The following is a 115,343-nucleotide window of genomic DNA, read 5'->3' on the forward strand; positions in this document are numbered from 1 at the left end:
CTGCACCGCTGGCTGGCCGCCACCGTGAGGAGCGCCGGATGACCACGATCTGCGACGTCGACAGGGCCTACCGGCGCTGCGAGCAGATCACCCGCAGCCAGGCCGCCAACTTCGCGTACGGGATCCGGCTGCTGCCGCCGGTGAAACGCCGCGCCCTGTCGGCCATCTACGCCACCGCCCGGCGCATCGACGACATCGGTGACGGCACCCTGCCGCCGGACGAGAAGCTGGACCACCTGGCACGGATTCGGGCGGCGCTGCACCGGCTGCCCGGCAACGACGACGGCGACCCGGTGCTCACCGCGCTCGCGGACGCCGCGGTCCGGATGCCGATCCCGCTGGCGGCCTTCGACGAGCTGATCGACGGGTGTGCCGCCGACGTGACCGGCCGCACGTACGACACCTTCGACGACCTGCGCTGGTACTGCCGCTGCGTGGCCGGCTCGATCGGCCGGCTCTCGCTCGGGGTGTTCGGCGCCACCGACCCGGGCCGGGCCGAACCGCTGGCCGACGCCCTGGGCGTGGCGCTGCAACTGACCAACATCCTGCGCGACCTGGTCGAGGACCGGGTGAACGGGCGGATCTACCTGCCGGCCGAGGATCTGGACCGGTTCGGCTGCACCCTGCGGCTGGACGACGGCCGGTTCGCCGACCCGCCCGAGCGGCTGGCCGAACTCGTCCGCTTCCAGGCGCGCCGGGCCGCCGAGTGGTACGACCTCGGGCTGCGGCTGCTGCCCCTGCTGGACCGGCGCAGCGCGGCCTGCACCGCGGCGATGGCCGGCATCTACCGCCGGCTGCTCGCCCGGATCGCGGCGGACCCGCTGGCGGTCACCCGCAGCCGGGTGTCGCTGCCCGGCCGGGAGAAGGCGTGGGTGGCCGCACGCGCGCTCGTCGGACGTTCCGCATGACCGCCGCACGGGTGCCGGGCGGCGCCGGCAGCGTGTGCGTGATCGGGGGCGGCCTGGCCGGCATCGCCGCGGCGGTCCGGCTCGCCGACCAGGGACTGCCGGTGACGCTGCTGGAGAGCCGACCCGAACTCGGGGGAGCCACCTACTCCTTCCGCCGCGACGGGCTGACCGTGGACACCGGCCAGCACGTCTTCCTCCGGTGCTACCACGCCTACCGGGGGCTGCTCGACCGGCTCGGCGTCACCGACGACGCCGACGTGCAACCACGGTTCGCGGTGCCGGTGCTGCTTCCGGGGCGGGCACCGCACCTGCTGGCCCGCCGCCGGCTGCCGGCGCCGGCACACCTGCTGCCCGGGCTGGCCGGCTACCGGCTGCTCGGCCCCGCGGAGCGGCTCGCCGCCGTGCGGGCCGCCGCCGCGCTCCGGCACGTCGACCCCGACCTGCCGGAGACCGACGCGCGCAGCTTCGGCGACTGGCTCACCGAGCACGGTCAGAGCGAGCGGGCGGTGCGTCGACTCTGGGACCTGGTAACCGTGGCCGCGCTGAACCTGCCCAGCGCCCACGCGTCGCTGGCCCTGGCCGCCCGGGTGTTCCGCACCGGACTGCTCGACAGCGCCGACGCCGGCGACATCGGCCGCCCGCTGGTCCCGCTGACCGACCTGCACGCCGTCCCCGCCCGGCGGCTGCTGCACGAGCTCGGCGCCCGGGTGCACACCCGGTCCCGGGTCCGGTGGATCCACCCGGAATCCGCCGGCTTCCGTGTCGGCCTCAGCGACGGCGAGATCGCCGCGGACGCGGTCGTGCTGGCCGTGCCACACCCGGTCGCGGCCGCGCTGGTCCCGCCGGCCGCCGCGCCCGGCGCCGGCGACTGGCACCGGCTCGGCGCGGCGCCGATCGTCAACGTGCACCTGCGCTACGCGCACCGGGTCACCGAGCTGACCATGGCCGCCGCCGTGGAGTCCCCGGCACAGTGGATCTTCACCCGGCCCTTGCCGGACGACGCGCAGCAGGTGGTGGTGTCCCTGTCAGCCGCCGACACCGAGATCGACCGACCCGCCGCCGAACTGGTGGCGGCCCAACGCGCGGCGCTCGCCGCGCTGTTTCCCGCCGCGCGGCACACCCCGGTACGCGACGCGTTCGTCACCCGGGAGCCGCGGGCCACCTTCCGGCAGGCACCCGGCACCCGGGCGTACCGGCCGGCCACGACGACCCGCCTACCCGGGCTGGTGCTGGCCGGCGCATGGACCGACACGGGCTGGCCGGACACGATGGAGGGCGCGGTGCGCAGCGGCCAGGAGGCCGCGGACGTCGTCGCCCGCCAGCTCGCGTCCCGGCCCCGACACCACACGGAGGCCGCACGATGACCATCGCGCACAGCCACAGCACCAGCCAGATCCACACCCACGTGGAACCGGCCATCCGGGTGCTGCTGGACCGGCTGGACCCGGGCAACCGGCTGGTCGCCGGCTACCAGATGGGCTACTGGAACGCCGACGGGTCACCAGCTGTCTGCCAGGGAAAGGGACTGCGTCCGGCGTTGGCCCTTCTGTCGGCCCAGGCGACCGGTGCCGAACCCGAGGCCGGCGTGCCGGCCGCCGCCGCGGTCGAGCTGACGCACAACTTCTCCCTGCTGCACGACGACGTGATGGACGGCGACACCGAGCGCCGCCACCGGCCCACCGCCTGGACCGTGTTCGGGGTCAGCTCGGCCATCCTCGCCGGGGACGCCCTGATCGGGCTGGCGTACGAGGCCCTCGCCGAGGTCCCCGGCGGCGTTCCGGCGGTGCGGCGGCTCGGCCTGGACGTGCGCGCCCTGATCCGTGGACAGGCCGCCGACCTGGCGTTCGAGCACCGCGACGACGTCACCCTCGACGAGTGCCTGACCATGGCCGGTGACAAGACCGCCGCCCTGCTGTCCGGCTCGTGCACGCTCGGTGCACTGCTCTGCGGCGGCCCCGCCGGGCTGGTCGACGGGCTGTCCCGGTTCGGCCTGCACCTCGGGCTCGCCTTCCAGCTCGTCGACGACCTGCTCGGCATCTGGGGCGACCCGCGGCGCACCGGCAAGCCGGTCGGCTCCGACCTGCGCGCCCGCAAGCGCACCATCCCGGTCGTCCGGGCGGTGACCGACGGCGGCCGGGCCGGCCGGACGCTGGCCGAGCTGTACCGGTCGCCGGCGCCGCTGGCCGACGACGACGTGGCCCGCGCGACCGCGCTGATCGAGGCGACCGGGGCGCGCGAGTGGACGCGGCAGCGGGCGGCGCGGGAGACCGAGCTGGCCCGTTCGGAACTGGCCGCCCTGGACCTGCCCGACCACGTACGCCGCGAACTCGCCGACATCACCACCTTCATCACCGGACGGGATCACTGATGACCGAACTGCTCTCGCCGAAGCCCACCGGGTCAGTCGTCGCCGCCCCGCCGGTGGGCGAAGCGCCGGCCGACGCCGCCCGGGAAGCCCTGCGCCGCGCCCGCGAGCACCTGCTCGGGTTGCAGGACGAAGCCGGCTGGTGGAAGGGCGACCTGGCCACCAACGTCACGATGGACGCCGAGGACCTCCTGCTGCGGCAGTTCCTCGGCATCCGCACCGCGGAGCAGACCGCCGAGTCGGCCCGGTGGATCCGTTCCCAGCAGCGACCGGACGGCTCCTGGGCCCTCTTCCACGGCGGCCCGGGAGACCTGTCCACCACGATCGAGGCGTACCTCGCGCTGCGGCTGGCCAATGACCGGCCCGACGCGCCGCACATGGCGAGCGCGGCCGCGTTCGTCCGTGAGCACGGCGGGTTGGCCGCCAGCCGCGTCTTCACCCGCTTCTGGCTGGCCCTGTTCGGCCACTGGCCCTGGTCCCGGCTGCCCGCCGTGCCGCCCGAGCTGGTGCTGCTGCCGCCCTGGATGCCGTTCAACATCTACGACTTCGCCTGCTGGGCCCGGCAGACCATCGTCCCGCTGTCCATCGTCCGCGCGCTGCGCCCGGTGCGGGACCTCGGCTTCACCGTCCACGAACTGCACGTCGCCGCCGCGCCACCACGGCCACCCCGGCTGCTCTCCCGGCCGGGCGTGCTGCACCGCCTGGACCGGCTCGCCGCCGGCTACGAGCGGATCGCCCGTGGCCCGCTGCGCCGCAACGCGCTGCGCCGGGCCGCCGAGTGGATCGTGGCGCGCCAGGAGGCCGACGGATCGTGGGGCGGGATCCAGCCACCCTGGGTGTACTCGTTGATGGCGCTGCACCTGCTCGGCTACCCGCTGGACCACCCGGTGCTGCGCAGCGGCCTGGCCGGGCTGGACGGGTTCACGGTGCGCCAGCCGGGCCCGGACGGCCCGATGCGCTGGCTGGAGGCCTGCCAGTCACCGGTCTGGGACACCGCGCTCGCCGTCACCGCGCTCTCCGACGCCGGACTGCCGGCCGGGCATCCCGCCCTGAACCGGGCCGGTACCTGGCTGCTCAGCGAGGAGATCCGGGTCCGCGGCGACTGGGCGGTCCGCCGGCCGCACACCCCGGCCGGTGGCTGGGCCTTCGAGTTCGACAACGACGGGTACGCCGACACCGACGACACCGCCGAGGTGATCATGGCGTTGCGGCGTACCGACCTGCCGGCCGACGGGGCCGTGCTGCGGGCGACCCGGTGGCTGCTCGGCATGCAGTGCCGCGACGGCGGCTGGGCCGCCTTCGACGCCGACAACACCCGGGAGGTGCTCGGCGACCTCCCGTTCTGCGACTTCGGCGAGGTCATCGACCCGCCCAGCGCCGACGTGACCGCGCACATCGTCGAGGCGCTGGCGGCGGAGAACTTCGCCGACACGGTGCCGGTACGCCGGGGCGTGGCCTGGCTGCTGCGGACGCAGGAGCCGGACGGGTCCTGGTTCGGCCGCTGGGGGGCCAACCACGTCTACGGCACCGGGGCGGTGGTGCCGGCCCTGGTGGCCGCCGGCCTGCGGCCCGGGCACCCGGCGATCCGCCGGGCCGTCGACTGGCTGCTCTCGCACCAGAATCCCGACGGCGGGTGGGGCGAGGACCTGCGCTCGTACCGGGACCCGGCCTGGATCGGCTGCGGCGAGTCCACCGCGTCGCAGACCGCGTGGGCGCTGCTGGCGCTGCACGCCGCCGGTCACGGATCGGGGGAGGCGGCCACTCGCGGGGTGCGCTGGCTGGTCGACACCCAGCGCCCGGACGGCGGCTGGGACGAGCCGCAGTACACCGGTACCGGCTTCCCCGGCGACTTCTACATCAACTACGGCCTGTACCGGCTGGTCTTCCCGATCAGCGCTCTCGGCCGGATCCTGGACGCGCGCGCCACCGGCCTCGACGCCGAGGCACTGCCGTGACCGCACCGCTGGACGGTCCGCCCTGGACGCTGTACGCGCCGATGCGTCTGGAGGCCTCGGCGCTGCGGCGCGGGCTGGCCCACCACGCCTCGTCCGGGCGGCCGACGCTGCGCCGTACCGGCGTCGGGCCGCGGCGGGCCCGGGCGGTTGCCGCCCGGCGCCCGGCCGGGAGCGCCCCGGTCGCCGTCGCCGGGATTGGCGGCGGACTGGCCGCCGGGCTGGCGCCCGGCGACGTCGTGGTGGCCAGCGAGGTACGCGTGGACCCGTCGGCGCACGACGGCCCCGCACGGGTGGTGCTCCTGCCGGACGCTCCCCTCCTCGCCGCGGCCCTGCGCCGCCGCGGGTTGCGGGTGCACGTCGGGCCCGTGCTCAGCACCGACCGGCTGGTCGACGGCGCGGCCCGGGCCCGGCTGGCCGCGACCGGCGCGCTGGTGGCCGACTGCGAGTCGGCGTGGTTGCTGGCCGGACGCGGCGAGCGGCCCGCGGCCTGTGTCCGGGTGGTCGCCGACCCCGCGGCCGGGTCGCTGTACCGGCCGGCCACGCTCCGCCGGATCCGCACCGCGCTGGCCGTGTTGCCCGTCGTGGCGGCGGCGCTGTCCGAGTGGGCGGCGGCGAGCAGCCTGCGGCAGGTCGTGCTGGCCTCGCCCCGTTCGTTCTGCGCCGGGGTGGAGCGGGCCATCGCCGTGGTGGAGCAGGCGCTGCGCCAGCACGGCCCGCCGGTCTACGTCCGTAAGCAGATCGTGCACAACGCCCGGGTCGTGGCCGACCTGCGGGCCCGCGGGGCGGTCTTCGTGGACGAACTCGACGAGGTGCCGGACGGCGGCCTGACGGTCTTCTCCGCGCACGGGGTGGCGCCCGCGGTACGCCAGGCGGCGGCCGACCGGCGGCTGCCGGTGATCGACGCGACCTGCCCGCTGGTGGCGAAGGTGCACGCGGAGGCGCGCCGGTTCGCCGGCCGGGGCGACACCGTGCTGCTGATCGGGCACGCCGGCCACGAGGAGACCGACGGAACGCTCGGCGAGGCGCCCGGACGGATCCGCCTGGTGCCCGACCCGGCCGCGGCCGAGACGGTGCGGGTGGACGACCCGGATCGGGTGTCCTACCTGGTGCAGACCACCCTCGCGACCGACGAGGCGACCGGGGTCGCCGAGGCCCTGCGCCGCCGGTTCCCGGCGCTGACCGGGCCCGGCTCCGACGACATCTGCTACGCCACCACCAACCGGCAGCAGGCCGTCATCGAGGTCGCCGCCCAGGCCGACGTCGTCCTGGTCGTCGGCTCGGACAACTCCTCGAACTCCCGCCGACTGGTGGAGGTCGCCGAGCGGGCCGGCGCACGGGCGTACCTGGTCGAGGACGTGAGCCGGGTGGACCTGCGGTGGCTGGCCGAGGCCGCGACGGTCGGCGTCTCCGCCGGCGCCTCGGCGCCGCCCGCGTTGGTCGACGAGGTCGTCGCCGCGCTCACCGGGCTGGGGGCGAGGGAGGTGAGCGAGCACACCACGACCGTCGAGGACGTCGCTTTCACCCTGCCGAAGGAGGTACGTCAGCCGTGAGCATGCCGTTGCGCCAGAGCCTGCGGATCGCCAGCTACCTGATGGAACAGAAGATGCGCGGCCGTAAACAGTTCCCGCTGCTGCTGGAACTGGAGCCGCTGTTCGCCTGCAACCTCAAGTGCGCGGGCTGCGGCAAGATCCAGCAGCCGGCGAACCTGTTGAAGCGCCGGATGCCGGTGGAGCAGGCCCTCGCCGCCGTGGCGGAGTGCGGTGCTCCGATGATCTCCATCGCCGGCGGCGAGCCGCTCATGCATCCGGAGATCCACACCCTCGTCGCCGAGTTGGTGCGGCGCAAGAAGTACGTCTTCCTGTGCACCAACGCCGTCCTGCTGCCGAAGCACATCGACAAGTTCCGGCCGTCGCCGTACTTCGCGTTCACCGTGCACATCGACGGGCTGCGGGAGCGGCACGACGCGGCGGTGTGCAAGGACGGCGTGTTCGACGCCGCGGTGGCCGCCGTGCGGGAGGCCAAGGGGCGCGGCTTCCGGGTCACCACCAACACCACCTTCTTCAACACCGACACCCCGCAGACCGTCATCGAGGTGCTCGACTACCTCAACGACGACCTGGGCGTGGACGAGATGATGCTCTCCCCGGCGTACGCCTACGAGCGGGCGCCGGACCAGGAGCACTTCCTGGGCGTCACGGAGACCCGCGAACTGTTCCGCAAGGCGTTCGCCGGGGGCCGGCGCCGCCGCTGGCGGCTCAACCACTCGCCGCTGTTCCTGGACTTCCTGGAGGGGCGGGTGGACTTCCCCTGCACGGCCTGGGCGATCCCGTCGTACTCGCTGCTGGGCTGGCAGCGGCCCTGCTACCTGATGGCCGACGGCTACGCCGCCAGCTACCGGGAGCTGCTGGACTCGACCGACTGGGACAGCTACGGCCGGGGCCGTGACGCCCGCTGCGCGAACTGCATGGCGCACTGCGGGTACGAGCCGACCGCCGTGCTGGCCACCATGTCCTCGCTGCGCCAGTCGCTGCGCGCCATGCGCAACTGACGTTCCGCGCCCGACTGCCCGTTCCCGGGCGACTGGCGAACCGGTCAGCCGAAGCGCGCCGCCAGGCGCCGGTAGACCGCCGGTTGCAGCCCGCGTACCGCCACCGGCAGGCGTAGCCAGCCCGGCACGTAGACCTCGGCCCGGTCCCGGACGATCGCGTCGGCCAGCGCGTCGGCCACCCGTTCCGGCGGCAGCGGCCGGGGCCGGCGACGGCGGTACGCCTGCCCCCGGCGGGCGAAGAACGGCGTGTCGACCACCCCGGGTACGACCACGCTCACGGTGATCCGGTGGCGGGCCAGTTCCGGCCGGAGGCTCTGCGCGAAGATGTCCAGACCGGCCTTGCTGGCCGCGTAGACGGCCTCCTCGGCCACCCCGAGCCGGCCGGCGATCGAGCCCACGAAGGCCAGGTGGCCGCCGTGGCGGCGCATCCCGGGCAGCACCGCCCGGGTCAGCTCGATGGGCGCGCGCAGGTTCACCGCGAGCAGCTCGTCGGCGACCGTGTCCGGCATCTCGGCGAACCGGCCGGCCCACCCGACACCGGCGTTGTTGACCAGCACGTCGACTCGCGGGTGCCGGTCGAGGACCCGGTCGGCCAGGTCCCGTCCGGCGCCGGGTCGGGCCAGATCGGCCGGCAGCGCGGCGGCGCCGGTCTCGGCGGCGAGCCGGGCGAGCCGTTCCGGGTCGCGCCCGGCGGCCAGCACCCGGCTGCCCGCCCGGGTGAGCCGCCGCACCACCGCCGCTCCGATGCCGGATGAGGCGCCGGTGACGAGGACCACCGCGCCGGTCAGGCGCACCGCGGGACCCCCGGCGGCGCCGGTCCCGTCCGGCGCTGCCCGGCCGGCTCGCCGTCCGGGGCCCGGTCCGCCGACCCGTCGCCGGGCCCGCTGCCGCCGCCCGCGTCGACGTCGATCTCGTGGAGCAGCTCGGCCAGGCCGGCGCGCAGGGCGGTGACGAACGCGTCGCCGGTGTCGGCCAGCGACTCGTCCATCAGCACGCCGATCTCGAAGGTCCTCCGGCACCGCAGCACCCCGATGCCGAGCGGTACGCCCTCCGCCAGGGCGACCACCGGGGTGGGGGCCAGCAGCGGGGCGCCGGCGAGCAGCCGGATGTCCCACGGCAGCGCCATGTAGGACACGATGACGTTCTGATGCCGGCTGGTGTAGACGCGCCGGGCGAATGCGGCGTGCAGCGGCGTGGGAAGGACGCCCATCGCCCGCATGACCAGGCCGGCCGCCTCGGCTTCCCCGCTGTCCAGCGCGGTGCGCAGCGAGTGCCGTACGGCGGCGACCCGGTCCCGCGCCGAGAGCCGCCGCCCCAACGGCAGGTCGAGGGTGACCGCCCCGGTCCAGTTGCCCTGGGTGGGAGCCCGCCGTCGTGGGTTCCGGGAAACCGCGAACATCGCCCGTAGCCGCGGCGGCGTGCCGGCCGGCTGGACGACGCCCAGCGCCGCGGCGGTGAGCGCGAGCATCAGGTCACTGGCGTGCGCCCGGCAGGCGCGGGCCGCGCGCAGCACCTCGGCGGCCGGCAGGGTCGCGGTGACCAGCCGGCGCTCCGGCGAACCGGCCGGACGGTTGAACCCGGTGGCCGGCGCCGGCCCCTGCGTGGCCAACCGGGCCAGGCCGCGCGCGGCGAGCCTGAGCTGGCGGACCGTCTCGCCCCGCTCGGGTGGGGCGATCGCCGCGGGCTCGGGCGTGCCCGGCACCGTCCGCGCCGCGCCGTCGGGGCGGTCGAGCAGCCGTCCGATGACGCCGATCACGGACATCCCGTCCGCGAGGCAGTGGTGCAGTTTCACCGCCACCCGGGTACGCCCGTCCGGCAGGCCGCTGATCAGCAGGATCCGCCAGAGCGGCCGGTCGGCGGCCAGCGGCTGGGACCAGAACCGGTCCAGGGCGGCTCCGCCGTCGTCGCCGGGGCCGACGGTGACCTCGTCGAGGTGGTCGGCGGGATCGACGTACCGGTCCACCACCCAGCCGGGCCGGCGCCAGCGGCCCCGGTCGACCAGGCGGCGGCGCAGGGTGGCGATGACGGGCAGCCGCCGGGCCAGCAGGGCGGTGAGATCCGCCGCGGTGAGCGCCCGGCCGTCGGTCCGGGGGCCGAGCGCCAGCACGGTGCCGATGTGCTGGGCCACCGTCTTCGACTGCACGTGCAGGAAGAACGCGTCCTGGGACCGTAGCGGCCAGCTGGCCGGCCGGCGTACCGCCGGCGGACGGGTGTCACCCGCCGGGGCCCGCGTGTCGGCCACCGCGGGCAGTCCGAGGTCCGGCAGGTGCGGGTGGGCCGCGGCCGTCGTCCGGTCGGTGGCCTGCCGGCCGACGAGCCGGCTGCGGACGCTGGCGACGAGGGCGTTCGGACTGCTGGCCGTCTCGGCCAGGCCGGCGGCGCTCATCAGTGCCGCGTTGGCCACGCCGTGCGCGGCGATGGGCCGGTACATCACGATCGGGGTGCCGGTGGCCCATGCCTCCAGGGCGGTGGCCCCGCCCGCGTTGGTCACCACCAGCCGGGCCGCCCGCAGCAGCGTCGGCATGTCGTCGACCCAACGCCGCACCAGCAGCCGGGTGGCCGGCAGGCGAAGCGCGCCCAACCGGGCGACGAGTCGCTCGTTGTGTCCGCACACGGCGACCACCTGCACCGCGTCGCCGATGCCGACCAGCGCCTGGATGGCCTCCTCGACGTGCCCGAAGCCGTACGAGCCGCAGGCCACCACCACCGCCGCCCGGGTCGGATCGAGGCCCGCGCGCCGGGCCGCCTCGGCCCGGTCACCGGGGTGGAACCGGTCGAGCACCGGCGGCGCACACACCCCCAGGCGTACGCCCGGTGCGGCGACCGCCGCCACCGGGAGCGCCGCCGGATGGACCACCAGGTCCAGGTCGAGGTCGGCGTAGACCCAGGACGGGTGCGGCGCGAAGTCGCAGACCCATGCCCCGACCGGTACGCCGAGACCGCGACGCCGGCGCAGCCAGGCGAGTCCGGCGCTGCCCAGTGGATAGGTCGAGACGATCAGGTCCGGGTCGAAACCCTCGATGACCGGGGCGAGTCGGCGGCCGGCCCAGGCCCCGGTGAACCACTTGGAGGCGGTGGCGAACCAGCGGTGCCGCCAGATCGACGCCCAGAAGAACTCGTACAGCCACGGCGTGGCGGCGACGTTGGTGCGGTAGGTCCGCCGGAAGGAGCGGCCGACCCCCCGGCCCATCACGTCGAGGGTGTCCACCCAACCCACCCTGCTGCCCGGCCACAGCACACTCACCCGCTCGGCCAGGGCCCGCCCGGTGGCGTCGTGCCCGCCGCCGATGTTGGCCGACACGACCAGCACCCGTCGGGCGATCGGCTCGGTGCCGCCGTCCGGTGTGCCCGAACCCGGGGCCTCGGCGCCGACCGTGGCGGTCGACTCTCCGACGGCCAGGGGCGGCGCGGGGCGCGTGGTCGCTGACATGTCGGATGCTCCCAGGCAAGGCGCGGGGAGGGGCGTCCGGAGCGGCCCCTCGGAGGCGTTCATCAGCTTAACTGCTGCTTTGCCCAGATATGGGATATCTTCGAAGATCAGACGCCCGTCGGGCGGCGGCGTGCCGGGGGAGTGCCATGACAGGGGGATCACCGCGGACGGGGCGGGCGCGACGTCGCCCGCTGGGCGTACCCGTGCTGCGGCCGGTCCCCGGCGGCTGGTGGTTCGACGGCCTGCTGGTCGCCGCCCTCGCCGCGCTCACCGCGGCGCTGGTCTGGTGGTCGCCGCTGCTCGACGTGGACATCGCCGTACGGGACTGGTGCGACGGGCACCGCCCGGCGCCGGTGCGCGTGCTGATGGAAGCCTTCGACTACCTGGGGCAGGGCGGGGCGCTGATCGTCGTCACCCTGCTGGTGACCGCCTGGCTGGCCTGGCGCCACCGGACGGTGCGCCCCGTCATCCCGACCGGGCTGGCCCCGATCATCAGTACACTGCTGATCGTCGGGCTGAAACGGTGGACCTCACGGGGCGCACCGCATCACGGCTCGGTGCACCTGTTCAGCCACGGCGTGGAGGAATTCTACCCGTCGGGGCACGTCAGCAACGCGATCGTCTACTTCACCGTGCTGGCGATGCTGCTCGCGCCGTACCTGCCCGTGGCGGCTCGCCGTCTGGTGCAGTGGCTGCCCGGCGTGCTGACCTTCATCGGCACGACCTACCTGGGCTACCACTGGCTCACCGACAGCATCGGTGGATACCTGCTCGGGTTGCTGATCGCGCGGCTGCTCCTGCGGGTGCCGTGGCGGACCGTTCCACTCCCGCGCTGGCTGGACCGGCCGTCACCCTGACCGGTTGGGGCCGCCGCGACCGCGTCCACCCAGGCACGAGAATGGAGGCCAGCGAGCGCATGGTGAGCGACGTGGGACAGTTGGCGGCCGGCGCCCCGCTGGCCGTCGGCGCCGCCGCGGCGTTCGGCGCGGCCTCGGTGCTCCAGTTCTGCGCCTCCCGCGCGGTGCCCGAGGAACGGGCCGGGCAGCCGAGGCTGCTCGTACGTCTGTTCCGGATTCGGAGCTGGCGCTGGTCCACGCTGCTCGCGGCGGCGGCCTTCGCCCTCCAGGTGGCGGCGTTGAGCCTGGTGCCGCTGCTGCTGGTGCAACCGCTGCTGGTGACCGGCCTGGTGTGGTACGTGCTGTTGTTCGGCGCGGTCCAGCACCACCGGCCGGACGCGCGGATTCTGCTCGAGTCGGGGTTGTGCCTGCTCGGGCTCGGCGCCTTCCTGGCGGTCGCGCAGCCCGCCCGCAGCCACGGCCACGGGTTCGAGTCGTTCGGGTCGGCCGCGCTGCTCGGCCTCGCGGTGGTGGTCACCGTGGGCGGGTGCCTGCTGAGCGCCCTCAGGCTGGGCCGCGAGTGGCGACCGTTGCCGCTGGCCGTCGCTGCCGGCATCTGCTACGGCGTCACCGCCGGGCTGATCAGCAGCCTCGGGCTGGAGTTCGAACCCAGCGCGCTGGCGGTGTTCGGCCAGTGGCAGACGTACGCGATCGCCGTGCTCGGACCGTTCGGCGTGCTGCTGAGCCAGAACGCCTACCAGGCCGGCCCGATGGGTGCCCCCGCCCTGGCCACGATCACCGTCATCGACCCGTTGGTGTCCATCGCGGTCGGGTTGCTCTGGCTGGACGAGGAGATCAGGACCGGCCCCTGGATCGTGCTGGGGGAGGTGCTCTCGTTGGCGGTGGTGGTCGTCGCGGTCTCCCTGCTCGCCCGGCGGGCGCCCCACGTCGCCGGTGCGTAGTGGCGTCGTCGGTCCCCGCCGGGTCCGGTGCACCGTCACGGTCCGGCCGCGTCCAGGTAGTCGGCGAGGCGGCCGGCCGCCACCAACATCGCCCGGCCCCGCGCGGCCAGTCGCCGCCGCCAGCCGTCCAGGGACGCGGCCAGCGGTCCCGGGCCGTCGGCGGCGCGTACCTGCCGCAGCACGGTCGCGATGTGCTCCAGCGGGTAGCCGCCGCGGCGCAGGAGATGCGCCAGCTCGGCGTCGCGGACGTCGTCCGGGAGGTACAGCCGGTGCCGCGTGGCGCCGTCGCGGGTCGGGGTCAGGATCCCGGCCCGTTCCCACTTGCGCAGCGTCGCGGGAGTCACCCCGAGCCGGTGGGCGAGGGCGCCGACGGTCATCGACCGGTCGGGCCGGGCGCGGGCCGACGCCTCGGTGAGCACTCCGACGGCCGCCTCGACGGCGTCGAGGGTCTCCCGGTCGCGCAGCAGCAGCGCGTGGCCGTGGTCGACGGCGCGCAGCGCGGCGTCCAGGTCGCCGCGGGTGGCGGCCCGCATGATCTCGGCGCTGACCGCGTAACCGTGGGCCGGCACCAGCGCGAGGTAGGCCCGCAGCGCCGCGAGGTGCAGGTCGGTGTACGCGCGGTAGCCGCTCGACGTGCGGCGGGCGGTGGGGATCAAGCCGTCGCGTTCGTAGTTGCGGACCGCCTGCGTCGAGATGCCGTGCTCGCGTGCCAGGTCCACGGGCCGGTAAACGTGGCCTGCGGTTTGAGGGTTCAGGTCGGCCTCCAGGCGTCGGTCGAGGGTGAAGTCTCACCCGCGGATTCAACGATACGGTGAAGGTCATGGCTTCTTTCGCATCCGCCGACCGGACGTTCGCTCTCGATCACGATGGTCCCGTCGCCGCAGCCGGGTCGGTGCCGGGCGCCGACGACGTCGCCGACCGCATCCTCGCCCTGCCCGAGGTCGCCGTGGTACGGGCCGACGAGGCGTCCGGCGCCCCGCCGGAGAGCTGGGGCGACCGGTTCTTCTTCGTCGGCGAGGGGCGCCGCCAACCGTTCGCCACGCTCGTCGGGCACGACACCACCGGCTTCGACGACGACTCGCGGCTCGACCGGCCGGGCGTCTTCCGGCTGAGCATCGAACTCGGCCGCGAGGAGTTCCAGCGCCGGTTCGGCTACCCGCCGGCACGGTTCGCCGACCACCGCTCCGCGCTCGACTTCACCGTCCTCGACGAGATCGGCCCCCATCCCGTCTACGGCACCCACGGCTGGGCCTGCGTGCTCAACCCCCTTCGGGCGCTGGCCGAGGTCGACCGACTGCTCGGGCACGCCCACCGCAGGGCGCTGGACCGGCACCGCCGCGCGCTGCGCCGGCGGCAGAGCCGGAACTGACCGCGCGTCGAGGTGGCGGCCGGCCGGCACGTGTGCGGCCGGCCGGCACGGGTAACCGGGGTGCCGACCAGGGGAGGCGCCGATGACACACGAAGCACCGGACTATTTCCGACCGGAGCACGGCATGGTGCTCACCCACCTGCTGATCGTGCGGGACGTGGACCGGTCCCGCGAGTTCTACCAGCAGGTGTTGGGTGCCACCGTGATCCGCGAACGCGAGCCGGCGATCCTCCGGTTCCACAACGGCTACCTCGTGATCAACAACGAGGGCGGCCCCACCGACGACAAGCCGACCGTACGGGCCCAGGCGCCGGCGGACCCGGACTCGCTCAGCAGCGCGCTCAACGTCCGGGTCAACGACGTGCGGGCCGTCTACGAGCAGTGGCGTTCCCGTGGCGGCCAGTTCCTGACCGAGCCCAAGGACCACGGGGTCGAGATCCGCTGCTACCTGCGGGACCCGGACGGCTATCTGATCGAACTCGGCCAGGCGACGGGCATCCTCGCGCAGATGGCAGGCACGTCCGCCGGCTGACCGAGGTCGACCCGGGAGGTGACGGATGAAGGCGGTGCAGTTCGCCGACTACGGCGGACCGGAGGTCCTCCGGCCCGTCCAGGTGCCCGAGCCGCACGCCGGCCCGGGGCAGATCCGCGTGGCGGTGCGCGCCGTCGGGGTCAACCCGATGGACTGGAAGCTGCGCAGCGGCGCGATGCGCCAGCTGATGCCGCTCGCGTTGCCGGCCATTCCGGGCAGTGACGTGGCCGGGGTGGTCGACGAGATCGGCGCGGGTGTCACCGGGGTCGACGTGGGAGACGAGGTCTTCGGCTTTGCCACCGCCGACGGCTACGCCGAGCACGCGCTGCTGGAGCACTTCGCCGTCAAGCCGCCGACCATGTCGTGGGAGGAGGCCGCGGGGCTGCCGGTCGCCGCGGAGACCGCCGTGCGCGGCCTCGACCTGCTCGGCGTACGCGAGGGCGACGTTCTGCTGATCAACGGCGCGTCCGGTGGGGTGGGCCTGAGCGCCGCGCAGCTCGCCCGGGCGCGGGGCGCCACGGTGCTCGGCACCGCCAGCCCGGCCAACCACGACTTCCTGCGCGGTCTCGGGGTGCTCCCGACCAGCTACGGCCCCGGACTGGTGGACCGGGTCCGGGAGATCTCGCCCGACGGGGTGGACGAGGCCCTGGACACCGCCGGCAAGGGCGCCCTGCCGGACCTGGTCGAGATCACCGGTACGCCCGACCGGGTGCTGACCATCTCCGACCCGGACGCCCGGCGGCACGGGGTACGGATGACCAGCGGCGCCGAGGGCCGGTCGTATCAGGCGTTGGACGAGGTGGCGCGGCTTTTCGAGGAGGGTACCTTCCAGCTGCCCGTGGCGCGGACCTTCGATCTCGACCAGGCCGCCGAGGCACAGGAGATCAGCCAGGGCGGTCACGTGCGCGGCAAGCTCGTCCTCCGGGTCGCCTGATCGCACCGCCCGGGATCCCGAAGGCGGACGGGGCCACCGGGAGCCTGGTTGCGGGGCGGGGGTCAGGCGTGCCCGGCGAGGCCGTGCACGGCCGTTAGGCCGGGCACCTCGGCGCGGCCGAATTCCTCGCCGGTCTCCGGATCGTGCCAGCTCACGGCATCCGTCTGGCCCACGTAGAGACGACCGCCGTCGGGGCTGAGCACGAGGCCGGTGACGGGTTCGCGGACGGACCAGCCGGTGACGAGGCCGAGGCCCTCGACGTCCACCACGCGTACCGTCGTGCCGACGCCGACGAAGAGGCGGTCGCGGCCGGCGACGGCGTGCCCGGCGCCGGTGCCCGGGGCCAGGGTGGCCGTCCGGCGTACCGTTAGCTCCTCCGTGGAGATCTCCGCGACGCTGCCCGAGGTGACGTCGACGACGTGGAGCCGGTCTCCGTTCGGGCCGATCGCCAGGGCGTGTCCGCTCGCGGACTCCTCCCCGAACGGGTGCGGCAGGTCCACGCAGTACGCCCAACGCTCGACGAGGTTCAGCGTGTGCACGAACGCGTGCACGTTGCCCGGCCGCCCACTGATCAGGTCGCGGGTGTGCCGGTGATCGGGCTGGTGGGTGTAGAGCGTGTAGAGGGTGGTGCGATTCGGCGCGAGCACGGCGTGGCGCCCGTCGCCGCGCATCTCCTCCTCGGCGCCCGGTGGGACCGGCGACTTGTCCCGGGTGGACAGCGGACCGGGCGCCCTCGTGGCGAGGTCGACGACCCGGACCCGGTAGCGGTCCGGGGCCCGCGCCGGCAGCCATTCGAGGACGAACAGTCCGACGAGGTCCTCGGTGAACGCCTCCGGCACGAAGTTCCCGCGCAGCTCGAACCGGTGCTGAATCCCGGTGACGTCGGCGATCAGCACCGGGGTCACGTCCCGCCCGTCCGGGCGTCCGCTCGTGGCGTTTTCGGCGGTCGTGGTGAGCGCCACCCTCGTACCGTCGGCCGAGACCGCCTGCGGCAGCCACTGTCCGGGCAGCGCCACCCTGGTGGAGGTGCGGCCGGTGGCGGTGTCGATCTGCCAGAACGCGGTGCCCGCGCCGTCGGGCGCGGTCGCGTAGATGACCCGCCCATCGGCGCTGGCGACGGCACGCGGGATTGTCAGCCGCTCCCCGCCGCGCAGTACGCCGAGACCGTCGTCGACCTCGACGAGCAGCGGGTCGGGGATCGTGGTGGCCGTGCCCGGCTGTCGGCTCCCGCGCGGGTCGCAGCCGATCAGCGCCGCCGCGCCGGCACCGGCGAGCGCGGTCAGCACGGTACGTCGCGAAATCGTCTTTCCTGCCATCATGCCCGGGTGACACCGCCGGAACGGTCGGGGTTCCGTCGTTGGAACCCGCGCGGCGTGGCCGGTGTCATGAGTTCGTCCCCATCGGAGGTTGTCCTGGACGACGCAGAGTTGGTCACCCGCGCCCGGGCCGGTGACCTGGAGGCGTACGAACTCCTGGTCGCCCGGCACACCGCGTCCGCGTACCGGACGGCGGTGCTGCTCGGCGCGGGCCCGGACGCGGAGGACGTCATCCAGGAGGCGTTCGTGAAGGGCCACCGCAGTCTCTCCCGCTACCGCGGCGAGTCGTCCTTCCGCTCCTGGCTGCTGGCGATCGTGGCCAACGAGACCCGTAACCTGCACCGTTCGCGCGGCCGGCGGGACGGGCTCGTCCTGCGCGCCGCGGCGGCCCATCCGGTGTCGGAGAGCACCGGGGACGTCGCCGTCGAGGCGGTCCTCGCCGGGGAGCGCCGCGCCGCGCTGGTGCAGGCCCTGCGCCGGCTTCCGGAGCGGGACCGGGAGGTGATCGTCTGCCGGTTCTTTCTCGATCTGAGCGAGGACGAGACCGTGACGATGCTCGGCTGGCCCCGGGGCACGGTGAAGTCGCGGACCGCCCGGGCGCTGGTGAAGCTCCGCGGCCTGCTCGACCGCGAGGAGGTGCGGCGTGGATGACCTTGAGCGGGAGCTGCGCGACCTCGCCGACTGGCTGCAGACCCCCGACCCGCCGGACGTGACCGCCCGGGTACGGGCGCGGCTCACCGCACCCGTACGCGGGCGTTGGCGAGCGGGCCGGCGACGCCGGTGGCGCTTCCTCGTGGCGGTGCTCGTCGCCGTGCTCGTGGCGGTCCTGCCGCCGGGGCGGGCCGCGATCGCCGACGCCGTGGCGGGGCTGCTGCGCTTCGCCGGCATCACCATCATCACGTCACCCGGACCGGCGCCGCCCACCGGCAATCCGTCGCCGCTGCCGGAGCAGCGGCCCGCCGCCCTGGTCGAGGCGCAGCGGAAGGTGAACTTCCCGATCCGGCTCCCGGCGAAGCTGGGCCCGCCCGAGCAGGTGCTGGTCGCCGACCCCGACCCCACGGGCACCTGTCGGGTGGCCACGCTGCTGTATCGCGGGGGAGCGCTGCGTATCGACGCCTTCGACGGTCGGCTCGACCCGGCCTTCCAGAAGCAGGTTGGCGGGCCGGGGGCGGAGTGGGTCGAGGTCGACGGAGACTTCGCCATCTGGATCGGCGGTCCACACGCGGTTGCCTATGTGGACCGGACCGGCACCGTCCGGGTGGAGACCGCCCGGCTGGCCGCCTCGACCCTGATCTGGCAGGAGGCGGGGGTGAGTTATCGACTGGAGGGCGACCTGACGATGCCGGAGGCGATCGAGATCGCCAGCTCACTCGACTAGGGTGCGTCTTTCTGACGGCGCCGTTGCCTCGAACGCCAGGTGGCCCTCGGGTCTGGCTGCCGCGCGGCAGCGACCAGCGCCAGCACGCCCGCGCCGAGGATCGGGCAGCCGATCGACAGGATGCCGAGCAGCCCGAGCAGCGCCATCACCCCGCCCGACACCGCCAGCACCAGCCGCCGTTGCGGGGCGGCGCGGGCCACGCCGTAGACCGAGCCGAGGGCCGCGACGGCCAGCCCGGCGAGGAACCATGCCGCGACCTGGCCGCCCTGCCGGGCGATCAGGTCGACGTAGAGACCGATCATGACGAGGGCGATCACGGCCGCGACCGCCGGCAGCGGATCCCAAGCGTCGCGCCGTCCGGAGGCCATGACCCATCGTCGCAGATCCATCGCCTCCGGCGTGCCCCGTACGACACGGCGCGACCGCCAGGACGCGGTGCCGGACGGAGCGGAGGACGTCGTCGGCGCGATCGTCAGGAAAGTCGTCGCGGCTCACCGGGAGGGACGCCGGCGCCCCGGCCCGGGTGGGCCGCCGGGCGGGCGCACCCCCCGGGGGCGGCGGGTGTCGGTCCGCCGCTGAGGTCGGCTGTCGTGCCCTCGGTTGCCGGCTCCGGACGACCCGAGCTCATCGTCGGCCACGACCCCGACCGTACAAGGTGAGCGCGTTGCAGACGTCGAAGACGCCGATAACGTCCCAGGCCAGGTCGCCGGCCGCCTGTCGGGTGGCCGGGTCGGCGACCATGCCGGTCAGGATGACCACCCGGTTCTGCACGCTCACCGAGATCTGCTGCCGGCGGGTGGTCCAGTCCGCGCTCAGTCGTTGCGCCACCAGCGCGGCGAGGCGCAGGTCCTCGTCGTGCACCCCGTCGTCGCCGAGGTAGGGGTTGTGCTCGGGGTATGGCCAGGGCATCACCTTGCGACCTCCGTGGTCGTCACCGGCGGCATGAGTGCCGCCGGACTCGGCTGGACGGGCGGATGTTCCCCACGCGGCCGACCCGGCCGGCCCGCGCCGGCCGTGGGCACCGGGCGGGTGGGGCCCACCGGCGGCCGGTTGGCTCGCCGGAAGGCGGCCGTACGGGTGGGGATGATGGGGAAGACGCTGTCCAGCCGCATGGTGTGCAGCACCGTCCGGACGAAGCGGGACGGCGCCACCAGGCAGAGCACCTTGCCGTCCTGCCGCGCTTCCTGATGGGCGCGCACCAGCAGGCCGAGGCCCACGGACTCGATGGTGCGCACCTCGGCGAGGTCGACCAGCACCTGCCGGCCGAGGGTGACGGACTCCGCCAGCGCCCGCCGTACCGCTTCGGCCGGGTCCGCGCTCCCGGCCGCCCGGTCGTCGGCGGCCCCGTCGAGGTCGCCGATTCCGAGCGCGTCGTCGAACTCCGGGGTCCGGGTCGTGCCGGCCCCGTCGTCGCCGTCCGCCGGTCGGACGCTGCACCGGGGGCAGAGGTGGGGGCCGGAGGCGAAGGGCGAACCCGTCCAGCCGTGCTCGAACACCAGTGTCCAGACGACCTCGGCGTCGGGCAGGACGCAGGCGGCGCCGGTGATCGTGTCGCCGCAGTCGTCGCAGATCAAGCTCATCAGGTGGTCCGCCGGTACGACCGTCATGCCTCTCCTCTCGTCCGTGCCCGGGCCGACGTACGGGCTCGGCGGTTGGCAGGTGGTGCGGCTGCTCAGGACCGGGTGGCGTCCCCGGCGCCCCGGCGTGCGGTGACGACGCCGAGCACCACCGCGGGGACCGCGAAGCCGACCTGGGCGAGCAGCCGGGGCAGCGCCTGGTTCGCGTCGACGCCGATCAGGCGGATGGTCACGGAGCCCAGCAGCGCGGCGGCCACGCCGAGGGCGACGGTCAGCCACACGGGGGCGGCCTTCGGGCCCGGCAGGACGAGCCGGCCCACGATGCCGACGCCGATGCCGATGGCGAGGGCGCTGAGGAGCGCACTGCCGGTCACTGATTCCTCCTTGGAATTCGCTCCGCGGATTCAGGGCCGGGTGACGACCCGGGCCCGCCCGAGCGCCGGTCCCACCGGACCGGCGCCGAACGCGTCACCGCCCCCGGACGGTGGACGCGGGGCGCTGTCGCCGATCGGCAGCGGCTGGTCGGGACGGGCGGTGTCCAGGATGCGGCGGATCCGAGGGTGGGGATCGCGCAGCGTGAGGACGCCGCCTCGCCGGGTCAGCCGACGCTGGACGTCGAGCAGCAGCCCGATGGCGGCCGCGTCGAGGTGCCGGCACTCGGACAGGTCGATCACGACCTCCGCGGGATGCAGGGACAGGATCCGGTCCAGGACCGCCCCGACCTCGGAGAGTCGGGGCAGGTCGAGCTCCGCGGTGATGTCCAGCTCGACTCGGGGCACCCGGCACTCCGGTGGGAGCGGGTGGTGCGCGGTCACTGATGGCTCCTCTGTGGCTCGATTCGTTGCTGTTTCACACCCTGGGTGCCGATCGTGGAGGTCGTCACGCAGGGGTATGACAGTTGTGTGACAAATCTGGGTCAGGAATCCCGGGGTTGGTGATACCAGGTCCGGCCAGGGATGATGCCGGGGTGACAGCCGTACTGGTGATCGAGGACGACGACCGGATCCGGCTCGCGCTGTTGCTCGCGCTGGAGGAGGAGGGTTACACGGCGTACGGGGCGGCGAGCGCCGAGGAGGGGCTGCGCCGGCAACGCCAGGACCCGGCGGACAACGTGCTCGTCGACCTCATGCTGCCCGGACTGGACGGGTTCGAGTGCATCCGGCAGCTCCGCCGCGACGACGACGTACCCATCGTGGTGGTCAGCGCCCGCGACGACACGCACGACATCGTGGCCGCGCTGGAGGCCGGCGCCGACGACTACCTGGTCAAGCCGGTGGCGATCAAGGAGCTGTCCGCCCGGCTGCGGGCCCTGCGCCGCCGGGGGCGGGCCGTCGCGGCGCCCGCCGCGGTGCAGGTCTTCGGCGATCTGGAGATCAGCGCGGACGCCGGTGAGGTCCGCCGTACCGGCCGGCCCGTCCCGGTCACCAGGACCGAGTTCCGCCTGCTCTGCGAGCTGGCCCAGCACGCCGGCAAGGTCCTGTCGCGCCAGCAGCTGCTCCAACGGGTGTGGGGATACGACACCGGCGACGAGCGCCTGGTCGACGTGCACGTGGGCCGGTTGCGGCAGAAGATCGAGGCGGATCCCGGCAACCCGCGGCACCTGGTCACCCTCCGCGGCCTCGGCTACAAGCTGCAGCGATGAACCGTCTCGGACTGCGCGCCCGGGTCACCGCCGGGTTCGCCATCGGCGCGCTGCTGCTCGCGGCGGCGATGGCCCTCTTCTCGTACGACCTGACCCGCCGTTCACTGCTGGACGAGCGGGAACGCGCCGCGGTGCGGGCGGCGTACTTCGACGCCGCGGTGGTTCGTTCGGGCCTGGACACGGACGCGCCGGACGTCGGGGAGGTGCTCCGCTCGCTGGACACCGGCAGTGCCCGGCGTCCGCTGGTGCAGCGCGACGGCGGGTGGTACGCGCGTAGCGCGGAGATCGGCGCCGGCGTGGTCCCGCCGGAGCTGCAGCGGATGGTCCGCTCGGGCGAGCCGGCCGTGCAGCGGATCCGGACGGACGGGCAGCCGGCCCTGCTGGTCGGCGTCCCGCTCTCGCCGACCACCAGCTACTACGAGCTCACCTCGCTGCGTGAGGTCGAGCAGACCGTCCAGTTGGTGGGGCTGACGCTGACCGCGGTCGCCATCATGGTGGCCGGCTCGGGCGCCGCCCTCGGCTGGTACGCCACCCGGCACAGCCTCCGGCCGCTGACCGCGGTGGCCGACGCCGCCGAACGGATCGTCGCGGGTGACCTCAGCACGCGCCTCGACCCCGCCACCGATCCCGACCTCACCCGCCTCTCCACCTCCTTCAACCGGATGGTGGAGCAACTGGTGCGGCACAACGAGCGGGACCGGCGGTTCGCCGCGGACGTCAGCCACGAACTGCGTTCTCCGTTGCAGACGCTGGCCGCGGCGGCGAGCGTGCTGGACCGCCGCCGCGAGCACCACGACGAACGCACGGCGACGGCCGCCGGGCTCGTCGCCGACGAGATCGCCCGCTTCCAGCGGCTGGTCGACGACCTGATCGAGCTGGCCCGCGCCGAGCAGCCCGCGCACCGCGAACGCGTCGACGTCGAGGCGCTCGCCCGGGACGCCTGCCGGGCGCAGGGGTTGCCGGAGCGGCTGGTGCGGTCCACGTCGGCCGGCGGCGATTGGTACGTCGACCGTCGCCGGGTCGCGCAGATCCTGCTCAACCTCGTGGAGAACGCCGTCCGTTACGCCGGCGGGCCGGTGGAGGTGCGGTTGACCTGCGACGACGACGGGACCGGCAGCATCGAGGTGGACGACGCCGGGCCGGGTGTGCCGGAGCCGGACCGCGAAGTGATCTTCGCCCGGTTCGTCCGGGGCCGGGCGGCCCACGACCGGGCCGGCACCGACGGGACCGGCCTCGGTCTCGCGCTCGTCGCCGAACACGCGGCGGTGCACGGGGGCCGGGCCATGGTGACGGACCGCCCCGAGGGTGGCGCCCGGTTCCGGGTGGAGCTGCCGGGGTGCCGGCCATGACCCGACGCGCGCTGATCGTGGCGCTCACCGCGCTCCTGCTGACCGGGTGCGGTGTGCCGGTGGACGACGCGCCCCGGCGGGTGTCGGGTCGGCCCGGTCCGCACAACAGCCCCGTCGCCGGCGACGCCGATTCGATGGCGGGACGGGCGAACGAGTCCCTCTGTTTCGTCCGGGACGACCGACTGGGCACCGTGGTGCGGCGGGTGGACTACCTGCCCGACGTCGACACGCACCTGCGGCACCTGCTGGCCGGGCCCGGAAACACGGAACGGGACGCCGGCTACACCAGCGCGCTGACCGGCACCGCCTCGGTGGCCGGCGCCCGGCTCAGCGGCGGCGTCGCCGAGGTCGAGGTCGGCGGGGCCGGCGACGAGACCGGCCGTAGCGACCAGATCCTCGCGTTCGGTCAGATCGTCTGCACGCTGACCAGCCGCGCCGACGTGCACGGCGTCACCTTCCGCCGCGACGGGCAGCCGCTGGACGTGCCGCGGGCCGACGGATCACTGTCCCGGCTGCCGCTCACCGCGATCGACTACGCGCCGCTGATCGGGCGGCGCTGAACCTTCCGCACCACTCCACGCCGCGACGCCGGCACCTTTCTGATGCCGGCGTCGAGGCGTACGGTCAGCCCTTGGCCTGTCGCTTGGCCATCTCCGGCGACGTACCCTTGCCGACCTGCTTGAGCGCCTGCTGCAACTGGCCCTCGGTCATCTTGGAGTTGCCCTCGATACCCGCGTTGTGGGCCTGCTTGCGCAGGTCGTGGAGTCGATCCTGGTCACCCATGTCAACCTCCCGCCTCAACGTCGGCGCGGCTACCGGACCCGCGCCGTGGCAACCGCTTGGCTTCCCGACCGCACCGGCGGCAAACCGCCCGCGGAGTCCCCGACGGTCCGGGGGCGAACGTCCGGCGTCCCCGGTACCCGGCCACCGGAGGTTCGGGCGCGAACCGGACATCAGCCGCAACGGGGGATACCACTCCTCCGCCAGTACCTGGCCCGCCGCAGGCCGCCGTATCCACCCACGCCACCGACCTTCGGTACATCCGATCCGTACCGGTCGGGCGGACCCGGTCGATCGAGCCTGCCCGCGCCGACCCCGCCGATAGCGTGACGGGTGACCGGGCCGCGGCGGCGGGTCGGGGCGTACCGGGTGTGGCGCGGAGGTTCGGCTGCTCCGGCGGGCGAGATGAGGGTGATCATGAGAGAAGTCGAACTGGGCGACGGCGACCGGCGCGTACTGGTGGTCGTGGTCGACAAGGGCGAGGACGCGGTGGCCGCCGTGAACGAGGTGGCGCAGCGGCACGACATCCGGGGTGCTCGGGTGACCGCCGTCGGCGGGTTCGCCTCGGCGGACCTCGGCTACTTCGAGCGCGAGAAGCGGGACTACCGGACCATTCCGGTCCGGGAACAGGTCGAGGTGCTGTCGCTGCTCGGTGACATCGCCGAGAACGAGGGGAAGCCGGCCCTGCACGTGCATGCCGTGCTGGGCCGCCGGGACGGCTCGACCGTCGGCGGCCACCTGCTCCACGGCGAGGTGTGGCCGACCCTGGAGGTCATCATCTCCGAGGTCGGGGCGAGCCTGGCCAAGCGGGTCGACCAGGAGACCGGGCTGGCGCTGCTGGCGGGAACGACCGCCCCCTGAGCGGCGGCAGCACCGGGTGTCAGGAGCAGTACGCCGGCCCGCGTCTCAGCCCGACACGCCGGGCCGCCCGAACAGCGACGCGTAGCCGGAGGGCAGTTGGGTCACCACGTCGTTGAGCTCCCCGCCGGAGACGGCGTCGGAGATGGTCGACAGGACGGCACTCGCATCCCATTCGGCGGTGCGTTCGGTCGCGCCGATCCCGTCACCGACCTTGCGGAGGAACTCCGTCACCCCGATGCGCGGCGCGCCGCCGAGCGCCGACTTCAGGAAGTCACCCATCTCGGCCGGCAACTGCGAGCCGAGCTGCCTCGCCTCGTCCGGCGTCAGCCGCTCCGCGAGGCAGGTCACCACCACGCTGATGACCTGCTGCGCCTCGGCGGCGCTGTCGTACTCGCCCCGTTCGCGAACCCGTGCCACGAACTCCTGATACTTCATGCCACCTCCCGACCAGCCGCCGGGCGCACCCGAGCCGGCGCCGTACCGGCAGCGCGACCACCTGCCGCGGAAGGCGACCCGAGTCGCCGCCCGCGAGGGTGATCCTGACACGGCGGCCCGGTCCCGCGCCCCCGCTTCGGCGGCATCCGCCTCCGCCCCGCGCCGGCCCGGCCAGGCGGTCCGGCCCCGGCGGTCGCGGGGTGTCGCCATTCGGCGCCGCCATCGTCGGCGCTGACCTACGGCCGCCGAGTGGCGGCGGGCGATGGCCGAGGGATTCGGCGCCGAGGACGTCACGGTGGTCACCCGCGCCCTGTCGCCGACGCGTCCGGCGTAACGGGACCTCCCCGGCCACTGCGCCCGGCCGCGGCCCGGCACGGAGCCGGAGCGCGCGTACCGCCCGCCTCCGGCGCGGGTGAATCAGTCGGTGCGTCCCCGTCGCGTCAACCGTCGTGGACTCGTCGGCGGCCGGCGGTGACGGCGGGGTGACGCGGCCTCCGGCAGGGTCGCAGCACGACGTCGTGGTGGTTCGGGCCGTACGCGCCTCGACCGGTCGACCGTCTCCCCGCAGGCCGTCGAAGGAGCTTTCATGATCAGGACGATGGTCCGGATGCGCGCGCGCCCGGGGCTCGAATCCGCCGTGGAGTCGGCGTGGCGCACAGTCGGCGGGCGGATCGGCGGCCTGGCCGGCAACCTCCGGCGGGACCTGCTGCGGGACGCCATCGATCCGCGCGCCTTCGTCGTCGTCACCGAATGGTCCGACGAGTCGGCACTGCGCGACTACCGGGCCGGTCCGGTCGCGGCGGTTCTCGCCGACGCCGTCCGGCCGCTGGTCGAGGCGTACGGGCCGGAGAGCCACCGGGTGATGTACGACGTCGACCACGGGGGATCGAGGATCTTCGTGGACGTCGAGCTGACCGTGCCGGCCGACCGGCTGGCCGAGTTCGAAGGCGGATACGTCGAGGTCAAGTCCCGGATGGCCGGGGTGCCCGGGTATCTGCGCGAGGAGCTGCTGCGCGAGCCCGGCTCGGACGTCTTCCACATCTTCGCGGAGTGGGCCGGCGAGGCGGAGTTCCACCGCTGGATCAGCGACCCGGCCCACGCCGAACAGGAGGCCGGACCGATCGCACCGTTCCTTCTCGACTTCCGGCGCCGCCTCTTCCACGTCGCGGCCGAACCCGGAAGCGGACCTGAACCGACTACGGGCAGGGAGGCTGCTGCTGTGCACAGGACAACGGACGTACTCGTGGTCGGCGCGGGACCCACCGGGCTCACCGCCGCCGTCGAGCTGGCCCGGCGCGGCATCGACTGCCGCGTGATCGACAGGCTGGCCACTCCGGCCGGGCAGGCCGACAAGGCTATCGGGGTGCACTGCCGCACGATGGAACTCTGGGAGGACCAGGGCATCGTGCGGGAGGCGATGGACGCCGGGATCTGGCTGACCGGGAACATGGTGTTCGTCAACGGTGTGCAGACGCACCGGATGAGCTGGGAGCTGCCGGGCCTGCCGTACGCGCACCTCGGCCTGCCCCAGTACGAGACCGAGCGCATCCTCACCCGACGCCTGGCCACCCTCGGCGTACGCCCGCAGCGTGGCGCCGAGCTGATCGCGTTCAGCCAGGACGACGACGGCGTGGTCGCCACGGTCGCCACCGCCGACGGTGGCACCGAGACCGTACGCGCGAAGTACCTGGTCGGCTGCGACGGCGCGCACAGCCGGGTCCGCGAGCTGCTCGGATTGACCTTCACCGGCGGGCTGGGTCGGTTCCCGCAGCTGTTCATGCTCGGGGACGTCGACGTGGACTGGGACATGCCGGACGGTCACCTGCTCCGGTTCCTGCACGAGACGGACGGCCGGATGGACGGCATGCTGGTGTGCGTCCCGCTGCGCGGCGAGGCCCGGTACCGGATCGCCACGCTGGCGCCGCCCCGGTTCTTCGCGCAGACCGGCGGGCAGGACGCCCCGCCAGGGTTCAGCGAGGAACTCGGCGCGCCGACTCTCGCCGACGTCCAGGCCGCGCTCGACCAACTGGCCCCGCCCGGCACGCGGGCGGCCAACCTGCGCTGGTCGTCGGTGTTCCGGATCAGCCACGGCATCGTCGACCGGTATCGGGACGGCCGGGTGTTCGTGGCCGGGGACGCGGCGCACCTGCACCCGCCCGCCGGCGGCCAGGGCATGAACACCGGCATCCAGGACGCCTGGAACCTGGCCTGGAAGCTGGCGCTGGCGGTACGCGGAATCGCGGCGCCGGGGCTGCTCGACAGCTACGAGACCGAGCGGCGTCCGGAGGGCGAGGAGATCGTCGGGCGCGCGGTCCGGATGGCGTTCACCGACGAGCTGGACCGCGAGGATCTGGAGCGCCAGTTCCTCCAGGAGATGTCCATGCTGCTCAGCTACGCGGACAGCCCGCTGGTGGGGGAGTGCGTGTCCGATCCGGACGCCCTGCGGGACGGCCCCCGGCCCGGCGACCGCGCCCCCGACGTCACCGGCCTGTACCGGCCGGGGGTCGGGCACCCGCTGCGGCTGCGCGACCTCACCCGCGGCACCCGGCACACCCTGCTGCTCTACGCGGACGGTTCGGCCGACGAGGGCACGCTGGCCGCGGTGGAGAAGCTGTACGCCGACCTGCACCGGCAGGCGGCCGAGGAGATCGACGGATATCTGCTGCTCAGCCCGAACGCCCGGGCGCCGCGGCTGCTGGCCCCGCCCGTGGTGCGCGACGCCGACGGCGAGTTCCGGGCCGCCTACGGGGTCAGCGGCGCGGCCCTGTACCTGATCCGGCCGGACGGGCACGTCGGGTTCCGCAGCCAGCCGATCGACGCCGACGCGCTGCGCAAGCACCTGCACCTGGTGTTCGGCGGTGCGCGATGACCCGGGTCCGCACCGTGCTCGCGATGCGTACCCGGCAGGGCTGCGAGGAGCGGTTCGAGAAGGAGTGGCTCGCGGCGGCCGAGGAGATCCGTACGCTGGACGGCTGCCTGCACCAGGACCTGGTGCGCGACGCCGACGATCCGCGCAGCTATCTGATCATCAGCGACTGGGCGGACCGCGAACGGCTGGACGCCTTCGGCCGCGGCGAGCACCGGGACCGGCTGCTGCGCGTGATCCGTGAGCTGCGCGAGTCCGCGCAGCGGAACACCTACCAGGTGCTGCACAGCGTGCGCGGCGAGGCCGGGGAGTCGCGATGACCGACAGCGTCGTACCCGGGTCCGACATCTACACCGACGAGTTCGCCGCCGACCCCTATCCCACCTTCGCCCGGATGCGGGCGGACCGACCGGTGTGCCCGGTCAGCTCGCCGCGCTTCGACTCGTACCTGATCACGCGCTTCGACGACGTCCGGGCGGCGCTGACCGACGCCCGGCTGTCCAAGGACCTCTACGGCCCCGGCCAGCACTACCTGCGGATCTTCGGGCCGAACTCGGAGGGCCTGAACAAGAACATGCTCAACTCGGATCCGCCCGAGCACACCAGGCTGCGCCGGATCGTGTCCCAGGCGTTCGCGCCGCGCCGGATCGAGGCGCTGCGGCCCCGGGTGGCGCGGATCGTGGACGACCTGCTCGACAGGGTCGTGGTGCGGGGACGGGCCGAGCTGATGCGGGACTTCGCGATCCCGCTGCCCATGACGGTGATCTGCGAGCTGCTCGGCATCCCGGCCGCCGAGCACGGGCAGGTGCTCGGCTGGACCCAGGTGATCAGGACGTCCGGGTCGTCCCGGCGCAGCCCGGAGGAGGAACGGGCGGCCGTGCAGGAGGCCCAACTGCGGCTGCACCACTACCTCGCCGACCTGGTGCGCGCCAAACGGGCCCGGCCCGCCGACGACATGATCAGCGCGCTCGTCGAGGCCTGCGACCGGGACGGGACGCTGGCCGAGCCGGAACTGGTCACCACCACCTTCCTGCTGCTGTTCGCGGGGCACCAGACCACCGCGGACTTCCTCGGCAACGCGGTGCTGGCCCTGCTGGCCCACCCCGACCAGCTCGAACTGCTGCGCGTGACGCCCCGGTTGCTGCCCTCGGCGATCGAGGAGCTGCTCCGGTTCGACGGCCCGTTGCCGGTGGCCAGCCCCCGGATCGCCACCGAGGACGTCGAGTACCAGGGGGTGTGCATCCCCAGCGGCTCGGTGGTCGGCGTGGTGATCAACTCGGCGAACCACGACCCGGAGCACTTCGCCGACCCGGACCGGCTGGACGTCCGCCGGGTACGCGGCCCGCACCTCGGCTTCGGGTACGGCGTCCACTACTGCCTGGGCGTGTCGCTGGCCCGGATGGAGGCGCAGATCGCGCTCGGCGCGCTGCTGCGCCGGCTGCCCGGGCTTCGGCTCGCGGTTCCGCTCGCCGAGGTACGCCGGCTGCCGGCCGCGTCGCCGTTCCGGGGGCTGTTGGAACTTCCGGTCACCTTCTCCGCCTCGGCGCTGCCGCACCAGGTGGCGTACGCACCGCCCGCGCTTTCCCGTGAACCGATCCCACCCAAGGAGCAGTCATGGTCTTCCGGAACGTGATCGTCTGCCACATGGTCCCCGGCAGCGAACGCACCGTCGGCGACGTCTTCGGTTACTACGACCGGACCACCCGGCCGCAGGACCTCGGCGTCATCGGGCGGATCCTGCTGTCGCACGAGGACCTCTATCTCCACGTCATCGAGCGCAGGCAGGACCCCAGGGTGTCGGGCCAGACCCGCGGGCTGCCCGCGTTCCAGAAGATCGCCGAGGCGATCGAGCCGTACGTGACGCCGTACCCGAGGTACTGGAAGAACCCGTCCGACTCGGTGGCCAAGGAGTTCTACCGGTGGGAGCCGGACGGCGAGCCGCCCCAGGCGACGACGCTGACCGTGATCATCGGACGGATCAAGCCGGGCGCCGAGCCCGACGTGGCGCGTATCTTCGCCGAGTCCGACGCCGGACCGCTGCCGGCCGAGATGGGCGTGACCGGGCGCTGGCTGTACTCGATCGACGACGTCTATGTGCACCTGCTGGAGCAGGACGCGTCGTTCGCCGAGGCCGCCCGGCACAACCACGACAAGCCGGCGTTCGCCAAGATCATGGAGGAGTTGGGCCCGTACATCGGCCCGTACCGGCCGGAGACCTGGCGGGGCCCGAAGGACGCGGTGGCCAAGGTGTTCTACCGCTGGCGCGCCGAGGACTGACCAGGAGCGAGCCGCGCCCGACCCGCCGTACGGCGGGTCGGGCGCGGCTGCTGGGACCTACGGTCGGTCGTGAGTGGACGTCCGGTGACCAGGGTCAGCGCACGGTCTCGCCGCGGCTGGCCCGGACGATGCCGTCGGTGTCGGAGATGCCCTCGCCCTTGATCACCTTGCCGTCGCGCAGCGTCCAGAAGTGCACGAAGCGCACGTTGAACTCGCCGCCGCTGCGGAAGTGGCCGTACCACATGCCGATGGCGGCGGCCCAGTCGTCGCCGGAGACGCGGACCTCCTCCACGTCGAAGCGGTTGTCGTCGAGCAGTTCCAGGGCCCCGGTGAAGTACGCCATCGCGCCGTCCAGGCCGGTGTAGTGGCCGGTGGACCAGGGCAGCGACTTCGGCGTGACGATCTCCGCATCGGGGTGGAACAGGCTGACCACCGCCGGCGCGTCCATCCGCTTCAGACCGTCGTAGAGCGCCTCCACGACCGCCTCGACCCGTTCCGTCATGCGATCCTCCCGGATGTGGCCGCCCCGCTCGGGCGGGCGATGCGCCACCGGTCCGGCCCGGACCGGCGCGGGCCCGTGAGCCGAACTCAGCCAAACGCACCGGGTCGGCGGGGACAACCCCTAGCGTCGCGCCGCCGGCCCCTATCCGGACGGCCGGTCACCGCGACGCCCCTCGGGGTGGTGGGGCCGCGGCGCCCGTCCGCCGTCCCGGCGGGAACGGTCCGGCGAACGGTGGACGAACAGCGGTCGGCGACGGCCCGCGAGCGCTCCCGGCGGTCCCGCGCGGCCGTACCGTGCCCGGCATGAGCGGCACGGTTGCGAGCCCCACGACGGGGCGGAGTGCGACGGAGCGGGGGCGCCGACTGCGGCTCGCCGTCGAGTATCTGGTCCTCTTCTACGGCGCGGTGGCGGCCTTCGCCTGGTGGGACGTTCCGGGCGGCCCGGTGCCGGAACTGGTCCTGCTCGGCGCGCTGGCCTGGTGGTGGCTGCGCCGACAGCCGACGTTCGACCGGGCCGACCTCGGCCGGCCGGCCGCCCTGCGACCGGCGTTGCCGGCCGTGCTCCGGCTCTGGACGGTCGCCTTCGTGCTGGCCGTCGTGGTGGTGGCGGTGCTGACGCCGGAGCGGCTGTTCGACCTGCCCCGGCAGCAGCCGGTGATCTGGGTGGCGGTGGTGGTGCTCTATCCGGTGCTCTCCGTCTATCCGCAGGAGCTGATCTTCCGGGCGTTCCTCTGCCACCGGTACGCCCCGGTCTTCGGCCGGGGCGGCGGCCTGGTGGCGGCCAGCGCCGCGGCGTTCGGCTTCGCCCACATCATCTTCGGCTCCTGGCTGTCGGTGCTGCTGACCCTGGTCGGCGGGGTGTTGTTCGCCCGCCGCTACCTGCGTACCCGGTCGCTGCTGGTGGTGTGGGTCGAGCACGCCGCGTACGGGGTGCTGGCGTTCACGGTCGGGTTGGGCGCGTACTTCTACCACGCGGCGCAGTGACCGTGGGGGCGGCGGTGGTCCGCTCGGATGACGGCGGGACGGTCGTTCGGACAGGGGTTTTAGGGGTGCCGTCCGACCGCAATCTGGGAGAAGACATTGATCGTCCCTGCTGCCCAGGATGGGAATTGCGCCGAGCGGTCATGAGCTGCTCAGCGCCGGTCCGGCTGCTCCGGATCAGCCCGACCGTTCTTGTCGGACGAACCGCCACTAGTGATCGCGCGGCCCGTCGCCGCTTCCACCACGTCGACACCGCGCGTCAGGTGTCGCGCCGGCCCTTTGTGCCGGGCGGTGGCGGCCGGTCCACCACTCCCGCCCGCGTCGGTCGATCTCCGGCGCCCTCCCCAAAGGACAACCCATGCAGGACTACTGGCTGGCCCGGGTGCGCCAGCACGCCACCTCCCGCCGCTCGGTGTTACTCGGCGCGGCCGGCGCCGGCGCCGGCCTGGCCCTCAGCGGGACCAGCGCCGCCTCGGCGGCCGCCCCGACCACCGCAGCCGCCCCTGCGGCTGCGGAGCCGGCGTTCGACTTCGACACCGGCAACGCCGCCGAGGAGGTGCTCGGGCCGTTCGCCGGCCCGGCGGTCTACGCCACCGTCGCGCCCAGCGACGCCACCCTGATCATCCGGTTCGCGAACATGCTCGAACTGTGCTGGTTCGACGCTATCGCCCCCTACCACCCGACGGCCGTGGGCATCTACACCCAGCTGCCCCGCCGGCCCCGCGCCGAGGCGGCGACCAACCGCAACAAGAACATCGCCATCCTGTACGCCTCGTTCCGGGTGTTCAACAGCGTCATGCCGCAGTACGCCCAGACCTGGCGGGAGATGCTCCAGTCGGTCCACCTGGACCCGGCCGACGACAGCACCGATCCGAGCACCCCGGTGGGCATCGGCAACCTGGCCGGCAAGGGACTGGCGGCCGCCCGCGAGCACGACGGCATGAACCAGCTCGGCGACCACGGCGGTCGGGTCTACAACCGGCAGCCGTACGCCGACTACACCGGCTACCGGCCCCGCAACACCGCGTACGAGCTGACCGACGCGTCGCACTGGCAGCCGGCCATCGTCACCAAGGGCAACGGCATCTTCCAGGTGCAGCAGTTCGTCACCCCGCAGCTGCAGCACGTCACCCCGTACAGCTACACCGACCCGAGAGAGTTCCTGGTGCCGGCGCCGACCGCCAGCAACCACCGCAACAAGGCGGCTTACAAGGCGCAGGTGGACGCCATGCTGGCCACCTCCGCCGGGCTCACCGACGAGCAGAAGACGAAGGCCGAGTTCTTCGACGACAAGTTCGCCAGCCTCGGACTCGCCGTCGGGGCGGCGATCCAGAACCGCGAGCTGGGCCTGGACGAATGGGTGCACCTGCACGCGGTAGCGGAGACCGCGACCTTCGACGCCGCCATCGCCGCCTGGTACAACAAGAACGTCTACGACTCGGTGCGCCCGTTCACCGCCATCCGCCACGTCTACCAGGGCCAGAAGGTGACCGCCTGGGGCGGCCCGGGGAAGGGCACCGTCCGCGACCTGCCCGCCGAGCAGTGGCGTGCCTACCTCCTCGTGGCCGACCACTCGGAGTACCCGTCCGGCTCGACTGCGCTCTGCGCCGCCGAGGTGCAGGCGGCCCGCCGCTACCTCGGCACCGACCAGGTGCGGTTCCGGTTCGAGCGGAAGGCCGGCTCCTCGCTGATTGAACCCGGCATCACCCCGCGCGAGGACCTCGTACTGAGCTGGGACACCTGGACCGACTGGATGCACGACTGCGGGATGAGTCGCTACTGGGGCGGGGTCCACTTCCCGGCCGCTATCCAGGCGTCGTGGGAGATGGGCCGGAAGATCGGCGACCGCGCGTTCGAGTTCGTGCAGCGGCAGATCAACGGTGAGGCGGTGCTACGCACTCGACGCTGACCTTCAGCGCCGCGAGCGTACGCCGCATCCCGTCGCGGTTGTGCCGGGACCGGTCGCGGACCCCCGACGTCAGGGCACCGATCCTGCGTCGGGCCGGTCCGCGCCGGTCCCACCACGACTGGACGACCTCCGTCCCGCCGTCGGCGGCGGGCGTCAGCTCGAACCGCCAGGTCGAGACCAGCGTCCCGGCCAGCCGGACGTCGAAGGCGAAACAGCGCCCCGGGTCGGCCGCCGTGACCGTGCACCGGGTGGTCCAGGAACGCCACCGGCCCTGCCGGTTGTGGCCGCGGAAGGTGCTGCCCACGGTGAGCGGGGAGCCCGGGGCGTCGAGCGTCGCGCCGACGCACTCCGGGCTCCACTCACCCATCCGACCGACGTCGCTGACCGCCGCGTACACCGCGGCGGCCGGCACCCGTACGACGATCCGCTCCTGGACGACCTCCGTCATACCGCCGCGCGCAGCTCGTCGGAGAGGTAGCTCTGGGCGTTGTAGATGGTGCGGGCCGGGTCCAGGATCGCCCGCCGCCCGTGCATCACCCGGGTGTTGTCGATGAGCGCCACGTCCCCATCCTGCCATTCGATGTTCTCGGTCAGGGCCGCCGTACGCTCCTCCACCTCCCGCGTCAGTTCGGCGGAGAACTCGGTGCCGTCGGCGAAGGTGATCCGGGGCTTCTCGTAGTTGTAGGACGGCCCGAGGATGCTGTTGGCGAACGCCAGGCGGGACCCGAAGAGGGTGGGGTGGGCGGCCGGCACCTGGAACTCGTAGCGGATCGCGCCCCCGTCCAGCGGCTCGATGACGGTCCGGCCCGGCCCGGTGGCCAGCGCCCGCATGTCGTCGACGGTGATCTCCTCGGCCGGCTTCCCGCCGTCGAGCTGGTGCTGGACGAACGCCTTCCAGCGGTCCTCCTCGACCCGCCGGCTGTACGCGATGTCCTGCGCGGCGAACTGGTCGCGGGTCTCCTCGCCGAAGGCGTCCCAGACCCGGTAGCCGTCGCAGACCGTGGTCTCCGACCCCTCGGCCGCCGCCTTCTCACAGAAGAACCAGGTCAGATCGGGGGCGAACGGGCTGTTGCCGTTCTCGATGTGCAGGCCGACCGCGTCCGTTCCGGCGTCCACCTTCTGCGCCACGTCCCCGCCGTGGAATTCGCGGGCCGGGTCGAGGGTGATCCGGCCGGAGATCGCGTGCACGAGGGCGGAGAAGAGCTCCAGGTCGGCGCGGAAGCCGCGGAACAGGATGAAGCCCGACTCGCGCAGCAGTCGGATGGTGACCAGCGGGTCGAGGTCGGTGAGGTCGGCGATGGCCGGCCCGGTGCAGAGCAGTCCGTTGCCGGTGCCGTACCGGCTCATGGCGAACGTGGTCGTCAGCATTCCCGTCATCTCCCGTGGATGGTGTCGATGGGGGTGGGCGTCGACGCCGGCCGGTCGGTCGGCGGGTCCAGCGGTCGGCAGGGCAGCCGTCCGTCGGCGATGGCGGCCCGGATCTCGTCCCGCCGGGGACGGCCGGTCACGGTGAAGTACCGGCCGTACAGCTCGTCGCTGGCGGGCAGCACACAGGCGGCGGAGACCCGCTCCACCACGGAGAGTCGATCGGCGCCGAGGGCGGCGATCCCGCGCCGGGCGCTCGCGTCGTCGGTCGCGCCGGAGACGAGGAAGAGCCCGTGCAGCGTCTGCAGCCCGTCGCCGACGACCGCGCTGGCCTGTACGAACGGCAGCGTCGCGTACTGTGCCTCCACCCACTCCGGGGCGATGTTGCGCCCGGCGGAGGTGACGATCACGTTCTTCTTCCGCCCGACGATGCGGATGTGGCCGGACTCCTCGATCTCGGCCAGGTCACCGGTGTGCAGCCAGCCGTCGTCGTCGACCAGGCAGGCCGAGGGGTCGGTGCCGGTGTAGCCGGCGAACAGCGACGAACTGCGCACCAGCAGCTCGCCGTCGTCGGCCAGGCGTACCTCGACGTGGTCCAGCGGCTGCCCGACGGTGCCGATCCGCCGGTTGCCGGGGGCGTTCCAGGAGACGGTCGAGCTGTTCTCGCTGAGCCCGTAGCCCTCGTACACGACCAGGCCGTGCCGGTCCAGCCGGTGCAGGGTGCCGGCGTCGACCGGGGCACCGCCGCAGCAGATCAGCGGGGCCTCGTCCCGGCCGAACAGCTCGGGCACCACCGGCCGCCCCAGCGCCGCCGCCCGGTCCGCCCGGTCGGCCAGCTCCTCGGCCAGCGCGGGAGTGGCCACCAGCGCGGTCGGCCGGGCCGCCGGGGTGTGGCGCAGCACCCCGCTCGCGGCGAACGAGGACGTGCCGATGAGCGGCTCGTCCGGCGGCAGCAGCACCACCGTCCCGCCGTGGCAGATCACCAGGTAGATCGCGGCCACCTGCTCGATCAGCAGGCTGAACGGGGCGAGCGAGAGGTAGCGGGCGTACGCGCCGGCCGGCATCACCCGGTCCAGCGACCGGAGCAACGCGTCCAGGCCGGCCCCGCGGATGCGGACGCCCTTGGGCCGGGAGGTGGTGCCGGAGGTGTGCACCACCTTGCAGATCGCCTGCTCGTCCCGCCACGGGCTCGGCCGGGGCTGCTCCGGCGGGACCGCCCGGGCGGCGGCCACCAGGTCGGGCAGCTCCACCGGCACCACCCGGCAGCCCGGCGGCAGCACCCGCTCGGTGCCCCACTCCGCCAGGCGTCGCCGGCCGGCCTCGTCCACCAGGCAGACGCTGGCCTCGCGGAGCAGGCTGTTCGCCTGGTCGGCCGAGAACGCCAGCGGCACCGGCACCTCCACCGCGCCGGAGAGCAGCAACGCGAGATCGGCGACCACGAACTCCGGGGTGTTGCCGGTGAGCACCCCGACCACCGGCCGGGTGTCGGCCAGGCGGAGCCGGTCGGCCAGCGTCCAGGCCGCGCCGACCCCGTCCCGGTAGGACAGGACCTCGCCGACCCCGCCGTCGTCGTCCAGCAGTTCCACCAGCGCGCGCCCGTCCGTGGCCAGGCGGGCGAGCCGTTCCTCAATGAGCATCGGTCACCGTCTCCCCGGGCAGGTCCCGTCGTAGCGCCACGTCGAGGTTGTCGAAGCGGTACCGGCCGGTGCAGGCGCGGACCAGATCGCCGATCCGGTCCAGCGGCACCAGGCCGGTGGTCGGCGCCTGGTCGTAGTACGTCCCCCAGCGCAGCCGCTCGCCGGCGCTCATCCAGGTCGGCCGGGCCCGCCCCAGGGACACGAACGGCACCCCGAACTGCGGCAGCGCCGCGGCCAGCGGAGCGGTCGCCGTGCACAACGCGAAGCGCATGCCCTGACACCAGGCGATCAGCGGCAGCAGCCGGATCAACTCGGCGCCGCTGCCGCCGACGGCCACGAAGGAGCCGACCTCCACCACGTCGTCCCGGGACACCGGCGCCCCGGCGACCCGCCGGAGCACCTCCTCCAGCGGCTGGTCCAGGTAGCGCTCCGAGAAGAAGCCCTGGTGCGAGTGGAAGGTCATCCCGCCGCAGGCAACGATCTCCTCGGGTCGGCCGGAACGCTGCCGGGTCGCGACCACGAAGCGGTCCGGCGCCGGGTCGATCAGGGCGTTGTAGATCTCGGCGTACCCGGTCCGGACGAACGCGGCGGCCGCGTCCCACTCGGGTGACGGTGGTGTCGCGACGCGGACCCGCAGGGCCTCCGCGCCGATGGTCGCCGCCGGCCCACCCAGGGCGGTGGCGGATCGCGTGATCGTCATGCCGCCTGCCAGTCCATCCGGATCGGGGAACGGTTCAGCCGCAGCATCAGCCGCGGGGGGATCCGGTACTGCCGGCGCAGCAGCGCGGTGGCGGCCCGGGTGAGCGCGCGGGGTTGCCGGTCGAGCCAGGTCAGCGTCTCCTCCAACGCGGCGAGCGCCTGGTCGATCTCCTCGGCCGTGCAGGTCAACGGCGGGTACGTGCGCAGCACCGGCTCGTTGATCTGCTCGTTGAGCGAGTGCCCGGTGTGCACGCCCCGCTGTCCCATGCCGATCGAGACCATCAGCTCCACCGCCGGGTTGGCCGTCCGCAGGCCGGCCATCAGCCCGATCCCGGGCGCGGCCAGCAGGTGCTTGGGGTGCCGGCGTACGGCGGCGGCCAGGCCCTCGGTGAGGCGCGGGCCCAGCTCGGCGGCCCGGGCCGGCAGGTCCCGGTCGCGGACCTCGGCGATCGTCGCCGCCGCGGCGGCGACCGCGACGCCGGTGACCGAGGAGCCGGAGGCCAGCAGGGACGGGTGCCACCGTGGATGCCGGCCGGCGGCCGCCACCACCGTGGAGTTCAGCGCGCAGACACCGACCGGCACGAAACCTCCGGTGAGCGCCTTGGACAGCAGCATGACGTCCGGCCGGACCCCGTCGTGTTCGACCGCGAACATCCGCCCGGTGCGACCGAACCCGGTCTGGATCTCGTCGGCCACGAACAGGGTGTCGCTGGCCGCGCAGGCGTCGGCGACCTCGCGGACGTAACCGGGCGGTGGGACGGTGAGGTGTGCGCCACCGAGCACCGGTTCCAGGAAGACCGCCGCCACCGAGCCGTCGGCCACCGCCGCGCGTACGGCCGCGGCGTCACCGTACGGGACCACGACGAGGTGCCCGCCGAGCGGCTCGAAGGGGGCACGGTGGTTGCGCTGGCCGAGCAGGGACAGCGCGGCCAGCGTCTTGCCGTGGTAGCTGCCGTCCGCGACCACGATCCGCTGCCGGTCGGGCCGGGCCAGCCGGACCGCGCGCAGCGCCGTCTCGCAGATCTCCGCTCCCGAACTGCCCAGCACGAAGCGGTCGAGCCCGGCCGGCAGGATGTCCAGCAGCGCGCGGAACAGCGCGGCGGTGGCCGGGTGCACCGCGCCGGGCGGGACCGCCGGAGCCTCGCGGAGAGCCTCGGTCACCGCCTCGGCCACCCGTGGGTTGCCGTGGCCGACCAGGAACACGCCGTAGCTGGCGGCGAGGTCGAGCGCGGCGGTGCCGTCCTCGGCGTACACCTGGGTGCCGCTGGCGTGGCTCTCCACCGTCCGCCCGGCGGCGGCCAGCATGGTCGCGGCCGTGGGGTTCCAGTGCCGGCCCAGCGCGGAGAAGATCCGCTGCCGGTCGTCCAGCGAGGTCATCGGCGTACCTCCCGCTGGCCGTCGGGCCAGGTCGTCGCGAGCCGGTCGCCGGCGGCGGCGACCCGGTCGATGAGTTCGGCCGCGTCGTCCGGCGCGGCGGTGAGCGGGGGCAGCACGGCGACCACGTCCCCGTCCGGCGGACGCACCAGCACCCGTTCGCGGGCCAGCTCGGTGACCAGCTCCCGCGCGGCGGCCGGCGAGGCCGCGCGCAGCCAGATCAGGGCGCCGTCGGCGCCGACGTCGGTCACCGCGCCGGTGCCGACCAGCTCCGCCAGCCGGGACCGGGCGAGGCCGGCGACGTCCCGCTGCCGCTCGGCGAGCCGATCGTCGGCGGCCACCCGGAGGACGGCCGCCACGGCGGCCGAGGAGAGCGGGTTGGCGCCGAAGGTCGACCCGTGCAGGCTCGGGTTGCGGCGGGCGTAGACCCGGTCGTAGGTGGCGCGGCTGGTCACCAGGCAGCCGACCGGCACCGCGTCGGCGCCGAGCGTCTCGCCGAGCACCAGCGCGTCCGGCAGCACCGGCAGTTGGCTGACGGCCAGGTCGGTGCCGAGCCGGGCCGGCCCGGTGAGCCGCTCGTCGAGCACCAGCAGCGTGCCGCTGCGGTCGCAGGCCGCCCGTAGCCGCCGCCACCACTCGGGCGACAGGTCGGCCAGCCGGTGGCCGGGCGCCGCCGGGGCCACCACCACGGCGGCGACGTCGTCGCGGATCCGTTCGACCAGCTCGTCGGGGCGATCGCGCGGCACGGCGACCGGGCGTAGCGGCTGGTCGGGCAGGAGCGGGAAGCCGTGGGTCAGCGACAGCCCGTGGACGAGGGTGCCGTGCTCCGCGCCGGCGAAGCCGGCCACCAGACGCCGTGCCCGGTGGGTGCCCTTGGCGAGCTTGAGCGCCGAGTCCAGCGCCTCGGCGCCGCTGTTGCACAGGTACGACACCGTCAGCGGGTCCGGGCAGAGTTGGTGCAGCGCGGTGACCGCCTCGGCCAGTGGCCGGCTGACCAGGATTCGGCTGGACAGCGCGACGCGTCCGGCCTGCTCGACGAGGCGCCCGGTCACCACCGGGTGGCCGGGCCCGAAGCCGGCCGAGGCCGCGTCCAGCCACGTGGAGCCGTCCGCGGCCTCGATCCGGGCGCCCACCTGCCGCCGGACGACCGGGGCGTCCGGCCCGGGTGCGCCGAGCAGATGCCGGTGGACGACGGCGGCGTCGCCGAGGTCCGGCGTGTCGCGGGTTTCCAGGTGCGAATTGGTCGTCATGGTTTCACCAATCACGGGCCGCCGACTCGCGCGAAAAGGACACGGGTGGCGCGGGCATAGGCGCCGCGGAATGGACGCGGTGCGGCACCGGCGGCCCGGTCGACCCGCTTCAGCATGTCCTTCGGTCCGCGAAAAGTCTTCGCGCATATTGCTGTCTTCGGGCGTGTGTCACCTCGGTCCCGGCGATCGGCCACGATCGTCGATCGTCGACGATCGTGCAGGTCAGCGGGCTGTCGGCGATGATCGAGGCGGCGGCTCGACGCGCGGAGGCGTGGCTGAGTCGACTACCGGACATCTGTCGGATGGTTCCCTGTTCATCGATGTACGCCACCCTGTTCTCCTTTCGAAAAAGCCGGCATGGCCTCATCACGACGAGGTAACACGGGCCCCGGTCAGCCGTGTGGCCATTATGGTTGCTGCCATGAATGGGATTACGGGAGCGATCCATCGCCCGGGCGACGCCGGCTACGACAGCCACCGCTCGGGATACAACCGGGTCATCGAGCACCGGCCGGCCCTGGTCGTCGAGGCGGTGGACGCCGACGACGTGGCCGCCGCGGTGCGCCTCGCCGCCGCCGAGGAACGACCGGTGGCGGTGCAGGCCACCGGGCACGGACCAGCCGTGCCGGCCGACGACGCGGTGCTCATCCACACCGGACGGATGACCGGCGTACGGACCGACCTGGCGAACCGCACCGCGCGGATCGCGGCCGGCGCGCGCTGGCGCGACGTGCTGGCCGTGGCGGCGCCGCACGGTCTCGCGCCGCTCAACGGCTCCAGCCCGGTGGTCGGCGCGGTCGGCTACACCATCGGTGGCGGGATCGGCATGCTGGGCCGGCGGTACGGCTTCGCGGCGGACCACGTACGGGCCGTCGAACTGGTGACCGCCGACGGCCAGGTGCGCCGGCTCACGACGGACCGGGAGCCGGAGCTGTTCTGGGCGGTGCGCGGCGGCAAGGGGAACTTCGGGGTGGTCACCGCGCTGGAGGTCGACCTCTTCCCGGTGGCCCAGCTCTACGGCGGCGGCCTCTACTACGGCGCCGAGGCGGTCCCCGACGCGCTGGCCGCGTACGCCGGGTGGACGGAAACCGTGCCGGACGAGATGACCTCCTCGGTGCTGCTGGTCCAGGTGCCGGACATCGAGGCGGCTCCCGCGCCGCTGCGCGGGCGGTTCGTCATGCACCTGCGGATCGCCTACTGTGGCGCGCCGGAGGAGGGGGAGCGGCTGGTCGAGCCGCTGCGCAAGGCCGCGTCCCCGCTGATGGACACCCTCGGTGTGCTGCCGTACGAGCGGGTCGGCTCGATCCATCACGAGCCCACCGATCCGGCGGCGAGCTACGGCCGGAACATCGCCCTGCGCGAGCTGGTGCCGGCGGTCGAGGCGTTGCTGGCCGCGGCCGGTCCCGACGCCCACGCGCCGTACGCGGTCGAACTGCGTCACCTCGGTGGGGCGTACGCCCGCCCGCCGGTGGTGCCCAACGCCGTCGGTGGCCGGGACGCCGGCTACAGCGTCTCCTCGATGTCCCTGGTCAACGGCACCGACCTGGAGACCCTGCGCACGGCCCACGAGGGGCTGCACGAGCGCCTGCGGCCGTGGCGTACCGGCGGTGGCCTGCTCAACTTCCTCGGCGTGCACGACGCCACCGAGGCCACCGTGCGGGCCGCCTTCGACCCGGCCGTCCACGAGCAGTTGGCCGCGGTCAAGGCCGTGTACGACCCGGGGAACCTCTTCCGGATCAACCACAACATCCCGCCGCGCGGCGCGGTGTGATGGCCGCTCCGAATTGACGCCGAAACTGTTCACCCCGCATTTCTTGTAGCTTTCGGTGAGGTGTCCGGTAAACGCCGGGCCAAAAAATGTTTCGGGCAGATGGCACATCCGGTCGTATGCCACATACTCCACATGTGGCGTTTGTCGGAAGCGCGACACCTATATATCATCACCGATGGCTACCCTCTGCGAGAATGTCCTCGCGCAGAGCAATTTGGGAGTCGTTCGGGAAGCATGCTGCCTGGCAAAGTCTTTTCCGATCCTGGTGATGCCACCGGCATCGGGGGCTGGCGTCCCGCCGTCGCCACCGCCGCCTTCGTCCCGGTCGACGTCGCCTCAAAAGGAACCGCAGGAACTCAATCACCTACGACCAGAATCGACAAACAGGATTCGGCTGTCCACTTCCGGGCGAGACCGTTCCGGCTCACGGGCAGCCTATTCGAACAGCCCATCGAAATGACGCTCGTGGATCAGCCTGGTCGCCTGGCGGGTCGACTGGTCGGAGCGCGACGAGCGCGGTGGGCGGCAACGATGGTGGTGGTCTGCCGCCGGGCCCACGGGTCGGGTCGCCAATCGGCCCGGGGCTCCGCGCGGACGCTGGGGGAGGCGTTCGGTGCGACAACTTCAGGAATCACTGTGCCTGGCCGTGCTCGGCCCCATGCGGGCCTGGCGGCACGGCGACGAGATCACGCTGGGCCCGCCCAAACAACGGGCGGTGCTCGGCCTGCTGGCCAGCCGGGTCAACGACGTGGTCGGCTTCGAGGAGATCATCGACGCGGTCTGGGGCAACGAGGTCCCGCCAACCGCGGCGAACGGGGTGCACACCTACATCGCCGGCCTGCGCCGGGTCATCGAACCGGGTCGCAGCCGGCGGGACCTGGGCGAGGTCCTGGTCTCCACCGGTGGCGGGTACGCCCTGTTCATGGACCCGGACGCGCTGGACACGACGCTCTTCGCGGCCGAGGGGCGACGCGCCCGACGGTTGCGCGAGGCGGGCGACGGCGCGGGCGCGGCGGAGATCTACCACGCCGCGCTGCGCCTCTGGCGCGGCGAGGCGTACTTCGGCGTCCCCGGACCGTTCGCCGCGGTGGAGCGCACCCGCCTGCACGAGCTGCGGCTCAGCGTGGTGGAGGAGTTGGCCGAACTCCTGCTCGAACTGCACCGGCCGGCGGACGCGGTGACCGTGCTGTCCGAGGCCGTGGCCAAGGAACCGCTGCGCGAGAAGCTGCGCGGACTGTTGATGCTCTCCCTCTATCGCGGCGGCCGGCAGGCCGACGCGCTGAGCCTGTACCGGGAGACCCGGCAGCTGCTCCTGGAGGAGCTGGGCATCGAGCCCGTACCGGAACTCCGCGACCTGCACAACCAGATCCTGGTCGGGCATCCCGACCTGGACGACCCGGTGCCGGCCGAGCCGACGACCGAGGGCCCGGCCGGGGTCGAACCGCGCCAGGGCGATCTGCGCCGGCCGGCGCAGCTGCCGTGCCGCCCGAGGGGCTTCGCCGGCCGGGCCGCCGAGCTGGGCCGGCTGCGCGAGCTGGTGGAGCGGGATCAGCGGTGCCCCGGCACGACCACCGTCGCGGTGCTCGAGGGCGGCGCGGGCACCGGCAAGACGGCGCTCACCGTCGAGCTGGCCCACGAGATCGCCGCCGGTTTCCCGGACGGGCAGCTCTTCGTCGACCTGCGCGGCTCCGCCCGGGACGGCGGGTCGTTGTCCGCCCTGGACGCCCTCGGCTTCGCGCTGGCCAGCCTGGGCGTCGAGCGGGGACGGGTGCCGGGAGACCTCTCCGCCGCCAGCGCGCTCTACCGCAGTCTGCTGCACGGCCGGCGGATGCTCGTGGTGCTCGACGACGCGGCGGACGCCGAGCAGGTCCGCCAACTCATCCCCGGTGGCCCGGCCTGCGTCCTGGTCACCAGCCGGCGCCGGCAGCGCGGGCTGGCCGCGCGGGACGGGGCGTACCGGCTGGCCCTGGGGCCGGTCTCCACGACGGAGGCCACCGACCTGTTGGCCAACCTGGCCGGTGCCGGTCGGCTGGTGGGCCGCGAGCAGGAGGTCGCCGAGCTCGCGGAACTCTGCGGGCATCTGCCCCTGGCGTTGCGGATCGCGGCCGGGGCGTTGGCGGCCGAGCCCGGCCTCACCCCGGCCGAACTGGTCCGCCGCTACCGCCTTCCACATACCCGGCTCGACCAGCTCGCCGTACGCGGTGACGCGAGCACCGACGTGCGGGCGGCGCTGGCCGCGACCTACGACGCCCTGCCCCCCGAGACGGCCCGGGCGTTCCGGATGCTGGGCTGCTGCCCGAGCACGGCGATCACCACCCAGATGGCGGCGGCCCTCGCCGGGCTGACCCACCCCGAGGCCCACCACCAGCTTCAGGTCCTCGTCGACCACCATCTCCTCGACGAGGTGAGCGGCTGCCTGCACCGGTTCCCGCCGCTGGTGCGGATCTACGCCAGCGAGTGCAGCGAGTTGGAGACCCGGGCCAGCCGGATGGCGGCCCTGGGCCGGATGCTCGGCCTGCGGCGCCGTGAGGAGAGCGTCCCGCAGTTCGAGGAGACGGCCGCCTGACCGTGACCCCGAGGTGATTCGCCGGAGTCGTGCAGACATCGACCAGAGAACCTCCAGACCCGTGGCGGCAGACTCGTGGCAGCGGCGGCAGCCCCACCGGCGGCGCCACCCAATGGTCCCGCTCCCCGACTGCTAGCCATGAGGAGAGTCCGTGAGCACGATCGGTAGCCACGCCATCGTCGTAGGTGGCTCAATCGGCGGGTTGGTCGCGGCCACCGCCCTCTCCCGCCGGTTCGACCGGGTCACCGTCATCGACCGGGACAGCCTGCCGACCGAGCAGGCGCGCGACCGCCGGGGCGTACCGCACGGGATGCACGCGCACGCGCTGCTGATCAGCGGCCGGCTCGCACTGGAGGAGCTGTACCCGGGCCTGACCGAGGAACTGATCGCGGGTGGCGCGGTGCCCTTCGACCCCGGTGCCGACCTGCTGTTCCACCAGATGGGCGCGATGCGGGTCCGGTTCCGGAGCGGCATGCTCGGGATCAGCCAGACCCGCGCGTTCCTGGAACTGACCGTACGCCGGCGGGTCCTCCGGCTGCCCAACGTGACCGTCCAGGACCGGCTCGCCGTCTCCGGCCTGATCGGAGTCAGCGGCCGGGTCAACGGGGTGGAACTGGACGACGGCCGTACCCTCGACGCGGACCTCGTGGTGGACGCGACCGGCCGCAGCGGCGGGCGCTCGGACCGCTGGCTGGAGAAGCTCGACTGCCCGGCCCCGGAGAACGCCGTCGTCCGGATCGACGTCGGCTACACCAGCCGGTTGTACACCCGCCAGCCCGGCGACCTGCCCGACGGTGCGCTGCTCGCGCTGATGGCGGCGGTGCCGCCGCACCACAAGAGGGCCGCCGCCGCCTTCGCGGTCGAGGGCAACCGGTGGGTGGTGACCATCGGCGGCTGGCACAAGGATCACGCGCCCGCCGACCCGGCCGGTTTCCTCGCCTTCGCCGAAGGGCTGCCGTCACCGCACATCGCCCACCTGATCAAGAAGGCGGAGCCGCTCAGCGACATCGAGACGCGCCAGTTCCCGGCGGCCCGCCGCCGCTACTTCGAGCGCCTCCGCCGACTGCCCGCCGGGTACGTCGCCCTCGGCGACACCATCTGCAGCTTCAACCCCCTCTACGGGCAGGGCATGACCGCCGCCACGCTGGAGGCGCTCGCCCTCGGCCGGAGCCTCGACAGGTTCGGCAACACCTCGGCCGAGATGGCCCGCCACTACTACCGTGCCGCCGCGAAGGTACTGGAGACACCCTGGCGGATGGCCACCGGCGGCGACTTCGCGTACCCGGAGACCAGCGGCCCCAGGCCGTTGGGCACCAACCTGGTCAACCGGTACGCCCGCGAGGCCATGCTCGCCTGCCACGTCTCGCCCGAGGTGCACCGCGTCCTGCTCGACCTGCAGCATCTGCTCGTCCCGCCGTCGGCGCTGCTGCGGCCGAGCACGGTGGTGCGGTCACTGGTGGCCGCCCGCCGCTCGCCGGCCCGGGCGGCGGTGGCCGCGCAGATCGAAGCGCCCACACCCTGAGCCCTCCCGAACGGGGCGGGCGGCCTGGCGCCGGCCCGACCACCGGTCGCCGGCCAGACCGTCCACCGTCGAGTGAGGAGCCCCGTGCCACCGTCGACTCCGCCCCGGCCGCGACGCTGGTGGGCACTGGCCGCGGTGGTGGCCTGCCTGCTGTTGATCGGTCTCGACACCACGACCGTCTTCCTGGCACTGCCGGAGCTGATGACCGCGCTTCCCGCGTCGGCCGGTCAGCTCCAGGGCGTCTTCGTCGCGTACCTGCTCGCCTTCGGCCTGCTGATGATGCCGCTCGGGGCCCTCGCCGACCGCCTGGGCCGGCGGCGCGTCCTGCTGGCGGGGTTGCTGCTCTTCGGGCTCGGCGCGGCCGGCGCGGCGCTGGCGACGAACGTCTCCGCGTTGCTGCTCGCCCGCGCCGGCATGGGGCTCGGCGCCGCGGTGATCATGCCGACCGCGATGGCCATGCTGCCGGTGCTCTTCCCGCCGGCGGAACGGGCCCGCGCGTTCGCGGCCGCCTCCGCCGCGGTCAGCCTCGGGCTCTGCCTCGGTCCGCTGGTCGCCGGCGCGCTGCTGCAACGGTACTGGTGGGGCTCGGTCTTCCTGGTGGACGTGCCGATCGTGCTGGTGGCCGCGGCGCTCGTGCTGGCGCTGTTCCCCGAGTCGCGGGCGCCTCGTCCGACTGCCCGCGCCGGCCGTCGACCGAGCCGCCCCGTGGTGGTGCTGGCGCTGGTCTACGTGCTGATGACCGGGTTCCTGTTCGTGCTGACCCCGTACCTCGACGGCGTCGGCTCCGCCCGCGGGCTGGCGGCCGGCGTACGGCTGCTGCCGCTGGTCGGGGCGCTGCTGGTCGGCGCGGCGCTCGGCGAGCGGCTCGGCACGCGGGTCGGACCCCGGATACCCGCGGTGGGCGGCGCCCTCCTGCTCGCGGTCGGCCTGGCCGTCTTCGCCACCGTCGGCACCGCCACCGCCGCCGCCCGGGTCACCACCGGTCTGGTCGTGGTCGGGGCCGGCCTCGGCGCGATGCTCACCACGGCGCTCCGGGCCGCCACCGCGGACGCGCCCGACGACCTGCTCGGCGTGGTCCGGTGGACCACCGCCGTCCGCCAGGTCGCCGGGGCGGTCGGCGTGGTCCTGGCCGGTACGACGCTGAGCCTGGTGTACCGGGACCACCCGTCGGCGATCGGCGCGCATCTGGGCGTCGCCCTGAACGACGCGGACGCGGCCGGCCCCGCCGGCGCCGGACTGCGTTCGGCCGCCCGGCTGGCCTATCTGGACGGTCTGCACGCGGCCGTGCTGGTGGGCGCGGGGCTGGCGCTGCTCGCGGCCGGGCTCGCCGCCACCGGCCGGTTCGGGCCACCCGCCGACCGTCCGGCCCGGGCACCACGGCGGCCCGCGTCGGCCGTCGCGGACCGATCCGCCTGACGCTGCCCTGGTGCCGTCTGGAAGGCGGTAGCCGCCGGAGGTCTGGCCGGCCGGGCCGCCGGACCGGGCGGGCCACAGCCGGCCCTTCCGGGCCGGTGATCGCGTATCGGTGCGGTGCCGTTTCGGGCCGGGCCGACCCTATCGCCGGTCCCGTCCACGGGATCTGGTTCGGGTGGACGGACACCCGGGTCCCGCCGGCTGGGATTCGCCGGGCCGATCGGCGAGCGGCGTCCCCAACCCGGGCAAGGGTGCAACGGCACCGGGTCGATGCGCGCTGACCTGCACCGACGCCGGTGGTCGCCACGGTTCGGGCGGGGTGTCGGCGACGCCCCGACCGATGCCGACCAGCCGCCGAGCGGGTGGCGGCGTCCATCGAGAGACGCCGTTAAGACCGCATCCAGAGGGTCTGCAGAGCCGTTTCCGCAGACTGGCGTGGCGCACCCCGGGGACCCGCTCGTGCGACCGCGGGGGCCGGTCGTCAGGCATCGGTCCTCCCGGGGCGCCCGCCCCCTTCCGTGGCCCGATTAAGGGAGAGTTGCGAATGTCGTCCAATCTCTACGGAATCCCAGGCGACTTCGACGTCGTCGTCATCGGTGGCGGCCCCGCCGGCGCCACCCTCTCGGCGCTGCTGAGCGAGCGCGGCCGGCGAGTCCTCGTCCTGGACCGCGAGCGCTTCCCGCGCTACCACATCGGGGAGTCGCTCATCCCCGGCTTCATGCGCCCCATGGAGGAGCTGAAGCTCCTCGACCGGCTGGAGCAGCGCGGCTTCGAGAAGAAGCACGGCGGCACGCTCGTCTGGGGCGCGCAGAAGATCCCGTGGGGCTTCTCGTTCATCGAGGGCGGCCCGTACAGCTACTCGTACCACGTCCGGCGGGCCGACCTGGACTCGCTGATCCTGGACCGGTCGCGGGAACTGGGCACGCACGTGATCGAGGAGGCCACGGTCAAGGAGGCCATCGAGGAGGACGGCCGGATCGTCGGCGTGCGCTACACGATCCGCGGCTCCGAGGAGGTCCAGGAGGCCCGGGCGGCGCTGGTGGTGGACGCCTCCGGCCAGGCCCGCGTACTCGGTCGCAAGCTGACCAACGTGAACTGGCACGAGGACATGCGCAACGTCGCGGTCTGGACGTACTTCGACAACGCGGCCCGGCTCCCCGGTGACGAGTACACCAACATCCTCATCGAGGGTCTGGAGGGTGGCTGGTTCTGGGGCATCCCGATCGACAAGGGCACGATGAGCGTCGGCTACGTCACCGCGTCCGCCGCCGCAGCCGCCGCCGACGACTCCCTGGAGGACCTGTTCCGGACCCAGCTCGCCCGCTCCAGCCAGCTCAAGGAGCTGCTGCGGGACGCGCGTCAGTCCAGCGGGTTCCGGTCCGCCCGGGACTGGTCGTACACCTGCGACCGGTTCTACGGCCCGGGTTGGGCGCTGGTCGGCGACGCCGCCGCCTTCGTCGACCCGCTCTTCTCCACCGGGGTGGCGCTGGCCACCCTGGCCGGCAGCGCCCTGTCGAAGATCGTCGACAAGGTGCTGGAGCACCCGGAGATCGAGGAGGCCGCGCTGGAGCGGTACGCGACCGCGTACCGGGCGTTCTTCGACGAGATCCGCACGTTCGTCGGGAAGTTCTACGACCGGACGAAGTACAAGGAGTTCTACTGGGAGCAGGCCCAGACGATCGTCGACCCGAACCGCGAGCGCGACCCGCGGGAGGACTTCGTCACCCTGGTCTCCGGTCTCAGCGGCCGCCACCCGCTGTTCAACATCAGCGTCGACGACCTCATCGCCGAGCGCGCGGCGACCGCCCCGGTCGGAGCCTGACCTGTCACGCGGCAGCCGCCCCGGCGGCTGCCGCGTGGCCCCGTACCGGAACTGAATGGGGCCTCATGACCAGCCACACGATCCAGATGTTGTTCGTCGACCTGGCGTTGATCCTGCTGCTCGCCCGTGGGTTCGGCGTGCTCGCCGTCCGGCTGGGGCAGCCGCCGGTGGTCGGTGAGATCTTCGCCGGGATCTTGCTCGGGCCCACGCTGTTCGCGGGCTGGATCGCCGAGACGCTCTTCCCGCTGCCGGTCCGGCCGCTGTTGTCCGGCATGGCCGACGTCGGGGTGGCCCTGTTCATGTTCGTGGTCGGCCTCGAACTGGAACGCGGCATGCTGCGCGGGATGGGTCGTAGCACCGCCGTGGTGGCGGCCGGCTCCACGCTGCTGCCCTTCGGTCTCGGCCTCGGGCTCGGCTGGTACCTGCTGCGTGGCCACGGCTCCGGGGACGTGGCCGCCTTCGTGATCTTCATCGGCCTGTCGGTCTCGGTGACCGCGTTCCCGGTGCTGGCGCGCATCATCGCCGACCGGGGGCTGGCCCGGACCACCGTCGGCACCTTCGCGCTGGCCACCGCCGCCGTGGTGGACGTGGTGGCCTGGGTCGCCCTGGCCGCCGTACAGGCGTCCATCGGCGGTGAGGACGGGCACTGGCGGGTACTGCTGCTCGTGCCGTACGTCGCGGTGATGTTCCTGGTCGTCCGCCCGCTGTTGGGCCGGCTGCTGGCCGGCGGCGATCCGGCGAGTCCGCTCAGCGTCCCCCGGCTCGCCGCCGTGCTCAGCGGCGCCCTGCTGTCGGCGGCGGCCACCGAGGCGATGGGGATGCACTTCATCTTCGGCGCGTTCCTGTTCGGCCTGGTGATCCCGACCGGTGGCGCGGTGGAGCGCGGCGAGACCATCCAGCGGCAGACCGGCCAGCTCACCGCCCTGCTGCTCCCGGTCTACTTCGTGGTGGCCGGGCTCAAGGTGGACCTCCGTGGACTGGGACTGGACGGGCTGCTGGACTTCGGCGTGATCCTGCTGGTGGCGGTCGCCGGCAAGCTCGGCGGCAGCTATCTGGCGGCGCGGCTGCAGGGGGTGCCGGCCCGCGCGTCGCTGGCCCTGGGAACGTTGCTGAACACCCGGGGCCTCACCGAGCTGATCATCCTGGGCGTCGGCCTGCGGATCGGGCTGCTCGACGGCTCCCTCTATTCGCTGATGGTCGTCATGGCGCTGGTCACCACGGCGATGACCGGCCCGATGCTCGCCTGGATCTACCGCCGGCCGGTGGAGATCGCCATCCCGGGGAGGGCGTCGGACCTGGTGCCGGCGGCCCGGTCGTCGGCATAGGAGGAGAAGTGATGGACCTTGTCGAACGTGGACCGGAGCTGGCCGCGCTGACGGACGTGCTGGCCGCCTCGTCGGCGGGTAGGGGTGGGGCCGTCCTGGTCAGCGGCGGCATCGGCTGCGGCAAGTCGGAACTGCTCGACGCCGTACGGAGCCGGGCCGAGCAGGACGGCTTCGTGGTGCTCGCCGCGGTGGGCTGCTGGGCCGAGCGGGAGTCGCCGGGCGGCGTCCTCGGGCAGCTGCTCCGCTACGCCGAGGCGCCATGGGCGTCGCCCGGCCGGATCGCCGAGCTGCTGGACGGGCTCGGTGCCGGCGGACCCGTACCGGAGGCGGAGCCGCAGACCCTCGACGCGGCCACCAGCGCGGCGCTGCACCACCTCTGCACCGAGGTGCTCCAGGCGGCCGAACGGGTCCCGGTGCTCATCTGCGTCGACGACGTGCAGTTCACCGACGCGGTGTCCCAACACTGGCTGATCCAGCTTCTCGGCCGGCTGCGCAGCGCCCGGGTGGCGCTCGTCGTGGCCGAGTGCGTGCTGTCCCGGCCGACCAGCCCGCGGCTGCGCGCGGAGCTGCTGCGGCTGCCGAACTACCGCCGGCTCCCGTTGCACCGGCTGTCCCCGGCCGGCGTGGGCGCGGTGCTGCACCGGCATCTGGACCCGGACACGGCCGTCGCACTGGCCGCCGAGGTCCACCAGGTCAGCGCCGGCAATCCGCTGCTGGTCCGGGCGCTCGTCGAGGACCAGCGCGCCGCCGACCGGCCGCCGGCCGTCGGCTCCCGGCTGCGGGTGGGCGAGGCGTACGGCGATGCGGTGCTCAGCTGCGTGCTCCGCGGCCGCCCGGTGTTGATGCGGCTGGCCCAGGCGCTCGCAGTGCTCGACGAGGGCACCGACACCGCGCCGCTGGCGGTCCGGCTGCTCGACGACGAGGAGCCCGCCACGGTCCGGGGCGGCCTGGACGCGCTGGACGCCGCGGGCCTGCTCGACCGGGGAGCGTTGCGGCATCCGACCGCGGCGTCCGCGCTGCGCGCCACCGTGCCGGCGCACGACCGGACCAGGCTGCACCGGCGCGCGGCCGAGCTGCTCTACGCCGACGGCGCGCCGCCGACCCGGGTAGCCCGCCACCTGGTCGCCTCCGAGCGGGGGCTGCCCGCCTGGGCGTTGCCGGTGCTGCGGTCCGCCGCCGAGCGGCACCTGGTGGAGAACCGGGCCGCGGACGCGTACGCCTGTGTCGAGGTGGCGCTGCGGATCTGCGACGACGACAGTCTGCGCGTACCGCTCAAGGCCCTGCTGACCAGCGCGGCCTGGCTGCTGAACCCGTCGATGAGCGCCCGGCACCTCGGGGAGCTGGCCGACGCGCTGCGGGAGGGGCGGCTCGGCGACCGGCACGCGTTGATGCTGGCCAAGTACCTGCTCTGGCACGGCCGCTTCGACGAGGCGGCGGAGGCGATCGAGCGGATCGTCGCCCGGGGCGAGGAGAGCGACCCGGCCGGCTCGGCCGAGCTGCGCGCGACCCGCGAGATCCTCGCCGCGTCGTACCCGGCCCTGGTGTCCGGCCGGCTCCGCCCGCAGGAGCGGTCGACCGCCCGGCCCACCCGCGACCCTCGGGTACGCAGCGCCGCGGCGCTGTCGTCCCTGCTTACCGGGGGCGACGAGGACGAGGCGGTGGCCGATGCCGAGGCGTGCATGCGGGCCATGCGGCTGACCAAGAAGACGCAGGAAGCGTTGATGTGCGCGGTGGCCACCCTCCAGTTCGCCGACCGGCTGCCCGCCGCGGCGAGCTGGTGCGACCACTGGCTGGCCGAGGCGCGGGCCTGGCAGGTGCCGCTCTGGGAGGCCGAGTTCGCCTCCATGCGGGCCAGCATCGCGCTGCGCCAGGGCAACCCGCTGCTGGCCCGGCAGCTCGCCGAGGCGGCGCTGAAGCAGGTGCCCCTGGAGAGCTGGGGGGTGTGCATCGGCGGGCCGTTGGCCAACCTGGTGCAGGCCGCCACCGACACCGGTGACCACGAGGCGGCGTCGACGTACCTGGAGATGCCGGTGCCGGAGGGCATGTTCAAGAGCCGGTTCGGCCTGTACTACCTGCACGCCCGGGGCCGGTTCCAGATGGAGAACGGCCGCCCGCACGCCGCGCTCAACGATCTCGTCACCTGCGGGCAGCTGATGACCGCCTGGGGCTTCGACCGGCCGGCGCTGGTGCCGTGGCGGGCCGAGGCGGCCCAGGCGTACCTGCTCGCCGGCGACGTGGCGCGGGCCCGGACCCTCGCCCGCGAGCAGTTGGCCCTGGTCGGCGCGCGGCCGTCGCGGACCCGGGGGATGTCGCTGCGGGTGCTGGCCGCGGTCAGCCCGCCCGGGGAGCGGGCCGATCTGCTCACCGAGGCCGTCGAGGTGCTGCGCGGCTGCGGTGACCAGGCGCAGCTCGCCCAGGCGCTCGGCGACCTCGGTTGCCTGCACTACCAGGCCGGCCGTCCGGCCCGGGCCCGGCCGCTGGTCGAGACCGCGGCCCGGCTGGCCCGGGCGTGCGGGGCCCGGCCGATCCTGCGCCGGCTGCCGCTGGAGGCGGGACCGCCCCGCCCCGAACCCGCCGACCCGGCCGAGCAGGTCAGCCGGGTCGCCGCGCTGTCGCTGCTGTCCGGGGCGGAACGTCGGGTCGCGGCGCTCGCCGCGCGCGGCCACACCAACCGGGAGATCTCCCGCCGGCTGTGCATCACGGTCAGCACGGTGGAGCAGCACCTGACCCGCACGTTCCGCAAGCTCGGCGTCAAGACCCGGGCGGACCTGCCCGAAGAGATCGTGCTGGACATGGCGGTGGCGGGTTGACGCCCGCCGGTCGCCGGGCCCCCGCACACCGTTTCCCGACGAGAAGGAGGTGAGAAGATTGCCGCTCGACAGCTCCGGCGCGGGGCGCGACGACCGGTACGACGTGGCGATCCTCGGCAGTGGTATCGCTGGCGGCATGCTCGGTGCGGTGCTGGCCCGCAACGGCGTCAAGGTGCTGCTGCTGGACGCCGGCACCCATCCACGGTTCGCGATCGGGGAGTCCACCATCCCGTTCACGTCCGGGATGACCCGGATCATCGCCGACCGGTACGGCGTACCGGAGATCAAGCCGCTGTCCAGCTTCCGTGGCGTGCAGAAGCACGTGTCGCGCAACTGTGGCCGCAAGCAGAACTTCGGCTTCGTCTACCACCGCGAGGGCTCCCCGCAGGACCCGAAGCAGGTCAACCAGTTGGTCGTCCCGTCCATGCTGCGTACCGAGTCGCACCTGTTCCGGCAGGACGTGGACATGTACCTGTTCCAGGTCGCGGTCAAGTACGGCGCGCACACCCGGCTGAACACCCGGATCGTGGACGTCGAGATCGACCCGGACGAGGGCGCGGTGCTGCGTTCGGACCGGGGCGAGGAGTTCCGGGCGAGTTACGTGGTCGACGCCGGCGGGTTCCGCTCGCCGCTGGCCGACAAGTTCGAACTGCGCGAGGTGCCCACCCGGGCCCGGACCCACTCGCGCAGCGTCTTCACCCACCTCATCGGCGTGCGTCCGTACGACCGGTCGCCGGCCGCCGCGCGCGGCCACGACCAGCCGAACCCGTGGCACCACGGCACCCTGCACCACGTCTTCGACGGCGGGTGGATGTGGGTGATCCCGTTCGACAACCACCCCGACTCGCTCAACCCGCTGGTGAGCGTCGGCCTGACCCTCGACCCCCGGGTGCATCCCAAGACCGACCTGCCCCCGGCCGAGGAGTTCCGGCAGTTCCTGAACCGCTTCCCGGACATCGCCTGGCAGTTCGAGGACGCCAAGCCGGTGCGTCCGTGGGTCTCCACGGGACGGCTCCAGTACTCGGCCAAGCAGATCGTGGGGGAGCGGTTCTGCCTGACCTCGCACGCGGCCGGTTTCATCGACCCGCTCTACTCGCGCGGCATGACGAACACCCTCGAACTGATCAACATCATGGCCTGGCGGCTGATCGCCGCCGCCCGGGACGGCAACTGGGCCATCGAGCGGTTCGAGTACCTGGAGACGCTCCAGCAGGGGCTGTTCGACTTCCACGACGACATCGTCTACAGCTCGTTCGTCGCGTTCCGCGACTACGATTTGTGGAATGCGGTGAACCGCACCTGGCAGCTCGGCACCATGCTTGGGAATGTTGTCATCGAGGATGCCTACTTCCGCTATTCCCGTAGCGGCGACGACAAGGTCTTCCTCGCCCTGGAGGACAGCCGGCACCCGGGCTCGCCGTTCCCGGTCAGCGAGAAGTTCAGCGAGTTGGGCGCCACCACCCGGCAGACCTGCCAGGCGGTGGAGGCCGGCACCCTCTCCGCCAAGGACGGGGCCGCACGGATCTTCGCCAAGATCGCCTCGGCCGACTATCTGCCCCCGTCGTTCGGCTTCGGCAACCCGGAGAACCGCTGCTTCAGCGCCTCCCCGTCGAAGATGGCGCGTAACGCGGTGTGGAGCCGGAGCAAGGCTCCGAAGGAGATCGGCGGCATGATGACCCGGGCCACGGCCGGCCTGGTCAGGATGCGGCTGCGCCCCTGACCGCACCCCCGCCCGGCGCGGCGGCGGCCCCGGTGTTTCCGCCGGGACCGCCGCCGACGTGTGTACGGGCTCCGTCCACATTGGTCTTTATCGTTGTCTGCGGCTGGTCGCGATAGGGGTTGGCCTCGGGTACGGACGGGTCGAATCGGGGTTACCGCCCATTCGCCGCCCGCGTAGATTCTGGTGACGGCGACAATTCAGCCGCCCCGTGGAATACCCACAGCCTCGGCGACGAACGGTCGATCCCACGCAGCAATTTCTGCATCTTCCGCCGTGGTCCCGTCGACGAAAAGGCAGTGAATGGACGCGATGGCAGACTTCGACACGGCAGACCAGATCGCGATCGTCGGCATGGCCGGTCGGTTCCCCGGCGCCGACGACCCGGAGGCCCTGTGGCGGCTGCTGGACGGGCGCGGTGCCGCCATCGTCGGCGTACCGGCGCAGCGGTGGGACGCCACGGCGCAGCTGGACCCGGAACGCGAGATCCAGGCCGTGGGCGGATTCCTCGACGGTGTGGACCGGTTCGACGCCGGATTCTTCGGCATCTCGCCCCGGGAGGCCGAGGACATCGACCCGCAGCAGCGGCTCATGCTGGAGATGACCTGGCGGGCGCTCGAGGACGCCGGGCAGCCGGCCGCCACGCTCGCCGGCACCCGCACCGGCGTCTACGTCGGCGCGTCCTGGCACGACTACGAGATCGCCCGGCGCGACCGGGGCGCCCCGACCAGCCAGCACAGCCTGGTGGGCAACGCGCTCGACGTGATCGCCGCCCGGGTGTCGTACGCCCTGCAACTGCGCGGCCCGAGCCTGACGGTCGAGACCGGCTGCTCGTCGTCGCTGGTCGCCCTGCACCTCGCCGCGCAGGCGCTGCGGTCCGGGGAGATCGACGCGGCCGTGGTCGGCGGGGTGAACCTGATCCTCGCGCCCGACGTGTCGATCGGCCTGACCCACTTCGGCGGGCTCTCCCCGGACGGCCGGTGCGCCGCCTTCGCCGCCGACGCGAACGGCTTCGTCCGCGGCGAGGGCGTGGCCGCCGTCCTGGTCAAGCGGCTGGACCGGGCGCTGCGGGAGGGAGCCCGGGTGCACGGGGTGCTGGTGCGCTCGGTGGTCAACAACGACGGCGGCGGGGAGAGCCTGGTCACCCCGAGCCCGGAGGGCCAGCGCGAGCTGCTCCGCCTCGCGTACGGCGACGGGGCGGTGCCGCTGGACCGGGTCGGGTACGTCGAGGCACACGGCACCGGAACCGGCCGCGGCGACCCGATCGAGGCCGGCGCCATCGGCGAGGTGCTCGGCCGGGACCGCACCGTCGGGCCGCTGCCGATCGGCTCGGTCAAGACCAACATCGGCCACCTGGAGGCGGCGGCCGGGATGGCCGGCCTCTTCAAGGTCCTGCTCGCGCTGCGGCACCGCACGGTGCCGCCCAGCCTGCACTCCGCCACGCTGAACCCGGAGATCCCGTTCGACGACCTGAACGTCACCGTGGTCCGGGAGCCGTTGGCGCTCCCCGCCGACGAGCCGGTCTACCTCGGGGTCAACTCCTTCGGCTGGGGCGGCACCAACGCCCACGTGGTGGTCGGTCCGGCCCCCGCGCCCGCCGGCGCCGCGCCCGTCGAACCGCCCGACACCGGGCTGCCGTCGCTGGTGCCGCTCTCCGCCCGGCAGCAGCCGGCGCTGGCCCGGCTGGCCGGGGAACTCGCCGACCGGTTGGCCGGGACACAGACCGACGTCGCCGACGTCGCCGGGGGCCTGGCCTGGCACCGGGACCACTTCCCGGTCCGCGCGGCGGTGGTGGCCGACCGGCCGGCCGCGCTGCGCGACGGGCTCGCCCGGCTCGCCGCCGCCGACCAGCCCGAGGACCCCGACCTGCCCACCGGCCGGGCGGTGCCGCACCGGCGCACCGCGTTCGTCTTTCCCGGCCAGGGTTCCCAGTGGCGGGGGATGGGGCGGGAACTCTACAAGCGCAGCCCGGTCTTCGCCGACGTGGTCCGCCGCTGCGCCGACGCGCTGCGCCCGCACGTCGCCTGGGACCTGACCGCGGTCGTCGCCGACGAGGCGGGCGACGAGTGGACCACCCGGATCGACATGCTCCAGCCGACGCTCTGGGCGATGTCGCTCGGGCTGGCCGAGCTGTGGCGGGCCAACGGCGTACACCCGGACCTGGTGCTCGGCCACAGCCAGGGCGAGATCACGGCGGCCACCCTGGCCGGCGCGCTCTCGTACGCCGACGGCGCGCTGCTGATGGCCCGGCGCAGCGCCATCGCCCGGCGTACCTCCGGGCGGGGGCTGATGCTCGCGGTGGACCTGGACCGGGACGGCGCCCGCGAGGCGCTCGCGGGCTTCGAGGAGACGGTTTCCCTGGCCGTGCACAACGGGCCACGCTCCTGCGTGCTCTCCGGCGACCGGGACGACGTGCTGACGCTCAAGGAACTGCTGGAGGCCGAGGACGTCTTCTGCCGGCTGGTCAACGTCGACTACGCCTCGCACAGCCCGCAGATGGCGGAACTCCGCGACGACCTGCTCACCGCGCTGGCACCGGTACGCCCGGTCGCCGGCACCGTCCCGCTGCTCTCCACCGTCCAGGTCGGACTGCTCGGCGGCACCGAACTCGACGCCCGGTACTGGGTGGAGAACCTCTGCCGCCCGGTGCTGTTCGCCGACGCCATGCGGCACGCCTTCGACGACGGGATCACCCACGTCGTCGAGATCAGCCCGCACCCGGTGCTCACCCCCGCGGTCGAGCAGCTCGCCGCCGGGCGCGCCGAACCGGTCGCCGTGCTGTCCACCCTGCGCCGGGACAACGGCACCGCCGAGGACATGGCCCGCGCCCTGGCCCGGTCGTACGTCGCCGGACTGGCCCCCTTCGGCGGGCTGCCCCGGGGCCGCCGCGTGGACCTGCCGGGCTACCCGATGCAACCGGAGCGGTACTGGCCGGCGGACCGGCCCCGGCGCGGCGGCAGCCGTGGCTTCGAGGTCGAGCTGACCCCCGCTCCCGGGCAGGTGGACACCTGGCACGCCCCGGTCGGGCTGGCGCTGGGCGAGCAGCCCTGGCTGGCCGACCACCGGGTGCACGACGCGGTGGTGCTGCCCGGCGCCGCCATGCTGGCGTTGTTGCTGCTCGCCGCGCGGGCGCGTACCGGCGGTCGGCCGGGCAGCCTCGACGAGGTGGCCTTCGCCCGGGAGGTCACGTTCGCCGGCGAGGACGTCCGGCTGACCGTGGAGTGGCGTGACGACGTCACCGAGGGCGGCAGCGTACGCCTGCTGCACCTGCCCGACGGCGGCGGGAGCTGGACGGCGGCGGCCACCGCCCGCGCCTCGTACCGGCCGGCCACCGACCCGGCCGCCGGCTATCCCGCCTGGGCGGACGACGTGACCCCGACCGGCGCGGACGACTTCTACCGCGACTGGGCCGCCCGGGGGCTGCGCTACGGCCCGGCGTTCCGCCCGGTACGCGCGCTGCGGGTGCACCCCGACGGCGCGGAGGCGGTCGGCGAGGTGGTCCTGGCGGACCGGCTGCGGGCCGGCAACCGGCCGCACGCCCCGCATCCGGCGCTCGCCGACGGTGCCCTCCAGGTGGCGCTCGCGCTCTGCCCCGGCGAGGACGCCGTGGTGCCGGTCGCCGTCGACCGGATCCTGCTCCACGCCGACCTCGACAACCCGCCGACCACCGTCCACTCGCACGTGGTCCGGCACGACCCCGAGCACTACGACGTGCACGTCTTCGACGACCGGCGGCAGCCGGTGCTGACCCTGCGCGGGCTGCGGCTACGGCCGCTGACCCGGACCGTGGCCGGCGATGACGACGCCGCGCGGCTGCACCGGCTGACCTGGACGACGAGCGAGCCGCCCGCCGCGCCGACGACCACCGGCCGGTGGCTGGTCTGCGGGCCCGCCGCCCGCGGCGAGCTGGTCACCGCCCTGCGGGCGGCCGGCGCGGACCCGGTCGACGACGGCAACGACCTGCTCGCGACCGACACCCGCGCGGAGACGGCCGGCGTGGTCTTCGTCGCGCCGGACGCCGACGCCGGGCTCGGCGCGCAGCGGCAGGGCCTGCTGCGGCTCACCGCCGTGGCCCGCGCCTGCGCCGGGCGAGGCGTCCCGCCCCGGTTCGCCGTGGTCACCGCGCGGGCGCAGGCGGTCACGCCGGACGACCGGCCCGACCCGGGCGCCGCCCTGTACTGGGGCTACCTGCGGGCGCTGTGCCGGGAACACGGCGAACTCGACCCACGGCTGATCGACGTCGACCCGGCCGCCCCCGACTGGGCCGCCCGCTGCGCGGCCGAGCTGCTCGGCGGGGAGGACGACCAGGTGGCACTGCGCGCCGACGGGCGCCGGGTCGGCCGGCTGAGCCGCGGCGAATCCACCGAGGAGGACGGCGGCGAACTGTCCGCCCCGCGTACCGCGGCGCAGCCGTTCCGGGTCACCGCCGCCCGGCCGGGACGGTGGGAATCCGTGGCCCCCGTCCCGCTGGCCCGGCGCGCGCCTGGCCCCGGCGAGGTGGAGGTGGAGGTCACCGCCACCGGGCTCAACTTCATCGACGTCATGAAGGCCGTCGGCACGTATCCCGACCCGTCCGGCGGGGCCGACGCGCTCGGCGGCGAGTGCGCCGGCCGGATCGTCGCGGTGGGCGACGGTGTCACCGAGCCCCGGCCCGGCGACCGGGTGGCCGCCTGCGCCTTCGGGTCGCTGGCCAGCCACGTCACCGTACGGGCCGAACACACCCGCCCGGTGCCGGCGGAGCTGACCGACGCCGACGCCGCCGCCCTGCCGCTGGCCTACGCCACCGCCTGGTACGCCCTGGCCGACCTGGGCCGTCTCGCGCCCGGCGAGACGGTGCTGGTGCACTCGGCCGCCGGCGGGGTCGGCCTGGCCGCGGTCCGGGTGGCCCACGCCCTCGGCGGTCGGGTCGTCGCCACCGCGGGCAGCGAGGCGAAGCGGGCCCACCTGCGGGCGCTCGGCGTCGCCGACGTCTTCGACTCGCGCGACCTGGGCTGGGCCGCGCGGGTCCGCGAGGCGACCGGCGGCCGGGGCGTGGACGTGGTGCTCAACTCGCTCACCGGCGCGGCGATCCCGCTCGGGCTGGACCTGCTCGCCGAGGACGGCCGGTTCGTGGAGATCGGCAAGAAGGACATCTACGCCGGGCGGCCGATCGGCCTGGACGCCTTCCGCAAGGGCATCACGCTCAGCGCCGTCGACCTCGCCGGGTTGATGGACCGTCGACCGGAGCGGTTCGCCCGGCTCCTCGCCGACGTCTGGCAACGGATCGCCGACGGCACCCTGCCGCCGCTGCCCACCCGGGTCAGCCCGTTCGCCGAGGCGGCCGAGGCGCTGCGGGAGATGTCGCACGGCAACCACATCGGCAAACTGGTGGTCGCCGACCCGACCACCGTCGGCGCGGTCACCGCCGTGCCGCTGCCGGCGGGACGCCTCCGCCCCGACACGTACCTGATCAGCGGTGGCCTCGGGGCGCTCGGCCTGTCGCTCGCCGAGTTCCTCGTCGCGCACGGGGCCGGCGCGCTGGTGCTGCTCGGTCGCTCGGCGCCGACCGCTGCGGCGCAGGCCCGGGTGGCGGCGCTGCGTCGCTCGGCCGCCGTCGAGGTGCTGCGGTGCGACGTCGCCGACGAGGCCGCGTTGCGTCGGGCGCTGGACGGCGTACGCGCCGGGCTGCCGCCGGTGCGCGGGGTGTTCCACGCCGCCGGCCTGCTCGACGACGCCACCGTCGGCACGCTCACCGCCGAGCAGGTGGGCCGGGTGCTCGCGCCCAAGGTGGACGGGGCGCTGGCCCTCGACGCGGTCACCGCCGACGACCCGCTGGACCTGTTCGTGCTCTTCTCCTCGGCCGCCGCGCTGATCGGCAACGCCGGCCAGGCGGCGTACGGGGCGGCGAACGCCTGGCTGGACGCCTTCGCCGAGGCCCGACGGCGGGCCAACCGTCCCGCGCTCAGCGTGCAGTGGGGCCCGTTCGGCGACGTCGGACTGGCCGCTGCCGACGAGACCCGGGGGGCCCGGCTCGCCGAGCGGGGCATGGAGAGCTTCGCCACCGACGAGGCGTGGCCGGCGCTGCTGCGGATGCTCGGCCGCGACGAGGCGGTCGTCGGGTACGTGCCGCTGAACCTGCGCCGCTGGTTCGACGCGTACCCGGACACGGCCGGGCTGCCCAGCTGGCAGTGGCTGCGGGCGGCGGCCCGGGACGGCGAGGCCGCCGGTCCGTCGCACGGCTTCCGGGCCGCGCTGTTGCAGGCGCCGGCTGCCGAGCGCGCCCCGCTGGCCGAGACCAAGGTCCGCGAACTCGCCGGCCGGGTGCTGCGGCTGGACGCCGACCGGGTCGACCGGGAGACGCCGTTCAAGGACCTCGGCCTGGACTCGCTCATGGGCCTCGAACTGCGCAACCGGCTGGAGCAGGCGTTCGGCCTGCGGCTGTCGCCCACGCTGCTGTGGACGTACGGCACCGCCCGGGCGCTGGCCGGGGCGCTCTGCGACCAACTCGCCCGGAGCGCCGAGCAGTCCGCCGCGGAGCAGACCGGGACCGGACCGGACGGCGAACCCGCCGACCGGCAGGCGCCGAGCACCGCCGGCTGATGTCCGCGTCACCGCACCCGCCGCGAGGAACCGAGGTCATGGACGACACCGACAACGCCGCAGCCAAGCGGCAGGACGCCCAGCTCAAGCGGGCCCTGGCCACCATCCGTACGCTCCGCCGCCGACTGGACGAGCAGGGCGGCGACCAGCCCGTCGCCATCGTCGGGGTCGGTCTGCGGCTGCCGGGCGGGATCGACGGTGCCGAGGCGTACTGGGACGCCCTGGCCGCCGGCCGTGACCTGGTCGGCCCGATGCCGTCGCGGCGGCAGGGGCCGTTCGCCGCCGAATGGGCGGACCTGCCGCAACGCGGCGGTTTCCTCGACGAGGTGCTGGACTTCGACGCCGACTTCTTCGGCATCAGCCCCCGGGAGGCCCGCGCGCTCGACCCGCAGCACCGGCTGCTGCTGGAGGTCGCCTGGGAGGCGCTGGAGAACGCCGCGTCGCCGGCGGACCAGCTCGCCGGCCGGCCCGTCGGGCTGTACGTCGGCATCACCGGTCAGGACTACCGGGACTGGTTGCCCGGCGAGCCGGACGCCTACTGGGCCACCGGCAACGGGCACTGCTTCGCGGCCGGCCGGCTCGCGTACAGCCTGGGGTTGACCGGCCCGGCCATGGCCATCGACACGGCCTGCTCCTCGTCCCTGGTCGCGGTGCATCTCGCCGTGCAGGCGCTGCGTCGGGGCGAGTGCGAGGTGGCGATCGCCGGCGGGGTCAACCTGATCATGTCGCCCCGGTCGACCCGGCTGGTCGTGCAGACCCGGTCGCTGGCCCCGGACGGGCTGTGCAAGGCGTTCGACGCCCGGGCCAACGGCTTCACCCGGGGCGAGGGCGCCGGTGCGCTGGTGCTCAAGCCCCTCGCGCGCGCGGTCCGTGACGGCGACCGGATCCACGCGGTCATCCGCGGTTCGGCGGTGAACCAGGACGGCCGGTCCAGCGGGTTCACCGCGCCGAACGTGCTCTCCCAGGTGGCCCTCATCGAGCAGGCGCTCGCCGGGGCCGGGGCCGGGCCCGCCGACGTCGGCTACGTGGAGGCGCACGGCACCGGCACCGCGCTCGGCGACCCGATCGAGATGGAGGCGCTGGCCACGGTGCTCGGCCGGCGCAACGGGGGCGCCCCGCTGGCGGTCGGCTCGGTGAAGACCAACCTGGGCCACCTGGAGGCCGCTGCCGGGGTGGCCGGGCTGGTCAAGGCGGTGCTCTGCGTGCAGCACCGGCAGGTGCCGCCGGTGGTGCACCTGCGTACCCTCAACCCCCGCATCGACCTCGGCGGCACGGGGATCGTGGTGCCGGACCGGCTCGTCGACTGGGCCGACGGCGCCGGGCGGCTGGCCGGGGTGAGCTCGTTCGGGATGAGCGGCACCAACGCCCACCTGCTGCTCGGCCCGGTCGAGCCGGACGAGCTGGCCGAGCGGCCGACACCACCGGCCGGTCCGGTCGCCGGCTTCGTCGTCTCCGCCCGTACGCCGGTGGCGCTGCGGGCGCTGGCCGCCGCGTACGCGCAGCGGGTGCTGCGGCTGCCGGCGGCGGACTTCCCGGCGTTCGCCGCCACCGCCAACACCGGTCGCAGCCGGCTGCCGGTCGCCGCCTGGGTCGCCGCCGCCGATCCGGCCGCCGCGTACGCCGCCCTCACCGCGTTGGCCTCCGGCGCCCCGCCGGTCGAGGTCGATCCCGCCGTGCTGGTCGCGGCGGCCGACCGGCGGGCCGTGCTGGACCTGCCCACGTATCCCTGGCAACGCCAGCGGCACGCCCCGGAACGGCCCGCCACCGGCGAGCCCGACCGTCCGACGCCCGCCGGGCACACCCACGAGGTGGTCTGGGTCGAGCTGGACCGGCCGTCCGCCGCCGACCACGCCGGCCCGCTGATTCTCGCCGGCGACGACGCGCCGCTGCTCGCCGACCTGGCGTCCGCCGCGGCGGCCCGGGGCCGGTCCGGCACGCTGCTCAGCCCGGACCCGGTCGCCGTACCGGCCGGCTGGCGGACGACGCCGCTGCCGGCCGACGCCGAGGGCTGGGCGCGGTTCTGGGCCGGGCGGCCGGACGGACCGGCCGAGACCCTGGTGCTCGTCCCCGCCGCGCATCCCGTCCTCGACCACGCCGCGCCGCGGCACGAGGTGGCGCCGACCGCCGGACGTGACGCCGCCGGTCCGGCCGGCGCTGCCGCCGAGCCGTCCGACGCCGGGTATGGCGCCGCCGGTCCGGCCGGGGCCGGGCCCGAAGCCACCGACCCGGCCGGGGCCGGGCCCGAAGCAGCCGAGCCGTCCGACGTCGGCCGTGCGGCCGAGGACCCGAGCGATCCGGTACGCCGCGCGGCGGACGCCGTCGCGGCGGTGACCACGGCGGTGGCGGCGGTGGCCGTCGCCGGCCGCCGGGCGGTCGTGCTCACCCGGGGCGCCCGCCGAACCGGGCCGGCGGACGAGGTGCCGGCGACCACGCACGGGCCGCTGCACGGCCTGGCGCCGGTGCTGGGGCTGGAGTTCGGCGCGGCGTTCGGCGGGGTGGTGGACCTGCCGTGGCGGCCGGCCCCCGCTGACCTCGACCCGGCGTTGGACCTGCTCGCCGCACCGGCCGGGCCGGTCCTGGAGGACCTGGTCGCGGTGCGGGCGGGGCGGATCCTGGCCGCCCGGTTACGCGACGCGGGCGCGACGCCGGGACGGCTGCCGGTTCGCGCGGACGCGACCTATCTGGTCACCGGGGCGCTCGGCGCGGTCGGCCGGGAACTCGTGGCCGACCTGGTCCGGCGGGGCGCCCGCCGGCTGCTGCTGGTCGGCCGGCGCGCCGAGTCCGAGCTGGACGCCGGCGCCCGGGAACTGTTGGTCCGGCTGCGCGACGACGGCATCGGAGTGGGGTACGTCGGCGGCGGGTGCGACACCGCCGACTCCCGGGGTCAGGTGGCCGCCGCGTTGCGCGGTATGCCGCCGCTGGGCGGGGTGCTGCACGCCGCCGGCACCATCGAACGGGTGCCCGCCGCCGAACTCGACAGTGGGCGGGTCGCCGCCGCGCTGCGCGCCAAGGTGGGCGGTGCCTGGTGGCTGCACGAGCTGACCCGGGACCTGCCGCTGGACTTCTTCATCCTGGTCTCCTCGGTCTCCGCGCTCTGGGGCACCGAGGGCTACGCCGCGTACGCCGCCGCGAACGGCGGCCTGGACGCGCTGGCCGCGTACCGGCGCGCGTGCGGGCTGCCGGCGGTCAGCATCGCGTACGGGCCGTGGGCGGTGTCCGGGATGGCCGACGGCGAGTCCCGGGAGCGGTTCGCCCGGATCGGGGTGGGCGCGCTGGATCCGGCCACCGGGTGCGCGGTGCTGCGGGACGAGGTACCCGCCCCGGAGGGCTACCTGGTGGCCTGCCCGCTCGACCGGCAACGGCTGGACAGTGTGCTGGGCGGGTTGCGTCCGCGCGGCCTGTTCGCCTCCGCGCCGGCCGGCGCGTCCACCGCTGTCGCCGTGGCGTCCACCGTCGTCACCGTCGCGTCCACCGCCGTCGGCGTCGCCTCCGGGGCGGAGCGGGAGCCGTCCGTGGCGGCGGAGCTGTTCGCGCTGCCGGTGGGCGCCCGCCCGGCCGCGGCGCGCGGGCACGTGGCGCGGCTGCTGGCCGCACAGCTCGGGCACCCGGAGGGCCACGTCATCCGCGAGGACGAAGGCTTCTTCGACCTCGGGCTCGACTCCATCATGGCGGTGGACCTGGCCCGGCGGCTCGCCGAGGCGTTCGAGGTCCCGCTACAGGTCGCCGACGTGTTCGACCATCCGACCGTCCACCAGTTCGCGGCGCACCTGCTGGCCCTGCGCGACGGCCCGACGAACGGCACCGCGCCGGCCGTGGCGGTGGGTGCCGGGGCGGCGGATCACGCCCGGGGCCACGCCGTCGATCCGACGCTCAACGGCGGACCGGCCGCCACCGAGGCCACCGCGGCGCTGTCCATCGAGGCCGCCGATCACGGCGTCGCGGCCACCCCGATCGCCGTCGCCCCGCAGGGCGGGGAGCAGCCGGCCCCGGTCGCCGCGGTGGCGTCCCCGGCCGAGCCGGCGGCGATCGTCGGGATGGCCGGTCGTTTCCCCGGCGCGGACACGGTGGAGGAGCTGTGGGAGCTGCTGCGCTCGGGCCGGGACGCGGTGGACGCCGTGCCCCCGCACCGCTGGAGCCATCGGACCTTCCACGCCGCCGGCCCGGACACCGGCCCGCGGATCACCACCGACCAGGGCGGTTTCCTGCGCGACGTGGCCCGCTTCGACGCCGCGTTCTTCGGCATCCCCACCCGGGAGGCGGAGAACCTCGACCCGCAGCAGCGGCTGTTGCTGGAGTGCGCCTGGCACGCCCTGGAGGACGCCGGCATCGACCCGAGCGGGCTGGCCGGAACCCGTACCGGTGTCTTCGTCGGGGTGAGCAACGGCGACTACGCAAGGGTGCTGGCCGGCGCCGGGGTGGACCGGCTCGACGCGTACTACAGCACCGGCACCGCCCTCAACGCGGTCGCCGGCCGGCTGGCGTACGTGCTGGGCCTGGCGGGGCCGGCGCTCGCCGTGGACACCGCCTGCTCGTCGTCCCTGGTCGCCCTGCACCTCGCGGTCCGGGCGCTGCGCGCGGGAGAGGTCGACGCGGCCATCGTCGGCGGGGTCAACGTCATCGTCGACCCGCTGGCCTCGGTGGCGGTGAGCCGGGCGCACATGCTCTCCCCGGACGGCCGGTGCCGGACCTTCTCCGCCGACGCCAACGGGTTCGTCCGGGCCGAGGGGTGCGGCGTCGTCGTCCTCAAACGACTCGCCGACGCCGACCGGGACGGCGACGCCGTCCTCGCGGTGGTCCGGGGCAGCGCGGTCAACCAGGACGGCAGCTCCTCCGGGCTGACCGCGCCGAACGGCCGCGCGCAGGAGCAGGTGATCACCGCCGCGCTCACCGACGCGGGGGTGGCCGGCGCGGCGGTGGACTTCCTGGAGGCGCACGGCACCGGCACCTCCCTCGGCGACCCGGTCGAGGTGGGCGCGGCCTGGCGGGTGCTGGGTCCGGGCCGGTCACCGGACCGGCCGCTGCACCTCGGCTCGGTCAAGAGCAACATCGGCCACTGCGAGTCGGCCGCCGGCATGGCCTCGGTGATCAAGACCGTGCTCGCCCTGCGGCACGGCCGCATCCCCGCCAACCTGCACTTCACCGCGCCCAACCCGCACATCGACTGGACGGGGATGGACGTGCGGGTGGTGGCCGACGAGCTGCCCTGGCCGCGTACCGACCGGATCCGGCTGGCCGGCGTGTCGGGCTTCGGGTTCACCGGCACCAACGCCCACGTCCTGCTCGCCGACCCGGAACCGGCCACGACCCGCCACCGGCACGTCGACCCGGCGGACGGGACGGCCCCGGGCGGCGTCCCGCTGCTCGTCCCGCTGTCCGCACCGGACCCGGACGGGCTGCGGCGACTGGTCGACCGCTGGCGGGACCGGGTCGCGGCCTGCCCCGAGGCTGACCTGCCCGCCCTGGCGGCACTGGCCGGATCCGGCCGCGCCCACCTGCCGTACCGGGTGGCCCTGTCCGGCCGCGACCGGGCCCGACTCGTGGCCGTGGCCGAACCGCCGGCCGACCCGGTGGCGGCGTCCCGGCCGCCCCGGATCGCGTTCCTCTTCTCCGGGCAGGGCAGCCAGTTCTTCGGCATGGGACGCGAACTGTACGAGACCGAGCCGGTGTTCCGGGCGGTCTTCGACGAATGCGACCGGCGGCTCGCGCCCGCCCTCGGCCGTTCACTGGCCGAGCTGGTGTTCCACGGCGACGACCGGACCGCGATCAACGACACCCGGGTCACCCAACCGGCCCTGGTCACCCTTGAGGTGGCGCTGGCCGAACTCTGGCGCTCCTGGGGCGTGACCCCCGCCGTGGTGATGGGCCACAGCGTGGGCGAGATCGCCGCGGCCATCGTGGCCGGGGTGCTGGACCTGCCCGCCGGCCTCGACCTGATCGCCGAACGGGCTCGGCTGATGCAGGCCACCCGGCCGGGCGCGATGCTCGCCGTGACCGCCACCGAGCAGCAGGTCCGTGACCTGCTCGCCGGGACCGCCCTGGACGTGGCGGCGGTCAACGGCCCCGAGGCGACCGTGGTCTCCGGGCTGCCCGAGGAGATCGAGGCGCTGGCCGACCGGCTGCGCGCCGACGGCGTACGGCACCGGGCGCTGAGCGTCTCGCACGCCTTCCACTCCCGGCTGCTGGACCCGGCGCTGGACGAGTTCCGGGCGGTCTGCGCGCGGCTGGACCACCAGCCGCCGACCATCCCGGTCATCTCCAACCTGACCGGTGCGGTCGCCGGCCCCGACACCTACGACGCCGACTACTGGGTGCGCCACGCCCGCCAGCCGGTCCGCTTCCACACTGGGGCGGGGCGGCTCGCCGCGCTCGACGTGGACGTGTGCCTGGAGATCGGCCCGGACCGTACCCTGGTAAACCTGGTCCGCGCCGCGGGCCTCGCGCCCGGCGGCGGGCTGGCGTCGTCGCTGCGCCGCGGCTCGGCCGACCGGGCCGCCCTGCTCGGCGCGGTCGCCGCGCTCTATCCGCTCGGCCAGGACGTGACCTGGGACCGGGTGCAACCCCGCCCGCGACCGGGCGGGCGCGTCGAGGCGCCGCGCTACCCGTTCGCCGAGACCCGGTACTGGGCCCCCGCCGCGCCGGCCGGGGAGCCGGCGCCGGCCGGAGCGGCCGCCGACGCGCCGGCCTGGGGTACGCCGGTCCGCTCGCCGGCCCTGCGCGGCCGGGTGTTCCACACCGAGCGGAGCACGGCGTACCCGCCTCACCTGGCCGACCACCGCCTGTACGGGACCGTCTCGGTGCCCGGCGCGTCGCAGACCGCCACCGTGCTCTCCGCGCTGGCCGGGGACGGCACCCCGCCCGCCCTCGCCGACCTGGTGTTCCCCCGGGCCCTCGTGCTGCACGACGGCGAGCGCTACGAGTTGCAGGTCATCGAGGCCGAGCCGGAGCACGGCGGCCGGACGGTGAGCGTGCAGAGCCTGGTCGACCCGGAGCGGAACCGCTGGCAGGAGCACCTCTCCGCGCGGCTGCTGCCGGATCCGCCGGGCGAACCCCGACCGGTGCCCGACCTCGCCGCCTTCCAGGCCGCCGCCGAACGGCACCTCGCCGGTACGGACTTCTACCAGCACTTCCGGGAGATGGGCTACCTGCTCGGCCCGTCGTTCCGCTGGATCGACGAGGTGTGGATCCGCGGCGACGAGGCCCTGGTCCGGTACGCCCAGCCGGACCGGATGAACGAGAACCCGGCCGGCTGGATCATCCACCCCGGCCTGCTCGACTCCTGCCTGCAGAGCACGGTGACCTTCGGCGTCGCCCCGCACCTGACGGACGGCACGGCGGCGGACGCCGGCCGGAGCGGGCTGGCGATCCCGTTCGCCGCCGCCCGGCTCATCCTGGCCCGACGGCCCGAGCATGCCGGCGAACTCTGGGGACACGTGCGGGCCCGGCACGCCACCACCGGCCCGGACGGCGGCCGGCAGGTGCACGAGGCCGACCTGCACCTCTTCGACGGGCGCGGGCGGACCGTGCTCGCGGTCGACGGGTTCCGGATCCGGCACGCCCCCCGGGAACTGCTGGAACGGTCGCTGCGGGACACCGCCGTCCACGTACACGAGCTGACCTGGACCACACCGGAGCCGGACCGGCCGGCGCCGGCCCCGACGGCGCCGGCGCGCGTCGCCGTGCTCGGAGGCGACGGCCTGCCCCCGCTCGCCGACGCGGTCGCCGGTCGGGCGGAACTCGCCGCGTACCCCGGGGAAGAGCCGCCCGACCTGGTGCTCGACCTGCGGTTCGCCGCCGCCGAGCCGCAGGTGTCGGCCGACGCGGCCCGGCAGGCCGTACGCCGGCTCGTCGACGACCTGCGGGCCGCCCCCGAGTCCGTGCCGTACCTGGTGGTCTGCGCCGACGGCGCCGAGGCCGCGCCGGTGCGCGAGGCGCTGTGGGGGATGCTCGCCGCGGTCGAGGCGGAGCAGCCGGACCGCCGCCTGGTCCGGGTCGTGTTCGCCGCCGACGCCGATCCGGGGGCCGCCGCCGGGCTGCTCCTCGACGAGGTACGGCGCGGCCTGCCGGAGACCCGGCTGCGGATCGGCGGCGACGGGCTCCAGGTCGCCCGCCTGCGGCCCCTGCCGGCCGCCGAGGCCGACCTGCCCGAGGCCGTCACCGCCGGCACCGCGCTGGTCACCGGCGGGCTCGGCGCGCTGGGGCTGAGCGTCGCCGGCTTCCTCGCCCGGCAGGGCGTCCCCGCGATCACCCTCGTCGGCCGCTCGGCCCCCGACCCGGCCGCCAGCGCGGCCATCGACCAGCTCACCGCCGGTGGCACCCGGATCCGGGTGGTGCGCGGGGACGTCACCGACGCCGAGGACTGCCGCCGGATGGTGGCCGAGGCGGAACGCGACGGCACGATCGGCAGCGTCTGGCACCTCGCCGGGCGTACCGCCGACGGCGCCTTCACGCAGCTCACCGAGGCCGCGTTCGAGGAGGTGTTCGCCGGCAAGGCGGCCGGTGCGGACCGGCTGCTGGAGGCCATGGCCGGGCGGCGACCGGCGGCACTGGTGCACTTCTCCTCGGTCTCGGCGGTGCTCGGCTCGGCCGGCCAGGCCAACTACGCCGCCGCCAACGGCTACCTCGCCGGCCTCGCCACCCGGCTGCGGGACCGTGGCCTGCCTGCGGTGAGCATCGACTGGGGACCGTGGACGCCCCGGGTCAAGGGCGGGCTGGCGGCCACCGAGGCGACCCGGCGGGCGATCGACCGGCTGGGTGTCCGGGCCCTCACCGACGAGGAGGCCGAGACCATCCTGCGCGCCGCGCTCACCGCCGGGCGGGACCGGCTCGTCGCGGTGGCCGTCGACGCCCGCGCGTACGTCGAGCGGGCGGCCGGCCACCCGAGGGCGGCGCTGCTGCTCCCGTTGCTCGACCGGGGCGCCCGGCCGGCGCCGGTCGCCGCACCGGCGACGCCGCGCGGCTGGCTGCGCGAGGAACTGGACCGGACGGCCGCCGACGAGCGGGAGGACCGGCTCCGGGCGGCGGTGCGCAGGGTGGCCGGCGACGCGCTGGGCGACCCGGGGGCGCTCGACGACGAGGCCGGCTTCGCCGACCTCGGCCTCGACTCGATCATGGTGATCGACCTGCGGACCCGGCTGTCGCACGCGCTCGCGGCGGACCTGCCCGCGACCGTGGCCATCGACCACCCGACCATCGCGCAGGTCGCCGCGTACGCGATCGATCTGCTCTATCCCGACGACGAACCGGCCGGCGAGTCGCCCCGCGTCGACGGCTGGCCCGCCCCGGCACACGACGGCCCGGCGCACCCCGGCCCGGCGTACCCCGACGCGGCGGACGACCCGGCTGGGACTGCCGACGACCTGGCGGACCTGTCGATCGACGAGCTGGTCCGGGCCGTCCGGGCGGACCTGGCCATGGAGGAGTGAGGGACGTGACCATGGACGCGACCGAGCTGCGGCGACTCGTGGAGGAACAGCTGCGGCTCTCCCGCCGGCAGCAGGCCCGGATCCGCGAGCTGGAGCGGGAACGGCGGCCACCGCTCGCCGTCGTCGGGCTCGGCCTGCGGTTCCCCGGCGACCTGCGTACGCCGGAACAGCTCTGGGACTTCCTGCGCGGGGACGCGCACGCGGTCACCGGCGTCCCGGACGACCGGCCCGGGCTGCGGGCCGCGTACCGGCCGGGACCGGTCCGGCCGGGCCGCTCCTACGTGGACCGGGCGGCCTTCCTGACCGACATCGGCCACTTCGACGCGGACTTCTTCGGCATCTCCCAACGCGAGGCCGAACTGCTCGACCCGCAGCAGCGGCTGCTGCTGGAGACGGCCTGGGAGGCGCTGGAGCGCGCCGGGGTCGCGGTCCGCCGCGCCGACCGGCTGGACGTCGGTGTCTTCCTCGGCATGATGGCCTCCGAGTACGGCGAGCGGCTCGCCGTGCAGGACGACAAGACGCCGCTCGACCCGTACTACGCCACCGGTGGCGGGCTCTGCTTCGGCGCCGGCCGGATCAGCTACGTGATGGGCTTCGCCGGCCCGGTGGTCAGCGTGGACACCGCCTGCTCGTCCTCGCTGGTCGCGCTGCACCTGGCGAGCCGCGCGCTGCGGTCCGGCGAGTGCCGGTACGCGCTGGTCTGCGGCTCCAACCTGCTCCTGTCGCCGAACCTGATGGTGTCGCTGTGCCAGAGCCGGGCGCTCTCCCCCGAGGGCCGCTCCAAGTCGTTCCTCGCCTCGGCCGACGGGTACGGCCGGGGCGAGGGCGTCGGCGTGCTGGTGCTGATGCGGCTCGACGAGGCGGAACGGGAGGGCCGCCCGATCCTGGCCGTGGTGCGGGGCAGCGCGGTCAACCACGACGGCGCCGCGTCCGGGCTGACCGTGCCGAGCGGCCCCGCCCAGCAGGAGGTGGTGCGGGCGGCCCTCGCCGACGCGGGGGTGGGCGCGGCCGACGTGGGCTGGGTCGAGGCGCACGGCACCGGGACGCTGCTCGGTGACCCGGTCGAGGTGGGCGCGCTGGACGCCGCGCTCGGCGACGCGGTCCGCGAGCGCGGCGTACCGCTCGGGATCGGCAGCGTCAAGGCCCGCCTCAACCATCTGGAGGCCGCCTCCGGGGTGGCCGGGCTGATGAAGACCGTGCTCATGCTGCACCACGGCGAGATCCCGGCGGCGGCGAGCGAAGCCGACGGCCCGCTCAACGGGCACATTCCGTGGGACCGGCTCGGCTTCACCGTGCCCCGGCGCAACGCGCCCTGGCCGGCCGAGCTGCCCCGCCGGGTCGCCGGGGTGAACTCGTTCGGGATGAGCGGCACCAACGCGCACGTGGTGCTGGAGGCGTACCAGCCGACGGGGGAGGAGCGCGGGCCGGCCGCCGCGGGCGGGCCGGAGCTGCTCACCCTCTCCGCCCGGGACCCGCAGGCCCTGGCCACCCTCGGCGCGGCGGTGGTGGCGCGGCTGCGTACCGCCGATCCCGCCGACCTGCCGGCGCTCTGCCACACCCTGCGCAGCGGGCGCGCGCCGTTCGGACACCGGGTGGCCGTCGTCGGCGGCACGGCCGACGACCTCGCGGTCCGGGTGGCGGCGGCGGTGCGGCGTCCGGCCGAACCGGCCGGCCGGCCGCGTCCGGTCACGCTCTGGGTCGCTTCCGACCACACCGCGCTGGCGGTGGCGCTGGACGCGGTCCACGCCCGCTATCCGGGGCTGCTGCCGCCCGACGCCGGCGCGGCGGCCCCCGACCGGTGGGTGGCCCTGCTCGGCCGGCTCGGGGTACGGGTCCGGTGCCGTCGGGACACCGGTCGACCGGCCGACGCGGCCCGTCTCCAGTGGCCGGACGCGGACGGTACGGCGTACGTCGCGCCGCTGGTCACCGCCGTGCCCGAGGCGGCTCCCGGGCTGCTGCTCGACGCTCTCGCCGCCCTCTTCCTGGCCGGGCTCGACGTCCGCTTCGACCACCTGCGACCGGCCGGGGCCCGGTTCCGGCCGGACCTGCCCACGTACCCGTTCCGGCGCCGCCGGTTCTGGGTCGACGAGCCGGTCGGCGCGGCGTCCACCGGGTACGCCGAGTCCGGTGCCGGCGGCGACGAGCCGCTGCCCACCGACCGCGCGGGCATCGAGGCGTACCTGATGTCGGAGCTGCGCGACGTGCTGCACGCCGAAGAGGAACTGGACCCGAGCCGGTCCTTCCTGGAGACGGGCGGCGACTCCTTCGTGTCCACCCTGTTCATGACCCGGATCGAGGAACGGTTCCAGGTGGCGCTCACCCCGGACGACCTGCCCATCGACCGCCCGCTGGCGGCACTGCTGGCGACGATCGCCGACCACATCACCGGCCGCCCGGTCGCGGCCGGGGGACGGGAGTGATCCGATGAGCGCGTTCCTCCGGCCGCGACCGGTCCCCGACCCCGACCTGCGCCTGGTGGTCTTCCACCACGCCGGCGGTTCCGGCAGCGCCTACTTCCCGGTCAGCCAGGGCGTACCCGCGGAATGGGACCTGCTCCTGCCCGACCTGCCCGGTCGCGGCCGCCGCCATCGGGAGGAGCCGCTGCGGGACATCCCCGCCATCGTGGCGCGGCTGGTGGAGGACCTGCTCGACTGGGCCGACGCGCCACTGGCCCTGTTCGGGCACAGCCTGGGCGCGGTGGTCGCGGCGGAGACCGCCCGGGCGCTCGGCGCGCTCGGTGTCGAACCGGTCTGGGTCGGGGTCTCCGGCCGGCCGGCCGTCGCCTACCGGGGGCCGAAGGCGTCCCTGCCGTACGACGTCTCGGACGACGAGATGATGCGGCACCTGTTCGCGCTGGGCGGCATGCCGGACCGGATCCACGAGGTGCCGGAGTTCCGCGCCCAACTGCTCCGCTTGGTCCGCGCGGACCTCGGCGCGCTGGCCGCGTACGCGCCGACGCCGGACCGGCCGCCGTTGGCCGTGCCGCTCACCGCCTTCGGTGGTACGGACGACGACTGGGCCCCGCCGGCGGCGATCGCGGCCTGGGCGGGGGAGACCACGGGCCCGTTTCGGCGGATACTCTTTCCGGGCGGCCACTTCCACTTTCTCGGCGCCGCGTTCGGGTCCTTCACCGCCGCGCTGGTGGCGGAGATCCGCGCGACGCTCCGGTCCACCCCCCGGCCCACGCCCGGCGTGGTCGCCGCCGGGGCCGCGTCACCCGGATTGAGGAGTGCACCATGAACACGACGGACCGGCTCGTCCCGGCGGATCCCGCGTCGGCGCCGAGCACCAGCGTACCGGTCGACATGCGGCCCCTGATGGCCAGTTTCCCGTCCGGCGTCACGGTGACCACCGCGCTGCACAGCGACGGCCGGCCGTGGGGGATGACCTGCACGTCGCTGTGCAGCGTCTCCCTCGACCCGCCCATCCTGCTGGTCTGCCTGCGCTGTGGCAGCCCCACCCTGGAGGCCATCGCGGCCAGCCGGTCGTTCGCCGTCAACCTGCTGCACGAGCAGGCCCGGGCCTTCGCCGAACTGTTCGCCTCCGGCGCGGTCGACCGCTTCGAGCAGGTCCGGTGGAGCGCCGACGGCGACGCCGCCGGTCCGCACCTGCTCGACGCCGCGCACACCATCGCCGACTGCGAGGTGGTCGAGGACAGCGTGGTCGGCGACCACGCCGTGGTGCTGGGCCGGGTCCGCGCGGTGACCCGGCTGCGTCCGCAACGCCCCCTGCTGTACGGGCTGCGCCGCTACGCCACCTGGTCGGACTCCGTCGACGGCAGCTACCTGTTCTCCGACGCGCAGGCATTCGACTGGTCCTGACCGCCGCCTCGTCTCCCGGCCGCCGCCTCAACCGCGGCGGTGGAACGCGTCGGGGCTGCCGCGCGAGTACCGTCGACTGTGGCGATCCGCCGGAGCAGCGGCCGGCGGCCCGTCGCCCGGCCCGCTATCTGGGAGACGACGATGACCGACGCCACGACCTTCGGTACGCGCCTTCGTGCCCACCGCGAACGTGCGGGCAAAACGCGTCCAGTTCTCGGTGGGCTCGTCGGCCGCAGCGCCGAATGGGTCAAGGCGCTGGAGAACGGCCGCCTTCTCCCGCCCCGCCTACCCATGCTGCTCCGCCTGGCCGAGGTGCTCGATATCTCCGATCTGGCGGACCTGACCGGCGACCAGTCCCTGCCGGTGGCGTCGGTGACCCGTGCGGGCCACCCCGACGTGGACCACGTCGTTGCCGCGATGCAGCGCACTACGGTGCCGGTCGGCGACGCGATGTCCGTCGACGTGCTGCGCGGCCTGGTCGATCAGGCGTGGGCGCGGTGGCACCGCTCGACCGTCGAGCGTACGGCGGTCGCCGCGGTGCTTCCCGGGCTGCTGACGGAGGCGCAACGCAGCGTCCGACGGCTGGACGGCCCGGCACGCCGGCAGGCGCAGGTCGAGTTGGCGCGCGTTTATCACCTTGCGCAGTTGTACCTGGCCCATCAGCCGTATCCGGAACTGGTGTGGCTCGCCGCCGACCGGGCGATGCTCGCCGCCCAGGGAGCCGACGACCCGGCTGCGATCGCCGTGGCCGCCTGGTACTACGCCCACGTCTACCGGGGCGCGAACCAGGTCGACGCCGCCGAACAGGTGCTCGTTGACGCCGTCGGCCTGGTCGACCTTGCAGCGGGTGGCGAGCAACTGGCGCGCTGGGGGCAGGCGCAACTCGGCATCGCGCTCGGGCACAGCAAAGCCGGGCGGGCCGGGAAGGCATGGCGCGCGTGGGATGCCGCCGACGGGGCGGCGAGCCGCCTCGGCAGCGGATACGCCCATCCCTGGCTGATGTTCGGGCCGGTGGCCTGCGCGGCGTACGCGGTTACCATCGAGACGGACTTGTGTCGAGCTGGTGAGGCTGTCCGACGGGCCGACACGGCGGACTACCGAGCGCTGCCGTCGCACACGCGTCGGGCCGCCGCCCTGATTGACGCCGCCCGGGCACACCTGCTGAACCGGGGCGAGGTCGCGGCGATGCACCTGCTCGGCCGCGCACTCCGCGAGAGCGTGGACACGGTGCGGCACCACCCGTTCGCGCGGACTGTCGCCCTGGAGCTGTCGAGCCGGCCGGGCACGGTCGGAGAGGACGCGCGGGAGTTGGCTCTCGCGATCGGGGTGACGGGGTAGCGCTACCTCGGGTACAAACTGTCCCCGCCATCGCCGGTTACGGCTCGTAGCGTCCGGGTTACTGGCGGCGGGGCTCCTTCCGACCCGACACCCGATGGGGCTGACGAGATCCCCGCCGCCGCCTTCAGACGCTGGACGAGGAGGCGGAACTGGTGGCGGTCTGGTCCGAGTTGTGCAGGCTGGTGCGGTGGCTGTTCCGGCGGCCGGTGCCGCCACCACCGTCGGGCACCGGGCAGCGGTACCAGGCGAGCGAGCAGGCTGCGGCGCGTCGGCGGCTGCTCGACCGGGCGGAGCGGGTGTGGGACCAGGGGTGAGCCGGGTGGGGGCCGGCTCTCGCGGCGAGCCGACTCCTGGTAGGCGGCGCGTCTCGTACGACGAGTATCTGTTCGCGACCGCCCTGACCCTCGCCCGACGGCATCGACCGGTCTGGTCCTGGCAGAACTGGCGGCGGGTCTGCCGATGCGGTGGCGAACTGCCCTGCCATGCCCGGCACCGGATTCCGATCAACCGTGGCCACTGGCCGCACGGAGAGGCCGAGTGGACGCCTATCAGGAACAGATGATCCTTGCCGTGCACGTGCGCGGTCTTGACGGGATGTGTGTCGGTTGCCGGGCGTGGTGGTCGCGGCTGACTCCGTACCCGTGTTGGCAGGTGGATTGGGCGACCAGTCGGCAGGCCTGGACGGTTGCGGCGCGGTTTCTGGGTGGGATGCGGTGACCAGCCATGGCCCCGTCATGCCGATCTGGAGCTGCGGGGGCTGCGGCCTGCCCTGGCCGTGCCCGGTGCGGAAGCGGGAGCTGCGGGCGGCGTATTCGGATGCTCCGGTGTCGTTGGCACTCTATCTCGCCTCCTACCTCGTCCAGGCCACCGAGGACATGCCCTGGGCGCCGGCCGGCGTGTTGCACCGCCGCTTCCTCGGCTGGACCAGGGAGGCCGCTCGATCCCGGATGTAGTGGCCTCGGTGTGGCTCGGATGCCACTACATCCGGGATGCAGCACGATGTTGCGCGGCGCGGCGGCGCAGTATCGGCGGGCGGGCGCAGCCTCCCGACTTCCCTACGGGCAGCCTGTCAGGGATGACCGGGCACCCGGGGCTCCGTTCAGGACGGTACGCCGAGCGCGTCCGGCGCGGCGTCGGTCGTCGCCCGCGTGCCGGTGGTCGCGGTCTCGGCGGCGAACGCGGCGATGCGCTCGGCCAGCCGGGCCGAGGAGGCGGCTGAGACGATCGAGTGGTGGTCCTCCGGCCAGCGTTCGACCGCCAGGTCCGGGCAGACCGCCTGCCACGCGGGCACCGGGTCGGGGCGGTCCACCCGGTCGGCCACGATGAGCAGCACCGGCGCCACGCCCGGGGCGGGGCGGTGCGCGGCGAGTGCGGCCAGGTTGTCGCCGTGTACCCGGACCAGCCGGCGGTATCCGGCCTCGTCGACCTCGGCCGGCAGCAGCTCGGCCGCCCGGGCAGCGGCGTGCGCCGCGCCGGCCAGCCCGGCCTCCGGTGCGGTCGCGAGCGTGGCGGCCACCGGCTCGGGCAGCCGGCCGCCGGCCAGGTCGGTGACGAACTCCCGGTGCCGCTCCCGGTCGTCGGCCGGCACGCGCAGGGTCCGGATGTCGCTGTCGACCAGGACCACCTGGGCCGCCTCGCCCTCGTCGCGCAACTGGGCGGCCAGTTCGTGGGCGAGCACACCCCCCATCGACCAGCCGGCGAGCAGGTACGGCCCGTGCGGCGCCAGCCGGCGCAGCTCGGCCCGGTATCCGGCGGCCATGGCGGCCAGGCTCGGCGCGGCCACGCCGTCGTCGCCCGCCAGGGCCCGGCTCTGGAAGCCGTGGACCGGGCCCGTCCAGGCGCGGGCCAGGTCGGCGTACCGGGCGACCGATCCGCCGACGGGATGGCACAGGAACAGCGGCCGGCCGGTGCCATCGGCCAGCGGCACGGCGCAGCGTACGGTGCCGTCGCCGGCGGCGAGCCGGGCGGCCAGGCCGCGTACCGTGGGCGCGTCGAAGATCTGCCCGAACGGCACCTCCGTGCCGAGTTCGCCGCGCAGCCGCTGCACCAGGCGCAGGGCGAGCAGCGAGTTGCCGCCCAGGGCGAAGAAGTCGTCGTCCGGCCGGATAATCGGCACCTCCAGCAGGTCGGCCCAGATCCGGCAGAGCCGCTCGGTCAGGACACTCGGGCGGTCCCCGTCGGCCGGGGCGGAGCCCGCCGTGGCCTCGTCGGGCGCGTCGGCCCGTGCCGTGGCCGCCGCCAGCGCCCGGTCCAGGTCCACCTTGCCGTTGCCGCTGAGCGGCAGCCGGTCCAGCAAATGGATCCGCGCCGGCACCAGGTACGCCGGCAGCCGTTCGCGCAGGTACGTCCGCAGTTCCGCCGGGTCCGGCGCGGCGTCGGTCTCGGGCACCACGATCGCGACCAGCCGGCGCTGCCCGCCCGGGACCTGCTGGGTGGTGACGGCGCAGTCCCGTACGCCCGGATGGGTACCCGCGGTCGCCTCGATCTCGCCCGGCTCGACCCGGAAACCCTGCACCTTGACCTGCCGGTCCTCCCGGCCGAGGAACTCGATGGTGCCGTCGGGCCAGTACCGGCCCAGGTCACCGGTGCGATACAGCCGCTCCCCGGTGGCCGGGTCGGTGACGAACCGCTCGGCGGTGCGTTCCGGGTCCCGCCAGTAGCACCGGGCCAGCCCCGTGCCGCCGATGTAGATGCCGCCGACCGCCCAGGGCGGACGCAACCGGAGCCGGTCGTCGAGCACCCGCATGGTCTGGTTCGGCAGGGGGCGGCCGTACGGGATGCTCCGCCACGCCGGGTCGACGGCACCGATGTCGTAGCTGTTGGACCAGATCGCCGCCTCGGTGGCGCCGCCCAGCGCGGTGACCCGGCTGCCCGGCCAGGTGCCGCGCAGCCGGTCGGGCAGCCCGGTGGGCACCCAGTCGCCGCTGAGCAGGAACGCCCGGATCGGCGGCCGGTCCCCGGCCGGCCGGGTCGCCACCACCTCGACCAGCATCTGGGCCAGCGCCGGCACCGAGTTCCACACGGTCGCCCCGTGCCGGGTCGCGGCGTCCGCCCAGCCGAGCGGGTCGGGGCGGCTGCCCCCGGCGGGCAGCACCAGCGTCGCCCCGGCCGCCAGCGCGCCGAACACGTCCCAGACCGAGAGGTCGAAGCTGAGCGACGAGATGCCGAACACCCGGTCGTCCGGGCCCAGCCCGAACCGGTGGTTGATGTCCAGCACGGTGTTGAGGGCGGCCCGGTGCTCCACCGCCACCCCCTTCGGCCGACCGGTCGAGCCGGAGGTGTAGATGACGTACGCCAGGTCGGTCTCCGCCCCGGCGGGCGCGGCCGGCTCCCCGGCGGCCGACGCGGCGTCCGGGATGGACGCGAGCCGGTCCACCTCGACCGTCGTGACGTCCCGCCCGGCCAGGTCGGCGGGGTGGTGCGACTGGACCAGCACCACCCGGGCCGCGCACTCGTCGATCAGGTGGCCGATCCGCTCGGCCGGCAGCGCGACGTCGACCGGGCAGTACGCGGCGCCGGCGCGCAGCACGCCGAGGACGGCGACCACCTGCTCCCAGCCCTTCGCCATCACCACCGGCACCAGGTCACCCGGCCCCACGCCGCGCCGCCGCAGCCGTTCGGCCACGCCGGCCGAGGTCGCCGCCAACTCCCGGTAACTCAGCGTACGGGCGTCGGTGACCACCGCCGGGTGGTCCGGCCGCTCGGCGGCCCGGCGCAGGAAGCCGTCCTCCAGGCGTCCGGCCGGCGGCGGACCGGCCGGCGCGTTGTCCCGGGCCACCACCGCGAGGTGTGCGGGCGGGACGGGCTCGACCGGGGTCGCGGCGTCCACGCCCAACGCCCGCAGCATCCGCTCGTACGCCTCGAACGCCAGGTCGGCCAGTCCGGCCGGGAAGGCATCGTCCACCACGTCCCAGATGCAGTCCACGCCCCCGTCCGGGGTGTCCTGCAACTGGTTGTCGACCAGCACCTGCGGCGTACGCAGGTGGCTGTCGACCTGCCGGCAGACCGGGCGGCCCACCGCGTCGCCGCCGGGCCGCCGGGGCGCGAGCATGCTGTTGAAGACGTACGGCAGCGCCGCGCGACTGGTCCAGCCACGACGGGCGGCCAGCTCCCGGGTGACCCGTACCGCGGTGACGTCGCTGTGCGCCATGTCCCGCCAGAGCTGCCGCTGCAACTGGCGGGCCCGCTCCCAGAAGTCGTCGGCGACCCGCAGGTCCACCTCCAGCGGCAGGGTGGCGCTGAGCTGGCCCACCACACCGGACAGTTCGGGGTGCAGGCTGGGCAGGTTCTGGTGCAGCACGTTCAGGCAGAACCGGGGCTGCCCGGCCCAGCCGCCGAGGATCTCGGCGAAGACCTGTAGCAGCGCGGTCGGCGGCAGCACCCGTTGGCGTCGCGCGGTGGCGCAGAGCCGGTCCCACTCGGCGCGGCGCAGGTGGCAGACCCGGCGCACCATCCGTACCGGGTCGATGCCGGCGAGTGGGCGGGCCAGCGGCAGCCGCGGGGCGTCCGGCAGGCTGTCCAGCCGCCGTTCCCAGTACCGCCAGTGCTCCTGGTACGGCTCGCTCTCCTGCCAGGCCACCAGGTCTCGTACGCCCTCCCGGAAGGTGCGGGTCACCGGCGGCAGCGCGGCGGCCGGATCCTGGTAGAGCTGCCACCACTCGCCGAGCAGGTGCCGGGTGCTGGTGGAGTCGAGCAGCAGCAGGCTCATCGCCAGGTGCAGCCGCCACCGGTGCCGACGCAGCCGCTGGGCGACCACCTCGAACAGCGGCCACCCGGTCGGCTCCACGCCCTGCTCGGCCATCCGGTCCCGGACCTCGCGCAGCGCCGCCTCCCGGCCGGCCGCCGCCAGCCCGGTCAGGTCGGTCACCGTCAGCGGGAACGGCGTGATCCGCTCGTCCGGCAGGACCCGCTGCGCGACCTCCGGCAGGATCACCGTCCGGAGGTGCTCGTGCCGGTCGATCAGGCGGTCGACCGCCGCCCGGGCCCGGTCCGGGTCGAAGTCGACGACGTCCAGCTCCACGTACATGGTCGGCCGGAAGCCACCGAGTTCGATCAACGGGCTGCTGCCGACGAGGTAGCCGGCCTGGAGGTCGGTCAGCGGGAAGGGGTGCCGCGACTGGGGGTCCGTGGTCACAGGGTTCTCCGGCGGGTACGGGTGTCGGTAGGGGTTCTCCGGGTGCCTCGGGGCCGCGACGGCCGGCGGATCTGGCCTGGTCAACGCGGGATGCTGGGCACCGGGCCCGGGCCCGGTGCGCCTAGAGGGTGCGCCTCCCCGGCCCCGCTGTCTTCGCGCAGATTGCTGTTCCCGCAGCCCCCGGCAACGCCGCCCGCGACCCGCCCGGCGGCCGGTGCCGTCGCCGTCCGCCCCGCCGGTCACGACCCCTCCTCGCCCGCCCGACGGGAGGGCGGATTGTGCCCGGGAGACGGTGCCGGGGCACCTCCCAGATTGCCCTGATTCGGCAGGTCAGAGCGGCTTGTGACCGGCCGTTCCGGCTGCCTATCGTTCGCTCACCCCGCCCGTCGTCGAGGGAGCGTACGTCGATGAGTCTCACCGCCTCCGCCCCACCGGAGGGGCCGCTCGCCGCCCCCGGACCCGTCGCCGCCAACGGCCAGCCGGACGCCGCGGAGGTCCTCGACCGGCACCTGGCCGGCGCGGCCGAGCTGGAGCAGGCCGTCTGGGCGAACGCCCGGTCCGCGCCGACCCGGCTGCGGGCGGCGGCCGGCCTGCTGCTGGCCGCGGTGAGCGCCACCGGGCTGGACTGGGCGCAGTCGCTGGCCTGGCTGCGGGGCGACGCGGACCCGGCCACCGACACCCCGGACGAGGGGACGCCCCGGACTCCGGCCGCCGAGGCCGGGCCGGCCGCCGAGGGGCGCGCCGCGGCCGAGGCGGCCTTCCTGCGCAACGAGGCGGAGTGGACGGCCTGGCACCGCCGGACCCGTGAGGAGATCGGGTCGGCGGGGACCGGGTTGGGGCGGTGGCATCGGCACCTCGCCGACACGCTGGCCGAGCTGCGCCGCCTGGAGCGCGCCGACCGACTGGACGCGCCGGCCGGGTCGGTCTTCCGGCGGCTGGTCGGGCTGCACCAGGAACGGCTCGGCCTCACCGCCGCCGAACGGGCCCAGGCCGGCTGGCTGGTCTCCCTGACCCTGCTCCGCACCGCGCCCCGGGGCCCGTTCTTCGCCGACGGCCCGCAGGCCCTGGACCGGCGCCTGCACGAGGAGACGAAGTACGCGCCCGCGACGATCCTCGACCAGATGCCGGACCTGGTCGGCGCCGGCGCCGAGGGCCGACAGCCGCTGCCCGCGCGCGGTGCCCCGCTGCCGCTGGCCCGGCCGGACGGGCCACCGTCGGACCTGCCCGGACTGGCCGAGACGCTGCTCGCCCGGCGCAGCGCATACGGCACGTACGAGGGTCCGCTCACCGTCGACGAGCTGGGCCGGCTGCTCTTCTACGCCGCCGCGGTCACCGGTGAGAAGAGCATGCCGGGCGCGGAGGCACCGTTGCGGGTCCGGCCGCACCCGAGCGGCGGCAGCCGCTACCCGCTCCGACTGCTGCTCTACTGCCACGACGTCCAGGGCGTGCCGCGCGGGCTCTACCTGCACGACGCCGACGCGCACGCGCTGCTCCCGCTCGGCGACCGGGACCTGACCGGCGAGCTGATCCCGGCCGTGCCGGCGACCGACCCGAGGCTGCCCGCCACCAAGGCCGGCGGCAAGATCGACGCGGCCGGGTGTCCACTCTGGCTCTTCCTGGTCGCCGACCTGACCTACCAGCGACTGCACTACGGGATGCGGTCGTACCGGCTGGTGCTGCTGGAGGGCGGGCACCTGGCGCAGAACCTGTCCCTGGTCTCGACCGGGCTGGGTCTGTCCAGCGTCGGCCTGTGCGGCTTCTACGACGACGCGCTGCACGGCGCGCTCGGCCTGGACGGGGTGAACTCGGCCGTGCTCTACACGTACCTGTTCGGCCGGGTGACCACGCCGGACACGCCGGCCTGACCGGCCCGGCCGCCCCGTGGCCTCTCCTTCCCCCGCCACGGCGTGGACGCTTCGTCAGCGGTCGGGTACTCGGTGAGATGATGAGGGTATGCAGGTTGGCATCCTCGGGCCGTTGGTGGTGGCCGCCGACGGGCGGCAGGTGGAGATCGGCGGTGCCCGGCTGCGCCGGCTGCTGATCCTGCTCGCGCTGGAGGTCGGCCGCACGGTGACCGTGGAGGCGCTGACCGAGGCACTGTGGGCGGAGACCGCCCCCAGCGACCCGACCAACGCCGTTCAGTCCCTGGTGTCCCGGCTGCGTCGGGCGTTGCCGGTCACCACGGCCCTGCACTCCGCGCACGGCGGTTACCGGCTGGCGCTGCCCCGGGAGGCGGTCGACGCGTACCGGTTCGAGCGGCTGGCCCGCGAGGGGCAGCGGGCGCTGCGGGCCGGGGACGCGACCACCGCGACCACCCGCCTGGACGAGGCGCTGTCCCTGTGGCGCGGGCCGGCCCTCGCCGACGCGATCGACGCGCGGTACGCCGCGGCGGCCGCGGCCCGCCTGGAGGAGCTGCGGCTCTCCGCCCTGGAGGACCGGGCCGAGGCCGACCTGGTCGCCGGCCGGGGCGACCAACTCGTCGCCGAGCTGGAGGAGTTGGCCGCCCGGCATCCGCTGCGCGAGCGCATCCGGGCGCTGCTGATGAGCGCGCTCTACGGCACCGGGCGACAGGCCGAGGCGCTGCGCTCCTACGAGGAGTTCCGCGCCCGGCTCGCCGAGGAACTCGGCATCGACCCGTCTCCCCGGGTACGCGACGTGCACGTGGCGATGCTCCGGGGCGACTTCGCGCTGTCGCCCGCCGCCGCGCCCTCGCCGGCTGCCGGACCCGCGTCGCCGAACCCGCCGGGGCCGACGCCGGCCGGTCGGGCCGTCGGGTCGCCGCCGGCACCCGCGGCCGCCCGGCCGGTCGCCCCGCCCGGCAACCTGCGCGCCCCGCTGACCACCTTCGTGGGCCGCGGCGGCGAGCTGCGGCGGCTCGGCGACCAGCTCCGGGACGGGCGGCTGGTGACCCTGGTGGGCCCGGGCGGCGCCGGCAAGACCCGGCTGGCCAGCACGCTCGCCGGATCGCTGGCCGCCACCCACCCCGGCGGCGCGTGGCTGGTGGAACTGGCGGCCGTCACCGACCCGGACGACGTGCCGCAGGTGATCGTGCGGTCGCTCGGCCTGCGCGAGGCGGGCCTGCTGGACGGCCCCGCCCCCCGGGACGTGCTGGAGCAACTGGTCGAGGCGTTCTCGGTGGCGCCGACGCTGCTGGTGCTGGACAACTGCGAGCACCTGGTGGACGCCGCCGCCCGGCTGGTCGACGAGCTGCTCGGCCGCTGCCCCGAGCTGCGGGTCGTGGCGACCAGCCGGGAGCCGCTGGGCATCGTCGGCGAGGCACTGTGCCCGGTGCCGCCGCTCGCGTTGCCCCGTCCGGCGGCGACCCGCGCCGAGGCCGTCGAGTCGGCGGCGGTGCAACTCTTCGTCAACCGGGCGTCGGCGGTCCGGCCCGGTTTCGCGGTCACCGACGCCAACGTGGACGCCGTGGTGGAGATCTGCCGTCGGCTGGACGGGCTCCCCCTGGCCATCGAGCTGGCCGCCGCCCGGACCCGTACGCTGCCCGTGGAGGAGTTGGCGGCCCGCCTCTCCGACCGGTTTCGGCTGCTCACCGGCGGCAGCCGGACGGCCACGCCCCGGCACCGGACGCTGCGCGCGGTGGTGGCCTGGAGCTGGGACCTGTTGGAGGAGGACGAGCGGCGGCTGGCGCGGCGGCTGGCCGTCTTCCCCGGGGCCATCACCCCGCAGAGCGCGGCCCGCCTCTGCGCGCTGCCACCCGCGGTCACGCCGGCCCCGCTGGACTTGCTGGCCGCGCTGGTGGACAAGTCGCTCCTGCAACGGCTGGACGGCCCCCGACCCCGTTACCGGATGCTGGAGACGATCCGGGAGTACGGCCTGGAGTGGCTGGCCGAGGAGGGTGAGGTGGCCGCCGCGCGGCAGGCGCACGCCGAGTACTTCCTGCAACTGTCCGAGCAGGCGGAGCCCCGGTTGCGCGGGCCGGACCAGGTGACCTGGCTGCCCGTGCTGACCGCCGAGCGGGAGAACCTGCTCGCGGCGTTCCACTTCGCCTGCGATACCGGCGACGCGGCGGTGGCGGTCCGGCTGGCCGCCGCCGTCAGCCCGCTCTGGACGGTGCAGGGCAATCACGGCGAGGCCGCCGCCTGGCTGCGGGCGGTGCTCGAACTGCCCGGCGAGGCGCCGCCACGGGCGCGCCGGGTGGCCACCGCCGCCTACCTGTTCAACACCGTCCTCTCCGGCGGTCGGGTCGGCGGCGACGTCCCGATCGACACGCTGCTGGCCCGGCTGCCGGGCTCCGAGGGCCCGGACGACCATCCGATCGTCGCCCTGCTCGACCCGGCGCTGGCGTTCCTGCGGGAGGACACCGCCGCTGGCCTGTCGGCCATCGACCGGCTGCGTGACCACCCCGACCGGTGGGCGCGTGGCGCCCTGATGCTGCTCTCCGCCCTGCTGCACGGCCAGGACGGCGAGACCGACGCGATGCACGCCGACCTGACGCAGGCGGCGGCGGCGTTCCGCGAGACGGGCGACCGGTGGGGGCTTTCGATGACCCTCACCTTCGAGGCGCACGTCCAGCTCGTCCTCGGCGACTTTCCCGCGGCGATGACGGCCGCCGAGGAGGCCCGTACCCTGCTGCACACGTTGGACCCGGCGGACGACGCCGCGTTGCAGCGGGTCATGCTCGCCGTCGCGTTGACCTGGCACGGCGACCTGGCCCGGGCCCGCGACGAACTCCGGGCGCTCGTCGCGCCCGCCGCCCGACCCGTGGCGGCCCGCTACCAGGTGCTGGCCCACATCTGGCTGGGTCACCTCGCCCGCTACGACGGCGCCCTCGACGAGGCGGCCCGCGAGTACGACCGGGCCCGGGTGGACCTGGATCGGCTCACCTTCGACGCCGCGGTGTACCGGGCGATGCACCTGTGCGCCTCGGCCCAGTTGGCGGTGGCCCGGGGAGCCGAGGAGGCCGCCTGGGAGCACCTCGCCGCCGCGTTCGCCATCGCCGCCGAACCCGGCTACGCCCCGGTGCTGGCGGAGATCGGCGTGGCCGCGGCGGCGGCCTGCCTGGCGTGCGGGGAGGCGGAGCTGGCCGCCGAACTGCTGGGGGCCGCCAGCGCCCTGCACCGGGGCCCGGACTCGTTCCACCCCGACGCGACCGAGTTGGGCCGGCGGCTCGCCGGGGCGCTGGGCGGGGACGTCCACGCGGTCGCCGTCGAGCGGGGACGCTCACGGGACCGGGCGGACGCCCTCGCCCTCATCAGCGCTCAGGTACGGCGTCGGTAGGCCCGGACGGCGAGCGGCGCGAAGAACACCAGCAGCCCGAACGACCAGAGCAACGTCCGCATCACCGGCCCGGCCACCGGCCCGCCGAGCAGCAGACCCCGGCACGCCTCCATGGCGTGGCTGGCCGGGTTGATCTTCACCCAGGCCTGCAGCCAGCCGGGCAGGGTGTCGGTGGGCGCCACCATGTTGGTGCCGAAGGCCAGCGGGAACATGGTGAGCGTGACGATGCCCTGCACCCCGGCGGCGTCCCGGGACACCACACCGGCCAGGACGTAACCCCAGCTCAGGCAGAAGCCGAAGAAGACCGTCAGGGCGCAGGCGGCCAGCGCCTGGAGGAAGCCGGTCTCCACCCGGAAGCCGAGCAGGTAGCCGAACGCGAACACGGTGACCAGCGAGATCACGTACCGGATCAGGTCGCCGAGGACCGAGCCGATCAGCGGTGCCGACCGGCCGATGGGCAGGCTGCGGAACCGTTCGAAGACGCCGGTGCGGATGTCCGCGTTCAGGTTCACCCCGGTGATCATGATGCCCGAGATGATCACGGTCATCACCAGCGCGGCCGGGAAGATGAACTGGAGGTAGTTCTTGGTGTTGCCGGAGACCGCGCCGCCGAACAGGTAGACGAACATCACCAGGAAGATCACCGGAATGAGCACCGCGTGGGCGAGGCCCTCCGGGGTGCGGCGTACCTTGATCAGGCTCCGCCGGGCCAGCGCGAGGCTGTGCCGGAGCAGCCCGTACGGGCGCCGGACCGGCTCGGTGATCGTGCCGGCGGACTGGTTGGGGACGCTGGTCGCGGTCACGCCGCCACCTCCTTGTCGCGCTCGGGCTCGGCGGTGTGCCGGCCGGTGAGGGTGAAGAACACCTCGTCCAGGCTGGGCAGCCGCAGGGACAGCTCGGTCACCGCGATGTTCGCCGCGGCGAGCTGGCGGACCACCTCGGTGAACGCGGAGTCGCCGACCACCGGCACGGTGAGCACCCCGGGACCGACCTGCTCGGGCACGTGCCCGGCGACGCTGCCCAGGATGGCCGCGGCCTCGCTCAGCTGGGCCGGGTCCGCCGCGCGTAGCTGGATGGTCTGCCCGCCGACGACCTGCTTCAGCTCGTCCGGGCTGCCGTTGGCGATGACCTTGCCCTGGCCGAGCACGACGATGTCGTCGGAGAGGGTGTCCGCCTCCTCCAGGTACTGCGTGGTGAGCAGGACGGTGGTGCCGTCGCCGGCCATCGTCCGGATCATCCGCCAGACCTCCTCCCGCTTGGCCGGGTCGAGCCCGGTCGTCGGCTCGTCGAGGAAGATCACCCTGGGTCGACCGATCATGCTGGCGGCCAGGTCGAGCCGGCGTCGCATGCCACCGGAGTAGGTGCCGACCCGGCGACCGGCCGCCTCGGTCAGCTCGAACCGCTCCAGCAACTCGCCGGCCCGGGAGGTCGCCTCGGCCTTGCGCAGGTCGAGGAGCTGGCCGATGAGCACCAGGTTCTCCGTGCCGGTCAGGTCCTCGTCGACCGAGGTGTCCTGACCGGCGATGCCGATCAGCCGGCGCACCCGGGCCGGGTGACGGACGACGTCCACCCCGCCCACCATCGCGGTGCCCGAGTCCGGGCGCAGCAGGGTGGCGAGGATGCGTACCGCGGTGGTCTTGCCCGCGCCGTTGGGGCCCAGCACGCTCAGGACCGTGCCGGCCCGGGCCGCGAAGTCGACGCCGCTGAGCGCTGTGTTCGTGCCGAAACGCTTGACGAGGGCCTCGGCCTGGAATCCGTACTGCATGAGCCGATGCTGGCAGCGCCCGCTGGCAGAGCCCGCACAGATCGCTGTCACCTGGTCACAAAGGGGCGGGGCCGTGGCCGACCACGGGGGGAGTCGACCACGGCCCCGCAGGGGGGTGAGCAGGGTTCAGGCGGTGTCCAGGTCCCGCCGCCGGAAGGTGGCCAGACCGGCCGCCCCCAACAGCAGCACCAGCACCCCCAGCCACACCAGCGGCGCCGCGGTCACGTCGCCACCGGGCAGGCGGGGCAGATGGGTGAACGGGGAGACGTCCATGACCCACTGGTTCAGCTCCAGCACCGGGCCGAGCTGTGCGATGAGCAGGATCGCCCCGACGAAGAGCCAGGCGACGAGCGTGGCCCCGGGCAGCAGCCCGAACAGGGCCCCGGCCAGCGCGGCCGGGAGCAGCGCCGCGGGCAGCTGCACCAGCGACGCGCCGAGGATCCGGGGCAGCTCGCCGCCCACGTCCCCGGACCGCGCCCCGTGCACCAGCCCGACCACCAGACCGGCGGTGACCAGCAGCACCAGCACGCCGAACACGGCCACCAGCACGTGGCTGAGCGCGTACCGGGTCCGGGTCACCGCGGCGGCCAGCACCGGCTCCGCCCGCAGCCCGGACTCCTCCGAACGCAGCCGCAGCACCGCCGAGACCGCGTACGCGGCGGCGGCCAGGCCGAGGATCCGCAGCACCCAGACCAGGTAGCTGTCGACCAGCACGTCGGCGCCGCCGAGCTGGCGGATCGCCTTGGCCGCGGTGTCGTTGTTGCCCACCATGTCGGTGATGTCGTGGGCCAGCGAGCCGAGCACGGCGGCGCCGACCGCCACGCCGGCCGCCCAGGAGATCAGGCTGCTGCGCTGCAGCCGCCAGGCCAGGGCGAGCGGGGTGGCCAGTCCGGGCCGGGCGTCCGGCGGGCCGAGCCGCGCCGCGAACAGGCCCGCGCCGATGTCCCGCCGCTGGCTCAGCATGATCGCCGCGCCGGTCAGCACCGCCCCGGTCACCACCGCCAGCGCCAGCACCCACCAGCGCTCTCCGGCGTACGGCCGGAGCTGGTAGAACCAGCCGGTGGGGGAGACCCAGGCGAGTTGCCGGGTGCCCCCGGTGCCGTCGTTCGCCACCGACGCCGAGTCGGCGACGCCGCGCAGCAGGAAGGTGGCGCCGAAGACGGCCAGCGCGATGCCGTTGGCGGTGCGGGCGGCCTCCACCAGTTGCGCGCTCACCGCCGCGACGGCGGCGAAGACCCAGCCGACCATGGTGACGCCCAGCCCGTACGCCAGCGAGCCGGCGCCGGGCAGCCCGGCCCCCATCAGGCCGGCCGCGGTGCCCAGCCCGATCAGCAGGTCGGCGGCACCGACCACGAGCAGGGCGGCGGCCAGCCGGGCGTGCCGGCCGACAGCGGCGGCGGTGACCAGCTCCGCCCGGCCGCTCTCCTCCTCGGTACGGGTGTAGCGGACGACCAGCATGAGGCTGGTGATCGCGACCAGCAGCAGCACCCAGACCGCGCTCTCCTTGACCACGATCCCGCCGAGGCCGTCGACGCCGAGGCTCGGCCCGCTGAACACCGCGGCCGCCGGGTTGCTGCCGACACCCTCGGCGTACTCGCGTTGCTTCTCCGCGCTGGCGTAGACGTCGGCCAGCGACCCGGCCGGGCCGGCGGCGAGGCTGATCGCGAGCAGGATCCACACCGGCAGGCCGATCCGGTCCCGGCGCAGCGCGAGCCGGGCCAGTCGCCACGTGCCCACCAGCTCACTCATCGGGCACCGACCTTCTCACCGCTCTGGTGCGGGCCCACGTCGTAGTGGCGCAGGAACAGCTCCTCCAGCGTGGGCGGCTGGCTGACCAGCTCCCGCGTTTCGTACTCGCCGAGGCGGCGCAGCACCGCCGGCATCGCGTCCGGGTCGACCTGGAGGCTGATCCGGTCGCCGTCGACCGTGACGTTGTGCGTGCCGGGCAGCTCGCCGAGGCCGTCGGCCGGGCGGCCCAGCCGGGCGTGGATGGTGGTGCGGGTCAGGTGGCGCAGGTCGCTCAGCGAGCCGGTCTCCACGATCCGCCCGGAGCGGATGATGCTGACCCGGTCGCAGAGCTTCTCGACCTCGCCGAGGATGTGGCTGGCCAGCAGCACGGTGCGGCCCTCCCGGCGGACCTCGCTCACGCACTGGCTGAACACCTCGGACATCAGCGGGTCGAGACCGGAGGTGGGCTCGTCCAGGATGAACAGCTCCACGTCCGAGGCGAACGCCGCGACCAGGGCGACCTTCTGCCGGTTGCCCTTCGAGTAGGCCCGGCCCTTCTTGCGCGGGTCGAGCTGGAAGCGGTCGAGCAGCTCGGCCTTGCGGGCCGGGTCCAGCCCGCCGCGCAGCCGGCCGAGCAGGTCGATGGTCTCCCCGCCCGAGAGCCGCGGCCAGAGGCTCACGTCGCCCGGCACGTACGCCAGCCGCTTGTGCAGCCGGGTGATGTCCCGCCAGGGGTCGCCGTCGAGCAGCCGTACCGCGCCCGCGTCGGCGCGCAGCAGGCCGAGCAGAACCCGGATCGTGGTCGTCTTGCCCGCGCCGTTGGGACCCAGGAAACCGTGCACCTCGCCGGTGCGCACGGTCAGGTCGATGCCGTCCAGCGCCACCGTCTTGCCGAATCGTTTGACCAGGCCCTGGGCCTGGAAGGCGTCACTCATGCGGCGAGGTTCGCAACCGGTGCTGGCAGACGACGCACAGATCGCTGTCACCCGGTCACCGGGCTCAGCACAACCAGTCGGCCGCCCGTTCGCCGAGCATCACGCAGGTCAGGTTGGGGGTGGCCCGGGGTACGGCCGGCAGCACGGAGGCGTCCACCACCCGCAGCCCGGCCACCCCGCGCACGCGCAGGAACTGGTCGACCACCGCTCCCGGATCGTCGTCCGGCCCCATCCGGGCGGTGCCGGTCGGGTGCCAGGACGGCGCCGTGAAGGTGCGTACCGCCCGGCGCAGCAGCGGCTCCTCCGCCACCATCCGGTCGGTCCAGAGCAGCACCCGGTCCAGCAGGTCGCGCATCGCCGGCGCCCGCAGCAGTGACCAGACCAGCCGGGCGCCGGTCATCAGCCGCTGCTCGTCGCGGGGTTCCCGGGCCAGGTTGAGCCGGATCTCCGGCGGGGTGTCCGGGGCCGCGTCGCGCAGGTGGACGCTGCCCCGCGAGTCGCTGCTCATCAGCATCACCGCCACCGACACCCCGGGCCGTCCCCGCAGCATCGGGCCGAGGGTGGGCACGTCCTCCGGCGCGACGTTGCAGTTGAGGAAGACCATCAGGTCCGGGTCGACGCCGTCGCTCGCCGCGCGGGCCACCACCGAGTGCCACGGGTCGCCGGCCCGGCACAGCCCGGCCCGCGGCACCGCCCAGATGCCCAGCAGCGGGTGGTCGCTGAGGTTCGCGCCGACGCCGGGCAGGTCCACCCAGGGCCGGATGCCGAGCGCGGCCAGCCGGTCGGCCGGCCCGATGCCGGACCGTTGCAGCAGCAGCGGGCTGTTGACCGCGCCCGCGCACAGAGTCACCCGGTCGGCCTCGACCCGCACCGGCCGGCCGTCCCGCCGTACCTCGACCCCGGTGACCCGGGAGCCGTCCCCGAGCAGCCGCAGCGCGGTGGAGTCCGGCCAGACGGTCAGGTTCGGCCGGCCCCGCGCGGCGGCCAGGTACGTCTCGGCGGTGTCCATCCGGCGTCCGTGCCGCGAGTTCGTCGGCAGCGGCCCCACGCCGGGGGTCGGCGTGCCGTTCAGGTCGGCCACCGGTGGCAGGCCCTGCTCGCGGCAGGCGTCGACGAAGGCGTCGCTGATCGGCGTGGTGGCGGCCAGCCGGCGGATCGGGACCGGCCCCCGGTCGCCGTGCTCCGGACCCGTCACGTCGTGGTCGGTCTCCAGCCGGACGAAGTACGGCAGCACCTTCCACCAGGCCCACTCCGGATTGCCGGCCGCCGCCCACTCGTCGAAGTCGGCCGGCAGGCCGCGCAGCGCGATCGCGCCGTTCACCGCCGACGAGCCGCCCACCACCCGGCCCACCCGGTACGGGACGGGCCGCTCCCCGTCGGCGGTCTGGTAGTCCCAGTTCAACCCCGCCAGCGTCGGCCGGCCGAGCTGCTCCGGACCGCGCTGCGTTCCGTTCCGTTCCGGTCCGGCCTCGACCAGCAGCACCCGCCGCCCGGACTGTTCGGAGAGGCGGCTGGCGAGGGTGGCGCCGGCCGATCCGGCGCCCACCACCACGTCGTCCCAGCCGCTGCCCGGCTCGCCGGTCACACCGCCTCCCTCGGGCCCCGCACGGTCCGCTCCCGTCGCGCGTTCACGGTCGCTCCCGGAGCAGGCTCCGCACCGTCTCGGCCAGTTCGGCCACGGTCGGGCTGTCGAAGAGCATCGGCAGGCCCTCGTCGGCGTCCGGCTCGATGCCGAACTCCTCGCGCAGCCGGCCCAGGATGCGCACCGCGTGCAGCGAGTCGGCGCCCAGTTCGAAGAAGTTGTCCGCCACCCCGAAGTCGTCGCGGCCCAGCGTCTCGCGCCAGATCTCGTGTACGGTTCGCTCCACCTCGTCGGCGGGGGGCCGGTGCCCCGCCGGGAGCAGCGACTCCCACGGCGACGGCAGGGCCGCCCGGTCCACCTTGCCGTTCGCGCTCAGCGGTATCCGGTCCAGCACCGGGTAGTGGTGCGGAACCATGTAGTCGGGCAGCACCCGGGCCAGCCCCGCACGCAGCGTCTCGGCGGGCGGCGGCGTGGCCGGGTCGGCCGGCACGACGTATCCGACGAGCTGGCGGCGGCCGGTGCCCGGGTTGGTGTCCACCACGGTCACCGCCTCGGCCACCCCCGGCTGCCGGCTCAGCGTCGCGGTGATCTCGCCCAGCTCGATCCGGAAGCCGTTCAGTTTCACCTGGTCGTCGTCGCGGCCGAGGAACTCGATGGTGCCGTCCGGCAGATGGCGGCCGAGGTCGCCGGTGCGGTAGAGGCGCTCGCCGGTCACCGGGTGCCGTACGAAGCGCTCGTCGGTGCGTACCGGGTCGGCCCAGTAGCCCAGCGCCACGCCCACCCCGCCGATGTACAGCTCGCCGGGGGTCCACACCGGGCAGGGCGCCAGCCCGGCGTCGTAGACGTGCATGGTCTGGTTCGCCATCGGGCGTCCGTAGGGGATGCTCGTCCAGTCCGTGCCGACCACCTCGATCGGGTGGTGCACCGACCAGATCGACGCCTCCGTGGCCCCGCCCAGGCTGTGCACCGCGGCCTTCGCGTGTCGGGCCCGCACCGCGTCCGGCAGCCGCACCGGGATCCAGTCGCCGCTGAGCAGCACCACCCGCAGCGGCGAGTCCGCCGGGTCGGCGAAGGCGGCCGGGGCGTCCGCCCAGGCCTGCATGAGCGCGGGCACCGAGTTCCACACCGACACCCGGTGTCGGCGTACCAGGTCGCTCCAGTGTTCCGGGTCGGCGGCCCGCCCGGGCGCGGGCAGCACCACCGCGGCGCCCGCGGCGAGCGCGCCGAACACGTCGTAGACCGACAGGTCGAAGCTCAGCGCCGACAACGCCAGCACCCGGTCCGCCGGGGTGATCCCGAAGCGGGCGTTCACGTCCTGCACCGTGTTCGCCGCGCCGCGGTGGTCGATCATCACCCCCTTGGGCCGGCCGGTGGAGCCGGAGGTGAAGATGACGTACGCCAGGTCGTCCGGGGCCGGGCCCGGGCCCACCCCGGCCGGGTCGGCGGCCCGCACCTCGGGATCGTCGAGGGTGACCAGGCGCAGCCCGGCCGGCCAGTCCAGCTCGTCGCGCAGCCGGGGGGTGGTGACCACGATCCGCACCCGACCCTGCTCGATCAGGTCGGCGCGGCGGGCGGCCGGCCAGGCCGGCTCGATCGGCAGGTACGCGGCCCCGGCGCGGACCACCCCCAGCACGGCCGGCACCTGGGCGGCGCAGCGGTCCGTCACCACCGCCACCAGCTCGCCGGTGCCCGCGCCGAGGTCGCGCAGCCGGACCGCCAGCCGGCGGGCCCGGTCGACCACCTCGCCGTGGCTGAGCTCGCCGTCCGGCGCGATCACCGCGACCGCCTCGGGCTGCCCGGCGGCGCGCGCCTCGACCAGCTCGCACAGGGTACGCGCGGGCAGGTCCGCGACCGTGTCGTTGACCCGCCGCCGCTGCTCCAGCTGGTGCGCCGGCAACGGCACCGGGGCGTCCACCGCGTCCCAGCCCGTCTCGTCCCCGGCGAGCCGGCGCAGCAGGGCCTGGTAGCTGTCGAACATGTCGTCGAGCAGCCCGGCCGGGAAGAGCGCCTCCACCGCGTCCCAGTCCAGGCACAGGTCGCCGCTCTCCTCGGTCACCTGGTGGTCCAGCCAGACCTGCGGGGTCTGGCTGATCCCGTAGCCGAACTCGCCGAAGAAGCGGGAGTCCGGCGTACGGTTCTCCCGGTCGCCCAACGCCAGGGCGCTGGTGAAGACCACCGGCATCGCGGCGCCCGGCCCGCCGCCGAGCCGCCGGGACCGTTCCCGCAGCACCCGCACCCCGCTGAAGGCGGAGTGTTCGAGGTCCTGCACGAGCCGGCGGTTGAGCCGGCGGGCCCGGTCGGCGAACGACTCGCCGGGTTCGGCGGTGGCGGCGAGCAGGGTGACCGAGGTGAAGTCGCCGATCACGTCGCCGATCTGCGGGTGCAGGGGCCGCCGGTTGAACAGGCTGAGGTTGAGGGTGAAGTCCGCCTGCCGCGACCAGGCGCGCAGGATCTCCGCGTACGCCGACATGACGGCGACCGACGGGGTGACCCCGTACCGCTGGGCGGTGCGCTTGAGCGCGTCCCAGAGCGGGCGGGGCAGCCGGGCGCTGCGCCGGACGAACTCCACGGGTGCCGCCCCCGGGCCGCCGGCCGCCGCCCCGGCGCGCAGCGGCAGGGCCGGCGCGGGCGGCAGGCTGTCCAGCCGGTCCCGCCAGTACGCCTCGGCGGCGCGGTACTCGCGACCGTCCCGGGCCGCCTCCTCGGCCAGGACGTAGTCCCGGTAGGACAACGCCAGCGGCTCGGGCGTCCGGTCCGGTTCGGTGTAGCACCGCCGCCAGTCCCGGAACAGCAGTTGCAGGCTGAACGCGTCCATGATGAGCACGTTGATGCTGATGTGCAGCCGGATCCGGTGTTCGTCGACGAGCGAGGCGCGCAGGTCGAACAGTGGCCAGTGCTCCGGCGGCAGCAACTGGTGCCCCATCTCCGCCCGGGTCTTGGCCAGCGCGGCCCGACGTTCGTCGTCCTGGACCGCGCGCAGGTCGGCCACCGGCAGGTCGTACGGCGGCACCTCGGCCAGGATCCGCTGCCGCCCGTCCGGGTCGACCACCGCGCGCAGCATGTCGTGCCGGTCGATCACCTTGCGCAGGCTCGCCGCCAGCCGGCCCGGGTCGAGGTCGAGCCCGTCCAGTTCGAAGTAGTAGTGCGTGGCGACGCCGCCGAGTTGCAGCGCCGGGTTGCGCCCCACCCAGTAGGCGTGCTGGATGTCGGTCAGCGGGAAGGGTTCGTACCGCTGCTCCGGCCGGGGCACGATCTCCGGCGGCGACCCGCTGTCGGTCATCCGGCGCAGCAGCGCGACCAGCGCGTCCCGGTGCTCCCGCAGCTCCTCCCGCAGTTGCGGGGTGAGCGCGCCGGTGGCGGCCCGGACGTCCAGCCGGTCGTCGACGAGGCGCAGCCGCACGCCGCGGCGGTGCAGTTCGGACAGTAGGTCAGGCGCCGTCATGATCTCTCCTGCCAGGTGTCGGGGGCCGGGGTGCTCACCCGGCGGGGTCGGTCGGGGCGGGGGGACGGGCGCCGGCGGTGGCACCCGCCCGGGGCCGTCCGGTCATCCGGCCGCCCGGGAGCCGACCGGGGTGCCCAGGGCCGCGGTCACCCCGTCGACGAACTCCGTCCAGCCGTACATCCCGGCGATGAGGCCGAAGAAGCGGTCCATCTGCTCCTGGTGCCCCTGGATCGCCCGGAGCACGTCGAGCAGTTCGTCGGTCGGCTGCAGCCGCGCCGCCTGCAGGTTGAAGTGGTACAGCGGCAGCGACTCCCGGTCCCGTCGCACCGTGTAGTCGATCAGGGCCCGGTCCACCGGTCGCTCGCCGGCCAGCGCCGGGTGCAGGTGCTCGGTCAACAGCGCGGCGTGCCCGATGGCGTCGCTGATCCCGTTGGCCCCGATCGAGTCCTTGTGGTAGCCGGCGTCGCCGACCAGCGCCCAGCCCGGTCCGCTGCCCCGGCGGAAGAAGTTCGGCAGCCGGCCGGTGCCGACGAAACGCTCCTCGCGCCGGCCGGCCCGGACCCGTTCCAGCACGCTCGGCGCCGCGAGGGCCAGGGAGCGGAGGTACGACCCCTCGATGTCCTTGCGGACCTCGTCGAACTCCTCGCGTGGCGCCTGCACGACGACCATCACGAGCCCGTCGTTGGTCGGCACCGCCCCGACCAGCCGCCGATGGTCGACGAAGACCTCGTAGTCGGCGGTGAACCCGCTCCAGTAGGTGTAGTAGACACAGCAGAGCGAGGGCACCGCCTCGTACTTCGGCGCCTGCACCTTCTTGGCCACCACCGAGTCCAGCCCGTCCGCGCCGATCACCACCCGGGCCCGCTCGGTGAACTCGCCGTGCGGCCCCCGGGCCCGGATGCCGACCACCCGGTCGCCGTCCCAGAGCAGGTCGGTGACGTTGCACTCCTCGCGCAGCTCGGCACCGGCCGCCTCGGCCGCCCGGACCAGCAGGGTGTCGAGTACGAACCGGCGCGGCCCGAAGCCGGCCCGGACGGCGCCGATGGCCGGCGCGCAGCCGGTGACCGGAACCCCGGCGAGCTGCCACCGGGACACCCGCAGCGGCGGGCAGCCGCTGTCCCGCAGCGCGTCCAGCAGGCCCCACCCGGCCAGCCGGGCGATGGTCGGCGGGTGCACGTAGTGGGTGGACATCGTGTCGCTGGGGAAGCTCGCCCGGTCCAGCAGCAACACGCGGTGCCCGGCGCGCGCCAGCAGCATCGCGGTGGTGGCACCGGCGCAGCGCGCACCGACGACGATCGCGTCGTACATGCGGACTCCTCAGAAGCGCCCGGCAGGTGTCACCATGGTGCGATGCCCGGTGCTGGCGAGGCTATACGGAAAGCGTAAAGATATTTACGACACATCAATTTTTGGGGTGCGTTTCCGGGGTACCGGGACGCCGCCGTCACGCAGCGGTGGAGGAACCCCCTACGGCCTGTCCGAGTCCCCCTTATCGTGGTGCCTGACCAGCCCGGATTCCCCCTAGCGGTGCCATTTTGATTGACCGTCCAAATCGTGCGCGCATAACGTCCACTGTCGGTGCGCCGAATATTTTCCGGGGGTTGGACCAATGGGGCAGCCGACCCAGGGGCGGTCGTTCGCCATTTCACCGGAGGACCGGGAGATTCTCGTCCGGCTCTCCCGGGGCCACCGCCGTGGCGGCGAGCCGCTGCGGGCCGCCATCGTGCTGGCCGCCGCCACCGGCCTGTCGTACGCGGAGACCGCCCGCCGGCTGGCCACCACCCGGCCCACCGTGGCGACCTGGCTGCGCCGCTACGCCGAGGAGGGCGTGCCGGGCCTGCGGGACCGGGTACGCCCCGGCCGCCGGCCGCGGGTGCGGGACGCCGACGTGGTGCTGCGTACGCTGACCGCCGTCCCGCCCGTCGGCGGCACCTGGTCCAGCCGGGCCCTCGGTGTCGACCTCGGCCTGTCCAACGGCACGGTGGCCCGGATCTGGCGGCGGTGGGGGCTGTGCCCGGCCGAGCTTGCCGCGTTCCGCCTGCCCGGACTGCCCGACCTGGCGCTGGCCGACGCGCGACTCGTCGGGGTGCACTGCGACTACCGGGACTGCCTGCTCGCGCTCGCCGAGGGCACGGGCGGCGGCACGGCCGACGGGGGCGCGGACCGGCCCGCGATCGGGTCACCGGTCGGCGGGCCGGGTGACCCGCTGTCGGGGTCGCCACCCGACCTGGCCGACTTCCTCGCGGCGGTCACCGAGCGCCGGCCCGGCGTACGCCTGCACGTGCTGGCCGCCGGCGCGGAGACGACCCGGCGCCCGGCCGTACGCGCCTGGGCGGCCCGCCACGGCCACCTGGTCCGGGTCGCCCCGCCGGAGCCGACCTGGACCGAGCTGGCGGCCGTGGCGGCCGGAGTCACCGCCCCGGTCGCCGGGCCGGCCGCCGTTGACCTGGGTGGCGCGCTGGTCAGCGCGCTGGGCGCGGCCTGGCGGGCGGCCTGGTTCCGCGACCTGTGAGGCGTACGGCGCCCCGGGAGCACTTCTGGCCGGGCGGGGGATCCCGAGCGGGCATTCCATCGTTAACCATGAATATGATTCGGCTTTGCCCTGAACGGCGCCCCCTGCCAGGCCGGATAGCGGCAGGGGGCGCCGGTTCGTCGTACGGGTCCGGCGACGGCCCGGTCAGGGGCCGACGTAGGCCGCGAGGTGCTCGCCGGTGAGGGTCGAGCGGGCGGCGACGAGGTCGGCGGGCGTGCCCTCGAAGACGATCCGGCCGCCGTCGTGGCCGGCGCCGGGGCCGAGGTCGATGATCCAGTCGGCGTGCGCCATGACCGCCTGGTGGTGTTCGATGACGATGACCGACTTGCCGGAGTCGACCAGCCGGTCGAGCAGGCCGAGCAGGTGCTCGACGTCGGCGAGGTGCAGGCCGGTGGTCGGCTCGTCGAGCACGTACACGCCGCCCTTCTCCCCCAGGTGGGTCGCCAGCTTGAGCCGCTGCCGCTCGCCGCCGGAGAGCGTGGTGAGCGGCTGGCCGAGGGTGAGATACCCGAGCCCGACGTCGGCGAGCCGACTGATGATGGCGTGCGCGGCCGGGAGGTGTGCCTCGCCCGCCGCGAAGAACTCCTCGGCCTCGGTCACCGGCATCGCCAGCACCTCGCTGATGTCCCTGCCGCCGAGCTTGTACTTCAGCACCTCGGCCTGGAACCGCTTGCCTTCGCACTCCTCGCAGGTGACGGCCACGCCGGCCATCATCGCCAGGTCGGTGTAGATGACGCCGGCGCCGTTGCAGTTGGGGCAGGCGCCCTCGGAGTTGGCGCTGAACAGCGCCGGCTTCACGCCGTTGGCCTTCGCGAACGCCTTGCGGATCGGTTCGAGCAGCCCGGTGTACGTCGCCGGGTTGCTGCGCCGCGAACCGCGGATCGGCGTCTGGTCGACGGCCACCACGCCGTCCCGCCCGGAGACCGAGCCGTGGATCAGCGAACTCTTGCCCGACCCCGCGACGCCGGTCACCACCACGAGGACGCCGAGCGGGATGTCGACGTCGACGTCCCGCAGGTTGTGCGCGTCGGCACCGCGCACCTGGAGCGCTCCGGCCGGTTTCCGCGCCGACGGTTTCAACGAGACCCGGTCGTCCAGGTGCCGCCCGGTGAGGGTGTCGCTCTTCCGCAGGCCCTCGACGGTGCCCTCGAACACCACCTCGCCGCCCTCGGTGCCGGCGCGTGGGCCGAGGTCGACGACGTGGTCGGCGATCGCGATCGCCTCCGGCTTGTGCTCCACGACCAGCACCGTGTTGCCCTTGTCGCGCAGTTGCCGCAGCAGGTCGTTCATTCGCTGGATGTCGTGCGGGTGCAGGCCGATGGTCGGCTCGTCGAAGACGTAGGTGACGTCGGTGAGCGACGATCCGAGATGGCGGATCATCTTGGTGCGCTGCGCCTCGCCGCCGGAGAGCGTGCCGGAGGGCCGGTCGAGGCTCAGATATCCGAGCCCGATGTTGACGAAGGAGTCGAGCGTGTCGCGCAGCGATTCGACCAACGGTCCGACCGACGGTTCGTCGAGGCCGCGAACCCATTCGGCCAGATCGCTGATCTGCATCGCGCACGCGTCGGCGATGCTGATCCCCGCGATCTTCGACGACCGGGCCATCTCGTTCAGCCGGGTGCCGCCGCAGTCGGGGCAGGTGGTGAAGGTGACCGCGCGCTCCACGAACGTCCGGATGTGCGGCTGCATCGCCTCCTTGTCCTTCGACAGCATCGACTTCTGCACCCGGGGGATCAGTCCCTCGTAGGTCATGTTGATGCCGGCGATCTTCATCCGGGTCGGCTCGCGGTGGAGGAAGTCGTTCAGTTCCTTCTTCGTGTACTTGCCGATCGGCTTGTTCGGATCCACGAAGCCCGATTCGCTGTAGAGCCGGTAGTTCCAGCCGCCCGGCTTGTAGCCGGGGATCATGAGCGCGCCCTCGTTGAGCGACCTGCTGGCGTCGTACAGCTGGGTCAGGTCGATGTCGGTGACCGAACCGCGGCCCTCGCAGCGCGGGCACATGCCGCCGAGGATGCTGAACGAGCGCCGCTCCTTCGTCGTCTGGCCGCCGCGCTCGATGGTGACCGCGCCGGCGCCGCTGATCGAGGCGACGTTGAAGGAGAACGCCTGCGGCGAGCCGATGTGCGGCTGCCCGAGCCGGCTGAAGAGGATGCGCAGCATCGCGTTGGCGTCGGTGGCGGTGCCGACCGTGGAGCGCGGGTCGGAGCCCATCCGCTCCTGGTTGACGATGATCGCGGTGGTCAGCCCGTCGAGCACGTCGACGTCGGGCCGCGCCAGCGTCGGCATGAACCCCTGCACGAAGGCGCTGTACGTCTCGTTGATCATCCGCTGCGACTCCGCGGCGATCGTGTCGAACACCAGCGAGCTCTTGCCCGAGCCGGAGACGCCGGTGAACACCGTCAGCCGGCGCTTCGGGATCTCGATGCTGACGTTCTTGAGATTGTTCTCGCGCGCGCCGTGCACGCGGATCAGATCGTGGCTGTCGGCAACGTGCGGCACAGGCGACTGCCTCTCCGTCGTGGCCATGCTCATCGTTTCTCCATCTGTCGGGCGGGGCCGCAACGCGCGGTCTCCGTCGACGTCGCCTGTTGCGATTCGACCGGCTTCGCGCGGTACGTCTGGTTCTCCCGTCGGCGTCGTCGCGGCAACGGTACGCCGTCCACCTGATCAGCGGCCGGCGTGGCGCGCCCGCCCGGCGGCACGCCGGCCGGGCCGCCGCCGACGCCGGCTCACGGTGACTGCCGGAGCCCGAAGGCGTTGCCGTCCGCGTCCCGTACGGTGGCGATCAGCATGCCGCCGCCGACGTCGCGGACCTCGCCCTGCAACGTGGCGCCCGCTGCGGTCAGCGCCTCGATGGTGGCGGCGATGTCCTCGACCTCCCAGTAGCCGACCGCGCCGGTCATGCCCTGCCGGTGCCCGTTCGGGTCGAGGCCGAGTTCCTGGTCGCCGACCCGGAACCCGACGTAGTACGCCTCGTCCGTGTACGGCGGGACACCCAGCAGCGCCCCGTACACCGCTTTGGCCTGGCCGAGGTCCCGCACCGGAAAGATCACGGTTTTGAGCCCTGACGTCATGAGTTGATCTCCACGCTCGTCGTGCCACGTCGGCCCGACCGGGCCGCGCGAATGGCGATGTCCATGGCGGTCAGGCTAGTTGCGGCTCCGTGACCTGCGCTTCTCGATTCCTGATCGGTCGTCCGCTCCGGCGGCGGCCCCGCGAGCCGGCCCGGTCAGGGGCGAGTGGCTGACCGGGCGACCGCGTCACCGGCCGGCCGCGCCGCCGTCGTCGTCGCCGGGTCGGGGCCGGCCGCCGGCACGTGCGCCACGTCCCGCGCCCGCACCCGACCGAGGGCGAGCGCCACCCCGGCGGCGAGCAGCCCGCCCGCGGCGATCACCTGGTAGGCGCGGTGGAACACGGCCAGCGAGGTGTCGCTGCCGTCGGCCAGGACGGTGATCAGGACGGCGACGCCGAGGACCGCGCCGACCTGCCGCAGGCAGGACGCGATGGCCACCCCGGTGGCGAAGCGGGCCCGGGGGAACTCGGCGAACGCGGCGTGCCCGAACCCGGGGAAACTGAACGCCGCCCCCGCGCCGATCAGCACCGCCGCCGGCAGGAAGGCGGCGAGGAAGTCCGGCTCGCCGGGCGCGCGGGCGAACAGCAACGCCCCGGCGCAGAAGAACAATCCGCCCGGCAGCGCCACCGCCCGGGGCCCGAACCGGTCACCGAGCCGGCCGACCAGCGGGGCCAACGCCGCGGCCGTCACCGGCCCGGCGGTCAGCGCGCCGCCGGTGGCCAGGCTGTCGTAGCGCCACACCTGGGTCAGGAACAGCACGTTGCACAGCAGCAGCGCGTTCATCGCGGCGGCGAACACCAGCGAGCCGAGGTTGGCGACGCTGAACGAGCGGATCCGCACCAGCGCCGGCTCGATGATCGGGGCCGGGTGCCGGCCCGACCGTACCGCCAGGGCGACCAGCAGGGCCGCGCCGACGGCGACCGTGCCGCCGAACGCCGCCGACGTCGCCCCCCAGTCCGGCAGCCGAACCACCGCCAGGGCCAGGGTCCCGACCCCGCCGCCCAGCAGCAGCGACCCGACCACGTCCGGGAACGGCCCCGGCGTGGCGTCCCGGGTCTCCCGCAGCACCCGCACCGCCGCCAGCAGGCCGGGCAGGCCGATCGCCAGGTTCACCAGGAACACCCACCGCCAGCCCTGCCAGGCCACCAGCACGCCGCCGAGCGACGGGCCGGCGGCCCCGGCGACCGTGCCGGTCGCGGTCCAGAGCGCGATCGCGGTGGCCCGTCGCCGCACCGGGAACTCGGGCAGCAGCAGGCCGAGCGAGGTCGGCATGATGGCCGCCGCGCCGAGAGCCTGCACGCACCGGGCCGCGATCAGCACGCCCGCCGCCGGGGCGAGCCCGCAGGCCGCCGAGCCGGCCAGGAAGAGCACCACCCCGGCGAGGAACACCCGCCGCCGACCCCACCGGTCGGCGAGCCGTCCGGCCGGGATCAACGCTGCGGCGAAGACCACGTTGTACGCGTTGAGCACCCAGGACAGGTCGTTCAGCGAACTCCCCGGGAAGGCGGCCCCCAGGGCGGGCATCGCCACGTTGACGATCGTCACGTCGAGCAGCGCCATCATCACGGCGACAGACGTGACCAGCAGGACCTTCCACTGACGGGCCACCGGAGTCCTCCTCGGCAGGGCGGATCGGCCACCGGCGCCGGTCGCCCGGTGGGTAGGAGCGGCGGGCCGGTCGGCACGCCGTACACGGGTGGCCGCCGGGGCGGCCTCGGTCAGCTCCGGGTCGCCTCGTTCAGCGCCGCGGCGACCTGGTCCACGCCGACGGCGGTGAGCACGGTGTGGTGGGTGCCGGGGACGGCCACGGCCGACAGCCGCCCCCCGGTCAGCTCGGCCCAACCCCAGTCGGGGCGGTCGCCGTGCGGGTGGTCGGCGAACTCGCTGACCCGGCCGTCGCGGGCCCGCAGCACCGTGACGTCCGCGTCGATCCGGGCCGCGCGGTGGCCGGCGCACGCCCGCACCACCGCCTCGAAGACCGCGTACGTGGCGGCGAGCGTGCCGCCCGCCAGGTCGTCCACCGGTACGCCGTGCTTGGCCGCCAACCGCACCGCCCCGTCCAGCCGCTCGCCGGCGGGCAGCTCGGCCAGCTCCCGGAGCTGCCCGGGGGTGACCAGGCCGGGGTCGAAGCCCCGGTCGAGGTCCTCCACGAACCACAGGGGAATCCGCGCGTCGTCCACCCGCTGCGGCGCCACCGGTGCCGGGGCGTCGATCACCACGAGGTGGCGCACCTGCTCGCCGGCCTCCGTGAGTTGGCGGGCCAGCTCCGCCGCGATGACCGCCCCGGACGACCAGCCGCCGAGCAGGTACGGGCCGTGCGGCTGGTCCCGTCGCAGCGCGGCCAGGTAGAGCGCGGCCAACTCGCCGAGGTCGGCCACCGGCTCCCGGCCGACGGCCGGTCCGGGCGCCTGGAGGGCGAGGCAGCCCCGGTCGAGCCGGGCGGCGAGGTCCCGGTAGCAGAGCACGTCACCACCGGCCGGGTGCACCAGCACCCAGGGCGGTGTCACGGCGTCCGGCGTGCCGGTGAGCCGTACCAGCGGGGACCAGTCCGCCGGCGCGGAGTCCAGCCAGCGGGCCAGACCGGCCACGGTCCGGCGTTCCAGCAGCGCCCCCAGCGGCACCCGCCGGCCCAGCCGCTGCGCGATCTGGCCGACCACCCGCAGCGCCGCGAAGGACTGCCCGCCCAGGTCGAAGAAGTCGTCCTCGACCCCGAGCCGGTCCAGCGACAGGATCTCCCGCCAGATCTCGGCGAGCGCCACCTCGGTCGGGGTGCCCGGCGGCACGTGCCGGCGTTCGCCGCCGCCGTCGGCGAGGTCGACCGTCTCCAGCGCCCGCCGGTCCACCTTGCCGTTGCCGGTCAGCGGCAGCCCGTCGCGTACCACCACGTGACTGGGCACCAGGTAGGCGGGCAGCCGGGCGGCGAGGAAGTCGCGTACGACGACCGGGTCGGGCCGGTCCCGGCCGTCCCGCCCCACCACGAAGGCGGCCAGTTGCCGCCCCGCCCCCGAGGTACGGGCGACCACCGCCGCGCCACCCACGTCCGGGTGCTCCAGCAGCGCGTGCTCCACCTCGCCCGGCTCCACCCGGAACCCCTGGATCTTCACCTGGAAGTCGGCCCGTCCGAGGAACTCGATGGTGCCGTCGGGCAGGTACCGGCCGCGGTCGCCGGTGCGGTAGAGGCGCTCCCCGGTGACCGGGTGCGACACGAACGCGGCGGCGGTGCGTTCCGGGGCGTCGAGGTAGCCCATGGCCAGCCCGACCCCGCCGATGTACAGGTGCCCCGGCACCCAGGTCGGCGCGTCCCGGCCCCGCTCGTCCAGCACGTGCCAGGTCTGGTTGGTCAGCGGCCGCCCGTACGGGATGCTCACCCAGCCCGGCTCGACCCGCTCGACGGGGTGGGCGATCGACCAGATGGACGCCTCGGTCGCGCCGCCGAGGCTGACCACCCGGGCGTTCGGCGCGACCGCCCGGATCCGGTCCGGCAGGGTCACCGGGATCCAGTCCCCGCTGAGCAGCACCAGCCGCAGGTCGGGCAGGCGTACCCCGGTGGTCTCGGCCTCCTCGACGAGCAGCTGCATGAGGGCCGGCACCGAGTTCCAGACGGTCACCCGCCGGTCCCGGGCCAGCGTCAGCCAGGAGGCCGGGTCGTGCCGGGTGGGGTCCGGCAGCACCAGGGTGGCACCGGCCGCGGCGGCGCCGAAGACGTCGTACACCGACAGGTCGAAGCAGAGCGAGGAGATGCCGAACAGCACGTCCCGCTCGGTGACGCCGTAGCGGGCGTTGACGTCGGTAACCGTGTTCAGCGGCCCGCGGTGGTCCAGCATCGCGCCCTTCGGCCGGCCGGTGGAGCCAGACGTGTAGATCACGTACGCCAGGTCGCCCGGCTCGCGCAGCGGCGCGTACCCGAGCGCCGGCCCGTCGTCGGCGACGTCCTCGACCACGACCAGCGGCACCGGCACCACGCCGGCGAGCGTCTCCCGCGTGTCGGCGCCGGTTACCACGGCGGTGGCGCCGGTGTCGGCCAGCAGGTAGCCGATCCGCTCGGCCGGCCAGCCCGGGTCGATCGGCACGTACGCCGCGCCGGCCAGCAGCACGGCGTGCACGGCGACGAGCTGTGGCCAGTCCTTCCGGGCGGCCACCGCGACCAGGTCGCCGGGCGCCACGCCGGCCGCCCGCAGCGCCGCGCCGAGCCGGCCCGCCCGTCGGTACAGCTCGGCGTAGCCGAGCGTGGTGTCGCCGGCGATCACCGCGGCCCGGGTCGGCTGGGCCGTGGCCCGCTCCGCCAGGGCGGCGTGCAGCAGCCCCGGCGGGGCCGGCGGGCCGGCCTCGTTCTGCCGGGTCCGGCGCTGCCGGTCGGTGGCCGGGAGCAGGTCGAACGCCTCCCGTTCCCAGGCCTCGTCGCCGTCGGCCAGCGCCTCCAGCACGGCCCCGTACCCGGCCAGCATGTCGTCCATCAGGCCGGGCGGGAACATCGCCTCGAGCACGTCCCAGACCGTCCACATGCTGCCGTCGCGCTGCTCCCAGAACTCGCAGTCGAGCAGCACCTGCGGCGTCTCCAGCAGGCTGTAAACGGGCCGGTCGGTCTGCCCGACGAAGAGCGCGCTGCCCACCGCGTACGGGCAGACGGCCCGGCCGGGGGTGCGCCGGAGTTGGTTGACCGCCTGGAGCACCTTCACCCCGCTCCAGTGGACGTGCTGCATGTCCGCCAGCACCTGGGCCTGCAACCGGCGCGCCCGCTCGTGGAACGGGCCGCCGGCCCGCCAGTCCACCTCCAGCGGATACAGCGAGGAGAAGTTGCCGATCACCTCGCCGATCTGCGGGTGCAGCGGCAGCCGGTGGGTGTTCATGTTGTTGATCAGGAAGTGCCGGGATCCGCTCCACGCGCCGAGGACCTCGGCGTAGACGGCGCAGAGCGCGTTGGTCTGGGACAACCCCCGCTCGGCGGCCCGGCGGGTGAACGCCGCCCACCTCGCGGGAGACAGCACGTGCTCCCGGCGTTCCAGCCGGGACCGGCGGCGGGTGTCCGAGCCGGGGGCCAGCGGCAGCTCCGGCGCCGTGGGCCAGTCGGCCATCCGGTCGCACCAGTATTTCTTCGACGCCTGCCCCAGCGGCGACTCCTCCAGCCGGGCCAGCGCGAGTACGCAGTCCCGGTAGCTCAGGGTCAGCTCGGGCAGCGGCTCGTCCGGGTGCGCGTAGCAGTGCAGCAGGTCCTTGAGGAACCGGCCGGTGCCGGGGGCGTCGCTGAAGAAGTTGTTGTTGTTCCAGTGCATCCGGACCGGCCCGCCGGACAACAGCGAGAGCCGGACGTCCAGCCAGGGCCAGCGGTCCAGCGGCAGTTCCCGGCGCTGCATCGCGGCCCGGGTCCGCTCGATGCCGGCCCGCTGCCCGGCCTCGTCCCGCTCCCGCAGGTCGATCACCTCCACCGGGATCGGCTCCGGGTCGCGGACCGTCTGGAGCAGCATGTCCTCGCGGACCACGACCAGGCTGTGCCGGTGCCGCCGCGCCGCCGCGTTGAGCGCCCGCTCGAACCGGGCCGGGTCCAGCTCCGGAAAGTCCACCTCCATGTACTGGTGCGGCCGGACGTGGTATTCCAAGCCCTCCCGGCTGCCCACCAGGAAGGACATCTGGATGTCCGACGGCGGGAACGGCTCGTGGCGGTCCGCCGGGTCGGGGGTGATCTCCGGCAGGGCCACCGCGCCGTCGGCGGCGTCGCGGTCACGGGACAGCCAGCCGATCAGCTCCGCCCGGTGCCGGGTGATCCGCTCGCGCAGGGCCGGCGAGAGGCGTCCCTTCGGGGCGCTCACGCTCAGCTGGTCCGCACCGACCAGCTTCAACCGCACGTCGCTCCGGGCCAGGTCGGCCACCAGGGAGGCGACCCCGCCCGACCTCTCGTCAGCACCGCTCACCGCAACACCCTTCCTCCAGGTCGGACCGTCCGTGCTCACAGGATCAGCACCTCGGCGTCCTCGTCGTCGAAGTCGTCGTCATCGGCGGCGACGACGCTGCGCAGCGTCAACTGCTGGCAGATCAGCTCCGCCACGTCCGCTGCCGTACCGCCGCCGAACAGGTCCGCCGGCGGTACGTCGGCCGCGTAGTCGACCAGTAGCCGCTGGCGCAGCCGTACCGTGGTCAGCGAGTCCAGGCCCAGCTCGTTCAGCCGGGTCCCGGCGAAGGTGGGCCGGATCGACTCCTGGTCGGCGGCGCTGAGGCCGAGCAGCAGCGCCACCCGCTCCAGCAGCCCGGCCAGCAGCAGCTCGCGCGCCGCCACCGGGTCCGTGACCGCGAGCACGGCCAGGTCCGGCGCGGCCGACGTCTCGGTGGCCCCGGCGAGGTCGGCCGGGGTCACGTCCGCCAGCAGCCGGTACGGCCGGGAGCGGGCCGCCGCGGTCAGCGATCGACGCCAGTCCACCCGGGCCGCCCCGACCACCGGCCCGACCGGCTCCCCGGCCGCCGGGTCGAGGAACGTACCCAGCGCCGCCAGTGCCTCGGCGGTGGGGATCGCGTCCAGGCCGAGCGCGGCCAACCGGCCCAGCACGTCCTGGTCGACGGCCATGCCGGCCTGCGCCCACGGCCCCCAGCCGACGCTGATCGCCGGCAGGCCCCGTGCGTGCCGGTGCCGGGCCAGGCCGTCCAGGAAGGCGTTCGCGGCCAGGTAGTTGGCCTGACCGGCGGAGCCGACCGTCGCGCCGAGGGCGGAGAACAGCACGAAGAAGTCCAGGTCGAGACCCTCCGTGGCCCGGTGCAGGTGCCAGCCGCCGCGGACCTTCGGGTCCAGCACCCGGCGGAACCGGTCCCAGTCCTGTTCGGCCAGGACGGCGTCGTCGACGACACCGGCCGCGTGCACCACTCCGGCCAGCGGCGGCAGGTCCCCGGCGAGCCCGGCCAGGGCGGCGGCCAGCGCGTCGCCGTCCGCGACGTCCACGGCCAGGCAGCGCAGCCGTACCCCGCGTTCGCGCAGTGCGGTCAGCAGCGGCGGTTCGACCGCCGGCACCCGCCGCCCGAGCAGGACCAGGTTGGTCGCCCCCTGGTCGGCCAGCCAGCCGGCCACCGCCTGGCCCAGTCCACCGAAGCCGCCGGTGACCAGGTACGCCGCGTCGGCGCGGAGCACCGGGCCCGGGCCCGGATCCGGCAGCTCACGTTCCCGTAGCCGGGCCTCGTACCAGGTGCCGTCGCGTACCGCGAGGTGGGTGGCGCCGTCGGCGTCGGCGACCCGGTCGAGGACCGTGGAGAGCGCCGGCGCGGGCCCGGCCGGGTCGAGGTCCACCTGCACGCAGCGCAGGTCGGGATGCTCGGTCACCACCGCGCGGGCCAACCCGCCGAGCAGCGCCTGCGCCGGCGTCGGCACGTCGTCCACGGCCGGCGCCTCCGCGCCGGTGGTGCAGAGCACCACGTCCGGCGCGTCGTCGCCGTACCCTCGCAGGACCTGCCGGAGCACGGACAGCGCGTCCCGTGCGGCCCGGTAGGCCGAGGTGGCGGTGTCGTCCGCGGCCGGGCCGCAGTCCGGGCCGAGCAGCAGCCCCCGCAGCTTGACGCCCTCGGCGCGGGCCGCGTCGACCAGCCGGGCCAGGGCCGCGTCGTCGGCCGGATCCACCCGCACCGTCCCGCCGGCGAGGGAGGCGGTCGCCGGCACCTGGACGCCGTCGGCCAGCACCAACGAGGCGGCGGCGCAGCCGAGACCGAGCAGTTGGGCGTGCCGGTCCGCGACCATCCCGGCGTCCCGGCCGCAGACCAGCCAGGTGTCGCGTGGGCCCATCTCGGCCCGGCGGGCCGGCCGACCGGGCAGCGGGTGCCAGGTCACGTCGTAGCGGCGCAGCCGCGACCCGGCCAGGCCGGTGACGAGGGTACGCGGTACGGCGCGCAGCCGGACGCCGGTCATCCTCGCCACCGGCTCGCCCAGCGCGGTGACCAGGTCGAGGTCCATCGCCCGCTCGCCGCCCTCCGGCACGCCCCGGGACCGGGCCCGGCACCAGACCCGGCCGGGCAGCCGGTCGTACACCTCGATCCGGTCGATGCCGGCGGGGAGCCAGAAGTCGTCCTCGCTGACCCCGAAGGCCGCCCCCACGTGCAGGCAGGCGTCGAGCACCATCGGGTGCAGCAACCACCCGTCGCCGTCCCGTTCCGGTTCGTCCACCTCGATCAGGGCGAGGGCCTCGTCCCCGGAGCGCAGCAGCCGCTTCATCGCCCGGTACCCGGGCCCGTACTCGACGCCGATCCGCCAGAGCCGGTCGTAGAAGCCGTCGAGGTCCTCGTCCGCCATGCCGGCCCGTACGCCGGCCAGGTGCAGCCGGTGCGGCGTGGACGAGGTGCCGGCGTGTACGGCGGCGACGGTGACGTGCTGTGCCCACGGCGTCGACGGCTCGTCCGCCGGGCGGCTGAAGCAGCGCACCCGGTGCCCCGGCCCGTCCGGCTCCACGCAGGACTGCAGGGCGAGCGTGGCACCGTTGCCGCAGCGCAGGAACTCGTCGAAGGTGATTCCCGTCAGACTCCACCGGCGTTCCGGGGAGTCGCCGCGGGCCGCCGCGAGCGCCCACTCGACGAGCGCGGTCGCCGGGAAGACCGCCGTGCCGAGCAGCCGGTGCTGGTCGACGAAGCGGAGCCGCTCGGGGACCACCGTCCGGGTGAACCAGCGTCCGGCGGCCCCGGCCACGTCCAGCGGCGTGCCGAGCAGGGGATGACCGCCGGCCGGCTCGACCGGCGCGCGGCGCGGTCCGCTGTCCGGCCTGGTCGGCAGCCAGTGGCGGGTGCGCTGGAACGGGTACGTGGGCAGGTCGAGGTGGGGGTGGGTGCCGGTGGGCCGGGCGTTCAGGGTGGCGGCGGCGGTGAGCAGGGTGTGTTGGTTCGGCTTGTCCCTGTGCAGGGTGTGGACGGCGAGCGCCTCGGGTCGGGTGTGGGTGTGCAGGGTGGTGAGGGTGGCGTCCGGTCCGAGTTCGACGAAGGTGCGGACGCCGTGTTGGTTGTGGAGGGTGGTGATGCCGTTGGCGTAGTGGACGGGGGCGAGGATGTGTTCCACCCAGTAGTCGGGGTTGGTGAGTTGTTCGGTGGTGGCGAGTTGTCCGGTGACGTTGCTGATGACGGGCAGGGTGGGTGCCTGGTAGGTGAGCCCGGCGGCGACGGTGTGGAATTCGTCGGTGATGGCGTTCATGTGGGGTGAGTGGAAGGCGTGGCTGACCTGGAGTGCGGTGGTTTTGCGTCCTTGCTCGCGCCAGCGGGCGGCGAGTTGTTCGCATACGTGTCGGTCGCCGCTGATGACGGTGGTGTGTGGGGTGTTGACGGCGGCGATGGTGACGCCGTCGTGGCCGGCGATCAATTCGTCGGCTTCGTCTCGGGTGGCTTGGAGGGCGGTCATGGCGCCGGGGGTGGTGATGCTGTTCATGAGTCGGGCTCGGGTGGTGACGAGGTGGGCGGCGTCGGTGAGGGTGAGGACTCCGGCGAGGTGGGCGGCGGTGATTTCGCCGAGGGAGTGTCCGGTGAGGTGGTCGGGTTTGAGGCCGAGTTGGGTGGTGGCGACCTGGTGCAGGGCGATGTGGAGGGCGAACAGTGCGGGTTGGGTGTAGGCGGTGGTGTCCAGTAGCCCGGCGAGGCGGCTTCCTGGCTCGGAGAAAACCACGTCTTGGAGGCGGTGTTCGAGGTGGGGGTTCAATGCCTCGCACGTCTGGTCGAATGCCTGTCGGTAGGTGGGGTTGGTGGCGTACAGGTCGGCGCCCATGCCCGGGTACTGGCTGCCCTGACCGGTGAAACAGAAGGCGACCTTCCCGCCGTCGTCGGTGCTGACGGTGGTGGTGAGGTGCGGGTGCGGCTCGTTGTCGACGAGGGCGGTCAGCGCGGCGGTGAAGTCGGTACGGCTGGCCGCGGTGACCACCGCCCGGTGCGCGAACCGGGTACGCCGCGCCAGCACCCCGGCGACCGCCGCCGGCGCGACATCCTCGTCGCGCAGCCGGTCGAGCAGGTGTGCCGCCTGGTCGCGCAGCGCGCGGTCCGTCCGCGCTGACAGAGTCCACGACGTCCACCCGTCCCACGGGTCGTCGCTCGGCGCGGCGGCCTCCGCCGGTGGCGCCTCTTCGAGGATGACGTGGGCGTTGGTGCCGCTGATGCCGAACGAGGACACCCCGGCCCGGCGCGGGTGGCCGTTCTGCCGCCATTCGACGGGCTCGTCGAGGAGGCGGACGTTGCCGGTGGTCCAGTCGACGTGTGGGGTGGGGGTGTCGACGTGCAGGGTGCGGGGCAGCAGGTCGTGCCCTAGCGCGAGGACCATCTTGATGATGCCGGCGGCACCGGCGGCGGCCTGGGCGTGGCCGATGTTCGACTTGATCGACCCGAGCCAGAGCGGTTGGTCGTCCCGCCGCTGCTGCCCGTAGGTGGCGAGCAGGGCCTGGGCTTCGATGGGGTCGCCGAGGGTGGTGCCGGTGCCGTGGGCCTCGACGGCGTCCACGTCGGCTGGTGTCAGCCTGGCGTTGGTGAGGGCCTGGCGGATGACGCGTTCCTGGGACGGTCCGTTCGGGGCGGTGAGGCCGTTGCTGGCTCCGTCCTGGTTGACCGCCGAGCCTCGTACGACGGCGAGGACGCGGTGACCGCGTTCCCGCGCGGTGGAGAGGCGTTCCAGAAGGAGCAGGCCCACCCCTTCGGAGAACCCGAACCCGTCCGCCGCCGCGGCGAACGGCTTGCACCGGCCGTCGGCGGCCAACCCCCGCTGCCGGGCGAACTCGATGAAACCGGTGGGGCTCGCCATCACGGTCACCCCGCCCGCGAGCGCCAGCTCGCACTCACCGCTACGCAGGGACTGTGCCGCCAGGTGCACCGCCACCAGCGACGACGAGCAGGCGGTGTCCACCGTGACCGCCGGCCCCTCCAGGCCCAGGGTGTACGCCACCCGCCCGGACGCCACGCTGGTGGTGCTCCCGGTCAGCAGATAGCCCTCGGCATCCGCCGAGGCGCCGGGTCGGCCGACGTACTCCTGATGGGTGAGGCCGGTGAACACACCGGTGGCGCTGCCGCGCAGGCTGGTGGGGTCGATGCCGGCCCGCTCGATGCTCTCCCAGGCGGCCTCCAGCAGCAGCCGTTGCTGCGGATCCATCGCGGTCGCCTCGCGCGGGCTGATCCCGAAGAAGGCCGGGTCGAACTCGGCGGCGTCCCGGACGAAGCCGCCCTCTCGGGCGTACGTGGTGCCCGGGGTGTCCGGGTCCGGGTTGTAGAGGGTGGCCAGGTCCCAGCCCCGGTCGGTGGGGAACCCGCCGACCGCGTCGGTGCCGGAGGCGAGCAGCTGCCACAACTCCTCCGGGGAGGTGACCCCACCCGGGTAGCGGCAGGCCATCCCGATGATCGCGATCGGTTCGGCCGTGGCGGTCACCGCCGGCGCCGCTGCCCGCCGCTCGGTGGGCAGGTCGAGCAGCAGCGTGCGGAGCAGTGTGGCCACCGCCCGCATCGTCGGGTGGTCGAAGACGAGCGTCGCGGGCAGCCGCAGCCCGGTGGCGGTCCGGAGCCGGTTGCGCAGCTGCACCGCCGTCATCGAGTCGAAGCCCAGGCTCTTGAAGTCCTGCCCCGCGTCGAGTGCGGCGGGGTCGACGTGCCCGAGCACCGCGCCTACGTGCGTCCGGACCAGGTCGACCAGGACCGACAACTGGTCGTCTACCGAGCGCTCCGCGAGTTGTCCGGCGAGCGGGGACGCCGTCGGTGCGGTCGTCGCGGCCTGCCGTAGCCCGGCCGGGGCGAACGCGCGCAGCACGGCCGGCAGGTCACCGGCGCGGGCCCGGGCGCGGACGGCCGCCCGGTCGATGCCGGCCGGCACCAGCACCGGCCGGTCGGTCGCCAGCGCGGTGTCCAGGAGCCGCATCCCCTCCTCGACGGGCAGCGCCGCGAGCCCGGCCCGGGCCAGCAGTCGCCGGTCGGCCTCCGACATGGCCCCGCTCATCCCGGTCTCGACGTCCCAGTAGCCCCAGGCCAGGGCGGTGGCGGGCAGACCCTGCGCGCGCCGGTGCTGGGCGAGGGCGTCCAGGAACGCGTTCGCGGCGGCGTAGTTGGCCACTCCGCTGGTGTTCAGGCTGCCGGCGATCGAGGAGTAGAGCACCAGGTGCGCGTCGGTGAGCCGGTGCAGCTGCCAGGCGGCGTCGACCTTCGGCGCCAGCACGTCGCGCAACTGCCGCTCGGTGAGCCGTTCCACCGGTCCGCCGTCGGTCACCCCGGCCGCGTGGAAGACCGCGGTCAGCGGGTGCGCCGGGTCGATGCCGGCGAGGAGGTCACGGACCACCGCCGCATCGCCGAGGTCCCCGGCGGCGACGGTCACCGCGGCTCCGAGATCACCCAGCTCCCGTACGACGGCGGCGGCGTCCGGGTGCTCCGGGCCCCGCCGGCCGACCAGCAGCAGGTGGCGTACGCCGTGCCGGGTGACCAGGTGCCGGGCGGTCAGCCGGCCGAGCGTTCCGGTGCCTCCGGTGACCAGCACGGTGCCCTCGGGACCGAGCGGGACCGGCGCGACCGGCGCGACCGTGGCCGGGGTCAGCCGGGGCGCGCGGAGCCCGCCGGCCCGCAGCGCGAGCTGCGGCTCCGCACGCAGGGTGGCGGTGCCGACGGCGGCGGCCAGCGCGCGGGCGCTCTCCGGACTGTGGTCGGTGTCGATCACGATGAGCCGGTCGGGGTGTTCGGTCTGGGCGGAGCGCAGCAGCCCCCAGCAGGCGGCGCCGGCCAGGTCGGTCACCGGCTCTCGGGCCCCAATGCTGACCGCGCCGCTGGTGAGGACGACCAGCCGGCTCTCCGACAGCTCCTCCCGGCCGAGCCAGTCCCGCACCGTGCGGAGCAGCCGACCGGTCCGCTCGTGCACGGCCGCCGGCACGTCCCCGTCGTCACCGGGGGGCAGCGGCAGCACGAGCACCGCGGGCGCCGTCGCGTCGTCGCGCGCCGCCTCCCCGAACTTCGCGATCACGGGTACGCCCGGCAGCCCGCCGGACGCCCGAGCGGTGTCCGCGCCGACCAGCACCCAGGACGAGGTCGACTCGGCGGGCGCCGGCGGGACGGGCACCCACTCCATCCGGAAGAGCCGGTCCGGCCGGGCGGCCCCGGCGGCGATCCCTTCGGCCGAGGTGGCCCGGGACAGCACTCCGGCTGCGCTCAGCACCAGCTCACCGGCCAGGTCGTGGGCTTCCAGCGCCAACCGCTCCGGTGACTGGCGGGTCAGGCGTACCCGTAGCGCCGTCGCCCCCGTCGCGTGCAGTCGGACCTGCTCCCAGGCGAACGCCTGGCGGACGGTGTCCGCGTCCTCGTCGAGGACGGCCAGTACCGCCGGGTGCAGGGCCGCGTCGAGCAGCGCGGGATGCACCGCGTACCCCGCTACGTCCATCTGGTCGGGCAGCGCCACCTCGGCGTACAGGTCGTCGCCGGCGCGCCAGGCCCGACGCAGGCCCTGGAACGCCGGCCCGAACCGGTAACCCGCCTCGGCCAGCCGCGGATACGCCCCGCCCAGGTCGATCGGCTCCGCGCCGGCCGGCGGCCAGGCGGCGAGCGGCGGCACGCTCGACTCGCCGTCGTCGTCGCCGGTGAGCAGCCCGGTGGCGTGGGTGGTCCACGCCGCGTCCGGCTCGTCGGCCGGTCGGGTGTGGACGGCGAGCGTACGCCGGCCCGGCTGGTCGCATCCGGTGACGGTGACCTGGAGGTCGGTGGCGGCGTCGGTGAGCGGCACCGGCGCTTCGAGGGTCAGTTCCTCCAGTAGTGGATACCCGGCGACGGAGCCCGCGTGCAGGGCGAACTCGACCAGGGCGGTGGCGGGCAGCAGGCCGGCACCGGCGAT

General features: G+C 74.5%; 73 protein-coding genes and 2 pseudogenes (2 of these 75 cut by a window edge). 44 read left to right on the forward strand and 31 right to left on the reverse strand.

The annotated features are described in order from the left end of the window. The 7 genes in view from hpnC to hpnH are tightly spaced (at most 2 nt apart) and all read left to right on the forward strand, a layout consistent with a single transcriptional unit that may run on beyond the window. Nucleotides 1-42 carry the 3' portion of a squalene synthase HpnC gene (hpnC, locus tag GA0070621_RS08455; RefSeq protein WP_091192918.1) on the forward strand. 816 nt of this gene lie to the left of the window's left edge, so only the last 42 of its 858 coding nucleotides appear in the window; its start codon lies off the left edge, out of view; it ends in the stop codon at nt 40-42. Continuing rightward, nucleotides 39-908: a presqualene diphosphate synthase HpnD gene (gene hpnD / locus GA0070621_RS08460; protein ID WP_091192920.1), complete on the forward strand. Its 870-nt coding sequence runs from the start codon at nt 39-41 to the stop codon at nt 906-908. The genes hpnC and hpnD overlap by 4 nt, the downstream gene beginning before the upstream one ends. Beyond that, nucleotides 905-2,272, forward strand: a complete 1,368-nt coding sequence (gene hpnE, locus GA0070621_RS08465) for a hydroxysqualene dehydroxylase HpnE (protein ID WP_091192922.1) — start codon at nt 905-907, stop codon at nt 2,270-2,272. Before hpnD ends, hpnE begins: the two co-directional genes overlap by 4 nt. Next, nucleotides 2,269-3,276 (forward strand): polyprenyl synthetase family protein, encoded by a 1,008-nt coding sequence (locus tag GA0070621_RS08470; RefSeq protein ID WP_091192923.1) that lies wholly within the window; start codon nt 2,269-2,271, stop codon nt 3,274-3,276. Before hpnE ends, GA0070621_RS08470 begins: the two co-directional genes overlap by 4 nt. After that, the gene (gene shc / locus GA0070621_RS08475) at nt 3,276-5,228 is read left to right on the forward strand and encodes a squalene--hopene cyclase (protein WP_091192926.1); all 1,953 of its coding nucleotides are present in this window, start codon (nt 3,276-3,278) and stop codon (nt 5,226-5,228) included. The genes GA0070621_RS08470 and shc overlap by 1 nt, the downstream gene beginning before the upstream one ends. Beyond that, the gene (gene ispH, locus GA0070621_RS08480) at nt 5,225-6,778 is read left to right on the forward strand and encodes a 4-hydroxy-3-methylbut-2-enyl diphosphate reductase (protein ID WP_167666714.1); all 1,554 of its coding nucleotides are present in this window, start codon (nt 5,225-5,227) and stop codon (nt 6,776-6,778) included. The genes shc and ispH overlap by 4 nt, the downstream gene beginning before the upstream one ends. Nucleotides 6,779-6,780: 2 nt before the next feature. Beyond that, complete coding sequence (hpnH, locus tag GA0070621_RS08485; protein ID WP_231921031.1) at nt 6,781-7,776, forward strand: adenosyl-hopene transferase HpnH; 996 nt, start codon at nt 6,781-6,783, stop codon at nt 7,774-7,776. Between the two features lie 44 nt (nt 7,777-7,820). Here the strand turns inward: hpnH and GA0070621_RS08490 are convergent, their stop codons facing one another. Together GA0070621_RS08490 and GA0070621_RS08495 are read right to left on the reverse strand one after the other, a co-directional pair. Continuing rightward, entirely contained in the window at nt 7,821-8,570 is a 750-nt protein-coding gene (locus GA0070621_RS08490; protein WP_091192931.1) for an SDR family NAD(P)-dependent oxidoreductase, read from the reverse strand. Further along, nucleotides 8,561-11,206, reverse strand: coding sequence for a wax ester/triacylglycerol synthase domain-containing protein (locus tag GA0070621_RS08495; protein ID WP_167666715.1), 2,646 nt, complete (start codon nt 11,204-11,206; stop codon nt 8,561-8,563). Before GA0070621_RS08495 ends, GA0070621_RS08490 begins: the two co-directional genes overlap by 10 nt. Nucleotides 11,207-11,352: 146 nt before the next feature. On the opposite strand from GA0070621_RS08495, the gene GA0070621_RS08500 reads away from it, so the two are divergent. Together GA0070621_RS08500 and GA0070621_RS08505 are read left to right on the forward strand one after the other, a co-directional pair. Beyond that, nucleotides 11,353-12,063, forward strand: a complete 711-nt coding sequence (locus tag GA0070621_RS08500) for a phosphatase PAP2 family protein (protein WP_157739897.1) — start codon at nt 11,353-11,355, stop codon at nt 12,061-12,063. Between the two features lie 59 nt (nt 12,064-12,122). Then, on the forward strand, nt 12,123-13,004 hold the full coding sequence (locus tag GA0070621_RS08505; RefSeq protein ID WP_157739898.1) for a DMT family transporter: 882 nt from the start codon (nt 12,123-12,125) through the stop codon (nt 13,002-13,004). 35 nt (nt 13,005-13,039) lie between these two features. Here GA0070621_RS08505 and GA0070621_RS08510 read toward each other — a convergent pair whose 3' ends face one another. Then, nucleotides 13,040-13,723 (reverse strand): MerR family transcriptional regulator, encoded by a 684-nt coding sequence (locus GA0070621_RS08510; RefSeq protein WP_167666716.1) that lies wholly within the window; start codon nt 13,721-13,723, stop codon nt 13,040-13,042. Between the two features lie 101 nt (nt 13,724-13,824). Here GA0070621_RS08510 and GA0070621_RS08515 point away from each other — a divergent pair, with 101 nt between their 5' ends. The 3 genes from GA0070621_RS08515 to GA0070621_RS08525 all read left to right on the forward strand — a co-directional run bounded on the left by GA0070621_RS08515 (nt 13,825) and on the right by GA0070621_RS08525 (nt 15,839). Beyond that, nucleotides 13,825-14,373 carry a DUF6194 family protein gene (locus tag GA0070621_RS08515; protein ID WP_167666717.1) on the forward strand — a complete coding sequence of 183 codons (549 nt, stop codon included), beginning with the start codon at nt 13,825-13,827 and terminating at the stop codon, nt 14,371-14,373. Between the two features lie 82 nt (nt 14,374-14,455). Then, nucleotides 14,456-14,905, forward strand: coding sequence for a VOC family protein (locus tag GA0070621_RS08520; RefSeq protein WP_091192948.1), 450 nt, complete (start codon nt 14,456-14,458; stop codon nt 14,903-14,905). Between the two features lie 25 nt (nt 14,906-14,930). Further along, the gene (locus GA0070621_RS08525; RefSeq protein WP_091192950.1) at nt 14,931-15,839 is read left to right on the forward strand and encodes an NADP-dependent oxidoreductase; all 909 of its coding nucleotides are present in this window, start codon (nt 14,931-14,933) and stop codon (nt 15,837-15,839) included. 62 nt (nt 15,840-15,901) lie between these two features. Here GA0070621_RS08525 and GA0070621_RS08530 read toward each other — a convergent pair whose 3' ends face one another. Next, nucleotides 15,902-17,158, reverse strand: coding sequence for a YncE family protein (locus GA0070621_RS08530; RefSeq protein ID WP_167666718.1), 1,257 nt, complete (start codon nt 17,156-17,158; stop codon nt 15,902-15,904). 66 nt (nt 17,159-17,224) lie between these two features. On the opposite strand from GA0070621_RS08530, the gene GA0070621_RS08535 reads away from it, so the two are divergent. Both GA0070621_RS08535 and GA0070621_RS08540 read left to right on the forward strand, forming a co-directional pair. After that, nucleotides 17,225-17,806, forward strand: a complete 582-nt coding sequence (locus GA0070621_RS08535) for an RNA polymerase sigma factor (RefSeq protein WP_157739899.1) — start codon at nt 17,225-17,227, stop codon at nt 17,804-17,806. Continuing rightward, complete coding sequence (locus tag GA0070621_RS08540) at nt 17,799-18,533, forward strand: hypothetical protein (RefSeq protein ID WP_091192953.1); 735 nt, start codon at nt 17,799-17,801, stop codon at nt 18,531-18,533. Before GA0070621_RS08535 ends, GA0070621_RS08540 begins: the two co-directional genes overlap by 8 nt. Here GA0070621_RS08540 and GA0070621_RS08545 read toward each other — a convergent pair. The 5 genes from GA0070621_RS08545 to GA0070621_RS08565 form a co-directional block, all read right to left on the reverse strand. Continuing rightward, nucleotides 18,530-18,901 (reverse strand): hypothetical protein, encoded by a 372-nt coding sequence (locus GA0070621_RS08545; RefSeq protein ID WP_091192955.1) that lies wholly within the window; start codon nt 18,899-18,901, stop codon nt 18,530-18,532. The two genes, GA0070621_RS08540 and GA0070621_RS08545, sit on opposite strands and share 4 nt — an antisense overlap. A 256-nt stretch (nt 18,902-19,157) precedes the next feature. Further along, entirely contained in the window at nt 19,158-19,442 is a 285-nt protein-coding gene (locus GA0070621_RS08550) for a BON domain-containing protein (RefSeq protein ID WP_091192958.1), read from the reverse strand. Beyond that, on the reverse strand, nt 19,442-20,140 hold the full coding sequence (locus tag GA0070621_RS08555) for an STAS domain-containing protein (RefSeq protein WP_091192961.1): 699 nt from the start codon (nt 20,138-20,140) through the stop codon (nt 19,442-19,444). The genes GA0070621_RS08550 and GA0070621_RS08555 overlap by 1 nt, the downstream gene beginning before the upstream one ends. 65 nt (nt 20,141-20,205) lie before the next feature. Next, complete coding sequence (locus GA0070621_RS08560) at nt 20,206-20,484, reverse strand: hypothetical protein (RefSeq protein WP_091192966.1); 279 nt, start codon at nt 20,482-20,484, stop codon at nt 20,206-20,208. A gap of 30 nt (nt 20,485-20,514) precedes the next feature. Then, complete coding sequence (locus GA0070621_RS08565; protein WP_091192969.1) at nt 20,515-20,925, reverse strand: STAS domain-containing protein; 411 nt, start codon at nt 20,923-20,925, stop codon at nt 20,515-20,517. 152 nt (nt 20,926-21,077) lie between these two features. Here GA0070621_RS08565 and GA0070621_RS08570 point away from each other — a divergent pair, with 152 nt between their 5' ends. Genes GA0070621_RS08570 through GA0070621_RS08580 form a run of 3 tightly spaced genes read left to right on the forward strand, consistent with a single transcriptional unit; the run spans nt 21,078 to nt 23,661 of the window. Next, nucleotides 21,078-21,752 carry a response regulator transcription factor gene (locus tag GA0070621_RS08570; protein ID WP_091192971.1) on the forward strand — a complete coding sequence of 225 codons (675 nt, stop codon included), beginning with the start codon at nt 21,078-21,080 and terminating at the stop codon, nt 21,750-21,752. Further along, entirely contained in the window at nt 21,749-23,101 is a 1,353-nt protein-coding gene (locus tag GA0070621_RS08575; RefSeq protein WP_091192974.1) for a sensor histidine kinase, read from the forward strand. Before GA0070621_RS08570 ends, GA0070621_RS08575 begins: the two co-directional genes overlap by 4 nt. After that, nucleotides 23,098-23,661, forward strand: coding sequence for a GerMN domain-containing protein (locus GA0070621_RS08580; protein WP_091202198.1), 564 nt, complete (start codon nt 23,098-23,100; stop codon nt 23,659-23,661). The genes GA0070621_RS08575 and GA0070621_RS08580 overlap by 4 nt, the downstream gene beginning before the upstream one ends. Nucleotides 23,662-23,725: 64 nt before the next feature. On the opposite strand, the gene GA0070621_RS29460 is transcribed toward GA0070621_RS08580, so the two are convergent. Beyond that, on the reverse strand, nt 23,726-23,884 hold the full coding sequence (locus GA0070621_RS29460; RefSeq protein WP_157739900.1) for a hypothetical protein: 159 nt from the start codon (nt 23,882-23,884) through the stop codon (nt 23,726-23,728). A 414-nt stretch (nt 23,885-24,298) separates the two neighbouring features. Here GA0070621_RS29460 and GA0070621_RS08585 point away from each other — a divergent pair, with 414 nt between their 5' ends. Next, nucleotides 24,299-24,742 carry a PPC domain-containing DNA-binding protein gene (locus GA0070621_RS08585; RefSeq protein WP_091202200.1) on the forward strand — a complete coding sequence of 148 codons (444 nt, stop codon included), beginning with the start codon at nt 24,299-24,301 and terminating at the stop codon, nt 24,740-24,742. Nucleotides 24,743-24,787: 45 nt separating this feature from the next. Here GA0070621_RS08585 and GA0070621_RS08590 read toward each other — a convergent pair whose 3' ends face one another. Continuing rightward, nucleotides 24,788-25,177, reverse strand: coding sequence for a DUF2267 domain-containing protein (locus GA0070621_RS08590; protein ID WP_091192976.1), 390 nt, complete (start codon nt 25,175-25,177; stop codon nt 24,788-24,790). Nucleotides 25,178-25,763: 586 nt separating this feature from the next. Between GA0070621_RS08590 and GA0070621_RS08595 the strand changes: the two genes are divergently transcribed. Genes GA0070621_RS08595 through GA0070621_RS08610 form a run of 4 tightly spaced genes read left to right on the forward strand, consistent with a single transcriptional unit; the run spans nt 25,764 to nt 30,320 of the window. Continuing rightward, nucleotides 25,764-28,046, forward strand: a complete 2,283-nt coding sequence (locus GA0070621_RS08595; RefSeq protein ID WP_091192979.1) for an FAD-dependent oxidoreductase — start codon at nt 25,764-25,766, stop codon at nt 28,044-28,046. Then, nucleotides 28,043-28,363, forward strand: coding sequence for a putative quinol monooxygenase (locus GA0070621_RS08600; protein WP_091192982.1), 321 nt, complete (start codon nt 28,043-28,045; stop codon nt 28,361-28,363). Before GA0070621_RS08595 ends, GA0070621_RS08600 begins: the two co-directional genes overlap by 4 nt. Further along, complete coding sequence (locus GA0070621_RS08605; RefSeq protein ID WP_091192984.1) at nt 28,360-29,676, forward strand: cytochrome P450 family protein; 1,317 nt, start codon at nt 28,360-28,362, stop codon at nt 29,674-29,676. Before GA0070621_RS08600 ends, GA0070621_RS08605 begins: the two co-directional genes overlap by 4 nt. Continuing rightward, nucleotides 29,658-30,320: a TcmI family type II polyketide cyclase gene (locus tag GA0070621_RS08610; RefSeq protein ID WP_091192988.1), complete on the forward strand. Its 663-nt coding sequence runs from the start codon at nt 29,658-29,660 to the stop codon at nt 30,318-30,320. The genes GA0070621_RS08605 and GA0070621_RS08610 overlap by 19 nt, the downstream gene beginning before the upstream one ends. Before the next feature lie 94 nt (nt 30,321-30,414). Here GA0070621_RS08610 and GA0070621_RS08615 read toward each other — a convergent pair whose 3' ends face one another. Next, nucleotides 30,415-30,822, reverse strand: coding sequence for a nuclear transport factor 2 family protein (locus tag GA0070621_RS08615; protein WP_091192991.1), 408 nt, complete (start codon nt 30,820-30,822; stop codon nt 30,415-30,417). 302 nt (nt 30,823-31,124) lie between these two features. Here GA0070621_RS08615 and GA0070621_RS08620 point away from each other — a divergent pair, with 302 nt between their 5' ends. Together GA0070621_RS08620 and GA0070621_RS08625 are read left to right on the forward strand one after the other, a co-directional pair. Next, on the forward strand, nt 31,125-31,805 hold the full coding sequence (locus tag GA0070621_RS08620; RefSeq protein ID WP_167666719.1) for a CPBP family intramembrane glutamic endopeptidase: 681 nt from the start codon (nt 31,125-31,127) through the stop codon (nt 31,803-31,805). A 355-nt stretch (nt 31,806-32,160) separates the two neighbouring features. Beyond that, nucleotides 32,161-33,711 (forward strand): vanadium-dependent haloperoxidase, encoded by a 1,551-nt coding sequence (locus GA0070621_RS08625; RefSeq protein ID WP_167666720.1) that lies wholly within the window; start codon nt 32,161-32,163, stop codon nt 33,709-33,711. Here the strand turns inward: GA0070621_RS08625 and GA0070621_RS08630 are convergent. From GA0070621_RS08630 to GA0070621_RS08655, 6 genes are read right to left on the reverse strand one after another with little or no spacing between them, the layout of a single operon-like run. Beyond that, a complete protein-coding gene (locus tag GA0070621_RS08630) occupies nt 33,677-34,159 on the reverse strand; it encodes an SRPBCC family protein (RefSeq protein ID WP_091192993.1) in 483 nt (160 codons plus the stop codon). The genes GA0070621_RS08625 and GA0070621_RS08630 overlap by 35 nt on opposite strands. After that, a complete protein-coding gene (locus tag GA0070621_RS08635; protein WP_091192996.1) occupies nt 34,156-35,079 on the reverse strand; it encodes a TauD/TfdA family dioxygenase in 924 nt (307 codons plus the stop codon). Before GA0070621_RS08635 ends, GA0070621_RS08630 begins: the two co-directional genes overlap by 4 nt. A gap of 5 nt (nt 35,080-35,084) precedes the next feature. After that, nucleotides 35,085-36,713: an AMP-binding protein gene (locus GA0070621_RS08640; protein WP_091192999.1), complete on the reverse strand. Its 1,629-nt coding sequence runs from the start codon at nt 36,711-36,713 to the stop codon at nt 35,085-35,087. After that, nucleotides 36,703-37,413: a thermostable hemolysin gene (locus tag GA0070621_RS08645; RefSeq protein WP_091193002.1), complete on the reverse strand. Its 711-nt coding sequence runs from the start codon at nt 37,411-37,413 to the stop codon at nt 36,703-36,705. The genes GA0070621_RS08640 and GA0070621_RS08645 overlap by 11 nt, the downstream gene beginning before the upstream one ends. Then, complete coding sequence (locus GA0070621_RS08650) at nt 37,410-38,789, reverse strand: aspartate aminotransferase family protein (RefSeq protein ID WP_091193004.1); 1,380 nt, start codon at nt 38,787-38,789, stop codon at nt 37,410-37,412. Before GA0070621_RS08650 ends, GA0070621_RS08645 begins: the two co-directional genes overlap by 4 nt. After that, on the reverse strand, nt 38,786-40,036 hold the full coding sequence (locus GA0070621_RS08655; protein ID WP_157739901.1) for an aminotransferase class III-fold pyridoxal phosphate-dependent enzyme: 1,251 nt from the start codon (nt 40,034-40,036) through the stop codon (nt 38,786-38,788). The genes GA0070621_RS08650 and GA0070621_RS08655 overlap by 4 nt, the downstream gene beginning before the upstream one ends. A 421-nt stretch (nt 40,037-40,457) precedes the next feature. Between GA0070621_RS08655 and GA0070621_RS08660 the strand changes: the two genes are divergently transcribed. The 17 genes and pseudogenes from GA0070621_RS08660 to GA0070621_RS08735 all read left to right on the forward strand — a co-directional run. Next, the gene (locus tag GA0070621_RS08660; protein WP_091193010.1) at nt 40,458-41,807 is read left to right on the forward strand and encodes an FAD-binding oxidoreductase; all 1,350 of its coding nucleotides are present in this window, start codon (nt 40,458-40,460) and stop codon (nt 41,805-41,807) included. Between the two features lie 613 nt (nt 41,808-42,420). Next, nucleotides 42,421-44,373, forward strand: a complete 1,953-nt coding sequence (locus GA0070621_RS08665; RefSeq protein WP_167666721.1) for an AfsR/SARP family transcriptional regulator — start codon at nt 42,421-42,423, stop codon at nt 44,371-44,373. A 151-nt stretch (nt 44,374-44,524) separates the two neighbouring features. Then, nucleotides 44,525-45,895 (forward strand): NAD(P)-binding protein, encoded by a 1,371-nt coding sequence (locus tag GA0070621_RS08670; protein WP_167666722.1) that lies wholly within the window; start codon nt 44,525-44,527, stop codon nt 45,893-45,895. 84 nt (nt 45,896-45,979) lie between these two features. Continuing rightward, nucleotides 45,980-47,311 (forward strand): MFS transporter, encoded by a 1,332-nt coding sequence (locus GA0070621_RS08675; protein WP_157739902.1) that lies wholly within the window; start codon nt 45,980-45,982, stop codon nt 47,309-47,311. Between the two features lie 541 nt (nt 47,312-47,852). Then, nucleotides 47,853-49,130, forward strand: a complete 1,278-nt coding sequence (locus tag GA0070621_RS08680) for an NAD(P)/FAD-dependent oxidoreductase (protein ID WP_091193016.1) — start codon at nt 47,853-47,855, stop codon at nt 49,128-49,130. 65 nt (nt 49,131-49,195) lie between these two features. After that, entirely contained in the window at nt 49,196-50,455 is a 1,260-nt protein-coding gene (locus GA0070621_RS08685) for a cation:proton antiporter domain-containing protein (protein ID WP_091193019.1), read from the forward strand. Between the two features lie 11 nt (nt 50,456-50,466). After that, a complete protein-coding gene (locus GA0070621_RS08690) occupies nt 50,467-53,265 on the forward strand; it encodes an ATP-binding protein (protein WP_091193023.1) in 2,799 nt (932 codons plus the stop codon). 49 nt (nt 53,266-53,314) lie between these two features. Next, the gene (locus GA0070621_RS08695) at nt 53,315-54,985 is read left to right on the forward strand and encodes an NAD(P)/FAD-dependent oxidoreductase (protein ID WP_167666723.1); all 1,671 of its coding nucleotides are present in this window, start codon (nt 53,315-53,317) and stop codon (nt 54,983-54,985) included. Between the two features lie 309 nt (nt 54,986-55,294). Continuing rightward, nucleotides 55,295-61,561, forward strand: a complete 6,267-nt coding sequence (locus tag GA0070621_RS08700; RefSeq protein WP_197673950.1) for a type I polyketide synthase — start codon at nt 55,295-55,297, stop codon at nt 61,559-61,561. Nucleotides 61,562-61,599: 38 nt separating this feature from the next. Next, on the forward strand, nt 61,600-70,983 hold the full coding sequence (locus GA0070621_RS31080) for a type I polyketide synthase (protein ID WP_167666724.1): 9,384 nt from the start codon (nt 61,600-61,602) through the stop codon (nt 70,981-70,983). A gap of 11 nt (nt 70,984-70,994) precedes the next feature. Next, nucleotides 70,995-73,403, forward strand: coding sequence for a type I polyketide synthase (locus tag GA0070621_RS08710; RefSeq protein ID WP_091202211.1), 2,409 nt, complete (start codon nt 70,995-70,997; stop codon nt 73,401-73,403). Between the two features lie 4 nt (nt 73,404-73,407). Next, entirely contained in the window at nt 73,408-74,223 is an 816-nt protein-coding gene (locus GA0070621_RS08715; protein ID WP_091193142.1) for a thioesterase II family protein, read from the forward strand. After that, nucleotides 74,220-74,804 carry a flavin reductase family protein gene (locus tag GA0070621_RS08720; protein ID WP_091193144.1) on the forward strand — a complete coding sequence of 195 codons (585 nt, stop codon included), beginning with the start codon at nt 74,220-74,222 and terminating at the stop codon, nt 74,802-74,804. Before GA0070621_RS08715 ends, GA0070621_RS08720 begins: the two co-directional genes overlap by 4 nt. 141 nt (nt 74,805-74,945) lie before the next feature. After that, complete coding sequence (locus GA0070621_RS08725; RefSeq protein WP_091202213.1) at nt 74,946-76,142, forward strand: helix-turn-helix domain-containing protein; 1,197 nt, start codon at nt 74,946-74,948, stop codon at nt 76,140-76,142. Between the two features lie 152 nt (nt 76,143-76,294). Then, nucleotides 76,295-76,456, forward strand: coding sequence for a hypothetical protein (locus tag GA0070621_RS29465; protein WP_157739903.1), 162 nt, complete (start codon nt 76,295-76,297; stop codon nt 76,454-76,456). A gap of 55 nt (nt 76,457-76,511) precedes the next feature. Beyond that, nucleotides 76,512-76,859: pseudogene (locus GA0070621_RS31175) on the forward strand (hypothetical protein); the annotation flags it as partial. Continuing rightward, a pseudogene (locus GA0070621_RS08735) lies at nt 76,856-77,074 on the forward strand (hypothetical protein); the annotation flags it as partial. The pseudogenes GA0070621_RS31175 and GA0070621_RS08735, both read left to right, overlap by 4 nt. 167 nt (nt 77,075-77,241) lie before the next feature. Here GA0070621_RS08735 and GA0070621_RS08740 read toward each other — a convergent pair. After that, complete coding sequence (locus tag GA0070621_RS08740; RefSeq protein WP_167666725.1) at nt 77,242-81,276, reverse strand: non-ribosomal peptide synthetase; 4,035 nt, start codon at nt 81,274-81,276, stop codon at nt 77,242-77,244. Between the two features lie 407 nt (nt 81,277-81,683). On the opposite strand from GA0070621_RS08740, the gene GA0070621_RS08745 reads away from it, so the two are divergent. Both GA0070621_RS08745 and GA0070621_RS08750 read left to right on the forward strand, forming a co-directional pair. Then, complete coding sequence (locus tag GA0070621_RS08745; RefSeq protein ID WP_091193152.1) at nt 81,684-83,141, forward strand: SagB family peptide dehydrogenase; 1,458 nt, start codon at nt 81,684-81,686, stop codon at nt 83,139-83,141. Nucleotides 83,142-83,229: 88 nt separating this feature from the next. Continuing rightward, entirely contained in the window at nt 83,230-86,511 is a 3,282-nt protein-coding gene (locus GA0070621_RS08750) for an AfsR/SARP family transcriptional regulator (protein ID WP_091193154.1), read from the forward strand. Here GA0070621_RS08750 and GA0070621_RS08755 read toward each other — a convergent pair. The 7 genes from GA0070621_RS08755 to GA0070621_RS08785 form a co-directional block, all read right to left on the reverse strand. Beyond that, the gene (locus GA0070621_RS08755) at nt 86,493-87,314 is read right to left on the reverse strand and encodes an ABC transporter permease (RefSeq protein ID WP_167666726.1); all 822 of its coding nucleotides are present in this window, start codon (nt 87,312-87,314) and stop codon (nt 86,493-86,495) included. The two genes, GA0070621_RS08750 and GA0070621_RS08755, sit on opposite strands and share 19 nt — an antisense overlap. Continuing rightward, complete coding sequence (locus GA0070621_RS08760; protein ID WP_091193156.1) at nt 87,311-88,276, reverse strand: ATP-binding cassette domain-containing protein; 966 nt, start codon at nt 88,274-88,276, stop codon at nt 87,311-87,313. The genes GA0070621_RS08755 and GA0070621_RS08760 overlap by 4 nt, the downstream gene beginning before the upstream one ends. Nucleotides 88,277-88,402: 126 nt before the next feature. Continuing rightward, a complete protein-coding gene (locus GA0070621_RS08765; RefSeq protein ID WP_091193159.1) occupies nt 88,403-90,025 on the reverse strand; it encodes an ABC transporter permease in 1,623 nt (540 codons plus the stop codon). After that, complete coding sequence (locus tag GA0070621_RS08770) at nt 90,022-90,939, reverse strand: ABC transporter ATP-binding protein (protein WP_091193163.1); 918 nt, start codon at nt 90,937-90,939, stop codon at nt 90,022-90,024. Before GA0070621_RS08770 ends, GA0070621_RS08765 begins: the two co-directional genes overlap by 4 nt. A 64-nt stretch (nt 90,940-91,003) precedes the next feature. After that, nucleotides 91,004-92,524, reverse strand: coding sequence for a GMC family oxidoreductase (locus GA0070621_RS08775; RefSeq protein ID WP_091193165.1), 1,521 nt, complete (start codon nt 92,522-92,524; stop codon nt 91,004-91,006). A 43-nt stretch (nt 92,525-92,567) separates the two neighbouring features. Further along, a complete protein-coding gene (locus GA0070621_RS08780) occupies nt 92,568-95,963 on the reverse strand; it encodes a non-ribosomal peptide synthetase (RefSeq protein ID WP_091193168.1) in 3,396 nt (1,131 codons plus the stop codon). A 102-nt stretch (nt 95,964-96,065) separates the two neighbouring features. Next, complete coding sequence (locus tag GA0070621_RS08785; RefSeq protein ID WP_091193171.1) at nt 96,066-97,271, reverse strand: NAD(P)/FAD-dependent oxidoreductase; 1,206 nt, start codon at nt 97,269-97,271, stop codon at nt 96,066-96,068. A 301-nt stretch (nt 97,272-97,572) separates the two neighbouring features. Here GA0070621_RS08785 and GA0070621_RS08790 point away from each other — a divergent pair, with 301 nt between their 5' ends. After that, entirely contained in the window at nt 97,573-98,475 is a 903-nt protein-coding gene (locus GA0070621_RS08790; protein ID WP_091193173.1) for a helix-turn-helix domain-containing protein, read from the forward strand. 165 nt (nt 98,476-98,640) lie between these two features. On the opposite strand, the gene GA0070621_RS08795 is transcribed toward GA0070621_RS08790, so the two are convergent. The 5 genes from GA0070621_RS08795 to GA0070621_RS31340 form a co-directional block, all read right to left on the reverse strand. Beyond that, on the reverse strand, nt 98,641-101,028 hold the full coding sequence (locus GA0070621_RS08795; RefSeq protein WP_091193175.1) for an ATP-binding cassette domain-containing protein: 2,388 nt from the start codon (nt 101,026-101,028) through the stop codon (nt 98,641-98,643). A 197-nt stretch (nt 101,029-101,225) separates the two neighbouring features. After that, complete coding sequence (locus tag GA0070621_RS08800) at nt 101,226-101,570, reverse strand: VOC family protein (RefSeq protein ID WP_091193177.1); 345 nt, start codon at nt 101,568-101,570, stop codon at nt 101,226-101,228. A 155-nt stretch (nt 101,571-101,725) separates the two neighbouring features. Continuing rightward, complete coding sequence (locus GA0070621_RS08805; protein ID WP_091193180.1) at nt 101,726-103,177, reverse strand: MFS transporter; 1,452 nt, start codon at nt 103,175-103,177, stop codon at nt 101,726-101,728. A gap of 110 nt (nt 103,178-103,287) precedes the next feature. Next, nucleotides 103,288-107,475: a non-ribosomal peptide synthetase gene (locus GA0070621_RS08810; RefSeq protein WP_157739904.1), complete on the reverse strand. Its 4,188-nt coding sequence runs from the start codon at nt 107,473-107,475 to the stop codon at nt 103,288-103,290. Between the two features lie 35 nt (nt 107,476-107,510). Beyond that, on the reverse strand, nt 107,511-115,343 hold the 3' portion of the coding sequence (locus tag GA0070621_RS31340) for a type I polyketide synthase (RefSeq protein WP_091193185.1). Its footprint extends 2,946 nt past the window's final position; only the last 7,833 of its 10,779 coding nucleotides appear in the window; its start codon lies beyond the right edge, outside the window; the stop codon is at nt 107,511-107,513.

This window comes from Micromonospora narathiwatensis (assembly GCF_900089605.1).
Taxonomy (GTDB): Bacteria; Actinomycetota; Actinomycetes; order Mycobacteriales; family Micromonosporaceae; genus Micromonospora; species Micromonospora narathiwatensis.

What these genes read in the sequence shown, in the direction of transcription:
- GA0070621_RS08530 (WP_167666718.1), bottom strand. Translation starts at nt 17,158, where the DNA reads ATGATGGCAGGAAAGACGATTTCGCGACGTACCGTGCTGACCGCGCTC.
- hpnD (WP_091192920.1), top strand. Translation starts at nt 39, where the DNA reads ATGACCACGATCTGCGACGTCGACAGGGCCTACCGGCGCTGCGAGCAG.
- GA0070621_RS08545 (WP_091192955.1), bottom strand. Translation starts at nt 18,901, where the DNA reads ATGGCCTCCGGACGGCGCGACGCTTGGGATCCGCTGCCGGCGGTCGCG.
- GA0070621_RS08790 (WP_091193173.1), top strand. Translation starts at nt 97,573, where the DNA reads ATGGGGCAGCCGACCCAGGGGCGGTCGTTCGCCATTTCACCGGAGGAC.
- GA0070621_RS08600 (WP_091192982.1), top strand. Translation starts at nt 28,043, where the DNA reads ATGACCCGGGTCCGCACCGTGCTCGCGATGCGTACCCGGCAGGGCTGC.
- GA0070621_RS08630 (WP_091192993.1), bottom strand. Translation starts at nt 34,159, where the DNA reads ATGACGGAGGTCGTCCAGGAGCGGATCGTCGTACGGGTGCCGGCCGCC.
- GA0070621_RS08655 (WP_157739901.1), bottom strand. Translation starts at nt 40,036, where the DNA reads ATGACGACCAATTCGCACCTGGAAACCCGCGACACGCCGGACCTCGGC.
- GA0070621_RS08690 (WP_091193023.1), top strand. Translation starts at nt 50,467, where the DNA reads ATGGACCTTGTCGAACGTGGACCGGAGCTGGCCGCGCTGACGGACGTG.
- shc (WP_091192926.1), top strand. Translation starts at nt 3,276, where the DNA reads ATGACCGAACTGCTCTCGCCGAAGCCCACCGGGTCAGTCGTCGCCGCC.
- GA0070621_RS08640 (WP_091192999.1), bottom strand. Translation starts at nt 36,713, where the DNA reads ATGCTCATTGAGGAACGGCTCGCCCGCCTGGCCACGGACGGGCGCGCG.
- GA0070621_RS08770 (WP_091193163.1), bottom strand. Translation starts at nt 90,939, where the DNA reads ATGAGTGACGCCTTCCAGGCCCAGGGCCTGGTCAAACGATTCGGCAAG.
- GA0070621_RS08495 (WP_167666715.1), bottom strand. Translation starts at nt 11,206, where the DNA reads ATGTCAGCGACCACGCGCCCCGCGCCGCCCCTGGCCGTCGGAGAGTCG.
- GA0070621_RS08605 (WP_091192984.1), top strand. Translation starts at nt 28,360, where the DNA reads ATGACCGACAGCGTCGTACCCGGGTCCGACATCTACACCGACGAGTTC.
- hpnH (WP_231921031.1), top strand. Translation starts at nt 6,781, where the DNA reads ATGCCGTTGCGCCAGAGCCTGCGGATCGCCAGCTACCTGATGGAACAG.
- GA0070621_RS29460 (WP_157739900.1), bottom strand. Translation starts at nt 23,884, where the DNA reads ATGGGTGACCAGGATCGACTCCACGACCTGCGCAAGCAGGCCCACAAC.
- GA0070621_RS08620 (WP_167666719.1), top strand. Translation starts at nt 31,125, where the DNA reads ATGAGCGGCACGGTTGCGAGCCCCACGACGGGGCGGAGTGCGACGGAG.
- GA0070621_RS08660 (WP_091193010.1), top strand. Translation starts at nt 40,458, where the DNA reads ATGAATGGGATTACGGGAGCGATCCATCGCCCGGGCGACGCCGGCTAC.
- GA0070621_RS08700 (WP_197673950.1), top strand. Translation starts at nt 55,295, where the DNA reads ATGGCAGACTTCGACACGGCAGACCAGATCGCGATCGTCGGCATGGCC.
- GA0070621_RS08715 (WP_091193142.1), top strand. Translation starts at nt 73,408, where the DNA reads ATGAGCGCGTTCCTCCGGCCGCGACCGGTCCCCGACCCCGACCTGCGC.
- GA0070621_RS08710 (WP_091202211.1), top strand. Translation starts at nt 70,995, where the DNA reads ATGGACGCGACCGAGCTGCGGCGACTCGTGGAGGAACAGCTGCGGCTC.
- GA0070621_RS08625 (WP_167666720.1), top strand. Translation starts at nt 32,161, where the DNA reads ATGCAGGACTACTGGCTGGCCCGGGTGCGCCAGCACGCCACCTCCCGC.
- GA0070621_RS08780 (WP_091193168.1), bottom strand. Translation starts at nt 95,963, where the DNA reads ATGACGGCGCCTGACCTACTGTCCGAACTGCACCGCCGCGGCGTGCGG.
- GA0070621_RS08515 (WP_167666717.1), top strand. Translation starts at nt 13,825, where the DNA reads ATGGCTTCTTTCGCATCCGCCGACCGGACGTTCGCTCTCGATCACGAT.
- GA0070621_RS31080 (WP_167666724.1), top strand. Translation starts at nt 61,600, where the DNA reads ATGGACGACACCGACAACGCCGCAGCCAAGCGGCAGGACGCCCAGCTC.
- GA0070621_RS08505 (WP_157739898.1), top strand. Translation starts at nt 12,123, where the DNA reads ATGGTGAGCGACGTGGGACAGTTGGCGGCCGGCGCCCCGCTGGCCGTC.
- GA0070621_RS08525 (WP_091192950.1), top strand. Translation starts at nt 14,931, where the DNA reads ATGAAGGCGGTGCAGTTCGCCGACTACGGCGGACCGGAGGTCCTCCGG.
- GA0070621_RS08580 (WP_091202198.1), top strand. Translation starts at nt 23,098, where the DNA reads ATGACCCGACGCGCGCTGATCGTGGCGCTCACCGCGCTCCTGCTGACC.
- GA0070621_RS08520 (WP_091192948.1), top strand. Translation starts at nt 14,456, where the DNA reads ATGACACACGAAGCACCGGACTATTTCCGACCGGAGCACGGCATGGTG.
- GA0070621_RS08760 (WP_091193156.1), bottom strand. Translation starts at nt 88,276, where the DNA reads ATGCAGTACGGATTCCAGGCCGAGGCCCTCGTCAAGCGTTTCGGCACG.
- GA0070621_RS08500 (WP_157739897.1), top strand. Translation starts at nt 11,353, where the DNA reads ATGACAGGGGGATCACCGCGGACGGGGCGGGCGCGACGTCGCCCGCTG.
- GA0070621_RS08685 (WP_091193019.1), top strand. Translation starts at nt 49,196, where the DNA reads ATGACCAGCCACACGATCCAGATGTTGTTCGTCGACCTGGCGTTGATC.
- GA0070621_RS08590 (WP_091192976.1), bottom strand. Translation starts at nt 25,177, where the DNA reads ATGAAGTATCAGGAGTTCGTGGCACGGGTTCGCGAACGGGGCGAGTAC.
- GA0070621_RS08785 (WP_091193171.1), bottom strand. Translation starts at nt 97,271, where the DNA reads ATGTACGACGCGATCGTCGTCGGTGCGCGCTGCGCCGGTGCCACCACC.
- GA0070621_RS08765 (WP_091193159.1), bottom strand. Translation starts at nt 90,025, where the DNA reads ATGAGTGAGCTGGTGGGCACGTGGCGACTGGCCCGGCTCGCGCTGCGC.
- GA0070621_RS08795 (WP_091193175.1), bottom strand. Translation starts at nt 101,028, where the DNA reads ATGAGCATGGCCACGACGGAGAGGCAGTCGCCTGTGCCGCACGTTGCC.
- GA0070621_RS08650 (WP_091193004.1), bottom strand. Translation starts at nt 38,789, where the DNA reads ATGACCTCGCTGGACGACCGGCAGCGGATCTTCTCCGCGCTGGGCCGG.
- GA0070621_RS08635 (WP_091192996.1), bottom strand. Translation starts at nt 35,079, where the DNA reads ATGCTGACGACCACGTTCGCCATGAGCCGGTACGGCACCGGCAACGGA.
- GA0070621_RS08745 (WP_091193152.1), top strand. Translation starts at nt 81,684, where the DNA reads ATGAGTCTCACCGCCTCCGCCCCACCGGAGGGGCCGCTCGCCGCCCCC.
- GA0070621_RS08645 (WP_091193002.1), bottom strand. Translation starts at nt 37,413, where the DNA reads ATGACGATCACGCGATCCGCCACCGCCCTGGGTGGGCCGGCGGCGACC.
- GA0070621_RS08615 (WP_091192991.1), bottom strand. Translation starts at nt 30,822, where the DNA reads ATGACGGAACGGGTCGAGGCGGTCGTGGAGGCGCTCTACGACGGTCTG.
- GA0070621_RS08585 (WP_091202200.1), top strand. Translation starts at nt 24,299, where the DNA reads ATGAGAGAAGTCGAACTGGGCGACGGCGACCGGCGCGTACTGGTGGTC.
- GA0070621_RS08555 (WP_091192961.1), bottom strand. Translation starts at nt 20,140, where the DNA reads ATGACGGTCGTACCGGCGGACCACCTGATGAGCTTGATCTGCGACGAC.
- GA0070621_RS08725 (WP_091202213.1), top strand. Translation starts at nt 74,946, where the DNA reads ATGACCGACGCCACGACCTTCGGTACGCGCCTTCGTGCCCACCGCGAA.
- GA0070621_RS08750 (WP_091193154.1), top strand. Translation starts at nt 83,230, where the DNA reads ATGCAGGTTGGCATCCTCGGGCCGTTGGTGGTGGCCGCCGACGGGCGG.
- GA0070621_RS08800 (WP_091193177.1), bottom strand. Translation starts at nt 101,570, where the DNA reads ATGACGTCAGGGCTCAAAACCGTGATCTTTCCGGTGCGGGACCTCGGC.
- GA0070621_RS08535 (WP_157739899.1), top strand. Translation starts at nt 17,225, where the DNA reads ATGAGTTCGTCCCCATCGGAGGTTGTCCTGGACGACGCAGAGTTGGTC.
- GA0070621_RS08720 (WP_091193144.1), top strand. Translation starts at nt 74,220, where the DNA reads ATGAACACGACGGACCGGCTCGTCCCGGCGGATCCCGCGTCGGCGCCG.
- GA0070621_RS08610 (WP_091192988.1), top strand. Translation starts at nt 29,658, where the DNA reads ATGGTCTTCCGGAACGTGATCGTCTGCCACATGGTCCCCGGCAGCGAA.
- hpnE (WP_091192922.1), top strand. Translation starts at nt 905, where the DNA reads ATGACCGCCGCACGGGTGCCGGGCGGCGCCGGCAGCGTGTGCGTGATC.
- GA0070621_RS08680 (WP_091193016.1), top strand. Translation starts at nt 47,853, where the DNA reads ATGTCGTCCAATCTCTACGGAATCCCAGGCGACTTCGACGTCGTCGTC.
- GA0070621_RS08550 (WP_091192958.1), bottom strand. Translation starts at nt 19,442, where the DNA reads ATGCCCTGGCCATACCCCGAGCACAACCCCTACCTCGGCGACGACGGG.
- GA0070621_RS08470 (WP_091192923.1), top strand. Translation starts at nt 2,269, where the DNA reads ATGACCATCGCGCACAGCCACAGCACCAGCCAGATCCACACCCACGTG.
- GA0070621_RS08575 (WP_091192974.1), top strand. Translation starts at nt 21,749, where the DNA reads ATGAACCGTCTCGGACTGCGCGCCCGGGTCACCGCCGGGTTCGCCATC.
- GA0070621_RS08595 (WP_091192979.1), top strand. Translation starts at nt 25,764, where the DNA reads ATGATCAGGACGATGGTCCGGATGCGCGCGCGCCCGGGGCTCGAATCC.